The organism is Arthrobacter sp. 10N418 (assembly GCF_056394725.1).
The window spans coordinates 1-111998 of the sequence record NZ_JBFTIK010000012.1 but is presented as its reverse complement, the minus strand read 5'-3'; the positions used below and the strand labels follow the sequence as shown (position 1 = coordinate 111998).

Sequence of the window (111998 nt, the reverse complement as noted above, 5' to 3'; positions counted from 1 at the left end):
GGGGAGATCAGGATCTCACCAAGCTTTTCAATTCTCGTTAGCGCTCAGCTCGCCCGGTGGATGGGGATCCGCGGCACGCCACAGACGATGTCGCTGAATCCAGGAGGTCTCACCTGTGACTTTGCTCGATTATTTCCTTGCCCTTTCGACTTTGCTGGGGATCCTTGTGCTTCTCGGCGCTGTTTTCTACGCGATGCTTCGGCTCAAACGCCGACGCCTTGCAACCACCCCTCAACACCAGGAGCCTTGACCGTGCCGTACCTCGACATCAACCCCCACCGTTCGCGCCCCAAGTGGCCTGCGTACGTGGGCCTGGCGGTCCTGGCCGTAGCCACGGCCGCTGTCGTCGTCATGGCGCTCGGCAGCCTCTAACTCGGTCAATCCGTAACCTTTTCCCCGCTCCGCAACGCTTCCTTGTCGGGGGCCGATGCGTCTTGCGCCTAGACTTGCTCTTTGGACCTATTCAAACGAGCGCCGCAGCGGTCTGCGCTGTCAGTCCTAGGGGAACACTTATGCCGGAACCGGTGGACAACACTTCTGCTAACGCTGCCCTCGAGGCGGAGCTACCCGAGCTCCGGCGACGGCGGGACCGCCGGCGCGATGACTCCGACCCCCCGACAGGAACCATGCCAAGCATCTCGCCCGACGACGTCGACACCCCGGTGGCCAGCACGGTCCGCAGCGGATCCTGGGCCGAAGCCGCAGCCGCCGCGGACGCGACCCAGGCTCCCGCCCGCCCCGCCGCCGGCCGCACGGCTCCTGATCCGGTCCCGCGGCTTCCCCCGCGTGCAGCCATGCCCGCCGCGCCCGAAACAGCCCCCTCGGTGCCCGCCCAGCCCGCACGCTCCACGCGGTCGGCCAGCCGGGCGGCGGCCCTGGCCTCGGGCCCGGTGCCCGACTTCATCAGTTCCCCGGGCCTGTTCGTCCGGGAACAGAAGCCACGCCCCGTCGGCGGGTTCCGCGGCGCCCTCTACAAGATGACCGGCGGCGGCCTGAACCTGGGCCCGAGCGCCCGCCAGCGGGAAGAAGACGAGCTCGCCAGGCGCATCTCGCGGCAGCTCCAGGGCAGCTACAACACGGCCGTCCTGAGCCTCAAGGGCGGCATCGGCAAGACTTCCACGACCGTCGGCGTCGGGCTGACCCTCGCCGAGTTCCGCGGGGACCCGCCGTGCGCCATCGACGCGAACCCCGACTCCGGTGACCTCGTGGAGCGTGCGCTCGGCGAGGGCATCTACCAGCAGCAGACCCCGCGCACCATCACCGACCTGCTCCGCAACGTCGAATCCATCGACTCCCTCACGGCCCTGGCCCGGTACATGCACCACGCCGGCCGGCTGCACCTCATCGCCGGGGAACAGGATCCGGAGGTGTCCGACTCGCTCACCGCGGAGGAGTACCTGCGCATCCGCAAGCTCATCTCCGGCTACTACTCCGTGGCCCTGACCGACTGCGGCACCGGCGTCACCCACAATGCGATGAGCGGCATCCTGCAGTCCGCGGACAACCTGATCATCGCGGCGGGCTATGCCGTCAGCGGTGCCAAGCGAGCCCGCAGCACGCTGCACTGGCTCGCCAGCCACGGCTACGAGGAACTGGCGCGCAACGCCGTCGTCGTCATCACTGACAAGGACGAAGTCTCGTCCCGGGTGGACAAGGACGCGATCGAGGACCACTTGTCCGGCATCTGCCGCCAGCTGATCGCGGTGCCGCATGACCGCGGAGTGGCCGACGGCGACCTCGTCACCCTGGATGTGCTTCGCCCGGAAACGCGCCGCGCCTACCGCGAGATCGCAGCCGCGATCGTGGACGGGTACCAGTAAAGCGTTCACGCTTTAGGAACATTAGCGGGTCATGTCCGGGCCACGGACCCGGCGATGCACCGAAACGGTACACTCGCCGAGGAATAGGCACCTCAAGCCGCTTGACGTTAAATATCACCACTCCCGTGTGGGGCTCCTTGGGGTCGCACGAGGGCGGGGCGTCACCTATAAAATTAAGGCGCCCCAAGTAACTTGCCAAGTGTTGTTCGATCCCCGCGGCGCGTACCTGCTGCTCTGGCGCGAATCTGCTACTCTGGCGCGCAGGTATGGCTGGTTCATAAACTCGAGCATGACGAATCTGATGTACATCAGACCTTGGCGGCGCCCGCGCCCCGAGCGTCGGACTGCAGATACTCTGCAGGATGCGGCTTGGACAAGCTTGTCCATCGCCGCCGGAATCATCTTGCTTCCAGCAATCGGCCTTAGTGCTCTGGGCCGGACCATATTTCCAAGACGTGCTAGGGAAGACGCAGGAGAGTGCCCAGGGTGTCCTGGATGCTGGCAATAGTGATTCCATTGGGGGTGATGTAGTCCACAAGGGAGTTGAACAGCTGATCGCGGTGCCGCATGACCGCGGAGTGGCCGACGGCGACCTCGTCACCCTGGACGTGCTCCGCCCGGAAACGCGCCGCGCCTACCGCGAGATCGCGGCCGCGATCGTGGACGGGTACGCCTAGCCAGCGACTGCGCCGACGGCGTAACGGCGGCGATCCGTGTTGTGTGCCCTTTGCGCGCCGCTTTACATTTAGGCATGGCCAACAACTACGCCGGGAACGAATCCGCCCTGCACCTTCAGGACCTTCTCATGGGGACGGAGAACGTCGAGGACTTCCTGGGCCGTCTCGCGGAATTCTCCGCTGCCACACTGAGCAAGATGGTCGGCGCCGAGATCGAGTGCGGCGTGACGCTCCAGCGCCGGAAGCGGACCATGACGGTCGCCGGGAGCAGTCCGCGGGCCCTCACGCTTGACCGGATTGAGCAGGCCCTCGGCGAGGGGCCCTGCATCGAGGCATTGCGGACCAAAAGCGTGATCCTGCTGGCCGATGTCAGCACGGACCCCCGCTGGCCCGCCTACCAGCGGCAGCTCGCGGAACACGGCTGCCGGAGCACGCTCGGGGTGCCGCTGGAGATCGGTGAGGACGCGGCCGCCGCATTGAACTTCTTCGGCGCGGACACGGGGCTTTTTACCGAGCAGATCATCACCGAGGCCGCGGGATTCGCGGACCTTGCCGGCCGGGCCCTCCGCCTGGCGGTCAGGATTGGAACTGTCCAGTCCCGCGCCGAGGACCTGCAGGCCGCCATGGAAAACCGCACAGCCATCGATCTTGCCTGCGGGGTCATCATGGCCCAAAACCGCTGCTCCCAGGAGGAGGCCATGGCCATCCTCACTCGCGTCTCGAGCAACCGGAACCAAAAGCTCCGGGCCGTCGCCGCGGAAGTGCTGCGGAACCTCACCAGCGGCGACGTCCATACCCACTTCGACGCCTAACCTGTTGGGCGGCGCGGTGACGAGGTCGGCCGGCACACTGGAGCCACGGGTGTCGCCCTGGGGTGCGCCACGGGGTGGGCCGCCCGCCCTAGGATGAAGGGGATGACCACTACACGCCAAGCCTCCTTCAGCCTCCGCAGCGTCGCCGTCCCCGCCTTCGGGCCGGCGCTGCTGTTCAGCATCGGCGAAGGGGCGATCCTGCCGGTGGTCGCCTTGTCTGCCCGCGACCTTGGCGCCTCCGTGGCCGTCGCAGCCCTGATCGTCACGCTGATCGGCCTCGGGTCCTGGTTCTTCAACCTGCCGGCGTCGCTCATCACGCTGAAGTTCGGCGAACGCTGGGCGATCGTGGGCGCCGCCGTCGCCAGCGCCTTCGCACTCGCGGCAGCCGCCATCTCGCCCTTTGTCCCGGCGGGCCTGTGTCTGCTGGCAGCGGCGATGGTCGTCGTCGGGATGGCCGCGAGCGTTTTCAGCCTGGCCCGGCAGAAGTACCTGACGGAAGCGGTGCCGGTGCTCCTGCGGGCGCGGGCCCTGTCCACGCTTGGCGGCGTCAACCGGATCGGCATCTTCATCGGACCCTTCATCGGCGCCGCCGTGATGCACTTCTCCGGCATCACCGGTGCGTACTGGACCGGGGTCGTGGCCATGGCGGCCGCGGCGGCGCTGTCCGTGACCATCCCCGATCTGGTAGCGCATCCGGCGCCGGCGGACGGCGTTCCCGTGCCGCAGCCCACGCTCCGCAGCGTCGCCGTGTCCCATTCCGGGGTGTTCCTGAGCGTGGGGATGGGCGTGCTGCTGCTGAGCGCGATCCGGGCCTCCCGCCAGGTGGTGATCCCGCTGTGGGCCGAGCACCTGGGTATGGACGCCACCCAGGCATCCCTCATCTACGGAATCTCCGGCGCGATCGACATGCTGGTCTTCTATCCGGCAGGAAAGCTGATGGACCGCAAGGGCCGGCAGTGGGTGGCGGTGCCGTCCAACATCATCATGGGCGCCGCCATGTTCCTGATTCCGCTCAGCACCGGCTTCGCAAGCCTGATGCTGGCGGCCCTCCTGATCGGCTTCGGCAACGGGATCAGTTCCGGGCTGAACATGACCCTCGGGGCCGACTTCTCGCCCGACAACGGCCGCGGCCAGTTCCTCGGAATCTGGCGGTTCATGGCCGACGCCGGCGCCACCGGCGGTCCCGTGCTCCTATCAGGCGTGACCGCCATAGCCTCGCTTGGTGCCGGCGTGGCCGCCACCGGCGTGCTCGGCTTCGCGGCCGCCGCCGTCTTCGCCGTCACCATTCCCCGGCTCAAGCACCGCCGGAACTACTGACCCCCGTTCAGAGTGCCCCAGCACTGCCCTGGTTTGCCTGCTCGCTGCGCGCGATTGCCGCGGCGAAGACCGGGAGACTTCGCTCGATCATCTCCTGGCTGGCCGTCAGCGATATTCGGAAATAGCCCGGGGTTTCGAACAAGACACCAGGCAGCACGAACACGCCGCTTTGGGCCAGCGCGTCAACGAACGCCTCGTCGTCGGCGATGGGGGAGTGGACGAACAGGTAGAACGAGCCCTCCGGCGACTGGAGCCGGTATCCCATCCCGGTCAGCGCGTCCACGAGGAGGTCGCGCTTGCGCCGCAGCTCTTCGATGTCGATCGAGAACTGCTCCAGCAGCGGCAGGGCGTACTGCATGAGGGCATTGGGGTAGATCCAGCCCAGCGCCATTTGGAGCGCCGCCAGCACCTCCCGGAGATCGCCGCGTTCCGGCATGGCGGGCGGCAACGCGAGGTAGCCGATCCGCTGTCCCGGCGCGAGATGGGTCTTCCCGACGGTGTAGGAGATCAGGGTGTACGGGTAGAACTCGGCCGGGCTGTGGAACTGGGTCCCGTCGAAGACAATCCGGCTGTAGGCCTCATCGGAGAGAACGTAGATCCTGCGCCCGTTGCGGACGGATGCCTCCTCCAGCAGCGCGGCGAGTTTGGCCAGCTCGGCCGGCGGATAGATCCGGCCCGTCGGGTTGTTCGGCGTATTGACGATGACCATCCGCGTCCGCGGCGAAACTGCCGCGCCAATGGCCGCCAGATCGAGGTCGAACGTCTCGGGGTCGACCCTGACTTTGACGGGTACCAGCCCGGCCTCGATGAGCAGGGGCTCGTAGAAGAACCACGGCGGCAGGCTGAAGATGACCTCGTCGCCGGGGTCGGCGACCGCCTTCAACGCCAGGGGAATCGCTGTGAAGGCGCCGGTCGTCAGGAAAACGTCCTCCTCCTCGAACGGCAGGCCGAGGAGGCGGTGCAGCGAGGCAGCGGCCGCCGCCCGAGCCTCGGCAACATTGGTCTTGTAGGCGAACCACTGCGCGTTGCGGGGTGTCAGCACGGTCCTCAGCGACTCGACATACCGCTCGGGTGGCATCTGCTGGGGATTGCCGAATGCGAAGTCGCAGATGCCGGGCTTGTTCTGGTGCCGGGCGAAGGCCGAGGATTCCAGGAATTCGGTGATTCTGCGCTGCGATGGCACCGACGCGATCGTCTTCGCCCGTACTGACGCCGTTGCCCCGCTGACTTCGTTCATGCCGTTTCCGTTCATGCCGCAGCCCCCTGCTCGTCAATACAGCTGGTGTGCCAGCGCGCTGCTGAGCCAGTGGAGGCTGTGGTTCGACCAATTGTGGCCTCGCGGATTCGGACTGTAAAGGCACTGCGGGGTGGGGAGGGGCGGGCGATGGGGCGACGGGCGACCTGCCCCTCGACGCGCATCCTGCCCCTCGACGCGCAAATGCCCTGACGCTCCAGGAATTCCGGGTGCGACAGGTCATTTGCGCAGCGACGGGTCTTTTGCGCGTCGCCGGGCACCCGCTCGGCCGTGCGTCAGCCCAGCGGTGCGTCCCGCCGTCGTACCGCGTGTCCGAACAGCCACATACCCGCAACCGTCGCGAGGTACCCGGCGATGACTATCAGCGAGGTTCCGGCCCAGAAGTAGTTGGTGGTGCTGCCTTCCTGGCCCGGGCCCGGTGCGATTTTCAGCAGGGAATACGCGGCCACGGCGGCCGAGGCGAGACCCGCCAGCACGGGAAGCGCGACCCACAGCCGGGCTGCGGACCAATGCTCCCCGTAGCCGTCCCAGACGTTCCAGCTCGGGCCTGTGCGGATGATCAGCCAGCCGGCGGGAAGCATGAAGGCCCCCACCACGAGGAATGCCGCGACCACGTCGGCGGGTCGGTGCCACTGGTTGATCAAGGTGGACACCCCGGTGGCGACGGCGAAGCTGCCGCCCAGGAAGCCGGCCAGGGGCCGCCAGCGGGGAGACACCATGAGGAACACCGCGGCCGCGGCCGACGCCGCCATGGTGGTGTGGCCGGAGGGCAGCGAGTTGAGCTCCAGCGTCTGGATCCCGCGGTCCGGCCGGACGGGGACGAGGTCCTTGAAGATCTGCGTGGCCACGTTGGCGCCCACACAGGCCGCCACGGCGATGCCGGCGGCGGCCCACCGGCGCCGCAGCACGGTGACGAAGAGGACCACGATGGTGGAAATCAGCACGGACAGTGCGGGCAGCCAGTCGAGGAGCCCGGTGGCGGCCTTGCCGGCGGTCCCGTTGAGGCCTGCGGATTCCACGAGCGCCGATTCGTCAATGAACTGGCCCGTGGTGGTGCGCACGAAGAAGTAGTACGTGACGGCCAGAGCGGCGACGCAGCAAAGCGTGGCCAGCAGGAACAGGATCCCGGTGCCGCGTCCGGGGATCCGCTGCTGGCGTGCCGGGGCGCGCGTAGGAGCCTGCGGGTACTCCGCAGACGGGTCCGTGCTGGTGCGTTCCTGCCGAAAAATCATCGCTAACAGGTTCCCACAGAACGCTGCGAGCTGCCTGAGCGGCCCCGGCGCCGGAGGAGGCGTCGCGGCAAGAATTCCCGGCATCATCGCTGCGACAGCGGTTCCCCGCGCGGGTAGTCTGTGGCCATGGACATGGTGGCCAGCCATCCCGACGCAGCTTTCCCGCGGTTCCATCCGAGACCCGCGGCGGGCTGGATCAGTGATCCCTGCGGACTGAGCTACGTTGGCGGCCGCTACCACGTGTTCTTCCAGTTCAACCCGGAATCGGCGCGTCACCACGCGATCTGCTGGGGCCACCTGAGTTCGCCCGACCTCCTCCGGTGGGTGGAAGAACCCGTCGCGCTCCGGCCGCAGCCCGGCGGCCCTGATGCGCTCGGCTGCTGGACAGGCGTCGTGACTGACGACGGCGGCGTCCCGGTCGCCGCGTACTCGGGCGGCGTCGAACAGGGCGGGCGATCCCCGGTGGTGCTCGCGAGCGCGGTCGAGGCCCTCACCACTTGGCGGCAGGACGGCCACGTGGCCGCAGCCGCACCCCGGGAGCCGCAGCTCGCCGAAGTGCGGGATCCTTACATTTTCCGGTTCCAGGGCCGCCGTTTCGCCATCCAGGGCGCGGGCCTGGCCTCCGGACATGCGGCTGTGCTGCTCTACAGCGTCGACGACATCCGGGCGTGGAAATACGAAGGCATCTGGCTCACGTCCAGGAACGAAGCCGCCGCCCGGCATCTTCCCGCGGGGATCTGGGAGTGTCCCCAGCTGGTCCGGGTCCCGGATTCATCCGGCGCGGAAACGTGGCTGTTGATGGCCTCGCTCCGGCTCTCCTCGGACCCCCAGATGCCGGACCAGCCCGCCGCCGACCCCCAGACGCCGGCCGGGCACCCCGGCGGGGCCGGCTACCTGCTCGGAGCCCTCGCCGCGGACGCCTCCACAGGGTTGCCGGTCTATGTGCCGGGCACCGGAGGCAAGGCAGACCTCGGACCCGACTTCTATGCCCCGCAGATTCTGTCCCTCCCGGACCGGGCCCTGTTGTGGGGCTGGTCCGCCGAGGCGAGGAGCAGTGCGGAACGGGACGGACGCAGCCAGCAGGCGATCGACGATGCCGGCTGGGCCGGGGTGCTGACCTTCCCGCGCCGGCTGATGGTGCATGGCGGCGTGCTTGCCGTCGAACCGGCGGCCGAACTTACGGCCTTGAGGGGCCGGCCGCTGTTCAAGTGCGCCGCCGGAACCCTTCACCTGCCGGCACACGCCGAAGCCGCGGCCACCGGCGGTGAGGGCGGACTCCGGCTGGTGCTCGCTTCGTCGAAGCAGCGCCGCACGGTCTTCGCCGATACCGTCGCCGGAGGGGGACGAGCGCCGGATCTTCGTCGATTCCTCGGTCGTGGAGGTCTACCGCCACGGATCCGTGGCCGCGACCGTGCGCGCATACCCGGCGGCCGGGGAGGAGTGGCAGCTCGAGTTGCCCCATGGCGCGGCGGCCGACGTCTGGGAACTCCGGCATCCGGGCAAAGACAAGTAGGGACTACTCGTGCCCGGCCGGCGTGAGGTTCGTAGAGTCGTACTCAACGGTTGGTTTTATCACCGGAACACGCTCCTTGAGCGGGGCCGGCAGCGACGAGTCACCTGAACCCAGGGTCTCACCCCCAGTCGCGCCGGCCCATCAAGGCGCCTACGGGCCTCCTTTGATGGTTACCTCCGCGGCCATGTGAACTTCTCTGTGGATCACAGCGGCAAGTGACGGTGTCTTCGTGGCGCCAAATGTCGCCCCGGCGCAGAAAGCGGCGCGATGGGCCTTCTTTCAACTGACGCAGCGGCCTCTTGCCAGCATCGACTCCTGTACCTAGACTCCCTAGGTATGGGACGGAGTTCAGTGAACGGGCAACTTGACCTTCTGCTGCTCGGCTCGCTCGGTGCGGGCGAGGCACACGGCTACGCGCTTATCGCGCGCATTCACGAGCGCAGCGGCGCCAGGCTCGAACTCCAGGAGGGCTCGGTCTACCCGGCGCTGCACAAGCTCGAGGCGGCCGGGTGCGTCGCGAGCCGCTGGGCGGACGACGCCGGCGGCCGCCGGCGCGTCTACGCGCTCACCGCAGCCGGGCATGCCGAGCTTGCCCGCAGGGCGGAGGAATGGACAGGCTTCTCGGCGGCGGTGCGGGGCGTTCTTGGGGCGGCGTCGTGAGCGCGGAGAACGGCGCCGGGACCGAAGAGGGGCCCATTGACGCATACCTCGACGCGCTCTTCGTGGCCGCGCACGACGGCGATCCCGCCGCCGCACGCAGGCTCCTCGCCGAGACAGAAACGCATCTGCGCGAATGCGCCGCCCGGCTCCGTGGGCAGGGCCTCGACCCGGAGGACGCCGAGCGCGAGGCTGTCCATCGCTTCGGCCCGGTCGGCACCGTGACGCCGGTCCTGCGCCCGTCACTTCGCGACGTCGCGCGGCTGCCGTTGCGCACGTTCGTGCGGCCCATAGTTGGCCTCGCGGCTGTTGGCGCGATCGCCGTCGGCGTGAGCGGCGCCCTCTCGGAGCTGTTGGGCCGGATCTGGGGCGCGGGCTTCGTGGCCGGCGACCTTCCGGGCGTCGCCTACACGGTGGCCAGATGCGCGGTCCTGCAGGCGCCTTACCCGGGCCTCGACTGCGCCCAGGCCGCCGCCGAGCACCATTGGGGCGAGGTCGTCGAATACCGCGTGGCCCTTGGGGTGCTGGGCCTTGTCCTCCTGCTCGTATGGCGGCTCCTGCCCCGCGAAGCCGCGCTCCCGTCAGGCCTCGCGCCGTCGCTCGCGGCCGCGGCCTTTCTGCTCGCCGGCGCGGCGACCGGCTTCCAGGCCCTCGACGCCGCCGTCCAAGGCTGGCAGGGCACGGGCGCGTGGCTGAGCGCCGCCGTCGTCGCACTGCCGCTCGCCGCCGTGTTCGCGGTGGCCGCCCTGCGCAGGATGCGCATGAAGCCCGTGGGCTCATAACGCCGCACGGCGACAGTGGTCAGGGAGAGTTCGGAGCTGCCCTTGCTGCTCAACGCGTAGCGTCACGGCCGCCGCGGGGAGCCTGGCGGCTGAGGCCTTCCGCCCGGGAGCCATGCAATTCCGCCGGCGACGCTTCCCAAGACCAGGACCACGATCCAGATGTCCCTGGGGAACGTGCGCATGTCCCGCTCGACCGTCCTGCTGAAATCGACGATGCTGTATATCCAGATGCCCAAGCACGGGACTAGGACGAGCGCGGCCAGCCAAGTCGTGTTCACGGGATCAGTATGCGCCGTGCAGCGCAGAGCCGTCGATGGAACATAAGCGTCATGCCGCCATGCCGTCATGGTAGATGTTCCGTGCCGGCAAGATTGGTGCCACCCCAAGTGGCACCGGCCAAAGTAGGCCCGCCAAGTCGCCGGTAGAGTGCAATTATGCCCACCGAAGCCGCCGCCGCCCCCGATCCCTTGGGAATCGACGTGGGGCCTCTCCCTGACCTGGACGAACTCCTCGCCGGCGCCCATGTGGTCAGCTTGCCGATGCGCGTGAAATTCCGCGGCATCCTGCAGCGCGAGGCCCTGCTGCTCCGCGGCCCGCTGGGCTGGGGGGAGTTTTGCCCCTTTCCCGAATATGCCGACGCGGAGGCCTCCCGCTGGCTTGCCGCCGCGATCGAAGCCGGCTGGCTGGGCTTCCCCGAACCCCTGCGCGACACCATCCCCGTCAACGCCACGGTGCCCGCGGTGCCTGCGGACCGTGTGCCGGAAATCCTCGCCCGCTTCGGCCGGGTGGACGCGGTCAAGGTCAAGGTGGCCGAGCCCGGCCAGAGTCTCGACGACGACGCCGCCCGGGTGGAAGCCGTCCGCGCGGCACTCCCGGACGCGGCCATCCGCGTGGATGCCAACGGCGGCTGGGACGTCGCTGAGGCCGTCGGGGCACTGACCCGGCTCGCCGTCGTCGGCCTGGAATACGCCGAACAGCCGGTGCCGGACATCGACGGCCTGGCCGAAGTGCGGCGCCGGCTGCGGGCGGCCGGGGTCCCCGTGCTCATCGCGGCGGACGAGAGCGTGCGCAAGGAGGATGACCCGCTCAAGGTTGCCCGCGCCGGCGCGGCCGACCTGATTGTCGTCAAGGTGGCACCGCTCGGCGGCGTCCGGCGCGCCCTGGACATCGTGGCCAAGGCGGGCCTCCCCGCCGTCGTCAGTTCGGCGCTGGACACCTCGGTGGGGATCCGCGCCGGCCTGGCGCTCGCCGCCGCGCTCCCCGAACTTCCCTACGCGTGCGGGCTCGGAACGGTGTCCCTGCTTGCCGCCGACGTCACCCGGGACTCCCTGGTCCCCGACGACGGCGCCATCCGCCTCCGCGACGTCACCCCCGACCCCGGTCTGCTGGCCGCCCATGCCGCCGCGCCTGACCGCCGGGACTGGTGGCTGGACCGGCTGCGGCGGGTCCATGCGGTGCTGGCCGCGGGGCAACGGCCTCCCGGACCGTGACGTTCAGAGTCAGTGACGTTCCCAGTCCGTGACGCCCCCACACCTTGGCGACCGCCGGGCGGGCTCCTGCCAACGCTTCCCCGCGCGGAGCAGCATCAAACGGGCCCGATCCGATATGACAAGATGTTCCAATGACTTCCCGCCACCCTGAACGGCTCCGCACGGACAGCCGCCGTTGGGGCGCTGGTCCGGCCGTCGTGGCCTTGCTGATCATGATGGGCGCCGCCGGGTGTTCGGCCCCGGCTGCCCTGCCATCCCCCGCCGCGCCGAGTAACGTGGCGACGCCCGGGGTGACGGCGTCACCGTCGGGTCCGGCCCAGAACGTTCCGGAGGCCGCGAGCACGTCGTCCCCAACAGCCGCGGCGGCGGACGCTTTGCACAAGGTGCAGGTCGCTTTGCAGGCGCTGGCTCGATCGACCCCGCAGCCGAGCCGGGAGCAGGTACTGGCGAGCCTTTCCGGGGCCGGGTTTGCCCCGGCCGCCGTGGAGGTTGCCGCGTCGCGGACACCGACGGGGCTGGCCGTGGACGCGGTGGAAGCCGGAGTGCTGAGCGGGGGGCAATGCGTGATGGCGCAGATCCGGTCCGGAAACCTGGAAACATCGGTGTTACCGGCTCTGACGAACGGGCGATGCTTCGTTGGCCGGGTTGACGGCTAGTTTGGCGCGTTCAGTGGTGTTCAGACGGAGATCCAGCATGCCGCCGGGAGCGGCGCTGACAATCGGGATGGCTCGGCAACAGGAGTGGAATGTCTAGGGTACTGAGCCGAGGCTCCGAGGTTCGGGCAGAAACGAAACCCGCCCGACGGAGCCGCATGTTGGTGATCGTGCAGATCGTGGGTGAACTGCTCATTACGGCCGGCGTGATCGCCCTACTCTTCGTCGCCTGGGAACTGTGGTGGACAAACGTTGAAGCCGATGCCGTCCAGGGGGCCGCCGTGAAACAGTTTGTCCAGGAGCACCCGGCACCCGCCACGACGGCCCAACCCCCGACGGCGGCAGGCGGCACTCCAGGGGCGTCGGCACCGCCGTCGGCCCCGCCGGTGGGCACGGCGCCGGGCCACGGCCAGGCAATCGGTGTCATCTACATCCCCCGTCTCGGGGCCGACTACAGCAGGCCGGTCATCGAGGGCACCAGCCAGGATGTCCTGGACACGCTCGGCCTGGGTCACTACCAGGGGACGGCGATGCCGGGCGGCGTGGGGAACTTCGTGCTGGCTGGCCACCGTCAGACCCACGGCGCTGTGCTCGACAACATCCATACGCTCGTGCCCGGCGACAAGATCTATGTCCAGACTGCCGACGGGTTCTACACGTACGTCTTCCGGAACCAGGAGATCGTGCTGCCGGACCGGACGGATGTCCTGGCGCCGGTGCCGACTGAGCCCGGCGTCAAGCCCGAGCAAAGAATCCTGACCTTGACCAGCTGCAATCCGCGCTTTGGGTCCCAGGAGCGCATCATCGCCTACTCCGTCTTCGATTCATTCCAGCCGCTCAGTGCCGGACCGCCGGCGGCCATCGCCAAACAGCTTGCCGACCTGCAGGGAAAGGGCTAAACAATGTACGGCTGGGTTTTTCGACACCTTCCCGGGCCTCTTTGGGTTAGGACGGCCATTTCCGTGGCGATCCTTGCGGGGGTCCTGGTTGGGCTGGTTCAGGTGGTCTTCCCGTGGATTGCCGACGTGACCAATCTGACCAACGCAACCGTCGGGTAGGACCGGGCGCGGTCTTCGGACGCACAGCCGGAGTAGCTGCGACGGGTGCGTGCGGTGCCGGCTGCAGCTGCGGGGTGGCGGGCCCTGTCCTTGAGTCGGGAACGCCAAGGTTCATCTGCGAGAATCCCTCCATGACTGAGCCGGTTCAAGAACTCCTCCACAACAGCGTCCAGGCGACCCGCCAACCCCGCGGCTTTCGTCGCCGCGCCGGGTATGCCGCCAGCAAGGTCCCGGAAGTCTCGGCCTACTTCTGGATCACCAAAGTACTCACTACAGGGATGGGCGAGACGACCTCGGATTTTTTGGTTACCCGGCTCGATCCCATGATCGCGGTCGCGCTCGGGGCGGCAGGACTGATCATCACGCTGGTGTTGCAGTTCGCCGTCCGGCGTTATGTTCCCTGGATCTACTGGTCCGCCGTCGTAATGGTCAGCGTCGTCGGCACCATGGCCGCCGACGTCGTCCACGTGGGGCTCGGCGTGCCGTATGCGGCATCGACGGCGTTCTTCGCGGTGGTCCTCGCCGTCGTCTTCCTGGTGTGGCACCGCACGGAACGAACGCTGTCCATCCACAGCATCCGTTCACCGCGGCGGGAATTCTTCTATTGGTCAGCCGTCATGACCACCTTCGCTCTCGGAACGGCCGCGGGGGACCTCACTGCCATGACGCTGCAGCTCGGATATCTACCCTCGGCAGTTCTGTTTGCGGCGATTATCGCGGTTCCGGCCATCGCCTGCTGGCGGCTGGGGCTGAACCCCGTCCTCGGGTTCTGGTTTGCCTACGTCACCACGCGGCCCCTGGGGGCTTCTGTGGCCGACTGGATGGCAGTCTCCCCGGTCCGCGGCGGACTCGACTGGGGTTCCGGACCCGTCAGTCTCGGATGGGCCGCAGCCATCCTCGGATTCGTCGCCTACCTCGCCGTCACCGGCAAGGACGTCCAGCGCGAAGACGCCCCGTCGGGCCGCCGATAGCGGCACTCACAGCAAGCATGGTGCCTGCCCAGCGGCCTGCGGCGCCGCGGGCCTGGGCCCGGGCGGCCGGCGGCGGTGGGCTGGACTCCGCAACGGCGAGGGCTGGTGTCCGGCTCCAGGGGAGCCCCCGGGGAACTGATCATCAGCCGAACTGATAATTTGGGACTGTGAATAATCCGGCCGAATTGGTTGTCCCCAGAGTCCAGGCTGCTATTGCCAGCGCGTTCGGCGAAGAATTCCGGCAGACGGACCCGGTGATCAGGCCCTCGCAGTTCGCGGACATCCAGATCAACGCCGCCATGGCCCTCGCCAAGAGAGTCGGACTGCCGCCGCGGGACGCCGCCGCGCGGATCGTGGACGCCCTGGACATCGACGGCATCTGCACCACGGCAGAGATCTCCGGACCGGGCTTCATCAATCTCACGTTCGACGGCACGTGGATCGAGGAACTGCTCAATGCACAGGCCGCCGGTGCCGCATCCCTGGCAGCGACGTCTCCTGCAGAGGCAGCCTTAGGCGCAACGCAAGGCGCCGCCGAAGCGCAGGGGCAGCGCGTCGTCGTCGACTATTCCTCTCCTAATGTGGCCAAGGAAATGCACGTGGGGCACCTGCGCACCACCGTGGTCGGGGACAGCCTGGTGAAGGTCCTCGAGGCGCTGGGGGACACCGTCATCCGACAGAACCACATCGGCGACTGGGGCACGCCCTTTGGCATGCTGATCGAGCACTGGCTGGAGATCGGCGAGGACTCCCCGGAGGCCGCGCTGCTGGTGGATGACCCGAGCGCGTTCTACCAGGCGGCCCGGGCAAAGTTCGACGCTTCCGCCACGGACGAGGACGGCTTCGCGACCCGTGCCCGGCTCCGCGTCGTGGCACTCCAGGGCGGGGACCAGGAAACCTTCGCCGTGTGGCAGCGGCTCGTGGCACAGTCAAAGCGCTACTTCAACGCCATCTACTCCATGCTGGGCATCAGCCTCACCGACGACCACATCGCCGGCGAAAGCTCCTACGACGCCCATCTGGCACAACTGTGCCAGGAACTGGAGGACCGCGGAATCGCACGGGTCAGCGACGGCGCCCTCTGCACCTTCCCCGCCGGCTTCACCGGGCGCGACGGCCAGCCGCTGCCCCTCATCATCCGCAAGTCCGACGGCGGCTACGGGTACGGCACCACGGACCTCGCCACCATCCGGTACCGCGTCCGCGACCTCTCGGCCGACCGCGTCCTCTACGTCGTGGGCGCCCCGCAGAACGTCCACCTGCGCATGGTCATGGCCACAGCCCGCGACGCCGGCTGGCTGCCGGACACCGTGGAGGCCACGCACGTGCAGATCGGCAACGTGCTGGGCGAGGACGGCAAGATCCTGAAGTCCCGTTCCGGTGCCCCGGTGAAGCTCATGGCCCTCCTGGAGGAGGCCGTGGACCGCGCCCGTGCCGTCATCGACGCCAGCCGTCCCGAGCTGACCGAGGCGGAGCGCGCCGTCACGGCCCGCCAGGTGGGAATCGGCGCCGTCAAGTACGCCGACCTGTCCACGGGCCATGACACCGAATACGTCTTCGACTTCGACCGCATGCTGGCCCTGACCGGCAACACCGGGCCCTACGTGCAGTATGCCGCCGCGAGGATCCGGTCCATCCTGCGCAAGGCCGGCGTGCTGGAGCTCCACACTGGTGCCGGCAACGGGGGTGCCGGCGGCGGGGATGCCGGCAGCGGGGGCGCCGGCGCCACCGGTGTGGCCGCGGCGATCGCCGTCGTCGAACCTGCCGAACGCGCGCTCGCCCTTCACCTCCTGGAATACGGCGCCACGCTGCGCAAGGTGGGCGAAGCGCTTGAGCCGCACCGCCTCTGCGGCTACCTGTTTGAGCTCGCCCAACTGTTCACCGCTTTCTACGATCAGTGCCCGGTCCTGAAGACCGAGGAATCCGTCCGGGAGTCGCGGCTTGCCCTGTGCGCCCTGGTCCTGCGACGGCTGTCCAACGGCCTGGAACTGCTGGGCATCGAGACGCCGGAGAATATGTGACAGCGCCGGACTCCGCCGACGGCCTGGGATCCGTCGCCGCCGCACGCCTGGCCGTCGACTCGCTGCTCCAAGCCGGGGTGCGCTACGTAGTGGTTGCGCCCGGCTCACGGTCCGCCCCGATGGCCTACGCCCTGGCCGAGGCCGACGCCGCCGGCCGGGTGGAGCTGCTGGTCCGGATCGACGAACGCTCCGCCGGGTTCACGGCGCTCGGCCTGGCCCTGGCAACAGGGGCGCCCGCGGCCGTGCTGACAACGTCAGGGACCGCCGTTGGAAATCTCCTGCCGGCGGTCATGGAAGCGAATCACGCCGCCGTGCCGCTCGTCGTCATCTCCGCGGACCGGCCCCAGGAGCTGCGCGGGACCGGCGCCAACCAGACCACCATCCAGCTGGACCTCTTCGGCGAGCACGTCCGCTTCGCCGTCGACGTGCCCGCCGGCAGCGACCCGCAGCGCGCCGTGGAGACAGCACTGAGCGCCGCGACCGGGGCCTTCGAGGACTCCCCGCCGGGACCGGTGCAGCTGAATCTGGCCTTCCGCGACCCCCTCGTGCCGGCGCCCGCGGAGGGGCTTCCTGCCGAGTCGGGGCGCCGGGTCTACCGGGCCGCCCACGTTCCGCTGACCCTGGACTTCCCGGCGGCCTCCGCTGCCCTGCCGGAGCGGCGCACCGTCGTCCTTGCCGGGCACGACGCCGGGCCGGTCGCGGAGGCGTTTGCCCGTGCGCACGGCCTGCCGCTGCTCGCCGAACCCTCGTCCAATGCCCGGTTCGGGCCCAACGCGGTGGGGCCGTACCGGCTGCTGCTGGAACACTTTGGGCCGGATTCCCCGCAGCCGATCGAACGCGTGGTCCTGTTCGGCCGGCCCACGCTCTCCCGGCCGGTCAGTGAGCTGCTGGCGCGTGCGGACGTCCCCTCGGCCCTTTACCAGCCGGTTCCCGTGGCCTGGTACGAACCCGGCCGCCGCACCGAGCTGCCGCTGGAGAACCTGGCGGACCTCGGCGACTTTGCCGGCCGCGGTTCCCCGGCCTGGCTCGACGCGTGGCTCCTGGCCGGCGCCGCCGCACAGCACGCCGTGGACCTCGTCCTGTCCGCGACCCCCGCCGCAACCGGCCCGTCCGTGGGCGCGCTGGTGTGGGAGCACGCCCGCGGGCAGCTCGTGCTCGGATCCTCCAACGGCATCCGGGACGTGGACCTCGCCGGTGCACCCTCGCCGGAACCGCGCGCCACGGTCTTCGCAAACCGGGGCCTGGCCGGGATCGACGGCACCGCGGCCACCGCTACCGGCATTGCCCTGGGCGGCCGCCAGGAAACCACGGTGCTGATGGGGGACGTCACGTTCCTGCACGATGCCGGCGGGCTTCTGCTCGGGGCCGGGGAAGCTGTGCCCGACCTGCGGATCGTGGTGCTCAACGATGCCGGCGGGGCCATCTTCGGGCTTCTGGAACACGGCGCGGTTGAGGCGGCCGGCCGGTACGGCGACGCCGTCGAACGCCTTTTCGGCACCCCGCACAGTGTGGATATTGGGGCCCTCGCGGCGGCGTACGGCGTCGCCCACCGTGTGGTCGGCACGACGGCGGGACTCGCCGAGGCGCTCGGCGAGCCGGTGATGGGCCGCAGCATTGTTGAGGTCCGCACTGACAGGCACGGACTCAGGGAGCTGCACCGCCGCATCCGGGCCGCCGTCGGAGCCGCGGTCTCCGGCGTTCCCGCCACGGACTGACGCACTCCGTGCCGGCCCGGCGACGCGCTTTGTGCCGGGCGACGCGCAAAATACCCCACGCCGCCGGAATTCCTCGGCGCCAAGTAATTTGCGCGTCGCGGAGCACAAGCTGCGTCGGATTATCCACATGGCCGCGGCAGGGCATCGAATCGGTGTCCGAAGGCTGGGATCCTGCTTCCATGAATGAGTTGCCCAGACTGATATTGGCCCGTGAGCACATCCAGCAAGGCCTGACGCCGAAACAGCTGGCCGCCAAGTGCAGCTCCGGAGCGCTCGTCCGGATCCGGCACGGCGCATACGTCGACCGGACGTCCTGGCAGGCACTGAAGGAGTGGGAACGGCACCGCGTCCGGGTCAGCGCCGCGGCCGAGATGTTGATGGCGCCGACGGTCTTCGGCCGGCACTCGGCGGCCTCCGTCTGGAAGATTCCAACCATCGGCCGCCGCCACCCTGTCTGCGCCCTGACCACGCAGAACGACGGCGGGCGCTCGCGTGCCGGGATCAAGAGGCACTACGCCGCACCGGCCGGGTTGGAGGTCGTCCGGCGCGAAGGGCTTCTGGTCACCGGGAGGGTGCGCACCGCGCTGGACCTTGCCGCGTTCACGCCGTTCGCGGAAGCCGTCGTGCCGCTGGACCACGTGCTCAAGGCCGACCATGTGCAGGGTCTGCCGGCGCTCACGAAAGACACGCTCCTGGCTGGGATCGACGGCAATTACACCGCGGCTGCGGAACGGCGGATCCGGGTGGCAGTGGACTTCGCCGACGCGCTTTCGGGCTCGGCGGGGGAGTCCTACGGCCGGGCCCTGATGTGGATTGCCGGATTCGAACCGCCCGCGCTCCAGCACGAAATCCGTGACCACTCCGGGACCGCGGGCTACACGGACTACTACTGGGATAGTGCCCGACTGGCCGGTGAGTTCGACGGCGTCGTGAAGTACCTGAAGCCCGAGTACCTGAAGGGCCGGACCCCTTCGCAGGCCGTCGTCGACGAAAAACTGAGGGAGGACCGCATCAGGGCCTCGGGGATCGGGGTCGTCCGCTGGGTCTGGGCCGATCTGATGGCCGCCGGACAGCTGGAACGCAAGCTTGTCGCGGCGGGTGTGCCCCGCCGTCGTGCCCGCACTGCACAGTGATTAGGACGCGCACCTTGCCCCATGACGCGCAAATGCCCTGTCGCTACCGGAATTCCGGCAGCGACAGGGCATTTGCGCGTCGCCAGGTGGTGTGCGCGTCGGAACTACAGCACCCGGCTCAGGAATTCCTTGGTGCGCACATGCTGGGGGTTGGCGAGAACCTCGCGGGGATCGCCGGTTTCCACCACCACACCGCCGTCCATGAACGTCAGCCGGTCGCCCACTTCCCGGGCAAAGCCGATCTCGTGGGTCACCACGATCATGGTCATGCCGGACTTGGCGAGGTCCTTCATGACGTTCAGGACGTCGCCCACGAGCTCGGGGTCCAGCGCGGACGTGGGCTCGTCGAAGAGCATGAGCTCCGGATCCATGGCCAGGGCCCGGGCGATCGCCACCCGCTGCTGCTGGCCGCCGGACAGCTGCGACGGGTAGTGGTCGGCGCGGTCCGCCAGGCCCACCCGGTCCAGGAGCTCCAGGGCCCTCTTCCTGGCCGTTTCGCGGGACTGGCCCTTGACCTGGACCGGCGCTTCCATGATGTTGTACAGCGCGGTCTTGTGCGGGAACAGGTTGAAGCGCTGGAACACCATGCCGATTTCGCGGCGCTGGGCGGCGATTTCCTTGGTCTTGAGGTCGTGGAGCCGGCCGTTGACCTCGCGGTAGCCGATCAGCTGGCCGCCCACGGAAATCCGGCCCGCGCTGATGGTCTCCAGCAGGTTCACGCACCGGAGCATGGTGGACTTGCCGGACCCCGACGGGCCGATCACCACGGACACCTCGCCCTGGTTGACCTCCAGGTCGATGCCGCGCAGCACGTGGTGCTGGCCGTAGTACTTGTGAAGGCCTTCGATCCGCACCAGCGGCTTCTCAGCTGTGATCGTCACTTTGCCTCCTCCTCGGGGAAGTCCATCTTCAGGGCCGTCTCCGCCTCGGCGCTCGGCGCCACAGCGGCGGCTGCCTTGGCGGCGGCCGGGTTGATCGCGGCAGGAGCCAGGTTGTCCACACCCTTGCCGTAGTAGGCCTCAATGTAGTGCTGGCCCACCATCAGCAGGCTGGTGATGACGAGGTACCAGATGGCCGCCACGATCAGCAGCGGCACGGGCAGATATGTCCGGTTGGCCAGGGTGTTCGTGGCGAACGTCAGATCCAGGGTGAACGGCACGGCCAGGACCAGGGACGTGGTCTTGAGCATGCCGATGGTCTCGTTGCCGGTCGGCGGCACGATCACGCGCATGGCCTGCGGCAGGATGATCCGCCACATGATCTTGGTCTTGCCCATGCCCAAGGCCTCGGCTGCTTCCATCTGGCCGCGGTCCACGGACTTGAGGCCGGCCCGGAAGATCTCGGCAAGGTAGGCGGACTCATTCAGGCCCAGGCCCAGGATGGCCGCCGCCAGCGCGGTGATGACCGCGCTGGTGTCCATGCTGAACAGCTGGGGGCCGAACGGCACGCCGGCGCTGATCTTGGGATAAAGGACCGCGATCAGGCCCCAGAAGATCAGCTGGGTGTACACGGGGGTTCCGCGGAAGAACCATACCCAGGCCCAGCTGGACCAACGGAAGACCGGGTTCTCCGACTGGCGCATGAACGCCAGGAGGATGGCAAGTACGATGGCCAGGACCATCGAGGCTACTGTCAGGATCAGCGTCCAGCCAACGCCCTGGACCACTTTGACGTCAAGGATGTAGGTCCCGACGATGTCCCAGCGGAAGTTGGGGTTCGTGACCAGGCTCTGGACGAAGAGGGCCAGCACGCCGAGGATGATGATCGCGCTGATCCACCGGCCCGGATGCCGCACCGGGACCGCGTTGTTCAGTACCGGAGCTGCGGGGTTCTGCTGGTGGTCGTCCATCTGTGCACCTGATTTGTGGCTGGTAACGGGAAGACTCAAGATCCGGCCGCCGGGTTGACCTCGGACTTGGTGAGGGCGCCGTCAGCGTTGCCCCACCCTGCCAGGATCTTCTTGTAGGAACCGTTCTCCATGAGCTTGGTGACGGTCTTCTGGATGACGTCGGCCCAGGCGGTGTCGGACTTGGCCACGGCGATGCCCTCGGGAGCAGCGTCATAGACGTCGCCGAGCTTCTCGATCTGGCCGTTGGTCTGGGTGACGGCGTAGCCAATGATCGGCGAATCGGCTGCCATGGCGTCGATGCTGCCGTTGACCAGCCGGGTGGTGATGTCCGTCTGGGTCTTGAGCGTGATCACGTTGATGGGCTGCTTGCCCTCCGCAGTGCACTTCTTGTTGCGGCCGGCGACGTCGGGGTCCTCCTGCGTGGTTCCGGTCTGGACGCCGATGGACTTGCCGCAGATGTCATCCAGGGAGAACTTCTTCGGGTTGCCCTTCTGCACGGCCCAGGCGGTCCCGGCGTTGAAGTAGCTGACCATGTTCACGGCGCTGAGCCGCTCGGCGTTGATGGTGAAGGAGGAGATGCCGAGGTCGTACTTCGGGCCCAGCGCCGGAAGGATGCCGGTGAACTCGGCGGTCTGCACCTGGACCTTCAATCCCAGTGTGGCACCGATCGCCTTGGCGATGTCGACGTCGTAACCGACGGGGGTCTGTCCGTCGGTGCCGAGGAATTCCGCCGGGGCGTAGCTGGTGTCTGCTCCCACCGTCAGGGTGCCCTTGGCCTTGATGGCCGCGGGGACCATGGCCGCGAGGGCATCGTCCTTCTGGATGGTGGTGGGGTCAAAGCTGGCATTGGCGCTGCCGGACGGCGAGGCCGCGCTTGACGGGCCGGTTTCGGAGGCGTTGGTGCAGGCCGTGAGGGCCAATGCACCGACTGCGAGCACGGTGGCGGCCTTGAGCTTCGAGCTGCTCAGGAGCGAACGGGAAATCTGCATTTTCTTACCTTTTGTTTCAGGAGGGATGCGAGAACAAGTCGGTTCATAGTGTATCGCCGAACAAGAGATGTACGTCACAGAAAACTAAGTTTCACTATTGGATAACTAATTGGGGGTGAAAAGCAAGGGTTCCATGCGGGGCCATGTCTGCAATCCCGGACTTCTAGCTGCTGATGCCCAGCGATTCGAGCATCGGCCGGAACTTGGCCCACGTTTCCGCGAGCTCGGCCTCGGGCACCGAGCCCTCGACGATGCCGCAGCCTGCATACAGCCGGACTGTCTGGTGCGATTCGATGACCGCGCCGCGCAGCGCGATGCCCCACTCGCCGTTGCCGGCAGCGTCGAGCCAGCCCACCGGTCCGGCATACGGGCCGCGGTCCAGGTGTTCGAGTTTCCGGATGAGGGCGCCCGCCACGGTGGTCGGCGTCCCGCACACGGCGGCCGTGGGGTGCAGCGCGTTGATCAGCGCGAGGCAGGTGGGCACGTGCCCCTCCACCTCGGTCAGTTCGGCTTTCACATCCGAGGCCAGATGCCACACGTTCGGCAGTTCCAGGATGAATGGCTCGCTGTGCGCGTTCATCGCCTCGGAGAACGGGGCCAGCTGGGTGGTGAGCGACTGGATCGCAATGTCGTGTTCGTGCCGCTGCTTTTCGGAGCCGGCCAGCACGCGCTCGGCGAACTCCAGCGGCGAGCCGGCCATCCCCTCAGCGTCTCGGCGGTCCAGCGTCCCGGCCAGGACCCGGGCCTGGGCCGTGCGCCCCTCCACCTGGATCAGCATTTCGGGCGTGGAACCGACCAGGCCGTCGACGCCGTAGGTCCAGCATTCGCGGTAGCGCACGGCCAGCTGGCGCAGGATCTCGGCGGCGTTCACGCCGTCGGGCACGGTGGCGACGATATCGCGGGCCAGGACCAGCTTCTCCAGGGCGCCCGTGCGGATCTCCGCGACGCCCGCGGCCACGGCCGCCATCCAGTCCGCTTCGCTCAGCGAACCGGTGCTCAGGCTCGCTGCCCTCGGGACAGCAGGGGCGCCGGGGTCAGCAGGGACAGCGGGGACGACGTCGGATCCGGACGCTGCGTCGATCGCGGCGGCGGGCGCCTCAAGCCAGCGCTCCAGCGCCGCCCGGGCGCCTGCTTCGGTGAGTTCGCCGTCGTCGAACGTCAACTGGGTGAGCCAGGCGTTGCCGTCGCGGAGTCCCACAACGATTTCGGGGACGATCAACCGGGACTCATGCGCGGAAACCTTGGAGAAGGCGAAGGAGCCGAAGGCCACGGGGCCGGTACCGGGGCAGTCCACGGCGTCTTCGACGTCGGCCTCGAGGACCAGGTGGCGCCACCAGATGTCCGCTTCCAAGAAGCGCTCGGGGCCGGTGGCCGTGAATCGGGCAATCTCACCGAAACCCACCAGGCCGGCTTCGCGGCGGGTCCAGCAGAGGAGGTCGTCCCGGACCAGAAACGACGGCAGCCCCCCGGGGAATGTGTCTGCATCGAGGGGGACTGTCAAGGTACGGAACGTGCTCGTCATGATGAGACAACACTACTCCCGCCCCGGCCTGCGGCCCTGTTCAGCGCGTGGTTCGTGGGGGAGCCGATCATTTGAGACAATGTCATGGTGAACCGAGCATCCTTGGATAAGCGTCCCGACGAAGTAGCCACGATGTTTGACGACGTGGCCCCAAAATACGACGTCGTCAACGATGTCCTGTCCATGGGCCAGACCCGCCGTTGGCGCCGGATCGTGGTCGAGGCTATGGGCGTGTCGGCCGGCCAGCGCGTGCTGGACCTCGCCGCCGGCACCGGAACCTCCAGCGAGCCGTATGCCGACGCCGGCATCGATGTCATCGCCTGCGACTTCTCCCTCGGCATGCTCAAGGTCGGCAAGCGCCGCCGCCCGGACATCGACTTCATCGCCGGGGACGCCACCCGCCTGCCGTTCGCCGACAACACCTTTGATGCCAGCACGATCTCCTTCGGACTGCGCAACGTCAACGAGCCCAAGAAGGCCCTGGCCGAGATGCTGCGGGTCACCAAGCCCGGCGGCAAGGTGGTCATCGCGGAGTTCTCCCAGCCCGTCGTGCCGCTGTGGCGCACCATGTACACGGAGTACCTCATGCGGGCCCTGCCGGCCATCGCCGTCAAGGTCTCCTCCAACCCGGACGCTTACGTCTACCTCGCCGAGTCCATCCGCGCCTGGCCGGACCAGGACCACCTGGCCGCCTGGCTGCAGGAAGCCGGCTGGGAATCCGTGACCTACCGCAACCTGAGCGGCGGAATCGTCGCCGTGCACCGCGCCCAGAAGCCGGCCGGCCCGGCTGCCGGCGCGGCCGCAATCGCCGCCCACACCGGTCCCGTTGCCAAGCTGCGCCGCAACATCACCCGGCCCGCGCGTTAGCCGATACCTGCCGTGAAAGTACTGATCGTCGGAGCAGGCCCGGCCGGGTCCACCGCCGCCTACTACCTTGCGCGGGCCGGCGTCGATGTCACGGTGCTGGAGAAGACCAGCTTCCCCCGCGAGAAGGTCTGCGGCGACGGCCTCACCCCGCGTGCCGTCCGCGAGATCCAGAAGCTCGGGCTCCCGCATCCGGAAGCCGACGGCTGGCGCCGGAACAAGGGCCTGCGCCTGATCGCCGGCGGCCGCACGATCGAGCTTCCCTGGCCCGAGGTCTCCGATTTCCCCCAGTACGGGCTGATCCGCACCCGCCTCGGCTTCGACGAGGAACTGGCCCGGCACGCCCAGTCCGCGGGCGCCGTCGTGCTGGAACGCCACAGCGTCGCCGAAGCCCTGCGTTCCGACGACGGCCGGGTCACCGGGGTACGGGCCGCGCTGCTGGACGAGTCCGGCCGCAAGAGCGGCGAGACGCGCGACTTCAGCGCCGACGTCGTCCTCGCCGCCGACGGAAACTCGAGCCGCACCGCCGTCTCCCTGGGCATCCGGAAACGTGATGACCGACCGCTCGGCGTCGCCGTCCGCACCTACTTCACCAGCCCGCGGCACGACGACGACTGGATGGAAGGCTGGCTGGAACTCCGTTCGCCGGCTTCCCGCGCCTCGCAAGCTCGGCGCGGGGCCCGCGCCGGCTCTCTTGGCCGCGACGGCAAGCTCCTGCCCGGCTACGGCTGGGTGTTCGGGGTCGGGGACGGCACCTCCAACGTGGGTCTGGGCATCCTGAACTCCTCCAAGGACTTCGGCAAGCTCGACTACAAGCAGGTCCTGCGCGAATGGACCGCCGGGATGCCCGCAGAGTGGGGCTTCACGCCGGAGAACCAGGTCGGCGAGATCCGCGGCGCCGCGCTGCCCATGGGCTTCAACCGCACGCCCCACTACTCGCCTGGCCTGCTGCTCCTCGGCGACGCCGGCGGCATGGTTTCCCCGTTCAACGGCGAGGGCATCTCCTACGCCATGGAATCGGCCCGGTTCGCGGCCGAGTTCATCATCGACGGCGCCGCACGGCAGCGCGCCGGCGCCTGGGCCTCCGGCTCCGCGGCCGACGCCCACCTTTCCCGGTACGCGGACTATGTGCGGGACCAGTGGGGCTCGCATTTCACGCTGGGCCGGGCCTTCGCTGCCCTGATCGGCAAACCTGCAGTGATGAAACTGGCCCTCCGGACGGGCATGCCCATCCCTGTGCTGATGCGGTTCGTCGTGCGGATGCTGGCCAACCTCACGGATCCTGCGGCGAAAAGCTTCGAAGACCGCGTCATCCGGGTGCTCGAACTCCTCGTCCCGGCCACGTCCAACCAGGCTCTGTCCAGCGCGGACGGCTCTTCCCACTCCAGCACCAACTCCGCGGTTTCCGCAACAAAAGTTAGGGTTAACCCGTGACCAACTCCGCAGACCAAAGCTGGACGCACGCCGGGCACGGCCTGCCGGGCGCTGAACCCGACCTCAACACCACCGCGATTGCCACCGGGCTCCAGCTGCCGGCCGGGTTCGCGGCCATCGCGGGGGACCCGGAACTGGGCCCCGCGCTCACCACCAATCTCGCGCGGGTGGAAAAGAAGCTGCGCGAAGCCATCGCCAACTCCGATCCGCTGGCGGACGCAACGTCGCGTCATCTCGTGGAAGCCGGCGGCAAGCGTATCCGGCCCCTCCTGACGCTGCTCTGCGCCCACCTTGGCGACGCCTCCCTGCCCGCTGTGGTGCAGGCCGCCGTCGTCGTTGAACTGACGCACCTCGCGACCCTGTACCACGACGACGTCATGGACTCCGCTCCCTTCCGCCGCGGCGCCCCCACAGCGCACGAGGTCTGGGGCAACTCCGTGGCGGTGCTCACCGGGGACCTGATCTTCGCCCGGGCGTCGATCCTGGTCTCCGAGCTCGGATCCCGCGCGCTCGGCATCCAGGCGCGCACCTTCGAGCGGCTGTGCCTGGGCCAGCTCCACGAGACGGTCGGACCGCGGCCGGACGAGGACCCGGTGGAGCACTACCTCTCGGTCATCGCAGACAAGACCGGCTCGCTCGTGGCGGCCTCCGGGCAGCTCGGCGCGATCTTCTCCGGCGCCGACGAGGCTTACGAAGCGCTGCTCGTTGAATACGGCGAGAAAGTGGGCGTCGCCTTCCAACTGGCCGACGACGTCATCGACGTCACCGGGATCAAGGTCAAGTCCGGGAAGTCCCCGGGCACGGACCTGCGAGAAGGCGTTCCGACCCTGCCGGTGTTGCTGCTCCGCAATGCCGCCCGCGACGGCGACGAGTCCGCCGTCGAACTGCTGCAGCTGATCGACGGCGACCTCAGCTCGGACGAGGCCCTCGCCGCCGCTGTGGCCGGGCTGCGCGAACACCCCGTCACCGCCCAGTCCTGGATTGTGGCACGCACCTGGGCCGACGAGGCCATCGCCGCCCTCGCCCCGCTGCCCGAGGGCGTCGTGAAGGCGTCGCTGACCAGCTTCGCCCGGGCCGTGGTGGACCGCAGCAGCTAAGCGACTTGCGGCTACAGGCCTGCACCTCCGGCGCCCGCCTGGGCGCCCGTGGTCGCCCGTTTTAAACGGAATGGCCCCGGTTCTGCACAACGTTCGAGTCGTCCGTTGTGTGGAACCGGGGCCATTTCTCCGTTCGCATCAGGTCCACCGGAGGCATTTGGTGAACCCAGAAATGAGCCTATGACAGAACTGTCATGCTGTCTAGCGGTTTTGTAAATTGATTGACAGGGGTTTCCTGGCCGGGGCTTACGCCTTCCCGGGGCACTTTGAGTGCCTCTGAGCCCTTGCCCGGCTGGTCCGCGGGCGTTTCCGTGCCTAAGTTCCCCTCGGCCGGGCCTGGGTTGTCTGGCGGCATGCCTTTCCCCAGTTGATCCCGCAGCATACCGGCGGCAGAGTGCTCCTCGGCCGCGCAGTTGTTGGCTGGCACGGCCGCGGTCCAACACAGCTGTGCGGGGCCCGGCGGCCCCGGGGCGCTTTGCCAGTGTCCAGCTGCCCTGGCCGTGTCAGGGTTTGTTCGGCCAGTCGTTTTCCACATATCCCAGCCGCGGTCGGCCCGACGGGCCTTCGGCAGGGCACATTGGCGGAATGAACGTTGCCAATTATCTTGCCGCACGGGGAGGCACCGCCACCGCTGCTGACCTTGGAAAGGCCGGACTGAGCCGCCACCGGATATCCACAGCCGTGGCAGACGGGACCATAGTGCGAATTCGCCGCGGTCAATACGGACTGCCGCAGGATCCCAGCGCATACCGGGCCGCGTGCGAAGTGAAGGGGCTGCTGACTTGCCTGTCGGCGGCTCCGGACTACGGTTTGTGGACTTTGGTGCCGGCGCAACGCCTGCATGTGTGTGTCGGCCACCGGACGGCGCCGCCCGACTCCATGGCACATGGCCGTTGCCGGCATCCTCGACACCCGTGGCTACCAGTGGCCGGACTAGCAGACGTCCTGATCCACGCACTCCACTGCCTTCCTGAGCTGGAAGCCCTAGTCATGGTGCAGTGTGCTGTGGGACGCGGAGACATCAGCCTGGCTTTCCTGCGCAGCAAACTCGGAGGGAACCGAAATGGCCGGGCAAGGGCGGTGCTGGACCTGGTCATTCCCAGGGCCGATTCGCCGCTGGAAGTTCTGGCAAACACCGCGTTTTGCCGGGCCGGCCTGTATGTCCGACGGCATGTGGAGATCCCCGGGGTGGGCGAGGTGGACTTTCTTGTTGAGGACTTCCTCGTGGTGGAAACGGACGGCGAATCGCATCTAGCGCCCGGGCAGGTGAAGAAAGACCGCGGGCGGAACAACGCGAGCATCGTCGGAGGCTACCTGGTTCTCAGGTTCGGCTACGACCTCGTGGTCCACCACCCCGAGAGGATGCTTGCGCAGGTCCTCGCGGTGCTGGAGTTGTGGCGTCGGGGTGGCTTCCACCCGTGAAGAGCCGGCCGTGGTGGCCGTCTGGGCCCGTGATACTCCAGCAGCGACGGTCGCGGCCGCCGTCCGGGGGATACTTTGACACCTGACTCGGGATTTCTGGGCTCAGTGGCGGTGTGTTCGTGCCAAAGTGCCCCCGGGCGGTCGGAGGTTGTCATCAGGGACGTGTGCTGAGAATGAAGTTCAGATTGAGGGGAGACCCCGGGGTAGGCGTCTTTCAGGTCGAACCCGCTGGAGAGGATCGAGACTAGCCGGCGCCACACCAGGGCCTCAGAAGTGATGCCGCCCCTGTACCGCGAGGACATTTGAGACTGGCGGCCTGTCTCGTTGCGGGTTGTCGACCGGCAGGTCGCGGCGGCCGTCCGGGGCTACATTGGCGCATCAACCGGGAATTCCCGGGCCAGGCGTCGGCGTGTCCGTGTCAAAGTGCCCCCGGACCGCCGAGCCCCCGCCGAGCCCCGGACCGCCGGGCCCCCGGACCGCCGAGCCCCCGACGAGCCCGGGGGAGGCGCTGCTAGTCCTCGTCCTCGTCGTTGAAGGCCCACTCAAACATGTCAAACACGAACTCGGAGAACGTGCCTTCTTCGCTCTTCCACTGGCCGCGGGCATTGTTGCGGCGCCACACGATGGGATCCGGAACCCCCAGGTCCCCGACACGGAAGCCCCACGTGAACTGCTCTTCCTCGTCCTCGAGGAACATCAGGAAGCCCTCATCGTCGACTTCGAGCTCTTCGGGGTCCCAAAAGTAGTGGTAGGCCTCCATGAGGTCCTCGCAGCCGCCGAGGGCCTGGTAGAACTCGCGCAGCACCAACGGGATTTCGAACTGGTGCTCGGCGAGGGCCGAGTCGAGCTCGTCAGCCGGGAGGCCGTCTTCTTCCTGCCATTCGTCTTCGAGATACTTCGGGACAAGCGCGCGGAATTTCTCGAGGAACATGTCAGTCATGCTCTTATCCTAGCCAATTCTTAGCCGTCGGATTCCGCAGGGTCCAGGCCGAGACGGTGCCAGCCACGGACCGCCAGGGGAACGTACCAGTGACGCCGCCAGGCCGTGACCCGGAACGCGAAAACCACGGCCGCAACGGCACTTGCCGTCACCGCATTGAAGGCGCCGGAAATGGACAGGACCGCCGTCAGGGCCGCCCCCACGAACGCCGGAAGCGCATAAAGATCCTTCGGGTCGAACAGCCGGGGTACCTCATTGGCCGTGATGTCCCGGAGCAGGCCCCCGCCCACCGCCGTCGTGACCCCCAGCAGGACCGCCGCGAGGGGGTTCATCCCCGCGGCGAGGGCCTTCAACGTGCCGGTGATGCAGAACAGGGCCAGCCCGCCGGCGTCGAACAGGACCAGCAGCGAGGTGTAGCGCTGGAGGCCGGAGAACAGGAAGTACACCAGCACCGCGGCGAGCAGCGGCGGGGCCAGATAGGCCGGGTTCGTGAACGCTGCGGGCGGCCCGGCGTTGAGGATGATGTCCCGGATGACGCCCCCGCCCAGGCTGACCACCGACGCCAGCAGGACGGAGCCAATAATGTCGAACTGCTTGCGCGCCGCGAGCAGCGAACCGGAGACGGCGAAGAAGAAGACGCCGGCGAGGTCAAGCCAGACCAGGACAAGGCTGAAGGAAAAAGTCATGGAGCGTCCCGGTCGATAGCAAGGGGGCGGATAGGACGGCTCCAAGGTTACGCTAACGGCTATGAATAGCCCCATCCTGATCGCCTGCGCCCACGGCACCTCCAGCCCGCTCGGAGCCGCGGAGGTCAACGCGCTCCGGGACGGCATCGCCGCACTGCGCCCCGGGCTCGACGTCCGCGAGGCCTACGTCGACGTACAGGACCCAGACCTGCCGGCCGTCGTGGCGGGCCTTCCGGAGGGGGCGGGCGCCGTCGTGGTGCCGCTGCTGCTCAGTGTGGGCTACCACGTGAAGGTGGATATCGCGCGGGCGGTCAAGAGCCGGCCGGATACGTTCGCGGCCGCCCCGCTGGGGCCGGACCCGCGGCTTGCGGCCCTGCTGGACGTCCGGCTCCGGGAAGCCGGCGTCAAGGGCGAAGACGCCGTCGTGCTCGCCGCTGCGGGGTCCTCCGACACCACGGCAGCGCAGAATGTCGAGGAACTCGCAGGCCAGCTCCGCGCCCTGCGTTCCAACCGCGTCGTGGCCGCGTACGGCGCTTCCGCCACCCCCTCAGTGCCCGACGCCGTGGCCATGCTCCGCGAGGAGGCGGCGGGCGGCGCCGGAGCCGGGAAGTCGGCAGGGGGAGTGGACGTGGGCGGACGCGTCGTGATTGCCTCCTACCTCCTCGCCCCCGGCTTCTTCCACGACCAGCTGGCCAAGGCCGGCGCGGACCTCGTCACGGCCGCGCTCCTGCCCTCGCCGGTGCTTGCCGAGATCGCCCTGGAACGCTACGACGCGGCGCTCGCAGCCGCGCCCCGGTCCCCGGCCTGAACCGCCGAAACCATGCACAGCAACCCCGCCGGTTCAAGGCTCGCCGGGGCTTCGTGACGAAATGTTGCCCTAGGTGACCTGTTGTTTCTGACCCTTTGTGACGGCCTTCCGGCCGCCCCTACAGTCGATGCATGACTGATACAGCTCTAGCCGGAGCGTCCCTGGACCAGGCTGCCGGAGACCGCACCACGCGCCCCACGTCCCGCCCCGCAGCGAAGCCCCACGGGCAGTGGAAAGTGGACGGCACGGCGCCGCTGAACGCCAACGAAACCTGGAAACAGGAAGACAACGGCCTGAACGTCCGCGAGCGCATCGAGTCCGTGTATTCCAAGCACGGCTTCGATTCCATCGACGGCACGGACCTGCACGGCCGCTTCCGCTGGTGGGGGCTCTACACGCAGCGCAAGCCCGGGATCGACGGCGGCAAGACCGCCACGCTCGAGCCCCACGAGCTTGAGGACAAGTACTTCATGCTCCGCGTCAGGATCGACGGCGGCGCCCTCACCACCGGGCAGCTGCGCGTCATCGGCCAGATCTCCGTGGACTTCGCCCGTGACTCCGCGGACCTCACGGACCGCCAGAACATCCAGCTGCACTGGATCCGGGTGGAGGACGTGCCGGAAATCTGGCGCCGGCTCGAGGCCGTGGGCCTGTCCACCACGGAAGCCTGCGGCGATGTTCCCCGCGTCATCCTGGGCTCCCCGGTCGCCGGCATCGCCAAGGACGAGATCATCGACCCCACGCCGCTCATCCAGGAACTGGCCGAGCGCTTCATCGGCGATCCCGAGCTGGCGAACCTGCCCCGCAAGTACAAGACCGCCATCACCGGCCACCCCAGCCAGGATGTGGTCCACGAGATCAACGACTTCGGCCTGGTGGGCATGGTCCACCCCGAACTCGGCGTCGGCTATGACCTCTGGGTGGGAGGCGCGCTCGCCACGAACCCGATGCTCGCGAAGCGCCTGGGCGCGTTCGTCAGGCCCGCGGAAGCCGCCGAGGTCTGGCTCGGCGTCACGAGCATCTTCCGCGACTACGGCTACCGGCGCATGCGCACCAAGGCCCGCCTGAAGTTCCTGCTCGCAGACTGGGGACCGGAGAAATTCCGGCAGATCCTCGAGGACGAGTACCTCGGCTACAAACTCTCCGACGGCCCGGCCGCGCCCAAACCCACCTCCCCCGGCGACCACATCGGCGTGCACGAGCAGAAGGACGGCAAGTTCTTCATCGGCGCCACCCCGCTGGCCGGCCGCCTCGCCGGCAGCCAGCTGGTCAAGCTCGCCGACACCCTGGAAGCCCGCGGCTCACAGCGGCTGCGCACCACCCCGCACCAGAAGATCGTGGTCCTGGATGTGCCCAAGGACGAGGTGGAGCCGCTCGTGGCCGAACTCGACGCACTGGGCCTCTCCGCCCGGCCGTCCGTGTTCCGCCGCGGCACCATCGCCTGCACCGGAATCGAGTACTGCAAACTCGCCATCGTCGAAACCAAGGTCACGGCCGCCACCGCCGTCGCCGAGCTGGAACGCCGCCTCGCCGACCTCGCGGACAGCGGCCAGCTGCCCCACGCGCTGTCCCTGCACATCAACGGCTGCCCCAACTCCTGCGCCCGCATCCAGACCGCGGACATCGGGCTCAAGGGCATGATGCTGCCCACGCCCGACGGCGACCCCACCCCCGGCTTCCAGGTCCACCTCGGCGGCGGGCTGGCTTCCTCGGACCGCGAGGAAGCAGGTTTGGGCCGTACCGTCCGCGGCCTCAAGGTCTACGTCGAGGACCTCCCCGACTACGTGGAGCGTGTTGTCCGGAAGTTCGTCGCCGACCGCGCCGAGGGCCAGACCTTCGCGGAGTGGGCCCACGCCGCGGAAGAGGGTGATCTCCAGTGAGCGTTGCACTCCGCACCCATGCCGAGCTCAAGGCACTCGCCGAGGCCGGCGCCGCCGAACTCGGCTGGGACGCCCCGGCCCGGGACGTCATCGCCTGGGTGGCCCGGAACTTCGAGCTGCCCGCGCTCGCCGTCGCGTGCTCCATGGCCGACGCCGTCCTGCCGGCACTCGTCGCGGACCAGCTCCCGGGCGTAGACGTCCTGTTCCTCGAGACCGGCTACCACTTCCCGGAAACCTACGCGACGCGCGACGCGGTGGCCGCGAACCTGCGCGTCAACGTCGTGGACGTCCTGCCGGAAAAAACCGTGGAGCAACAGGACCGGCTCCTGGGCAAGGACCTGTTCGCCCGAGACCCGGCCCAGTGCTGCGCCCTGCGCAAGGTGGCGCCGCTCCGGCGAACCCTCGCCGGCTACGAGCTCTGGTTCACCGGCGTGCGCCGCGACGAGGCGCCCACCCGCACCAACACGCCCCTGGTCACCTGGGACGAGGCCAACGGCCTTGTCAAGGTCAACCCGGTGGCGGCGTGGAGCTTCGACCAGATGGTGCAGTACTCCGACGACAATCTCCTCCCCGTCAACCCGCTGCTTTCACAGGGCTACCCGTCCATTGGCTGCCAGCCCTGCACCCGCAAGGTAGCGCCCGGCGATGACCCCCGCGCCGGACGCTGGGCAGGAACCGACAAGACAGAATGCGGACTACACGTATGAGCAACTTGAGCACGACGACTGCCGGCTACGCCTCCGCGGCAGATGCCGCCCCCGCCCCTGCGCGGGACGGCAATGCTGCAAGCAGCATTGCGTCCCGCTCCGACAGGCCCGATGCCACTCCCGGGGCGGCATCTGCCGCTGCGGCTACGCGTGCGGGTCACCTGAGCTCCCCGGGCCGCCTCTCCAGCCTCGACACTCTGGAATCGGAAGCGATTCACATCATCCGCGAGGTTATCGCCGAGTTTGAGAAGCCGGCGCTGCTTTTCTCCGGCGGCAAGGACTCTGTGGTCATGCTGCACCTGGCCACGAAGGCCTTCTGGCCCGGCAAAGTGCCGTTCCCGGTGCTGCACGTGGACACCGGGCACAACTTTCCCGAGGTCATCGAGTTCCGCGACCGGACCGTGGAGCGGCTGGGACTGAAGCTCGTCGTCGGCTCCGTCCAGGACTTCATCGATTCCGGTGAGCTGGCCGAGCGCGCGGACGGCACGCGTAACCCGCTGCAGACCGTCCCGCTGCTGGACGCAATCCAGCGCAACAAGTTCGACGCCGTGTTCGGCGGCGGCCGCCGGGACGAGGACAAGGCCCGGGCCAAGGAACGGATCCTGAGCCTGCGCGACGAGTTTGGCCAGTGGGACCCGCGCAACCAGCGCCCCGAGCTGTGGAACCTGTACAACGGCCGGCACACCGTGGGCCAGCACGTCCGGGCCTTCCCGATCAGCAACTGGACCGAGCTGGATGTGTGGCGCTACATCGAGCGCGAGAACATCGACCTGCCGGGCCTGTACTACGCCCATGAGCGCGAGGTCTTTGCCCGCGACGGTATGTGGCGTGCCGTGGGTGAGGTTTCCCAGCCCCGCGACCACGAGGACGTCATCACCAAGACCGTCCGCTACCGGACCGTCGGCGACATGTCCTGCACCGGCGCCGTCGCATCGGGCGCCGCCACGGTGCGCGAGGTCGTCATTGAGGTTGCCGCCTCCACCATCACCGAACGTGGCGCCACCCGGGCCGATGACCGGATCTCCGAGGCCGCCATGGAAGACCGCAAGAAGGACGGCTATTTCTAATGAGCACTGACACTTTCCTCAGCGCCCCGGACCTGGCTTCCGCGGCGCTGCCCACCACCTTGTTCCGCTTCGCCACCGCCGGTTCCGTCGATGACGGCAAGTCCACCCTGGTGGGCCGGCTGCTGCACGACTCGAAGGCGATCCTCGCCGACCAGCTCGACGCCGTCGCCCGCACCTCAGCGGACCGCGGCTTCGGCGGTTCGGCCGGCGGGATCGACCTCGCCCTGCTGACTGACGGTCTCCGCGCGGAACGGGAACAGGGCATCACCATCGATGTCGCCTACCGCTACTTCGCCACGGACCGCCGCAGCTTCATCCTCGCGGACTGCCCCGGGCACGTGCAGTACACCAAGAACACGGTGACCGGCGCGTCCACCGCGGATGCCGTCGTCGTGCTCATCGACGCCCGCAAGGGTGTCCTGGAGCAGACCCGCCGGCACCTGTCCGTGCTGCAGCTGCTGCGCGTGGCGCACGTAATCGTCGCCGTGAACAAGATCGACCTCGTGGACTTCAGCGAGGACGTATTCCGCGAAATCGAGGCGGACGTCCAGCAGGTGGGGCGCGAGCTCGGCCTCGGGCGTGAAGAATCACATACCGGCGGCATCGCCGATCTTTTCGTCATCCCCGTGTCCGCGCTCGACGGCGACAACGTCGTGGACCGCTCGAACCGCACGCCCTGGTATGAGGGTCCGGCGCTGCTGGAAGTCCTCGAGACCTTGCCGGCCGCCGACGAGCTCGAGAGCCACCTGGAGAGCTTCCGGTTCCCCGTGCAGCTGGTCGTCCGGCCGCAGGGAGCCCTGGCTCCCGACGCCGTCGCCGGCGGACTCGACGCGGAGGCCTACCGGGATTACCGGGCTTACGCCGGCCAGATCACTGAAGGCTCGGTGAAGCTGGGGGACCAGGTCAGCGTCCTGACCCCGGGCCAGGCCCCGCGCACCACCACCGTGACCGGCATCGACTTCGCCGGCCGCGAACTCGACGAGGCCGTCGCGCCGCAGTCTGTGGCCCTGCGCCTGGCCGACGAGTTCGACGTCGCCCGCGGTGACACGATTGCGGCCGCCGGGACAATCCGGGAGGCCTCGGCCGATCTGTACGCGGCCCTGTGCTGGCTGTCCCCGAAGCCGCTGCGCGAGGGCGCCAAGGTGCTGGTCAAGCACGGCACCCGGACCGTCCAGGCCCTCGTCCGGAACGTCACCGGCAAAGTGGACCTCGCGAGCTTCGGCCTGGAGCCCACCACCACGCTGGAACTCAACGACATCGGCCACGCCCAGCTCCGGCTCGCGGCCCCGCTGCCGCTGGAGAACTACCTGCACCACCGGCGCACGGGCGCGTTCCTGGTGATCGACCCGCTGGACGGCAACACCCTCGCCGCAGGCCTGGTCAACGACCACCCCGGCGACCACGAGGACGAGCGCTACTCGATCTAAGCGCCAGCGTCGCCGGAAACGCCCGAGTTCGCCGGAAACGCACGAGGTCGCCGGAAACATACGGCGACCTCGTGCGTTTCCCGCGAACCCGGCGTCCGGCGGTGTCCTTGCCACCCCGCCGCCGGACCGCGATCATCGTCATGGGAGGGCAAACCGGTGGAAGTTATCAACAGCCGGCTCATCAGCTGGGCATCGATCCTGGATGACGCGACCCGCGACCAGGCCCTGGCCACGGCAACGCTGCCCATCATCTATCCGCATCTGGCGCTGATGCCGGACGCCCACCTGGGTCTGGGCGCAACCGTCGGATCCGTTATCCCCACCCTTGGCGCCGTCATCCCCTCGGCCGTGGGCGTTGACATCGGCTGCGGCATGATCGCCGTCCGCACGCAGTATGCACTCAAAGAGTTGCCCAAGGACCGGAAACCGCTGCGGGAGGGCATCGAGCACGCCATCCCGCTGTCCGCCGGCCACGTCAACCGCAGAATCAGCCCCACCGCCGCACCCCGGATTGCCGAACTGCGGCGCATGGCAGCCGGCGCGCACTTCGACCCCGCCCGGTACGCCGCGAACTGGGCGCTCCAACTGGGATCGCTGGGCTCGGGCAACCACTTCATCGAGGTGTGCGCGGATGAAACCGACGCCGTCTGGCTGTTCCTGCATTCGGGTTCCCGCGGCGTCGGCAACAAGCTCGCGCAGCGGCACATCGGCGAGGCCCGGAGCACGATGACGAGCCAGCACATCGCCCTGCCGCACCCGGACCTGGCCTACCTCAAAGAGGGCACCCCGGAATTCGACCGTTACATCCGGGAGCTCCGCTGGGCCCAGCACTTCGCCCTCCTGAACCGCGAGGAGATGATGGACCGGGTGGTCCGGCAGTTTGAACTCTGGATCGGCGGCTCCGTCCGCGAGGCCGAACGGATCAACTGCCACCACAACTTCACCGCGAAGGAATGGCATTACGGCAAGTCCGTCTGGGTCTCGCGCAAGGGGGCCATCCGGGCCGAAGCAGGGGACCCCGGGCTGATTCCCGGTTCCATGGGCACCGCGTCGTACGTCGTTGTCGGGCTGGGGAACCGAGTGTCCCTGAACTCCTCGCCGCACGGCGCCGGGCGGGAATACTCACGGAACGCCGCGAAGAAGGCCTTTTCCCTGGCCCAGCTGAAGACCGCCATGCGGGGCATCGAATTCCGTCCCAGCGAGGCCTTCATCGACGAGATCCCGGCGGCCTACAAACCCATCGACCTGGTGATGCGCGGCTCCGCGGACCTCGTCAAAATACGGCACAAGCTCCGGCAACTCGTCAACGTTAAGGGCAACTGATCCGGTGACGAGCCCGATCGCGGCCCCGCATATGACGCTGCATGAACCCGCGTGACCCCCGGTTTCCGGGCCGTTGAACCGGGTTCCTGACAGTCCCTATGGTGAACCAATGACAACTACGGTTCGGCTCTCTAACGGCCCCCGCGACAGGTTCCGGGGGCGATGTCGCCGACGCTGACCACCGGCCAGGCCTCCCCGCACACCCCCAGGAACAGGACTTCCCGCATGTCATCCCCCTCAAACAGCCCCACCTCCGGAACAACCCCCGGCACCACCCGGATCGTCGCTGGCAAGACCGGCAAACCCAAGCGCAAGCGCACGCTGGAGATCGGCCTGGCCGCAGGGCTTGTGCTCCTGATCGGAGCGGGCGCCGCTGTAGCGTCCTCGCTGTCCCGCAGCCCGGAAACTGCTTCGGCGGCAGCCGCCACGGACAGCGGTCCGGCCGCCGAGCTCAAGCTCGGGTACTTCGGCAACATCACGCACGCCCCGGCCCTCGTGGGGGTCAGTAAGGGCCTGTTCGCCAAGAGCCTGGGCGCGACCAAGCTCAGCACCCAGGTCTTCAACGCCGGCCCAGCTGCGATCGAAGCCCTCAATGCCGGCGCCATCGACGCCACCTACATCGGGCCCAACCCGGCCATCAACTCCTACGTCAAGAGCAAGGGCGAATCCATCAGCATCATCGCCGGTGCCGCTTCCGGCGGAGCGCAGTTGGTGGTCAGGCCAGGGATCACCTCGGCCGCGGATCTGAAGGGCAAGACGCTCGCGACGCCGCAGCTCGGCGGCACGCAGGACGTGGCCCTCCGCGCGTGGCTCGGCAAGCAGGGCTACAAGACGAACACTGACGGCAGCGGCGACGTCGCCATCAACCCCAGTGAGAACGCCCAGACCCTGAAGTTGTTCCAGGACGGAAAGCTCGACGGCGCGTGGCTGCCGGAGCCCTGGGCCTCCCGCCTGGTGCTCCAGGCCGGAGCGAAGGTCCTCGTCGATGAAAAGGACCTGTGGGACAAGGGCGAATTCACTACGACCGTACTGATCGTCAACAAGAAGTTCGCGGCCGACCACCCGGCCACGGTATTGGCACTGCTGAAGGGCCACGTCGAATCCGTGGACTGGCTCAACTCCGCTCCCGCAGCGGAGAAGGCCAGCGTCCTCAACGCCGCGCTCAAGGCATCCGCCGGGTCCGCGCTGCCGGCCGACGTCATCGACCGGTCCCTGAAAAACATTGTCTTCACCGTCGATCCGCTTGCCGGAACGTATAAGAAGCTGCTCCAGGACGGGGTGGACGCCGGCACCACCAAGCAGGCCGACATCAACGGCATTTTCGACCTCACGGCACTGAACAGCGTCCTGGCAACGAATGCCGCCGGCACCAGGGCCTCCGCGGGCGGGCTGGGGAAGGACTAGTCCTGCGCCGGTTCCACCCGTCATCCGTTCCACCCACCCCCTGACCCACCTAGCTAAGGACCTGACCATGCCAGTCGTACTGGAACACCTGGGCAAGCGCTTCGGCGACGGCGACCCGGTGCTGGACGACGTCAACGCCGCCATCGGGCAGGGCGAGTTCGTCGCCCTGCTCGGTGCGTCCGGCTGCGGCAAGTCCACCCTGCTCAACATCATGGCTGGACTGGAGGCCCCGACGTCGGGAGCCCTGGAGGTGCCCAGTGACGGCGCCGCCTTCATGTTCCAGGACGCGGCGCTGTTCCCCTGGCTGACCGCGCGGGAGAACATCGAGCTGGCCCTGAAGCTGCGCGGCGTCGGGAAGTCCGGGCGCCGGGTGAAAGCCAACGAACTCCTGGACCTCGTGCACCTGGGCGGCGCGGGGGACAAACGCCCGCATGAGCTCTCCGGCGGAATGCGACAGCGCGTGGCCTTGGCCCGTTCGCTGGCCCAGGACCGGCAGCTGCTCCTCATGGACGAGCCGTTCGCGGCTTTGGACGCCATCACCCGCGACCTGCTCCATGACGAACTGGAACGGATCTGGAACGAAACCGGCCGCACCATCGTCTTCGTCACCCACAACGTCCGCGAAGCCGTCCGCCTGGGCCAACGCGTGCTCCTGCTCTCCTCCCGGCCCGGCCGCGTGGTGCAGGAATGGCACGTCACCGAAGAACACCGCACCGACGCCGGGCTGGCCGGCCAGCTGACCGGCGTCATCACGGCCAGGCTACGCGAGGAGATCCGCCGCCATGCCAAGTAACCAACTCCCCGTAGTCGAAGCCGCAGCGGAAGCTCCGGCCGGGACGCGCAAGGTTCACGCAGCCCTGACACGGTCCTCCACCGGCAGGGAGGACCTGCGCGAGCTTGAATCCGGCCTGGATTCCCTGCAGTCCGACGCCGACCGCAAGGCCCGCATCGACTGGAGCCGGATCCTGCTGCCGGTCGCCGCCTTAGCGGTTGTCCTTGTCGCCTGGCAGCTCTACGTGTCTCTGGGTTTCAAACGGCGCGACCTCGTGCCCGGCCCGCTGGACGTGCTTGGCCAGATGGGGACGCTTTGGAACGAGGGGAAAGCCCAGGAGGCCATGTGGACATCGCTGCAGCGCGGCGTCGTGGGCTTCCTGATCAGCGTGGTGATCGCAACTCCGGTGGGGCTCCTGCTGGCGCAGGTGGCGCCGCTGCGCCGGGCGTTCGGGCCGCTGATTTCGGGCCTGCAGGTGCTGCCCTCGGTGGCATGGGTTCCGGCCGCGATCATCTGGTTCGGGCTGACGGACGGAACCGTGTACTTCGTGGTGTTCATGGGCGCGATCCCCTCCATCATCAACGGGCTGATTTCCGGTGTGGACCAGATCCCGCCGCAGTACCGCAGCGTCGGCACGGTCCTGGGTGCGTCCCGGCTCCAGCTCGCCACGCAGATCATCCTGCCGGCGGCGCTGCCCGGCTATCTGGGCGGCCTCAAGCAGGGCTGGGCGTTCTCCTGGCGCTCCCTCATGGCCGCGGAGATCATCGCCGTCGGGGGATCCATCGGCTTCGGCCTCGGCTCCCTGCTCGACCAGGGCCGCGTCCTGTCGGACATGACCACGGTGATGACCGCCATCGTGCTGATCCTCGCCGTCGGCATCCTGATCGAACTGCTGGTGTTTGGCCCGATCGAGAAGCGGTTGCTCCGCCGTCGCGGGCTTCTGGCCGGAAGCACGCGCTAGAGACTTCCCATAGCAATGCGGGGTCACATGCCGCCCATTTTCCTCAGGTTTATGGGCCGTGCGTGACCCCGCGACGCTTCTATGTCTGTAAAGCGGGCGGAAACGGGTGCTTGCGCGGACCAAATTGTTTTGCCGGGTGGGTGGGGCGGACACGTACAATCCGACACGACAGCAGCAAAAACAGAAAGCGCTTCTACGGCCCGAGCGAAGCGAGGTCCGCGCAGTAGACCTGGGCGCTAGCTAGCAGTGAGACGGCTTTACGAGACGCAGAAGGCCCAGTGTTTCCGCACACTTTGTAAATGGCAGCGCTAAATGGCAGTCTTTTTCTAGCGCTAAGTGGCACTCTTAGCGGGCGGAGCCTCATCGGTCTTCACATGGTGGGCCTTTGGAGCTCGCGATACACGGTCGTCCGTGACACCCGGAAAAGTTCGGCCAGTTCGGCCTGCGTATGCTCGCCGGCATCGTGCAGCGTCAGAAGATGCTTCCGCTGCGTCTTGGACAATTTTTGGCTGCTTGCCTTTCAGCCGCCCCTTCGCTTTTGCGACCGCCATGCCCTCGCGGGTGCGCATCCGGATTAGATCCGCCTCAAACTCGGCCACAATTCCCAGGACGTTGAAAAGTAGCCGGCCGACCGGATCAGTCGGATCGTGGGTGCTACCGCCGAGATTGAGGACTTCCCCTTTGGCCGTCGGCTCGTCCGCTATATCCCGGGCATCGGAACCGGACCGTGCCAGACGGTCCCGCTTGGTTACCACAAGCGTATCGCCGGCTCGGCATGCCGCCATCGCTTCAAGGAGCCCTGGGCGCACCCGGTTCGCTCCCGTCAGTCCGTGATCGACGAAGATCTGCCTCTCTTCGACACCAAGAGCAAGGAGAGCGTTTCGTTGGGCGGTCAGGTCCTGGTTATTCGTCGAGACCCGGGCAAAGCCGATCTTCATTCCAGTCAAACAAACATGGTTGCAGTAATCCCCCCATCACCGTGCATTTCATCGTGCGGTTTTTACGTACATAGCCTGTGACTGTTAGTTCAGAATGGCGGCTTTTCACAGCTCGGTTTGGCGGTTCTAACTGATTCCGATGACGAGGGTGGGTGGAGTAGGTTCCGGTGCGCAGATTACAGTTCCCGCGCCCAGGACCCGGCCAGTAACGCAAGAGGGGCCCGTAATCGCGCGTTGGGGTTATCGCTGGCAGTACCAGGAGTGGGGATCCCACCAGTAGACGAGTCCGGCGTAGGCCCCGGTTCCGTATTCGATGTCGCATTCCTGGTTGACGTTGATGCCGTTGGTGGTGTCGGTGTCGGTGTCTTTGACGCATTTCCAGCTGTAGGCGTCGTACTGGTCCAGGATCACGGCCCGGATTTCGAAGGCGTCGTAGTACTGGGTGTTGCAGGCGCGCTGCATGTCGACGCCTCCGAGGTAGGTTCCTGCCGATGCCGGTGTGGATCCTGTCAGCAGGCCGGCGGTCGTGAGGGTGAGGGCCGCCGTCGTGGTCAGGGCCTTTCGGAGGATGGTGGGGGCGAGGTGTGGAGCGGGGTTGTGCATGGGGTTCTCCTGCCTGGGGGCGGGGCGGCTGAGCGCTGCCCCGGCGCACGGGTTGGGGTGGTGCGTGTTATTCCGTTTCGGGGGTGTGGTCGGTGGTGCGGTAGGTGAGCCAGTAGCCCCGGGCCGGGGCATCGGTTGAGGGCCGGTGACTGACCCAGGTCCGGTCCCCGTCCCGTGGCTTGCGCCAGGCACGGGGGCTGTCGGCGCTTCCGGTTTCTCCGTCGTCCTGGGGTGGTTTCGCGATGAGGGGTTTGCGGTGGTGGGGGAGGGGGACCATTTAGCGCCCCGTTTCCCGGGGCGGGCAGGAGGGTTCGGGGTAGGTGATTTCGTCGGCGGCGTCCAGGACTTCCAAGGCTGTCAGGTGTGCTGCGTGGGCGATGTCGCGGATGGTTCTCCCGTGGGTGAGAGCGGCGGCAACGGCCGAGTGAAGCGTGGCGAGGCTCCCTCCGTCGGGGTCCGGGTATTGGAGCCTGGCGGCGGCTTCTTCGACGGCGGGGATGTCGTTATCGTTCACCGCGCTGCCCCAATTCTGCTCCTGCGCTGTGTGGTTTTGTGAGGAACCGTGGATTCCGGCCCGGGGAGGTGAGGACGGTGATGCCCCGGATGGTGAGCAGATGTTCTGCCAGCGCTATTTCGGGGTGCCCGGGGTGGGCGGCGCATTGTCTGAGGAGCGCTTTCCTGGCTTGAGCCTGGTCCGGGTCGGTTCCGGAGAGTACTTCCTGGATGATGTCGGCGGCTTGTTCGCGTATTCGTGCGAGGGAATCCCCGGTGGGCATTCTGGCTGCGCGGGTTGCAGGTTCCCCTCGGCCGGCCCTGGCCGGCAGGTTTGCTGGCTGGATCGACATTGGCGTCTCCTTTGTTCGCCGGGCCCGCACCCGAGAGGGCGGGAAAGACGGATTACCAATGGAAAAAGAATACTCCGGTACCAACCGGTCTGTCCCCTGAATGGAGGTAAAATGGTGGCATCATGGATTCCCATACCGGGCCTTCGGGCCCCACCTCTGAAGTCTCCGCCCTCGTCCTGCGCCCCGATGCGAAGGTATCCGGGGACCCGTCACCGTCTTTTCCCGGCGACGCGGGGGAGAGGATCCTGGCCGCGGCGTATGAGCTCTTCTCCCGCCGGGGCATCCGGGACGTGGGCATCACCGAACTGATAGATACCGCCGGGGTTGCCAAGGCGACGTTCTACCGCCACTTCCGTTCCAAGGACGAGGTGGTCCTGGCGTTCCTGGCCCGCCGGGACGAGCTCTGGACGGTGCAGCAGATCATCGCCGGCGCCCGGGACCGCGGAACGACACCCACGACGCAGCTGCTGGCAATTTTTGACGTGTTCGGCGAATGGTTCGCACGGGATGACTTCGAGGCATGTACCTTCATTAACGTGTTGCTGGAAATGGGGGCCGGCCACCGGCTGGGCCAGGCCAGCATCGACTACCTCGCCCGGATCCGCGGACACGTCCGGGCCCTGGCCGAGGAGGCCGGCTTGGACCGGCCCGAAGAGTTCGCCCGGTCCTGGCACATCCTGATGAAGGGATCCATCATATCCGCGGCCGAAGGCGACACCGACGCCGCGGCCCGCGCCCGGCAAATGGCTACCTGGCTCATCGAACACCACCAGCCCTGAAGCCCCCGGCCGGACCGGGGATTGAAGGCATATGGACTGGCTTTGGGGTGCGCCGGACAGGGGCGTTCGCCCCCTTTGTTCCCGCGCCGTGAGGAGGTTTTGTCCGGGCATGGCGGTTTTGATGGCCCTGATTTATCGTGATCTGCGTGAAGGGGCCCCTCGGAAAGGACCATGATGTCGATGCCGGGGGATCTGCGGTGGTGTGGCACCTTGGTCCCGGGTGAGCGTGTGGAGTTTCAGGTCCTGGGCAACGTCACTGGTACGGGGGTCGTCGATGCGTTTATGCCGGATGGATCGGTCGTTTGGCTCTGGTTGGATCAGGGGCTGGGCAGGGTCATGATCCTGGCGGGCGAATGTTTCTTCCTGCGCCGAGCGGGGAACGGCTAGAGGGCCCCCGGAGGCGATACAGCGTCCCCGGGGACGCCGTATTCGCGCATCGACCCGCCAAAGGGGAAGCGGCGGGATCGGGCCGGAATCCGGGGACGCCGGTATCCGGGACCCCGCGGGACTGGAGGGCGGCCCGACGGTACCCGGAAAACGGGCCTGGAGGACGCAGCCTATGAGCGGTCCGTTCGGTGTCCCGGGTGAGAGGTTTCGTTCCATGTAGCCCAGTCCCTGGGATGGATGGATGGTCTGCCGAGGAGATAGCCTTGGCCCCCTGTCATGCCGAGTGCTGTGACGGCGGCGAGTTCTTGGGGTGTTTCGATGCCTTCGGCGACGATGGTGGCGCCTATTTGGCGGGCGAATTCGACCATGGCGGCGCCGAGGGCGTGCTGGCCTTGGTCGTCATCGATTCCGGCGATGAGGCTGCGGTCCAGTTTGATGATGTCGGGCCGGATATGCAGTACGTGGCGCATGGAGGCGAACCCTGATCCGGCGTCGTCGACGGCGATGCGCATCCCGGCCTGGCGCAGGGGTTGGATGACTGACAGGAGGGGGGCGTACTCGGCCACTTCCAGCCGTTCCGTGAGTTCCAGGACGATTCTCTTCAGCGGCAGGCCGGATCGCTGCAGGATGCCGGGCACTCGCGGGTCCAGGCACGTGCCGGGGGAGATGTTCAGTGCCACGTGGATGTTAGGGGGAAGGCCTTCGGCGGTTGTCAGGGCGGCTTCCAGCGCGGCGCATTCCAACTCGCCCAGCAGGCCCACGGTGGCGGCTTCGTTGAACCAGAACTCCGTTCCGGCGCCGTCCTCGTCGAGAAATCGGGTCAGCGCCTCGACGCCGAGGAGCTTGCCCGTGGTCAGGTTGTGGATGGGCTGGAAAGCGGTCAGCAGCCTGTTCTGGTCGAGCATCTGCTGCAGATGTTCGCGGCTGAGCGAGTCGATGGCCTCCCGCGCCGTCAGCGGGGGCAGCAGATGGCTCGTTCCGACAAATCCGCCCCGCTGTCCGGTGGCCGGGGGAGGTTGTGTTCCAGAGACTTCCATCCAGACTGCCTGGCCGTCCCGGTGCCGGCAACGCACGGTCAGGCCGTTCCAGCCGGTCCCTGTGACTGCTTCCACTTCTGCTTTGGCACGGGTGAAGTCGCCGCTTTCGATGACCAGATCATACTTCTGTCCGAGGAGTTCCGAAGGCTTCCAACCGATCAAGTCCGTGCTGGCAGGGCTCGAATACGTGAAGATGCCCTGGTCGTCTACCGCCCACACCCACTCGCTCCCGGTGCTTAGAGCGGAGTCCATCAGTTCGGCGGCGGCCCTGGTGCTGGTTCTCTCGGCCCGGTGGCGTCTGAGGAAACGCACGGCGAGGATGACCGCCACGGTGATCGGCATCAGAAACAAAACGGCGGCCAGCACCTGGTCCCTGGGCTCGTCGAGCAAGCCCTCGGGGTCCAGGATCAAGATGGCGCCCGCGCTTAATGCGAACACCCCTTGGATGACGAGCACTGACGCCAGCACATTCCATCCCTGCGGCGTTCCCGATTTTTGTTCCGTCAATCTGCACCCCCATGTAGTTTCCCGAGCCTACGCTGTCCAATCACGTAAATGAGGGAATGCTTCCCGTTTTTTGAGGTTCGCGCGCAGAGGGCCCGGGTGCGGGCTGGCCGGCTCCCACTAAGGCAAGTTGAGCATCTCCGGGCCGGGACCGGCCCGGGAGGCTCCAGGCCCGCGCTGTCAGAGGCAGCCGAATATCAAACATCCCGTACTGGTTGGGTCGCGCGCTCGGGAACGACGAAACTGTCGACACGCCCCCATAGGTGGCGTGGTTGAAGGGAAGCCGGTCCTCCACCGTTACCGGTCAGACCTGGACGGTCTCTGCCGTTCTTCTGTCTCGCCCTGAGACCGAGGATCCCTCCAACGCACCCGGAACCGCCATCCGACTCAGCCATTCCCTGGCGTCATCCACGGACGTGAAATACCCGCCCGGGCAATTCTGATCCCGCATCAGTGCCGCGGCCATCACACGGTCAACGACCGTGGCACCGACCAGCGCGACAGCGGAAACAAAGCGGTGCCCCAACAACGTCACTCTTGCCTCGAGACTGACGCATACGTCTGTAACCTCGACCACCATCGGCTGGAGCAGTTTTTCGGTCACGCCCTGCACGGCCGCGACGACGGCGGCAGCATCGGCTTCCGATACCGCCGAGCCCGGGAACCATTTCAGATGGAACACGCCCCCCGCGTCCACGTCCAATGTTGCATTTGCGCAGTTCAACGCAATTTCCACTATGAGATCCCCTTAGTCCTCCGCCGAGGATAACCCAGCCGGGGCCCAACAGTGATTTGTCGAACAATCCTTCAGCGGAGCCCTCGAAGTGCGGTGCGACCGGCCCCGCCAATATGGCCTTCGAGTGGAATATCCCCACCATGAACACCCGGGGATGTCCCGGGGGTCAGCCGACGTGGACCCAGGGGCGGCGGGGGATGTCGGGTTCTGCTTCGCGGAGAACTTCTCGGGTGACGGGGGCGATCTCGCCTTCACCGAAGGCGAGGAAGCGGGTATCGGGGTCAACGGTGGAGATCATCCGGTCCGGGCGACCCTGCGGGCGATACGCCACCGTCCGTCGGTCCCGTTCGAGTCCCCGGCCGCTTCCACGTGCTGCCCTGCGACGAGGTCCAGCAGGGCGTACGCCTCAGTGGCCTTGCCCTCCAGAGTCCCGGGGTCGACCGCTGCCAGCAGCGCCAGCGCGTCGCTGACAAGCGCCGGGATCAGCCCGTTTTTGGCGTACTGATCATCGCAAGCCTTACATGCAGTGGTTCGTTTGCCGGAGCGGGTCAGTGCATGGCTGCGGAGAGGAATTCGGCGATGGCGCTTTTGAATGTGTCGATATTCCGGGGAAGTAGCTGGGCATACCGTGCTGCGGCCGGGGTGTCGCCGTCGAGCACGCATCGCTGCAGGGTCTGACAGATTTGTTCCATGGCGAGTGCTCCGACCATGTGGGCGTTGACCTTGAGGCTCAGGATGGCGGTAAGGGATGCCGGGATGTCATCGTTGCCGAGGGCGGCGAGGATTCGTTCTTGTCGTTTCTGGAGCAACTCCACAAATTTCAGGGCATAGTCTCGTGCGACGGTCCCGCTTTGGAGCTGGTCGGCGAGGTCGCCGAGGACTGCCGCGTCAAGGACGGTTTCGCCGGCATTTTCTGCCATGGTTCTCCCTGGGTCGAGGCTCATTGCCGGGTGGATGGTTGGTTCCGTGCGGGGCTCAGCTGCCGGTTGTCGTGGCGCTCCGGACCTGGGTCCGGTTGACCGTGACGTCTATTGTCAGTGTGGTTGTGGAGTGATTAGGGATCTGGCCGCTGGTGGTGACCCGTGCCCGGAGCCGGATGGAGCCACCGGCATTCGCCGGGACGGTGGTGGAAGTGACCGGGACAGCCGGGGACCCGCCTTGTGCTGCCAGGATCTGTGTCGTTGTTCCGTTTTGGCACACGCCGGTGGATTCATTCCATGTCGTGCTGCAGGACTCGACAATGAATTTCACGGCCGACGGGGCATCCGGCGTTCCGGTGTAGCTTGCCTGGGTGAGGGGCAGTGTTCCGGTGTTCCCGACGGTGAAGTACTGGGGCGTGAACGAGGGCTGCCCGGGGCTGCCAATGTTGGTGAACGTGAGTGTCAATGGTCCGGTCCCATATGGGGCTGTGGTATTTAGGGTGGCGGCTGCTCCCCAGGTGCCGCTGCCTACGGTCCGGGAAACCGATGATGCCTCCGCGGCGGTGGCTGCTTCAGCCGGTGTTGACGTGCACACCAGCAGGACCGCGGCCGCGATGGCGGCCACCGCCCTGCCGGGGTAAAGGTGCACGTTCATGGCGGGTTTAGCTTCCGGTGGTGGCGGCGGTGCGCTGGGTTTCGCCGAACGTCCAGGTCAGCGCCGAGGACAGGCCTTGGATCGTGCTGCCGGGAACGGTTCCGTTGGTGGTGGTTTCGGTCTGGTCCGGCAGGGTCAGGGAGACCTGCAGGTTCAGGGACGTTCCGGCGGTGACGGTACCGGCAACAAGCGTCGAGGGCGCCGTTGTGAGGGAGCTCAGGGCCACGTTGGTCGCCAGGACGGTGGTGGTGGCGCCGGTGCCCGTGCAGGCGCCGGCGCCGGTAGTGGTCCAGGTGCCTGAGCACTGGGTGACGGTGACGTGCAGGCCCTTGGTGGCGTCGGTCGTGAGCTTGGTCGGGGCGGCATCGGCGACGGCCAGGGTCAGGGCCTTGCCGTCCATCGTGGCGCCCTGGGTGAGGTTGACGTAGCGGTTGACGGTGTCCCCGGGGGCGAGGTTGGAGACTGCCTGGCTGAATCCGGTGCCGGTGTTGGTCATGGTCAGGCTCAGGATGCCGGAGGTTGCGTTCTGGGCGGTGGTGTTGCTGGCGTTGGCGTTCAAGGCCGCGTAGACGCCGCCTCCGGTGATCGCCAGGCCTGCTGCCGCCACGGCGCAGGCGGCGAGCAGGGCGGGGGCGGGGCGGCGGGTGGTGCGGGCGGTGTGGCGGGCTGTGATTGCAGACATGACGGTTCCTTTGCGGGAAGTGGTGCGGGGATTCTCTAGTGAGCGGGGACGCCGTTGCGGCGCCCGGACGGCCCTGGTGTTGAGCGGCGGCCGTTGTGGTCCGGGGTGGTGCGGAGGATCCACCAGATGGCGGATCCGGTGATGCTCAGGCCGAGCAGGCCTGTCAGGAGGGCCCGCTGGAGAGGGTTCTGGATCCAGAGCAGGGCGGTGCCGGCCGAGGGAATGACGGTGACGACGACGGGTACCTGTGTTTGGTTCAGGGCGGCCCGCCAGTGGTCCGGGGCCGGGTTGGCGTCGCCTTTGGTCGTGAGGACCGGCTGGGCCGGGGTGCCGGCGATGGCGGTGATTCGGTGGGCGAAGGGGACGGTTTCACCCGGTGGGGTGAAGACGGCGATCTGGCCGGGGCGGAGGCTTGCGACGTCCGCGGGTGCGGTGATCAGCAGGTCCCCGGGTGCATATGCCGGGCGCATGCTTGCCGTCAGCACGGGGGAGAAACCGATGTGAAGCAACGGGGCCAGGACGCCGACGGCCAGGAACGTCAGGGTCGCGACGGTGGCGGCGATGATGCCCAGCACACGCAGTGCTGAGATTCTTCGGTGGGTCCGCGCCCCCCGGAGGGGAGCCATGCCAGTGCTGAATGAAGTGTCCATGGGGACGTTTCCGTTTCGTTGAGACCGTTTGGCGGGAACAACACCAACATTGCCGGTCCCGGATCAAGGTCGGCCCTTGTCTCAAGACAAGTCTTTGTCAAGAGTTCCGTGGCGGTTTGATCAAATCTTGAGGAAACCCCCATTCCAACGCAGCCGACCCTGTCCGGTCGAACTTAGGAAGCCGGTTCCAGGGCGGCACGCGGAAGGTGGGTCCAGGCCGAAAGATTCAGCCTTGACCGCAATGCAGTCTTTGATAGCAATGCCGTCATAGCCTCAGTCCGTACCCGGGGGAGGCCCGTGTACGTCATGAGGCCGCCATAATCCGCGTAGCACGATCGTCGATGAAAGGGCCTTCGGGATCGGGCTCCAAGCACCGGACCCGGAGAGGCGAAGGTTTTACACGAGGCACCCCTGTGCTGTGGTGTACGGACTGGCTCCGGGCCGCGCCTATGATCGGGGAACGGTGGGTGCCCGTCTGGGGGCGGATCGCCGCTATGGGAGGAATGTTCGTGTCCCCAATTTCAGGTCTCAAAGGGTCGAATCCAGCTATTCAGGGCGCCGAGGGGTTCGGTTCCGGCGGCCGGGTTGCCGGCGGTGCTGCAGTTCCTGTCGCCCGGGTCGCGCGGCGTTGGGTGTGGGTCGTCGTGGTTGCGGCGGCAGTCGGTGCGGTGGCGGCGTTTCTGGGGTCCGAGCCAGGGTCATCCGGCGCTCAACTGGTTGGAGATTTCGCGATCCTTACCGCCTCTGCGTTCGCGGTCGTGAGTTGTTTCCGGGCCGCACGGCGCGGGGGAGGGCAGGCCCGGGCCTGGGGCTTCATGACTGCTGCCACGGTCCTCTGGGCAGCGGCCCAGGCGTTGTGGACGTTCTACGGGATCACGCAGGATCATGTTTATCCTTTCCCTTCGCTGGCGGATGCCGGTTTTATCGGCTACGCCGTGCCTGCGGCAGCGGCGTTGTTTTTACTTCCGCGGACAGCGAGGGCCGGTCTGCTGCGCCCCATATTGGACGCAGGGGTCATTGCAGCTGCCGTTTTGTTTATCAGTCTGGCCACGGTGCTGGAAGGCCTGTACCGCTCACCCGGCCAGGATGTCCTGGGTCATTTGACGGGAATGGCGTATCCGGTCGTGGACATGGTGATGTCCTCCATCGTTCTGGTCTTGATGATGCGGTGCGCGCCGGGGGAGCGGCGCCCCTGGCTGTTCCTGGGCGCCGGGCTGGTGCTGCTGACCGTGACGGACAGCACCTACGTGAAGCTGACATTCGACGGCGCGACCGGGGTCACCGGAACCCCGTTGGCGGCGGGCTGGATCCTGGCCTTCCTGCTGATCGGCGCCGCCCCGCTGGCCCCGCCGGCAGCAGCCGGGCGGGCGGACAGGTCCGCCTATATTCTGGCACTGGAGCTTCTTCCCTATACGCCGGTCGTCGGGGCAGCGGTGGTCTTCATGGTCCAGGCCGTGGACGGGTACGACCCGGTCCTGCTGGTCACCGGGCTGGTCGTGTTGATGCTGGTCCTGGCGCGGCAGATACTTATCGTTTTTGAAAACGTCACGCTCACGCGTGAGCTCGAGCGCAAAGTGGCGGTGCGGACCGCCGAACTGGACGGGCTCGGCGCGATCGTGAATTCTTCCGCCGACGCCATTGTCGGCAAGACGCCCACGGGTGTTGTGACGAGCTGGAACCCGGGGGCGGAAACGATCTACGGCTATCCGGCGGATGAAGCCATAGGTCGGCACAGCGATTTCTTCATTCCCGCGTATCTCCTCGAAGCCGAACACGCCATCCTAGCCGCGGCCGCGGAGGCCGGGCAGACCACCAACTTTGAAACCGAACGGGTGCGCCGTGACGGGTCTGTCGTGGCCGTCTCGGTAACAATGTCCCCGGTCCGCGGTGTGGACGGCATCCACGGGGTTGCGACCATTGGACGGGACATCACCGAGCGCAGGGCCGCCGAGGCGGAGCTCCTGGCGGCCCGGGAGGCGGCGTTGGAAGCGAGCCGGTTGAAATCGGAATTCCTGGCCACGATGAGCCATGAGATCCGAACCCCCATGAACGGTGTCATCGGGTTGACAGGCCTGCTGCTGGACACGGTCCTTGATGAAACGCAGCGCAGGTACGCCGACGGCGTCAAAGGTGCGGGGGAGGCATTGTTGACGCTAATTAATGACATCCTCGATTTTTCGAAGCTGGAAGCAGGGAAAGTTGACCTGGATCCGCGCCCGTTCGACCCGCGGCTCCTGGTCGACGAGGTCGCCGGACTGGTGGCTGGCGCGGCGCAGGCCAAGGGCCTTGAACTCATCGCGTATTGCCGGCCGGAGGTTCCGTCCCGGTTGACCGGAGATGCCGGAAGGATCCGGCAGGTCCTGCTCAACCTCGCCTCCAACGCCGTGAAGTTCACGGCATCCGGTGAGGTCAGCATCCGGGCCGGCGTCCGGGAGGGCGGGGTGGTCCCGGCGGCGTGTTTTGAGGTCCGTGACACCGGAATCGGGATCAACGCCATAGACCAGGAGCGGGTATTCGAGTCCTTTTCCCAGGCAGATGCGTCCACCACCCGCCGGTATGGCGGGACGGGTCTGGGGCTGGCGATCTCCCGCCGGTTGACCGAGGCCATGGGCGGTCAGATCGGGGTGGACAGCAGCCCGGGCCAGGGAAGTACGTTCTGGTTCACCCTCCCGCTGGCCGCCGCGGAGGACGGTTCCCCACTGGCAGAGACCGGCCCAGCCACCGGGCTGCCCGTCGGACTGCGGGTCCTGGTGGTCGATGACAACGCCACCAACCGGCTGGTCCTTGAATCCCAGCTGACCGCCTGGCGGATGCGGCCGGTGATGGCCGATGACGCAGCTGAGGCGCTGGACTGTGCACGGCAGGCCGCCGCCGCCGGGGAGCCGTTCGATATCGCATTGCTCGACATGTGCATGCCGGGCATGAACGGGTTGGACCTGGCACAGGCCATCCGTGCCGAGAACTCCCTGCAGGGAACGCGCTTGATCCTGCTGTCCTCCACCGCGCACGTGGACAAGGACCGGCTCGCCGCGGCCGGCGTCAGCGAGTGGCTCACCAAGCCCGTGCGGAGCTCCGAACTCTACGATCGGCTCGTCCGCCTGATGGCGCCGCCTGCTCCGGACCCTACGGCGGATCGTGAGGTCATGGCCACGACGCCGGCGGCGCGGCCTGCAGTTTCCCTCGGCAGGGTTCTGGTGGTCGAGGACAATGAAGTGAACCAGCTTGTGGCCCGCGCGATGATCACCAGACTCGGGTACACGGTCGACGTGGCGGCAGACGGGGCCGACGCGATCACGGCCACCGCCACGGTCGCCTATGCGGCCGTCCTGATGGACTGCCACATGCCCGTCATGGACGGGTTCGAGGCAACCAGGGCCATCCGCGCCCGGGGAACGGCGATGCAAACGTTGCCGATCATCGCGATGACCGCCGGGGCACTGGACGAGGACCGTGAACGGTGTCTGGCGGCCGGAATGGATGACTATCTGTCCAAACCCGTGGATCCAAGGGTTCTGGAAGAAACCCTCGCACGCTGGGTAACTCCCGCGCCCGTGGACCCGGACACTGGACCGGCCGCCATTGAACCGGCACGCCTTGAGGTCCTGCGCGGACTGGGCCCGCCCGACGGACAGGGATTGCTGCCCGCCGCGGCCGAAGCTTTCCGCGCCGATGTGCCCTCGGCCCTGGAGGCACTGCGCCAGGCCAGCACGGACGGCCGTGTGGAAGCGCTCCGACAGGCGGCCCACAAACTCAGAGGCGCCGCCGCCAACATCGGCGCCGGCGCCGCGGCCCTCCTGTGCGCGGAGCTGGAACAAACCGGCGGCCCCAACGGTCCTGACGGTATGAACCGGCACGGGCTGCTGACACGGCTCGAGGCCGAACTGGTCCGGGTGGACAAAGCACTCGAACGCGCCTTATCGGTGAACCCGTGAAGGTCCTCGTCGTCGACGACGACAAAGGCTCCCTGCTTGTCGCCGCAGCGGCGGTCGAACAGGCCGGCCATGAATGCATTACCGCCGCGGACGGTGATACCGCCTGGGCGCTCTACCAGACCCACCGGCCAAATGTCGTGGTGAGCGACCTCATGATGCCGGGCCTGGACGGGCTGGCCCTGTGCCGGGCAATCCGCGGCGATGAAACCGACACGTACACCTATGTCGTCCTGCTGACATCACACGGAGAGCAGAAAGATGTCCTGGCCGGGATGGAGGCCGGGGCCGATGACTACGTGAGTAAACCACTGGATCCGTTCACACTGCGTACCCGGCTCCTTGCCGCCGAGCGCGTCACCTCCCTGCACGCCGAACTCGCCGGATACCGGAAGGCCCTGGCAGAGCAGGCACGCACCGATCCGCTGACCGGTTTGCATAACAGGCTGAAATTGACCGAAGACCTGGAGCTGCTGGAGAGCCGCAGCCGGCGGTACGGGCAGGATTACTGCCTGGCAATCTGCGACGTGGACCATTTCAAAAGCTACAACGATGTCTATGGACACCCCGCCGGGGACGTGGCGCTTGCCAGCGTCGCGGCAGCACTCGCCGGCCACGCCCGTGAGAGCGACGGCGCCTACCGGTACGGCGGGGAAGAATTCGTCCTCCTGCTGCCGAACCAGTCCATGGCAGGCGCCGGTGTCGTCATGGAACGGGTCCGGGCGGGGGTGCAGGCCCTGGGGATCAGCCACAAAGGGGACCCATCCGGGACCCTGACGATTAGCGCCGGGATGTCCGCGAGCGTTGCCGGCCACCGGGTCAGCAGCGAACAAATCCTCGCCGAGGCCGACGGCGCCCTGTACGCAGCCAAGGCAGCAGGCCGGAACACCGTCGCACTGGCCGACATTGTCGCCGGCACGCCTGGCTGAATGCGCCGAACTCATCGCGCGGGGGGTTCCGCTGCCGCAGCCCAATCCGACCATCACAGACCATTCGGGCAAGTGTCCCTCACGTGACGCCGCATGCCATGGCTTAAAGGGTGCCGGTCCCGGTCGAGGATCACGGGTATGGTGTTGACCCCGGCGGAGTGTCGGGGCTAGTTGGCGGTTGCCGCGTAGAGGTTCATGCTGGCGGAGAAGATGATCCAGGAAATGTAGGGGAGCATCAGGACCCCGGCGGTCCGGCTGAGGGGCCCGAACCGGAGAACCGTCACGCTAACTCCCACGAAAAGTGCGGTGATGACGACGAATGCCAGCCACAGGGCGGCGGCACCGAGCATGGGGTACATGCCGAAGAATGTGGGTGCCCAAGCCAGGTTCAGGGCCAGCTGGACGCCGTAGGCCGATAGGGCGCCGGCGCGGCTGCCCGCTGGGCGCCGCCAGATGAGCCAGGCCGCTACGGCCATGGCCGTATACAGCACCGTCCAGACGGTCGCGAAGACCCAGTCCGGCGGTGTCCACGGAGCCTTGTTCGCCGCCGCGTACCAGCCGTGGGCGTTCGCGATAATAGCCAGCGAACCCAGGAATGACACCGCGTGAGAGAGGGCAAGGAAGCCCAGCAGCGCCATAATCTGACGGCCGATGCCCGACCCGCCGGGCATCGGCTGGCCGGGGAGGGGTTCTTCAGATTTCGGGGGCACTGATACACCTTGGCCAATCCAGGGGTGCCCGTCAAACCGAAGATTGCACCGGAAAGTACTCTCGAGCGTTCCCGTTGTGCCCTGGTTGCAGTTGTCCGGGTGGGCTCAGCCGATGAGTTCGGCGCTGGATCTGCTCAATAATTTGAGGATACCGGCGACCGACTTCCCCGCGGCGGCGGCTATCAGCTCCAGCGGCATGCCGTCGGCCTGTGCAGCCTTGACGGCGGCCAACAGGGCATCGTGGGCCTGGTCAGACTCGAAATTCAGGGTCTCGATGTGCGCCGCAGCGGCCCAGATGTTGCAATGGTGCGGTCGGTGTGAATCCATGCTGGTCCTTTCCTCGCCGCAGGGTCCGGCGGACTGCGCAAACCCTGACCAACGCCCTGGATTTATCCGTATCCAGGGCACACCCTTGATTCGGTGCCGGACGGCGGCCGGACGGGTAGCGGGAGGCAGCGCGAACCCTCTCCGCAGTTGGCCGGCTGACTGCTGCATGCTCAAGCGTCCTGCTTAGCGGCCAATTGGGGGACTGCGCTGTCAGGGCCCAGACTGTTGCGAATCGTGGCAACATACGCGGGCGTGGCAGCGGCCGGGTAGTGCCTGACTGGACGGGACCAGACCGGAAATCCGTCCGGTTATTGCCGCGAGATAAGGTCCATAACGAAGAAGAGGTCCAAGAAAACCTCAACCAGGGCGTGAGAGCAGCAATGTGGGAACCCTGTCCAGTCCCCCATTGGGCGGGGTTCCCTCAGGTGCCAGGCCTCGGGCCGTCCCTGGGAGCGTGGGTGGTGATCATGCGGCCGCTTTCGCGGACGCCGAATCCATCGAGACGCTCCAGCCTGAATTGCTTAGCTGACGAGAACCGTGGCCCGTTGACGTGGCCGCGCACTCGCAGGGGCGATAGCGTCCCGCCGCCGGCCGAGTGCCGGATGAAAGGGTTTGCCTTTGATGTCCCTGGCGGAGTCCGGTATTTGGGGTTGCCCGGCACGGTGTCGGACTACGGCGGCCGCGGAGTGGAGGGGACGGCATATGGTTCCCGGGATGGCCATCTTTTCAGGGACGATTCTGGTGAGCGGTGGTGGGTCATCTTTCGCCGCTCCACGGACGTGGTTCCCTCGCGTGCGCTGATTCACGGCGATGTCCTGGCCTGCAGTGCCGCGCACGATGAGCAGGTACGGGTCAAGGAGTTAGCCGCCGATGTCCTTCAGACCGACGCCGACGCAGCGTTCAGGGAAGCCGCCCCGTCATCCTTTGAAGAAGCCGCCGGACTCGCGTCTCTCGCTGCCGGGAAGAAGGGCTCCTGGCCTCGTTGATGCGACGTGGCGCCGCCAAGGGATGCGGAAGCCGCACGGATGCGGGGGGCGGGGAGAGTGGAGTCTCACGGCCTCAACTATCGGGACTGCCCGGGGTCAGCCGACGTGGACGCAGGGGCGGCGGGTGATGTCGGGTTCGGCTTCGCGGAGGACTTCTCGGGTGACGGGGGCGATTTCGCCTTCACCGAAAGCGAGGAAGCGCAGGAGGTTGGTGACGGGGTTGCCTTCGGTCCAGCGGAAGTAGATGTGCGGCATCAGGCCGGTTACGTCCCGGATGTGCAGGAGGACGGAGGCGATGGTGTTGGGAATGACGGGTCCGTGAATGGCACAAGGCGGAGAACCTCTTGGAACAGTGGGGTTCCAGGGACGACTCCGACTACCAGATCTATGCCGCGCTGGCCCGGGCACGCACTGTCTTCTATACCCCTGCCGTGCTCACCTCACCCAAACAGGTCCACGCCGATCTCGAACATATCAGCACGCGCGTATCGATCTGCGTGGACCAGCACCTGGAAAAAATCGGCAAGAAGACGCCACCGCCCTGGAACTGCTGCGCGACCGCTACGACCGGGACAACGTAGCCCTGATCCTCATCGGTATGCCTGGGATTGAAAAATGGTTCAGCCGTTATGCACAGCTCTACAGCAGGGTCGGCTTCGCCCACGAATACCGCCCACTCGCCCAGGCAGAACTGAATTTCGTCCTCGAGCGCCGATGGCACAAACTTGGCCAAACCCTGGACCCGGACGATTTCACCGATGCCCAGGCCATCGCCGCCGTCGTCCGAATCACCCGAGGCAACTTCCGCCTCATCGACCGGCTCTTCACCCAAATCGAACGGGTCATGAAAATCAACGAACTCAGCACCATCACCGACGACGTCATCGAGGCCGCACGCTCAACCCTGGTAATCGGAATCAGCTAGAACCGCCAAACCGAGCTGTGAAAAAACCGCTATTCCGAACGAACAGTCACAATAGCCCCGGCCAGCAATGGATGGGGACGTGGCCGCTGTCTTCCCCGGCACGGTAATCGACCGATGCTCCTATAGATGAAGTTAAGCTGTTTGCCTGCCGCGGACGATCTGCGGCAGTGTGGGTGGAATTGAGGCGGCGGTTTCGCCGAATTGTGATGTGGCGGGTCGGCCGGGTTTTCAGTTGCGGGCCGGCCTCCACCGCCAATACCAATGGGATTCCCCAGACCCACACCGGACGCACGGAGACATCGAGAGCCAGATCTCCTTCCGTTTCGGCGTTTCGGAGCAGGCGACTTTGGAATAGACAAATTGCTCACCGGTACCGACCGCGTCTAGTAGGTTTCACGAGCCTGGTTTTGGAAGTTGGGCTGACCAAACCCCGCTACAAATGATCGCCCTGAAACGACCGATCAGGCCGTCGCCCGGTATAGGCTCTGCTAGTTGGGGGCAGCCAAGGAGCGCTCCTGCATACGCCAGAGAGAAGCGCCCCTTATGAGCAATAACCATCACTCCGCCTATCAGCAACCGTGGCCCGCACAACCTTCGGGGCCGCAGCGTCCGGTCGGGATGCTCTCCCCGCAGGACGCTCAAAAGTCCCAACGCTGGCGGCTCATCCTGGGGTGCACGTCACTGGCCCTCGCCCTCTTCACGGGCTTTTACGCCTTCACGAACATCGCCTCTGTCATCCGCGCGAAGAATGCCGTTGAAGCCTCCGGCGGCTACGTCCCGGAGAGCGCCATGACCATTGCCTTTGCGATCATCGGGGTCTTCTGCTTCCTTGCCATCGCCTACACCGGCATCGGAGCCTGGAACATCGCAGCCCGACGCTCCACAGCCAAATCTCCGCTCATCGCCGCGATCATCCTGGCAGCCACGGCCTTCATCCTCATCGTCGTCAACATGACAACCAAATCGACCGGGGGGACCCAGATCAGCGGGCTCGGCCTAAACGCACTCATCCTTTCCCGGGCCCTCATCGTCTTGCGGCTGAAGAACACGACTGCTTATCCCGCAGTCCCCGACTGGACCAACTGACAAGCGTCACATCACGAGCCGCGCCATGGATTCCCTAGATTCGAAGCACCAACGGATGCGGCTCTATATGAAAGGCCATGAGCATATTGGGTGATGTCAGGTACATTCCTCCCGAACAATGGGACATTCTCCCAGTGCAGCCGCCCTCGGGAATGTGGCAACGTCGGGCGGTCCCGTGGATGGTGTCCGTTCTCGCTACAGTCGGGGTCGTTGTTATCGCAACAGTGCTTATTGTGGCGTTCCGTGCGCAGACCATCACTTGGATTATTTGGATTCCGATATCCTTGGTTTTTATTGAACTCGTCCCAATAATCGTGATCAGCATCAAGGCATCTGTGCCCTACTCGCGGGAACGAAAGCTCGGATACACCACCTGGCCTGATTCGCGTAGGAAATAGCTAGGAAGATGCCGCCGCTGGGAACATTATGGCCGGCGAGCCAGCGTTCGAACAGGCAGAGGTATTGTTGGCCGCGGACAGGTCCCGCATGCGCTGCCGCTCCGCTGCACGCCTACGCAAGCAGTCACACGCCGGTCGGTTGGCAACGGTAATTGCGGCCTTGCGCAGTCCTTTCAGGACATATCCGAATAGTCGCCTCTCGGCATTCCCGACATTGCTTCCTCATGCGCGCTGAGGGATCCACTTGCGGGCCGCAGCCGGCGCCAAATAGCGCCGCAAAAAGACCGGCATTTACCGCCGAAAGTCACAGTTAAGAGGGCAGTCCGCCAAACGAACGGACTGCCCTCTTCCGGTTACTTCTTACCGCGCCGCATAGTTCTCGACCAGAGCGCCCATGCCCGTCTCAGGCCTAAAGCATTGAGCTCCTTAACTGGTCCTTCGTGCAAAGCCGGGTAGACATCGTCCCGGATCTGGTTGGCCTGGGGATCTGTCATCGTCCTGGTTAGCGGCCGGAGTACTAGTCGGATCAGCGCGTTGGCTTGTCCTTCACAGATCTGGAGCCGCTCCTGCACTTTCAGGGGAAGCTCCGCATGGGCAGTGATGGCCAGTAGTTCAACGCTTTCCAGGTCGTCCGCTTGCCCGTTCAGTGCTGTCCTGACTCGATCCCCGAGTACTTCCGCATCCATGTCGGCGGGGAGGACGATCGGTATGTCCCGCCGGATGGGGGGCATCTGGGAAACTGGCTGCCACGGTTCCAGGTTCATCATCTGCCGTTCGATGCGCTTGTCCCTGGACCGGAGCAGCCTGATGTCCGGGATGCCTTTGCGCAGCATCAGGGCACGGTCAAGACCCATCTTCTAATCAAGCCCCGACGTGGGACAGATCAACGCCGGCCGCTCCACCCAGCGCGGACAAATCGGGCGAAACGCACCCTCACGGGGCAATTGTTTTTTCGAGTCACGCGCCAGGCAGAACGACCGGCATCAACACTGCCAGCGAGTCCCAGACCAACCACTGCAAGACTCACAGTTGTTTTTTGCTGCCACAGGAATCGGGGCCCGGCCCGGCCCCTCGCGACGCCTTGTCCGGACCCCGGGACGAGCCTAGACTCGCGGCTATAGGCCGGTTTTCGGCCAATCCCGCCCAATTCTGAGGAGACAGCCGTGGCGCCAAAATATGGAGTGCTGGCACTGGTCGAAGCCAAGCCGGGGAAGGAGCAGGATGTCTGGGACTTCCTCAACGGCGGCCGCGACATCGTCCTGACGGAGCCCGGCACCCGGACCTGGTACGCCTTCCGGGTCAACGAGAACACGTTCGGCATATTTGACACCTTTGACACCGAGGCGGACCGTCAGGCCCACCTCGACGGAGCGATCCCCGCGGCCCTCGGCCAGCACGGCCCGGCGATGCTGGCCAAGGACCCCGACATCAAACTGATCGAGCTCATCGCGGTGAAATAGGTAGATGGCCGCCCAGCCGCCGGCCGCCCAGCCGTTGGCCGCCCAGCCGCCGGCCGAACGGGGGCACATTGACACGGACACGCCGTCATTTGAGCCCGAAGCGGCTGTTCCGGTCGGCGAAGTGCCCCCGGACGCCTACAGGGACGCCTACAGGGACGCCTACAGGGACGCCTACAGGGACGCCTACAGGGACGCCTACAGGGACGCCTACAGGGACGCCTACAGGGACGGCGACAGGGGGACGCAGGGCGCCGTCCGGACCGCACCCAGATGACGAACAACTATGTGACGCGGCGTTACCCTGCGTGACCGGGTGTTTCCGCCGCCGTTGTTGGTCCCGCACGCCGCGCCTATCGTCGATGCATGGCAATTCAGGACATTTACCCCACCGCGCTGCGCCTGCTCGGCCGCCCCGTGCTGGTCGTCGGCGGCGGACCGGTCGCCGCGCGGCGCGCCAAGGGGCTGCTCGACGCCGGCGCCCGCGTCACGGTGGTGGCGCCGCTGGCATCCCCGGCCCTGCGTGAACTTGCCGATGCCGGGCTCCTGACCTGGGAGCAGCGCCCCTACCGGACGTCCGACGTCGGCGGCGCCTGGTTCGTCCAGACCGCCACCGGCGACGCCGCCGTGGACGCGCAGGTCTCAGCTGACGCCGAGGGGCAGCGGATCTGGTGCGTCAACGCCTCCGACCACGAAGCCTCCGCCGCCTGGACACCCGCCGTCGCCGTCGTGGACGACATCAAGATCGCTGTGAACGCCGGGGGAGACCCGCGCCGCGCCATGGCCCTGCGCGACGCCGTCGCCACTGCCCTCGAAACTGGAGACCTGCCGCTGCGCCGGCGGCGGGCCCGGACCGATCCGTCCGCAGGCTCCGTTGCCCTCGTGGGAGGCGGACCCGGCGACACCGGGCTCATCACGGTCCGCGGCCGGCGGCTCCTGGGCCAGGCCGACGTCGTGATCGCGGACCGCCTGGGCCCGCGCGAGCTCCTCGCGGAACTCGCGCCCGATGTCCGCGTAATCGAGGTCGGCAAGACCCCCGGCCACCACCCCGTGCCGCAACTAGAGATCAACGCCATCCTCGTGGCAGAAGCCCGGCAGGGCCACCGCGTGGTCCGGCTCAAGGGCGGGGACCCCTACGTCCTGGGCCGCGGCGGCGAGGAAGCCGAATTCTGCCGCCAGCACGGCGTCGAGGTGGAAGTGGTTCCCGGCGTCACGTCGGCGATCTCCGTCCCCGCCGCCGCCGGCATCCCCGTCACGCACCGCGGACTGGCCAAGGGCTTCAGCGTAGTGACCGGCCACGAGGAGCTGTCCGAGGTCCCCGCCCGCGCCGATCACACGATCGTCCTGCTCATGGGCGTGGGCCAGCTCCGGGATTCCGCCGACTCCCTGGCCCGCGCCGGTTTGCCTCAGGGGACACCTGTTGGCATCGTAGAGAATGGTTACCTGCCGAACCAGCGGGTCACCATCGGAACCTTGGGGACCATCGCGGACCAGGCGGAGGACGTCGGCGTCGCGAATCCGGCCGTGATCGTGATCGGCGACGTCGTCCGCGTCAGCCCGTACGCGCCGTCGCACTTCAAGACCGCCGATTACAGCACCACCTCCCCGAACGCCCCCCGTACCTCCCGCACCACCAGGACCCGCGTACTGACCCCGTAAAGCCCGTCGATTGCTCCACAACTGCCGTTATCAAGCCTCAAAAGGGCGTTTATGGAGCAACGGATGCAAAGAAAAAAGGAACACAGCCGTGTCAACAAACACCCCCGTAGGAACCGCCGCCCGCCCGCTGCGCGTCGCTGTCGTCGGCTCCGGCCCCGCCGGTGTCTACGCCGCTGACATCCTGACCAAGAGCGAGGCGGTCAAGAGCGGCGAGCTCACCGTCAGCATCGACCTCTTCGACCGCTACCCGGCACCCTACGGCCTGATCCGCTATGGCGTGGCCCCCGACCACCCCCGCATCAAGGGGATCGTCAACGCCCTGCACAAGGTCCTGGACCGGGGCGACATCCGCTTCTTCGGCAACGTGGACTACGGCACGGACCTCTCAATCGAGGACCTGCGCACGCACTACGACGCCGTCATCTTCGCCACCGGCGCCATCAAGGACGCGGACCTGAACATTCCGGGCATCGAACTCGAGGGCTCCTTCGGCGGCGCCGACTTCGTCTCCTGGTACGACGGGCACCCGGATGTGCCGCGAGACTGGCCGCTGGAGGCCAAGGAAATCGCCGTGATCGGCAACGGCAACGTGGCCCTGGACGTGGCCCGCATGCTCTCCAAGCACGCCGATGACCTCCTGGTCTCGGAGATCCCGGACAACGTCTACCGCGCCTTGAAGGATTCCCCGGTGACGGACGTGCACGTCTTCGGCCGCCGCGGCCCCGCCCAAGTCAAGTTCACCCCGCTGGAACTGCGCGAACTCTCCCATTCCAAGGACGTGGACATCATCCTCTACGCCGAGGACTTCGAGTTCGACGCCGAATCCGACCGCCAGATCCAGAGCAACAACCAGACCAAAACCATGGTGGGCACGCTCACCAACTGGATCGCCGAGCAGCCTGAGGACCTCTCCGAGCTCACAGCCTCCCGCCGCCTGCACCTGCACTTCCTGCACAGCCCGGTGGAGGTGTACGGGGACAATGCCGGCGACGCCGGCGCACCCGGTCGCGTCGCCGGCATCAAGTTTGAGCGCACTGAACTGGACGGCACGGGCAACGCCCGGGGCACCGGCGAGTTCGTCGACTACCCGGTCCAGGCCGTCTACCGCGCGATCGGCTACTTCGGCTCCGCCCTGCCCGAGGTCGAATTCGACCACAAGAAGGGCGTTGTGCCGAACGACGGCGGCCGTGTCCTCGATGCGTCCGGCGCCCACGTGCCGGGGATTTACGCGACCGGCTGGATCAAGCGCGGTCCGGTGGGGCTCATCGGCCACACCAAGGGCGATGCCCTGGAAACCGTGACCTACCTTTTGGAAGATCGCGAAAACCTCCCGGTTGCCGAGGCACCCGCCGAAAGTGCCGTCGTCGAGCTCCTGGAAAGCCGTGGCGTGCAGTTCACCAGCTGGGAAGGCTGGCTGGCGCTGGACGCCCACGAACTCGCCCTCGGGGCCGAGGCGACGGCCGCCGGCGGTTCGCACGGCGTCGCGGTGGCCCGTGAGCGCATCAAGGTGGTCCCGCGCCAGGACATGGTTGCCATCTCCCGCGACGGCGTGGCTGCGCAGGTCTGAGCTCCCGCCACTGTCTGGGGACTGGCGAAAAACAGCGCTGTAGTCAGTAGGCTTACCGTCATGAGGCTCCGTCACAGCAACGCGTCCGGCCGCGGGTACCGCCGGGTCCCGGCCGGGACCGGGTTCAGCTACAAGGATCTGGACGGCTCAACGCTGCCCGCCGGGCCCGTGCGCGAACGGCTGGAAAGTATCGGCATCCCGCCGGCGTGGACGGACGTGTGGATAGCGCCCTACGACAACGGCCACATCCAGGCGACCGGACTCGACGCCGTGGGCCGGCGGCAGTACATCTACCATCCGGGCTGGCGGGAGCGGAAAGACCGGCTGAAGTTCGACCGCGCCCTGCAGCTCGCGGAAACCCTGCCGGCCGCGCGCCGGCTCGTGACCATGGACCTGCGTTCCGAGGGGCTGACGCGGGAACGGGTGCTCGCGGCCGCGTTCCGGATGCTGGACAGCGGATCGTTGCGGGTCGGTTCCGAGCGGTACACCAACGAAAACGGCAGCCACGGCCTGGCTACGTTGCTCTGCGCCCATGTGGGGGTGAGGAAGGACGAGCTCAGGCTCAGCTTCCCCGCCAAGAGCGGGAAGACCTGGGACTCGCGGATCGCCGACGCCGACCTCGCCGCCGTCGTGCGGCTGCTCAAGCGCCGCGGCGGGAACGCCAGGCTGCTGGCCTACAAGGATGGCCGCAGCTGGCATCCGGTCTCCAGCGCGGATATCAACGCGTACGTGAAGGAGCGGACAGGCGGCGATTTCACGGCCAAGGACTTCCGCACCCTCCGGGGGACTGTGGCGGCGGCGACCAGCCTGGCCCAAAGCGGGCCGCAGCGGCAGGTCTCCGCCCGGAAGCGCGCCGTCAGCCGGGCAATGCAGGACGCGGCGGCGGTCCTGGGGAACACGCCGTCGATCGCGCGGAAGAGCTATGTGGACCCCCGCATCCTGGACCATTTCGCGGCCGGGGACACCATTGACCCGAAACGGCTCGCCTCCGCCGAATCCGAGGTGCGGGCCCTGCTGTACCGCGAAGGCGAAGTCGTGTCCCTGCGGGGGTAGGACTCGCGCTGCGATTCGGTTGGGCGGAGCCGGCCCTACATCCGGCCAAACCGGGCCCGGACCAGCGCGAAGACGCCGTACGCCACGAAACCGGCGCCGATCGCCAGGAGCAGGTAGGGGCCGAGGGCCTGGTCCCGCAACGCCTTGAGGCTGCCGTCCAGGCCCGTGGAGGATCCGGGGTTGTTCGTGGCCGCGGCCACCACGAACAGCAAGCCGGCCAGGATCAGCGCTGCCCCTTTGGCGGCGTGACCTGCCACGCCGAGGGCGCTGATCAGCTTGCCCCGGCGGGTCCCCTCGAAACGGTGCAGCTCCTCCTTGAACTTCTTTCCGAAGCCCTTGACGATGAAGTACACCCCGATCCCGATAACCGTCAGGCCCAACGCAATGAGCAGGGGAGCGCCGAGGGGACGGTTCATGACGGATTCGCTGAAGTCCCGGGTGGAGTCGCCGGAATCGCTCCGGACGCCCGCGGCGAAGCTGGCAAACGTGAACCCGAGGCTGCCGTAGGCGATGCTGAGGAAACCGGAGGAGATGAGCTTGCCCAGCCGTTCACCGCGCGGAAGATGACGGGCCCGCAGCGTGGCTTCACTCAGCTGCCAGAGCGACAACCCGGCACACCCGAGCAGCCCGGCCCACATCACGGCCGGGCCCCAGGGAGTTGCCGCGAGCTGTTCAATGGCGCCGGTGGGCTCCGCCTGGCCTTGCGCACCGAAAGCCAGCTCAATGGCAATCGCGCCGATGATGATGTGAAGGAGCGCCATCACGGCGAAGCCGGCACGCGCGAGGACGTCGAGTGCCGTGCTGTTCGAGGCCGCCTCCGCGGTGGCGGCGGCTGCGCCGGCGGCTTCCCCTATTCCGGTGGCCTTGTCCGGCGTTTTTCCCGTCATGGCTGTGCCTCGAAACCTCATTCCGTCCGCGGAGCGGGCGTCCGGGTGCAATGGCGCTGATTCTACGCTGTGCAGCACCCGGCCGACCTCTCTGCTATCAACTTTTTCCTAAGTGTGCTTACCATAGCGGAGACATGGCTTCTTGGGGCCATGACGCTCGCGGGCGGTGCACGCCACGCGCCCGCGGCGATTCCGGATTCGATCACAGACGATAGGAAGCTCAACATGGCAGGTAATCTCGTTGCCCGATCCATCCACGACCTCACCGCGGGTGCCTGGTTCGGCGGTTCACTGATGGGCGCCATCGGGTTGAATGGCGCGACGGCGGAAGCCAAGGACCCGGCCGAGCGCACCCGGCTGTCGAGCCTGGGGTGGAAGAAGTGGGCCCCGTTCCAGACGGCCGCCTTCGGAGCGCACTTCCTCTCCGGACTGGCCGTCGTGTGGGAGAACAAGGGCCGGATGGCCAAGCAGGACGGCGTCACCCGGCTCACCGTCTACAAATCCATCGTCACCCTCGTCGGTGCCGCAGTCACCCTCTACGCAGGCGTGCAGGGCGCCAAGGTGGACAAACTGGCCGCCGAGGGCGCTGAAGGCGCCACCGAGCCCAAGCATGGCGCCTCTGAAGAGCTCCGCTCCGCGCAGCAGCAGCTGAAGATCCTGCAGTGGGCCATCCCGGTCTTCGCCGGCTGGGTCATCATCCTTGGTGCCAAGCACGGCGAGATGCAGCGTCCTAAGAACGTATTCCAGGGTCTCGCGCGTTAGATCCCGGCTCGCCGGGTTCCGGCCGCACGCTGGATCCAGGCCGTACGATGAAGGCCTCCGGGCGGAACGAAGGTTCCGGCCGGAGGCCTTTGTCGTGCTCGGGCGGCGTTTTGCTGCGGCCCGCGGCCGCCGCCTGGAGCAAGGTCTACCGCAGGGGCGACGCAGAACTAACCTCGGCTAGTCCTGGAGCCACTCCGCGCAGGAGTTCAGGTTCCGGTTGACGCTGTCGACGGCGGCGGCCTCGTCGCGCGTCTCAATGGCATCGACCAGCTCGCCGTGGCCTTCGTGGGGGAGGCCGTTGAAGCCGCCGCGGCGCTGTTGCCGGAGGAGGTCATTGTGGAAGACCTCGCCGAAGCTCACGTACAGCTCGTGCAGCAGGGGATTTCCCGACGCCTGCGCCACCAGAACGTGGAAGTCCCAATCGGCCCGTCCCCAGGCGGCAAAGTCCCCGGAGAGCCAGGCGGCGCGTCGTTGCTCCAGGAGCCCGCGCATGGCGGCGACGTCGCCGGCCGTCGCATGGCGGGCGGCGAGCCTGGCGGCCTGGGTGTCCAGCCCCACGCGGACTTCAAGGATGTGCTCCTGGGTGTGGTCCCGGTACATGCGCTGGGCGGCGCCGGACAATTCGCTCGTGGCACGAACATACGTGCCGTCACCGCGGCGGACCTCCAGCATGCCGCTGTGCGCCAGCGCCTTGATGGCCTCGCGAAGCGTTCCGCGGGAGACCCCCAGGACAGCCATCAGCTCGGGCTCGGCCGGGATCCGCTGCTGCAGCGGCCATTCCCCCGAATGGATGAGTTCGCGCAGCTTGGCGGTGATTTCCTCGACCAGCGGCGGCCGGTGCGACGCGGTGAGTGTCATCGCTGCGTCCTTTCGGCGGACTCCGGGGAAGTGCGCCGGAGCTGCGCGGGCGGCAGGGTTGCGGGCCGAGGGTGCGTCGGCTTCAGGTCTTTGGGGCGGCCCGTGAGGAGGTGCCCGACCACGATCTGGCCGAGGGCCACGGCCAGCAGCAGTGCCAGGGGCAGAGTCCAGGAGTTGGTGGCGCTGTGCAGCAGGCCCATGCCGAAGGGCCCGGCGGTCGCCAGCAGATACCCGGCCGACTGGGCCACGGTGGACAGTGCGGTGGTCTCCGCGGTGGTGCGCCCGCTGCGGCTGATCATCACCATGACCAGGGGGAAGATGCCGAGCCCGAAACCCAACAGCACCGCCGTCAGGGGGGCCCAGCCGACCGGCAGGACCAGCATCGCGAGGACGCCGAGCGCCATTGTCACGGTGGCCAGATAAAACGCGGTCCGCAGCATCCGCGGGCGCGAGCCGATGGCGACCAGCACCATGCCGGCGGGGACGGAGACGAGCTGCATGAGCCCGAACATCAGCCCGCTGCCGGAGGCCGTAAGCCCCATCGTGGCCAGCATGTAGGGGAACCAGCTCAGGACGGAATAGGCCAGGAGCGCCTGCACCGTGAAGCCAAGGGTGATGAGCGCGCCCGTGCGGGTCCGCAGCAGGGGCCACGGGGAAATCCGGGCGGCCTTGACCGTGGAGGCGTTGCGGTGGGCGTGCACGGCGATCGGCAGGAAGCCGAGGCAGGCGCACAGGGCCAGGAGGCCGATTGACCCGACCCCCGCGGAGGGCGATCCCAGCGCCTGTGCCACGGGGACGATCAGCACGGCGGTGACGGTGGCGCCCGTGGTCATGGTCACCGTGTACAGGGCCGTCATGAGGGACGTGCGGTCCGCGAAGTGCACCCGGATGAACGCGGGCATCGCCACGTTGCAGATGGCCAGCCCCGACATGCCCGCCACGGTCCCGGCGAGCAGCATCCCGGTGGACGGAATGCCCCGGAGCAGGAGACCCGCGGCCAGCATCACGAGCGACAGCAGGATGGACTTTTCGAGACCGAGGTGGCGGGTGAGCCAGGAGGTGGCGGCCCCTGCCACCGCGAAACACAGTGTGGGAATCGACGGGAGCAGCGCGGCGATCAGGGGCCCGTAGCCCAGGGCGGCCTGGAGGTCGTGGAAGAGTGCGGCGGAACCCGTGATGCCGGCGCGCAGGTTCAGGCCGATCAGCACGAGCGCGACGACGCCGGCAACAATGACGCCGCGCGGGCGGCCGACGCCGGGGGGAACTGTCTGGGGAAGGGCGGAGACCGCCGTGCTGCTAGCCATTGTTAAAGGTTAGACGTTTGACGTTTGGGCCTTAGCCTTTAGTGGCGAAGATCTCGGAAAGTGACAACGGAGGCGACGCCAGGAAGCAAGGCGGGGAGGAGGGGTCCGGTGTCAGCGCGGGTGGCGCGCGCCCAGCCGCTGCACGGCCAGCGCCAGCCAGAGCTGGACCCGGTCCTGCGTCTGGGCCGGGTCGTACCCGGTGAGCTCGGTGATCTGCGCCAGCCGGTAGCGGACGGTGTTCCGGTGCAGGGTGAGGTCCTCGGCGACGGCGGCCACCGAGCCGTTGTTGTTGAGGTAGCTCTCCAGCGTGGTCATGAGCTCTGCCCCGTGCGCGGCATCGAAGGTCCGGAGCGGATTCAGGGACTCGTTGGCCATGTCCCCCAGCGGAACGTCCTCGCTGGCCAGCAGCAGCGAGGTCAGGCTCAGCCGTTCGGGCTCGTTGACCGGCAGTCCGTGGCTGGCGGCGTCGCGGGCCTCGAAGTAGCTCCAGCGCAGGCCGTTCGGCTTTGTGTAGGCCCCCCCGATGCCGATCGTGGCGTGGATTCCGGCCTCGGCCAGATGGTCGCTGAGGCTCCTGGCAAGAGCAATGGCGCCGCTGCCGTCGTCGGGGAGCACCGCGATCAGGTCCTTCCCGACGACGGCGCTCACCGCCTTCTCGAGCGGCTGTGGCAGCGAGGAAGCGCTCAGCTGCTTTTGGTGGGGCGCGGATTCGGCCAGGAGGACCACGTTCTTGCGGGTCGTGTTGATGCCGACCCCCGCGAGCCGCCGGGCCGCTTCACTGGCCTCCAGGGTCCCGTGGATTACGTCCTCCAGGACCTGCCCGGCGAGGGCCCGCTGGGCCTGGCGCTGCTTGACCATGTTGTTGAGCTCGACGCTGATCAGGTTCTGCGCATAGCTGACGATTCCTGTGTCCTCGAAGGGCTGCTTCACCCAGAGGGTGCAGGCATCGCGGCGGCCGGTCGGGATGGGGTAGGACGCCCAGCCTTCGGCCGTGGGGGCGGCGCGGCCGGGCATGCTGTTGTAGAGCTCCGCGGTGAACTGGGTGAGGACGATCTCGGTGCGCAGCATGGAGCCCAGGTGCTTCAGGAGTTCGGCGAGACCGCCCCCGGTCAGCAGGGCCCGGGCCAGGATCTGGTGCCCGGCGATGAGGCGTTCGAGTTTGGCGAAGTGGTCCGCGGACTGGGCGTCGGCCACGAGCTTGCCGATGGCGATGAACGGCGTCTCGTACGGCACCTCCACCACGGGCAGCCCCCAGCGGTTGGCCTCGGCGATCAGGGCAGGCGGCACGGCGTCGTGCGTCAGGCCGATCCCGAAACCGATCCCCACCGCGCCGGCGCGCTGGACCTGGCGGACGAAGCGGCGCTGCTCCGGGGCGCTCTTGAGCCGCATCCCGGTTGTCAGGATCAGTTCCCCGCCGTTGAGGAAGCGCTGCGGATCCTCCTGCTCGGTGACGGCCACCCAGAGAATGTCCTGGTGCCAGGTGGTCTCGGCGAGGCCGGCCTTGGTGAGTTTGAGGGACGGAACCCCCAGCAATGCGGCGAGTGAAATGGCCATGGATTCAGGATAGCCGCGCGCTGGACAAGCGCACTAAAAGCGCCGTAGGACGGTGTGCAGGTGCCTATTCCCTGGCTTGGCCGGCTGGCATAGGCTCGTGAGCAGTCGCACGTCCGCTCATCATTTACTGACTGAGTACGAGAACAGCACGAAAGAGGTTTTACACCGTGGTTCAAACCTTGCAGAACTTCATCAACGGCGAGTTCGTCACCCCCGCCGGAACCGGGATGCTGGACATCGTCAACCCCACGAACGGTGACGTCGTGGCGAAATCGCCCATCTCCGCACTGGCCGACGTCGACGCCGCCATGACGGCCGCGAAAGACGCCTTCAAGAGCTGGAAGCACACGACCCCGGGCCAGCGCCAGCTCATGCTGCTCAAGCTCGCCGACGCCGTCGAGGCCAACAGCGACGAGCTCGTCGAGGCCCAGCACCGCAACACCGGACAGGTCCGGTCCCTCATTGCCTCCGAGGAAGTCGCCGCCGGCGCCGACCAGCTGCGCTTCTTCGCCGGTGCCGCCCGCATCATGGAAGGCAAGTCCGCCGGCGAGTACTTCGAAGGCCACACCTCGTACGTCCGGCGCGAACCCATTGGCGTCGTCGCCCAGGTGGCGCCGTGGAACTACCCCTTCCTCATGGCCATCTGGAAGATCGGCCCCGCCCTGGCCGCAGGCAACACTGTGGTGCTCAAGCCCTCCGACACCACCCCGGAATCCACCCTGGTGCTGGCCCGGCTGGCCGGCGGGATCTTCCCCGCCGGCGTGCTGAACGTCATCCTCGGCACCGGCGAGACCGGCGCCATGATGGTGGAGCACAAGGTCCCCGGCCTCGTCTCGATCACCGGATCCGTCCGGGCCGGCGTCGCGGTCGCCTCGGGCGCCGCCAAGGGCCTCAAGCGCGCCCACCTGGAGCTCGGCGGGAAGGCCCCCGCGGTGGTGTTCGCGGACGCCGACATCAAGAAGAGTGCCGCGGCCATCGCCGAGTTCGCCTTCTTCAACGCCGGCCAGGACTGCACGGCGATCGCCCGCGTGCTGGTCCAGGACGCCGCCTATGACGATCTCGTCGCCGCCCTCGTGGAGCACACGAAGACCCTCCGCACCGGTTCCCAGAACGACGAGGACAACTACTTCGGCCCGCTGAACAACGTCAACCACTTCAATGCGGTGGCGTCCGTCGTCGAGCACCTGCCGGCGAACTGCAGGATCGAGACCGGCGGGCACCGCGCGGGGGAGAAGGGCTTCTTCTTCGAGCCGACCATCGTCACCGGCGCCAAGCAGAGCGATGACATCGTCCAGAAGGAAACGTTCGGCCCGGTCATCACGGTGCAGAAGTTCAGCACCGAGGACGAGGCCGTGGAAATGGCGAACGACGTCGACTACGCCCTGGCCTCCAGCGTCTGGACGACGAATCACGGCACCGCGATGCGCCTGAGCCGGGACCTCGACTTCGGCGCGGTCTGGATCAACACCCACATCCTCCTCACCGCCGAAATGCCGCACGGAGGCTTCAAGCAGTCCGGCTACGGCAAGGACCTGTCGATGTACGGCGTCGAGGACTACACCCGCATCAAGCACGTCATGTCCGCATTAGATGCATAACGCCGACGCATAACACCGACGCATAACGCTGTCGCGTAGTCCCCACCGGCGCCCTAACCCCGCTCCGCTTCGGCTAGGGAACCCTGCCGGCGTGGCCCCCCCCTTCAGTCAAGAAAGGCTTTCCATGACCACCACCGCACATGACATCACCTACCGGCTTGAGCAGAAGCGCCGCGTCCAGGCCGACTTCCCGGGCCCCAAGTCCCTCGCCCTGACCGAACGCCGCAAGGCCGTGGTCGCCGCGGGCGTCGCGTCCAGCGTTCCGGTGTTCGTCGCCGACGCCGACGGCGGCATCATCCACGACGTCGACGGCAACTCCTTCATCGACCTCGGCGCCGGCATCGCCGTGACCAGCGTTGGCGCCTCCGACCCCGCCGTCGTCGGCGCCGTGAAGGAAGCCGTGGAGCACTTCACCCACACCTGCTTCATGGTCACTCCCTACGAAGGCTATGTCGCCGTCGCCGAGCAGCTGAACCGCCTGACCCCGGGCGACCACGAGAAGCGCACGGTGCTCTTCAACTCCGGCGCCGAAGCTGTCGAAAACGCCGTCAAGGTGGCCCGCCTGGCCACCGGCCGGGACGCCGTCGTCGCCTTTGACCACGCCTACCACGGCCGCACCAACCTGACCATGGCCCTGACCGCCAAGGCGATGCCGTACAAGAGCAACTTCGGCCCGTTCGCGCCCGAGGTCTACCGCATGCCGATGAGCTACCCCTTCCGCGAGGAAAACCCCTCGATCACCGGAGCCGAGGCCGCGAAGCGCGCCATCACCATGATCGAAAAGCAGATCGGCGGCGAGCAGGTCGCCGCGATCATCATCGAACCGATCCAGGGCGAGGGCGGCTTCATCGTCCCCGCCGACGGGTTCCTGCCCGCACTCGCTGCCTGGGCCAAGGACAAGGGCATCGTCTTCATCGCCGATGAGGTCCAGTCAGGCTTCTGCCGCACGGGCGAGTGGTTCGCCGTGAACCACGAAGGCGTCATCCCGGACATCATCACCATGGCCAAGGGCATCGCCGGCGGCATGCCGCTCTCGGCCATCACCGGCCGGGCGGACCTCCTCGACGCAGTCCACCCGGGCGGCCTCGGCGGCACCTACGGCGGGAACCCGGTGGCCTGCGCCGCCGCCCTGGCCGCCATCGGCTCGATGGAACAGTACGACCTCAACGCCCGGGCCCGGCACATCGAGGACATTGCCCTCGGCAAGCTGCGCGAGCTCGCCACAGCGCTTGGTGACAGCTCCGTGATCGGTGACGTCCGCGGCCGCGGCGCGATGCTGGCCATCGAGCTGGTCCAGCGGGGCTCGAAGGAACCCAACCCGGAGCTGACCAAGGCCGTCGCAGCCGCCTGCCTCAAGGAGGGCGTCATCATCCTCACCTGCGGCACCTACGGCAACGTCATCCGGCTCCTGCCGCCGCTGGTCATCAGCGACGAACTCCTGCTGGACGGCCTCAAGGTCCTGGCAGCCGCCATCAAGGCCAACGCGTAACGATTGACGAGCAGAGCCGCGGACGGTAAGTCCGCGGCTCTGCTCGTTGTTCCGGGTGTGCTATTTCCAGGCTGTTGCGTCGAGCTGGACCGCGATGACGTACAGGTGCTGGCCTTGCTCGATCTTCTCGATCTTCTCGACCTCATAGACGCGGACCTTGGTCTGCGGGACGGTCCCGACCGGACGGCCGACGCCGATCCCGTAGCTGAGAACGCCCTCGAAGTCACCGGCCGGGGCGAAGCTTGTAAGGGCCTTGTATCCGATGGCGGGGGCCGGTGAGTTCTTGATGGTGCTCCCCGTGCCGTCCGCGGTGTGGGCCTGGGCGCCGTGGAACACGACCTTCAGGATGCTGCCGCTGCCGGGCAATGGAATCGGCAGGCCGCTACCGTCGGCGAGCAGCGCGGGGACGAACCCGACGTCGTAGCTGGGGAAGCCGCCGGTGAACCGGAAGCTCAGCTGGTCATACGGCGGGGCGTCGGAGGGATGCTGGCCTGCGCCGATGCTGTAGAGCGTGGGCAGCGGAGCGGCCGGCGGCGGCGCGGTGGGCACAGGGTTCTGGTGGTCCGTGTGCAACGGCGTCCCCTGGCCGGGCCAGGACCAGTCGTGCGTGATCGTGGAGGAAATCACGGTGTCGCCTGACTGCGGGGGCACCGTCTCGTCCGAATCGGCGGGTACCGTCCCCGTCCCCGTGGCCGAAGCCGGCGGGCTCCCCGGGGCTGGGGGCGTGGCGGTGGCCGAGGACGTGGTTGAGGCGGTCGGGCTGCTTGCGCCGGGTTGCGGCGCGGACGGTGTGCAGGCCGAGAGGACCAGCAGGAGCGGCAGGGTTCCCAACCCGGCATTCCTCGCCCCGGGTGCGCGGCTGGTGATGGCATTCATGGCTGGCTCCCCTCGATGGGTCCAGCCTAGGCACGGAAGATTGCCCTGCTCAGGACCATAAGTCACCCCTATTCGGGGCCGCGCTGGGCTAGAGTCGTTCCTACCACTGCAGGAACGCAGACCGGCCGACGTCGCCCGGCACCCCCGGAGCAAAGCTGGCTTCTGCCCCAGACCCGTAAGGGGTTCATACATGCGATACGTAGTTGGCTACACCCCCGGCGAACGCGGCGCCGACGCCGTTGCCCTGGCCTCGGCCATGGCCCGCGCCCAGGGAGCGCACCTCGACCTGGTCTATGTGGTGGACCGGCGCACGCCCTACGTGGCCATGAACCCCGAGGGACGCCGCGTCAGCGCCGCCGAGCAGCAGGTGCTCACGGCCGAGCGCCAGGGCCTGGCCATTGTTCCCGAGGGCTTGGAGGCGCGGTTCCACGTCCGGCAGGCGGACTCCTTCGCGGCGGGCCTCATCGATGCGGCCGTGGAATACAAGGCCGGCCTGATCGTCGTCGGCGCCGCGAACAACGGCATCTTCAAGCGGTACTCCGTCGGCAGCGTGGCCAACGCCCTGCTGCACGCCGCGCCGGTACCGGTGGCGCTCGCCCCCCGCGGCTTTCGCCACACGGAGCCCATCACCCGGCTGACCCTCGCCGTCGGCCAGCGCGCCGGAGCGGAGGCCGCGATCGACGTCGCGATCGAATCCGCGAAACGCCGCGGCGTACCGCTGCGGCTCGTCTCGCTTGTCGAGCTCGACGCCGAGGGGGACGGCGGGGAGAACATCAATGCCGCCCACGTCCACGCCAACACCGTTCTCGCCGCAGCCGCCAACCGGTTGCCCGAAGGACACCATGTCAGTGTCGAAGTGGCGCACGGACGCACCATCGAGGAGGCGATCGATGACCTTGAGTGGGACGACGGGGAAATCATGATCGTGGGTTCCTCCCGCCTGGCGGAAAAGAACAAGCTCTTCATTGGCAGCACGGCCAACAAGGTGCTCCGGGCCCTGCCCGTCCCGATGGTCGTGGTCCCGCGTGACTACGAGCGGGTCGATACCGTTCCGGAGGACTGACCGACCGGACCGGGCCGGTCTAGGCCTGGCGCCGGGCCAGGACCGCCCAGTAGCCGGGAACCCGGCCCGGGGGACCGCCCGGTTCCATCGGCACGGTGTCCAGGCCGGCGGGTCCCTCGGCGACCAGTGCCCAGCGCGCTTCCGGGAACACCCGGGACCTCTCCGCCGGGCCGAAGTGCCCCGGCTTCGGGAGGGTGGAGATCGCCTGGCGCAGCGGGCCCGGGATCCGGAGCCCGGAGGCGCCGAGTCCACGCAGGTAGTTCAAGGCGCCGCCCGGGACGTTGGACTCGACCAGGTAGATCCGGCCCTGGGTGCCCAGCAGCGACTCGATTGAGCGGACCAGCCGCCTCTGCCGGCGACGGCTCAGGACGTGGAACACGCCGCGGACAAAGACGTTGACGTCGCCCAGCTCGCGTGAGAGGGCCATGACGGCCCCCTCCTGCGTGGCATCGAGCGCCCGGAACGTCAGGCGCTGCATGTCGGCATTCGCTGCTCCGGCGGCTGCCACCGCCGCCCGGGAGACATCAATACCCACCACGGACGGGAAGACCTCGGTCAGTCTCCGCGAGATCGATCCGTGGCCGCAACCGATGTCGACGACGGGAAGGGCGGTATTCAGTCTGCCGGCGGCCAGCTCAAGATGCCGGTCGGTTTCCTCGCCCCGGGCCGCATTCCAGATGACGGGTTCGCTGAGGGAGCCTTCCGAAATGCCGAGCCAGAACGCATCCCAAAGCCTGTCCGGGTGCCGGGGGACACGGAAGGACAACGCCGCAACCCGGGCGGTCAGGCGGACATTATCCGCGGCCCGGCGCAGGCCGCCGGAGCGGACCGTTCCGCTCATGCACCCGCCCCGCCCGCGACGCCCGCGACGCCCGCGCCGCTCAACAAGGCGGTCATACCTGCCGCCGGCAGGGGCCGGCTGAAGAAATAGCCCTGGCCAAATTCGCAGTTCAACCGGCGCAGATTCTCCGCCTGCTCAGGGTGTTCGATGCCCTCTGCCACGGCGCCGAGTCCGGCGGAATGGATAAGTTGCAGGATGGCCGCGACAAACCCCTCCTGCTGGCGGTCCGTGGCCACGGCATCGATGAGGGACTTGTCGATCTTGGCTCGTTCGGCCGGAAGGGCGCGCAGGTAGCTGATGGACGAATAGCCCGTGCCGAAGTCGTCGATTTCGATCGCAACGCCCAGTTCATTGAGGGACTTCATGGTGGCCGCGACTTCCGGGCCGCCGCGCATGATGGCCGTCTCCGTGATCTCGATGGCGATGTCAGTGGGGTCCACGCGGTGCTGCGCCAGGAGCCCCTGGACATAGGGGGCCAGATCGACATGGTGGAGGTCGGCCGGTGAGAGATTGATGTGGGTGCTGAAGCTGGCCGGAAGCCCGGGCCCGTCCTTCCAGCGGCCGGTCTGCGCGATGGCGTTCCGGAGGACCCAGTGGCCGATTTCCACCGTAAGTCCGGCTTCATCGGCGGCGTCCAGGAAGGATTCGGGTGAGAGCAGTCCCAGAGCCGGATGGCGCCAGCGGATCAGGGCCTCTGCCCCTGCGATCCCGCCGCTGCGAAGATCCACGATCGGCTGGTAGTGGAGTTCGAGCTCGTCGGAGGCCACCGCCGTCCTGAGCTCCGACACCAGATGGACCCGCTCTTTGGCCGCTTCATGCATGGCTTTCGAATAGACCAGGAGGCTGTCCCTGCCGAGCTTCTTTGCCTCGTGCATCGCGATGTTGGCGTCCCGGATGAGTTCCTCGCCGCCCAGCCCCTGTTCGCCCAGCCGCACGCCTGTTCCCGCCGTCAGCGCGACGGCGATGCCGCCGGCAACGATCCTGTCCTTCAGCGTCTCGCTCAGCCGGGAGGCGATCTGCACTATGGCCTCGGGCTCATGGTCCACCACAAGGACGGCGAACTCGTCGCCGCTGAGCCGGGCAATGACATGCGGCGGCCCCACCACGGCGCTGAGCCGGAGGGCAGCCTCCTTGAGGACGGCGTCCCCCGCGGCATGGCCCAGGCTGTCGTTGATCAGGCGGAACGAGTCGAGGTCCAGAAGGATAAGGCCGGGCCGGCTTCCTCCGGCGCCCACGGCTTCAGCGACTTTTTCGCGCAGCAGTGAGGGGCTTGCCAGCCCGGTGAGCTCGTCAGTATTAATGACCCGCCGCAGTTCCGCCTTGGCCGCCTCCAGCAGGGCAGTGCGTTCGGTCACGCGTTCTTCCAGGCTCTCGTACATGCTCTGGAGCTCTTCCGCGAGCAGGTTGATGCCTGTGGTTACGGCGTCGATACCGTCCCGGGCCGGCGAAACTTGCAGGCGGTTCGAGAGGTCGCCCGACGATAGTAAGACAATGCCGTCCACGAGTTCCTCGAGGCGGCGGTCGTCCTCAGATCCCGTCATCGCCGTGCGTGGCCAGCCAGCGGATCGCCTCGTCGTTGCTGGTGAAGAATCTCGTGGGCACGGGGGCGGAGTTGACGCCCAGGAAGAAGTTGGCGAGGACCCGGTCAACAGCCGACGTCCCCAGCAGCGCGATTGCCGATGCGTCGCAGCGTTGGGAAAAGACGGTGCGCGCGGCCCGGCTGACGGATTCCGTGGTGGCCATGTCGATCAGCAGCGGCGTCGGCCGCCCTCCGCACAATTCGTTGACGCGGTCCATGGCCCGCTGGGCGTCCGGCGCGTCGATCACGACGCCCCGGGCCCAGACAAGGCGCAGGAAGCCGTTGGCGTCGAAGTCAAGGGAAGCGATGTCGGCGCCGCCCGGGCTGTCAAAATCCATGTCTGGCACCAGCAATCCTGTTTCCGGCTCAAAGGGTCCACTCAAGATGAGACTAACCCACCGAGCGGCCCCGGCGAACCAGGGACAGGCGGTGACCTCAGCCGCTGACCTCAGCCGGTGCAATCACCAGGTGACCTCAGACGGCGGTGCGGGCCAGTTTCCGGATCACGGAGTTCTTCCGCGCCGTGATGAGCATATCCATGGTCAGCACGAGGAGCGCCAGCCACACGACGCCGAAACCGATCCAGCGGTCCGGGGTCATAGCTTCCTTGAAGACGGTGAGGGCCACTATGAACTGCAGTACAGGGGCGAAGTACTGCAGCAGGCCGATCGTTGTCATGGGCAGGCGGCGGGCGGAAGCGCCGAAGAACAGCAGGGGCACGGCCGTGATGATGCCGGACGCCGCCAGCAGCCAGAAGTGCCCGGCCCCGTTGGTCCCCAGGGTGTCTGTTCCGCTGGCGGCGAGGACGATCATGGTGGCCGTAGCGAGCGGCGCCAGCACGATGGTCTCAACCGAGAGGCTCGTGACCGCGTCCGCCCGGGGCCCCACGCGCTTCTTGACGAAGCCGTACAGCCCAAAGCTCAGGGCCAAGGTGAGCGCGATCCAGGGAAGTTTCCCATAGGAGACCGTCAGCACGCCGACAGCGATGAAGCCGATGACGACCGCTGCCCACTGGAGCGGCCGGAGCTTTTCCTTGAGGACAACCACGCCCAGCAAAACGGAGACCAGGGGGTTGATGAAGTAGCCGAGCGAGGCCTCCACGGCCTGTCCGGTGGTCACGCCGTAGGTGTAGGTCAGCCAGTTCACCGCTATCAGCCCGGCGGCGGTGGACAGCGGCCCGATCACTGAACGGTTCCGGAACGCGGTCCCGAGCACCCGCCATGAGCGCGTGACCGTGACCAGCAGGACGCAGAACAGCAGGGACCAGACCACCCGGTTGGCCACAATCTCGACGGCGCCGGCCGGGTGCAGCACGAAGAAGTACAGGGGAAGCAGACCCCAGAGGCCGTAGGCGCCGATCCCGAACAGGATCCCTGCCGTCGTCTCCTGGTCCACGGCTTTGAGGGCGGACGGCGGCCGGGGCGAGGCGCCTCCGGCGGGTGCCGGGGCGCTCGGGGCGGTCAGCGGGGCTGGGGACAGGGATCCGTCGGGTTTAGGCACAAGATCAATAACACCACCCCGCGGGCCCCTATTCCTGCCATTGGGACGGCGCCGGTGGCCCGGATCCCTGCGATCTCAGTCACGGCGGGCCCCACGTGATCCTGCGGACATTTAGAATAAGGGACTGTGCGCTGCATGTAGTGGCGCAGCCGCCAAGATCCAGAAGGGCTCCCGGTGTCCAACTCGGCAGAATCGACGTCCCCGCGTCAGTCCAAACGACCCCTCCGCGTCGCGATCGTCGGCGCCGGACCGGCCGGCGTCTACGCCGCGGACATCCTGACGAAATCCAATGAGGTCAAGGACGGCGATTTCGAGGTCAGCATCGATCTTTTCGAGGCGTACCCTGCCCCGTACGGGCTGATCCGCTACGGCGTGGCGCCGGACCACCCCCGGATCAAGGGGATCGTCAACGCTTTGCACAAGGTCCTGGACCGGGGCGATATCCGGTTCCTGGGCAACGTGACCTACGGCCGCGACCTGAGCCTGCATGACTTCCGGGCCTTTTATGACGCCGTGATTTTCTCTACCGGCGCCATCAAGGACGCGGACCTGGACATTCCGGGGATCGGCCTTAAGGGCTCCTTCGGCGGTGCGGACTTCGTCTCCTGGTACGACGGCCACCCGGATGTCTCCCGCGACTGGCCTCTGGAGGCCAAGGAAATCGCCGTGATCGGCAACGGCAACGTCGCCCTGGACGTGGCCCGCATGCTCGCCAAGCACGCCGACGAACTGCTGGCCACGGAGATCCCGGACAACGTCTACCAGGCGCTCAAGGGTTCCCCGGTCACGGATGTGCATGTGTTCGGCCGCCGCGGGCCGGCCCAGGTGAAGTTCACCCCGCTGGAGCTGCGCGAACTCAGCCATGCCAAGGACGTGGACATCGTGCTGTATCCGGAAGACTTCGAATTTGATGAAGCCTCCGACGAGGCCATCCGCAGCAACAACCAGACCAGGACCATGGTCAACACCCTCACCAACTGGCTGGTAGAGGAACATGCCGAGGCCGAGGTCCCGTCCTCCCGGCGGCTGCACCTGCACTTCCTGCACAGCCCCGTCGAGATCTACGACGCCGAGGGGAGCACGTCCGGTCCGGGCAAGGTCGCCGGGATCAAGTTCGAACGCATGCAGCTCGACGGTACCGGCAACGTCAAGGGCACGGGGGAGTTCCTCGACTACCCGGTCCAGGCCGTCTACCGTGCGATCGGCTACCATGGCTCGCCCCTGGATGAGCTGGAGTATGACGCCCGCCGCGGTGTCGTTCCGAATGAGGGCGGCCGCGTCCTCGACGCCGCGGGTAGCCCGGTCCCCGGCATCTACGCCACCGGCTGGATCAAGCGCGGGCCCGTGGGGCTGATCGGCCACACGAAGGGCGACGCGCTGGAGACCATCGGATTCCTGCTGGAGGACCGGCTGACACTGCCTCCGGCGCAGAACCCGGACCCGCAGGCCATCATCGACCTGCTCGAAGAGCGCGGGATCGATTACACCACGTGGGAAGGATGGATCAAGCTTGACGCCCATGAGCTCGCCCTCGGCGCGGAGTGGACTGCGGCCGGCGACGGCAACGGCGTCGAGCGGGAGCGCATCAAGGTTGTGCCACGCGAGGACATGGTCGAGATTTCCCGCGGCGAACCTGCGCCGTAGCTGAAGCACCGTAGCTGAAGCCGGCCGGCAGTGCCAGGTCAGCGTTAGGCGGCCGCCCGCCTGCCACCTAAGGGCAGCCGGACGATCCGTTTCCAAACTCGCTGCACGGAACTAGACTTGGCCGGACGAGGTTGCCACCGGCAGGCCGCCGCGCCCTTCCGGTGGGAGTTCAATGAGGAATGCGATCCATCCGGCAGCACTGTTACCGCCAGCAGGCGGGGTCACCGCAGCGCTGCGCCAAAAGTATGCCAGCGCGGGCCACGAACAGCTCGGGTGCGCGGACTTCCCCGGCTCGCAGCAGCTGTCAGGGCTCAGCAGCCTGATCCAGGAGTCGTGGCGGCGCTCCGCGCAGCTGCACGCCAATCCGGACAACCCGGAGGCTCCGCTGGCCATGGACCGCGACGAGCTCGAGGAATACCGGCGGCAGCATCCCCTGGCCGCGATTATGCCCGTGATCCACAAGCTCCTGGTCCTGCCCAGCCTCGACAACGGGATGCTGGTGGCGGTAGGGGACGAAGTGGGCCGGCTGCTCTGGGTGGAGGGCGACGTCGCCCTGCAGCGCCGGGCCGAGGGCATGATGTTCGTCCCGGGGGCAGACTGGTCCGAGGCGACCGTGGGCACCAGCGCCCCGGGCACCGCCCTGGCCCTGGGCCGCGGTATCCAGATCGCGGGTGCCGAACACTACAAACGATCCGTCCACCCGTGGAGCTGCACGGCCGTGCCGTTCCACGACCCGGATTCCGGCGCGCTGCTCGGCGTCGTGGACATCACTGGAACGGAATCCGCGGTGGCACCGCACACCCTATCCCTCGTGGAAGCCACCGTTGCCGCTGCCCAGGCCCATCTGCGCGTGGAGCGACTGCAACTGGCCGCGGCGCGGCAGGCCTCCCCGGCCCGGCGCCGGAGCCCGGCATCCGCCGCAAAGTCCAGCCCGCAGAAGGGAACCGGCAGCCTCTACCGCAACAGCCTGCAACTGCTGGGCCGCGACCAGGCCCTGCTCAGCATCGACGGCCGCACCGTCTGCCTGTCCGCCCGGCACAGCGAGATCCTGGCCCTGCTCAGCACCCATCCCGCAGGGCTGAACGCCGAGGAGCTCTGCACCCTGCTGTACCCGGGCGAGGCCTCCACCATGACGCTGAGGGCCGAGATGGTGCGGCTGCGCAAAGTCCTCCAACAGCTCAGCCCTGATGCGGTCCCGGAGTCGCGGCCCTACCGCCTGCCGCTGGACGTGGTTCCGGATTCGGGCCAGGTCCTGGACTGCCTGCAGCGCGGCGCACACCGGATAGCGCTGGAAATCTACCGGGGAGCCGTCCTGCCTCGTTCCGAGGCCCCCGGCATCGCCGAACTGCGGACCCGGGTCTCTTCGCTGCTCCGGGAAGCGGTGCTGACCGGCGGCAGCGCCGAGTCGCTCCTGCGGTACGCCGGGCTTCCCGAGGCGAGGGACGACGTCGGGGTCCGGCTCGCGGCGCTGAAACTGCTGCCGCCCCGCTCGCCCAAACGGGCCGCAATCGTCGCTGATCTGGAACGGCTCGAAGCCGAATTCGGCGCCTGAGCCGGCATGCACCGCTCGGGTGATCCGGCTCACGCTGTTGCAACCCGCTCGCAACCTCCCTGCTCCTAGGCTGGAGCCAGCGGCGGCCGCAGAACACCTGGCCGCTCCCGCCATCCACCCTGCACAGCAAAGGAGCTAGCAATGACTGTCTACGCACAGCCCGGTACCGAGGGCTCGAAGGTCACCTTCAAGGACCGCTACGAAAACTGGATCGGCGGCGAATGGGTTGCCCCGGTCAAGGGCCAGTACTTCGAAAACATCACCCCGGTGACCGGCAAAGCCTTCTGCGAGGTAGCCCGCGGCACGGCCGAGGACATAGAGCTGGCCCTGGACGCCGCACACAAGGTTGCTCCCTCCTGGGGCAAGACTTCCGTGGCCGAGCGCGCCGCCATCCTGAACAAGATTGCTGACCGCATCGACGAGAACCTGGAGATGCTCGCCGTCGCCGAATCCTGGGACAACGGCAAGCCGATCCGCGAAACCCTCAACGCCGACATCCCGCTCGCCGCGGACCACTTCCGCTACTTCGCCTCCGCGGTCCGCGCCCAGGAAGGCCGGCTGTCCCAGCTCGACGAGGACACCACCGCCTACCACTACCACGAGCCGCTCGGCGTTGTCGGCCAGATCATCCCCTGGAACTTCCCGATCCTGATGGCCGTCTGGAAGCTCGCCCCGGCACTCGCCGCCGGCAACGCCGTCGTCCTCAAGCCGGCCGAGCAGACCCCGTCCTCGATCCTGGTCCTGATGGAACTCATCGGCGACCTGCTGCCGGCCGGCGTCCTGAACGTCGTCAACGGCTTCGGCGTCGAGGCCGGCAAGCCGCTGGCCTCCAGCCCCCGGATCCGCAAGATCGCGTTCACCGGCGAAACCTCCACCGGCCGCCTGATCAGCCAGTACGCCAGCCAGAACCTGATTCCGGTGACGCTGGAACTGGGCGGCAAGAGCCCCAACATCTTCTTCAACGATGTCGCCGACGCCAACGACGCTTTCTACGACAAGGCACAGGAAGGCTTCACGCTCTTCGCCTTCAACCAGGGCGAAGTCTGCACCTGCCCCTCCCGCGCCCTCGTCCAGGAAGACATCTACGACTCCTTCATGGCCGACGCCGTGGCCCGGGTCGAGAAGATCATCCAGGGCAACCCGCTGGACACCGAAACCCAGCTTGGGGCCCAGGCCTCCAACGACCAGCTGGAAAAGATCCTCTCCTACATCGACATCGGCAAGCAGGAGGGCGCCAAAATCCTCACCGGCGGCGCCCGGGCCGAAATGCCCGGAGACCTGGCCGGCGGCTACTACGTCCAGCCGACCATCTTCGAAGGCCACAACAAGATGCGGATCTTCCAGGAGGAAATCTTCGGCCCGGTGGTGTCCGTGACGCGCTTCAGCGACTACAACGACGCGATGGGCATTGCCAACGACACCCTGTACGGCCTCGGCGCCGGCGTCTGGTCCCGTAACGGCAACGTCGCCTACCGCGCCGGCCGTGAGATCCAGGCCGGTCGCGTGTGGGTGAACAACTACCACGCATACCCGGCAGGCGCTGCGTTCGGCGGCTACAAGTCCTCCGGCATCGGACGTGAGAACCACGCGATGATGCTGGACCACTACCAGCAGACCAAGAACCTCCTGGTCAGCTACAACGAGAACAAGCTCGGCTTCTTCTAAGCCGCACCAAACCCGGGCGGGGCGGATCACGATGGATCCGCCCCGCCTGCCGTTTTCCACCGGCACCCAACGACCCCAGGAGAAGCCCCGATGCCACAGACCAAACTCGACGCCGCCGTGACCGTTCCCGGGGAGGACTTCTCCCGGGTGGCGCTCACACCCGAGGCGATTGGATTGCTGCGCAAACTGTGGCTCCAGCACGGCCCGCTCATGTTCCACCAGTCCGGGGGGTGCTGCGATGGCTCCTCGCCGATGTGCTATCCGGCAGGGGAGTTCATCACGGGGGACTCGGATGTGCTGCTCGGCCTGTTCGATATTTCCGACGGACTGCAGCCCCAGCCGCTGGAGTTCTGGATGTCCAGGGAGCAGTTCAACTACTGGAGCCACACGCACCTGACGGTGGACGTGGTCCCGGGCCGGGGAAGCGGCTTCTCGGTCGAGGCGCCCGAAGGCAAGCGGTTCCTGATCCGGTCCAGGCTCATGGACTGGCCGGTCTAGGCAGGGTGCCGGGCCGATGCGGAGCCGTGCAGGAAGTCCTGCGCAGCCTCGCATTAGGTCTCATTATGTGAGACAAAAATGGCCGTCCTGTGGATGGACACTACGATGGATAGGTCTGTTTCCAACAAGTTACCGAGATTGTGGACTTTCCTATGAACTTATTCCGGACCAAATCTATCGAGCAGTCCATGTCTGACGCCGAAGAACCCGGACGCAAGCTCAAGCGGTCGTTGAGCAGCTGGGACCTCATGATCATGGGCGTCGCCGTTGCTGTCGGCGCCGGTATCTTCTCTGTCGGCGCCAAGGCCGCCGCGAATTTCGCCGGCCCGGCAGTGACCATTTCCTTCGCCATCGCCGCCGTCACCTGCGCGCTCGCCATCATGTGCTACGCCGAGTTTGCCACAGCGATCCCCGTGGCCGGTTCCGCCTACGTCTTCACCTACGCCACGATGGGCGAACTGCTGGCCTGGATCATCGGCTGGAACCTGATCCTTGAGCTGTTCACAGCCGGCGCGGTGATCGCCAAGTACTGGGGCATCTACCTCAGCAAGGTGTTCGCGCTGATGGGAGTGGACATTCCACCGTCGATCTCCCTCGGCGGCGTGGACCTCTACTGGGGCGCCTTCCTCATCGTCGCCGTATTCACCGTGCTGCTGGTGCTCGGCACCAAGCTCTCCGCCCGGGTCGGCAACGTCTTCACGCTGATCAAGATCGCCGTGGTCCTCTTCGTCATTGTTGTCGGCTTCAGCTACATGAAGGCCGAGAACTTCGCGCCGTTCGTGCCCACCTCGGTGCCCACCGGCGGTACCGGAACCGCCGACGTCCTCAAGCAGTCCTTCTTCGGCTTCCTCACCGGGGCCGCTCCCGCGCAGTACGGCACGATGGGCATCTTCGCCGGCGCCGCCCTGGTCTTCTTCGCCTTCATCGGCTTCGACGTCGTCGCCACCTCGGCCGAAGAAGTCAAGAACCCGCAAAAGACGCTGCCCCGCGGCATCTTCGGGGGCCTGGCAATCGTCACAGTGCTCTACATCCTGGTCTCGCTTGCGCTGACCGGCATGGTGTCCTACACCAAGCTGGCCGAAGCCGAGAACCCGACGCTGACCACCGCCTTCGAAGCCGTGGGAAACACCGACGCCGCGAAGGTCATCGCCTTCGGCTCGCTCGTAGGCCTCACCACCGTGATCATGGTGCTCCTCATGGGCCTCTCCCGCGTGGTGCTGGCCATGAGCCGCGACGGGCTGCTGCCGCGCTCGCTGTCCAAGACCAGCACCATCCGCGCGACGCCGGTCCGCCTGCAGATCATCTGCGGTGCCGCCGTGGCGGTTGTCGCGGGGCTGACCAAGGTGGACCTGCTCGAGGAAATGATCAACATCGGCACGCTGTCCGCGTTCGTCATGGTCAGCCTGGGCATCCTGGTGCTGCGGAAGAAGCGCCCGGACCTGAAACCGGCATTCCGCGTCCCGTTCGGCAAAGTACTCCCGGTTGTCTCGGCAGTTCTCTGCCTCTACCTCATGACGAACCTTGCCGTCGAGACATGGATCTTCTTCGCAGGCTGGCTCGTCATCGGCGTTATCATCTACTTCTCCTACGGTCAGCGCCACTCCCGCCTGAATGAAAAGTTCGCCGGGGCCAGGGCTTCTGTGGACGGCACTGGCGGCAAGCGCGGGGACGACGCCATGGAGCCTGCGGCGGCGGACAACGACGAGGACGCATTCATCCGCTCCTGAATCTGAAACAACCGATTCCGGCGTTTTGGCGGGATCCTGCAGGAGCAGACCGACGCTGCCGCTCCTTATGATGGACCCATGGCACGACCGGCACGACCGGAACGCAAATCAGAGTTGCTGAGCGCGATTCTGGACTACCTCATGGACAAGACGCTGGCGGAGCTGACCTTCCGGAGCCTGGCGGAGGGCCTCGGCGTGAGCAGCTACGTGCTGGTGTACCACTTCGGCCATCGGGAACAGCTGGTGAATGAGATCATCCGCTCGATCGAATCCCGGCTGGACAGCATCCGCGCCACTGACGTCCGCGATATTGACAGGGAGGCCTGGGGAGCTTTCCTACTGGAGTCGTGGCGGTGGACCATGGCGCAGCGCAACCGCCACCTGGCGCGGCTCGAATTCGAGGCCACGGCCCAGGACGTCGTGGCGGCCGCCCCGCGCGGAACCGGGCAGGCGCACTTCCGGATGCTGCATGAGAAGGCCTGCAACTGGCTGATGATCCAGGGTGTCCGCGAGGAGTTCGCGGACACCGATGCCCGGCTCTTCACCGCAGCTTTCTATGGACTGCAGTTCGACTTCGTCGTCAACAACAAGCCCGAGGAAGCCAGTAAGGCGTTCGATCTGATGATGCTGGTCTTCTTCAACAACCTCGACCGGCGCCTTGCCGCGGACGGCCAGCACCCCTGACCCGCCTCACGGGGGTGCGTAGCGGCCGATCCACTCCACGAGGGGCCGCAGCTCTTCCCAGCGCCGCCCCACTTCATCTGCTGCCCCGGGCGTCGCGAGCCAGTCGGGCTGGCCCACGTTCACGCCGGCCGTGATGGATTTGTGTTTGAGCAGTTCTGCCCGCGGATGGTCTTTGTCGAAGCCCCGGGGGACGGTCTTCAAACTATCGCCCTCCACCGCGAAGCCGGCAGCCTCAACCCCTTGCACGATGGCCTGCAACGCCTCGCCACTGGCCGGGGAATCGACTGCGACGCGGTAACGCGCCACCTGGGCCGGCGTGTGGGCGTGGCAGCCGCCGCCGATCAGAAGGCCGTCCGCACTGAGCTGGAGATAGAAGCCCACGCCTTCCGCAACCGACGCAAAGGCGCCCTGGGCAGTCTTGTAGGGGGACTTGTCCGGCGAGAACCGGATGTCCCTGTTCGGGCGGAACAGTTTGGGCTCGCCGAAGCGCGGCTCCAGCTCGGCAAGCAGCAGGGTGAGCGGCACCTTGACGGCGTCGTCGTAGGTGGCCTTGTGATCCAGCCACCATTGACGGTTGTTGTTCTCTTCAAGGTCGGAATAGAACCGGAAGGCGGCATCCGGAATGCCTGCGAATGAGGTCATGCCTGAATCCTAGGGACGCAGGAGTTCCCTTGGCGAGTGGCGGGGAGCCTATGTGGAAAACGACAGAACGCCCCGCCACGGTGAACCGTGACGGGGCGTTCCGGCAGCCAGCCTGAGCGGCCGGGCCCTGCAGGCCTGGTCGGTCTGCGCGAAGGCCGAACAGCCGGCCTAAGTGAAGGCCGAACAGCCAGCCCCCAAGGACAGGCCGCTCGGAAGCAGGGCGACTAGATCTTGTTGGCGGCCTCGGCGTCGGACTCGAGCTGGCCGGCACCCAGGTTGGCGCGCAGCTTGGCGCCGAATTCGGCGTCGACGTTGGTCCAGTACTGGATGGCGCGTTCCTTGATGCTGGCGTTCTTGACGCCGCTGACGGCACCGGTGACGGTGTCCAGCAGGCGGGCCTTCTCGCCGTCGTTGTACACCTCGCGGTACAAAGTGCCGGCCTGGCCGAAGTCGCCGTCCTCAGCGTGCAGGGAGTGCGCGGAGAGCGTCAGTTCGCCGTCGTTCTCCCAGCCGCCGCCTGCAACACCGGGCTCCACGGCAGCCGGGCCGCCGAAGGAGTTGGGCGCGTACACGGGGACGGACGGGGCGTTGAAGTGGAAGCGCCCCTGGCCGTCGTGGCTGTAGTTGTTGACCTGGCTCTGCGGCAGGTTCACCGGGAGCTGGGCGTGGTTGGTCCCGACGCGGTAGCGGTGGGCGTCCGCGTAGGAGAAGATGCGGGCCTGCAGCATCTTGTCCGGGGAGGCGGCGATACCGGGCACGAAGTTCGACGGCGCAAACGTGGCCTGCTCGATCTGCGCGAAGTAGTTCTCCGGGTTCTTGTTCAGCTCCATGGTGCCGACCTTGATCAGCGGGTAGTCGCTGTGCGGCCAGACCTTGGTGAGGTCGAACGGGTTGAAGCGGTACGTCTTGGCGTCCTCATACGGCATGACCTGGACGTGCAGGTCCCAGGACGGGAAGTTGCCGGCGGCAATGTTCTCCTGGAGGTCGCGGATGTAGAAGTCGCCGTCCGCGCCGGCCAGTGCCTCGGCCTGATCGCCGGTCATGGACTTGACGCCCTGGTTGGACTTGAAGTGGTACTTGACCCAGAAGCGCTCGCCCTCGGCATTGATCCACTGGTAAGTGTGCGAGCCGTAGCCCTGCATTTCACGCCAGGACGCCGGCAGGCCACGGTCGCCCATAAGCCATGTGACCTGGTGGGCGGACTCGGGGGACAGAGTCCAGAAGTCCCACTGCATGTCGGCGTCACGCAGGTGGGTGCCCGGGAGGCGCTTTTGCGAGTGGATGAAGTCCGGGAACTTGATGCCGTCGCGGATGAAGAACACCGGAGTGTTGTTTCCGACGAGGTCGTAGTTACCCTCCGTGGTGTAGAACTTCACGGCGAAACCGCGGGGGTCACGCAAAGTGTCGGCCGAGCCTGCCTCGCCGGCGACTGAGGAGAACCGGATGAGCATGTCCGTTTCGGTACCCGGCTGGAACAGCGCGGCCTTGGTGTACTTCGAGACATCCTCGGAGGTCTTGAAGGTACCGAACGCGCCGCCGCCCTTGGCATGCACCACACGCTCCGGCACACGCTCGCGGTTGAACTGGGCAAGCTTTTCGATCAGGTAGTGGTCGGTCAGGACGATGGCGCCGTCAGCGCCAACCGTCTGGGAGTGCGCGTCGGATGTGACCGGGGCGCCCGACTGCGTCGTTGAGCGGGCAGGCATGGACACGGCGGGTGAGATGGGCGCAGAAATGTTCGCTGTCATCGTTCTCCTTGGGTTGGGTTTCTTAGTTTCGTTCGGAGGGAAGTTGTTGGGTGTGCTGGCAGTCCTGGCAGATGCCCTGGTACATGACGTCCGCGATCTGGATGGTCATCGGCCTGGCATTCTCGTCCCAGTGCGGGGTGAGGCAGGGGGCGTGGCCGACTGCGCATTCGACGTCCTCGACCCGGCCGCAGCTGATGCAGACGGCGTGGTGGTGGTTGTCTCCCACCCGCGTTTCATACAGGGCGGGGGAGTGCGGGGGCTCGAACCGGCGGAGCATCTGCAGTTCGGTGAGGTCGCCCAGGACCACGTAGACGGACTGGGCGGTCAGCTCGGGCAGTTCCTGCCGGGCGGCGGCCAGAATGGCCTCTGCCGGGGAATGCGGGTGGTGTTCGACGGCGGCCAGCACCGCCAGGCGCTGTTTCGTCACCCGGCGCCCGTGGGCATGCAGGGCGGTGGCCCATGCTTCGTGGGTGCCCGGCGAATCCGTCATGCCCCCATTCAAGCACTTATTGTGATCAGTTCACAATAAGGTAACACTAAGTGCGTCTGCCCACGTCACAGGGCTCGGCCCGCTCGCCGCTAGAGTTGCCGGGTGGGGAAATTTCTGGCGGACATCACGCCGTTGCGCGAAAGTCCGGCCTTCCGCCGGCTGCTGCTGGGGTCAGCGGTCTCGGCCCTGGGCAGCCAGCTGACCCTCGTGGCCGTGAGCCTGGAAGTGTACCGGCTGACCCAGGACAGCCTCTACGTGGGCCTGCTCAGCATCTTCGCCCTGGTTCCGCTGGTGTTCGGCGGCCTCCTCGGCGGATCCATCGCGGACGCCCATGACCGCCGGAAGGTGGCACTGCTTGCTACGTCCGTGCTCTGGGTGACCACCGCCTGCCTGGCCCTGCAGTCGTGGCTGCACCTGGGCAATGTGTGGTTCCTTTATTTGCTTGTGGCCGTGCAAAGCGGGGCCCAGGCCATCAACCAGCCGGCCCGCAGCGCGATCATCCCCGTGCTGGTCCGCAAGGAATTGCTGCCAGCAGCCAACGCCCTGAACATGATGAGCTTCGGGCTGACCATGACCGCCGGGCCGCTGCTGGCCGGCGTGCTCGTGGCCTGGATCGGCTTCGGCTGGACGTACACGATCGACGTCGTGAGCTTCGCGTTCGCCGTCTGGGCGCTCCTGAAGCTGCCGCCCATGCCGCCTGGTCAGCACGCGCGCCCGGCGGGGCTGCGTTCCGTCGTCGAGGGCTTCCGTTTTCTCGGCACCCGGCCGAACCTGCGGATGACCTTCATCATCGACCTCGTGGCCATGATCTTCGCGCAGCCCCGGGCGCTCCTGCCCGCGATCGGCGCACTGATGATCGGCGGCGGGGAGGCCACTGTAGGCATCCTGCTGGCCTCCACGGCCGTCGGCGCATTCCTGGCCGGGCTGTTCTCCGGGCCCTTGGGCGCCGTCTGCCGCCAGGGTGCCGCGGTGGTGTGGTCCGTGATGGGCTGGGGTGCCTCGATTGCCGGCTTTGGCCTGGTGGTGGTCCTTGCCGGCCTCTCCGGCGGCGGCGGAGCCACGCTGTGGCTGCTGCCGGCCGCCCTTTGCTGCGCGCTCGCGGGCATCGCCGATTCCGTCAGCGCCGTTTTCCGGACCACCATTCTGCAGTCCTCCACCCCGGACCACCTGCGCGGACGGCTGCAGGGTGTATTCGTGGTCGTGGTGGCCGGGGGCCCGCGGATCGGGGACATGCTTGCGGGCGGTGCAACTAAACTTTTGAGTGAGGGCTGGGTCCTGCTGGTGGGCGGGCTGCTGTGCGTCGCGGTGGCGTGGACGGTTGCACACCTGCAGTCGGGCTTCCTGCAGTATGACGCGCGGAACCCGGTCCCCTGACGGTTCGTTTCCTTATTGAATGATCCCGGACAACCGTGCCCGGGAGAATGGCCTGGGAGGAACAGTGCATCAGCATCACAACGGACTGAAAACCGCGGCCCTTTTCGGGGTGCTGTGGGCGGTGTTGCTTGCCTTGGGTGCGCTGATCGGAGCGAGCACGCGCAGCGTGGCCCCCATCTGGATCATGGCCCTGGTCGGGGTGGGCACCACGGCGTATGGGTACTGGAACAGCGACAAGATCGCCATCCGGTCCATGCAGGCCTACCCGGTGACGGAGGCCGAGGTGCCGCAGCTGTACCAGATCGTCCGGGAACTCTCCGTCCGGGCCAACCAGCCGATGCCGCGGATCTACCTCTCGCCCACCATGGCCCCGAACGCCTTTGCTACCGGCCGGAACCCGCAAAACGCTGCGGTGTGCTGCACCGAAGGCATCCTCCGGCTCCTCGACGCCCGCGAACTCCGGGGCGTGCTGGGGCACGAGCTCATGCACGTCTACAACCGGGACATCCTGACGTCCTCGGTGGCGGCCGCCGTCGCCGGTGTGATCACGTCGGTGGGGCAGATGCTGCTGTTCTTCGGCGGCGGTGACCGGCGCAACGGAAATCCGTTGGCCATGATTGCTATGGCGTTGCTGGCACCGTTTGCCGCGTCGCTGATCCAGATGGCCATCTCCCGCACCCGGGAGTTCGACGCCGACGAGGACGGTTCGTCACTCACCGGCGATCCGCTGGCGCTCGCCTCAGCCCTGCGCAAGATCGAGCAGGGCGTGCAGCTGGCGCCACTGCCCCAGGACCAGAGGCTCGTGAACGCCTCGCACCTGATGATTGCCAACCCGTTCCGCGGCGGCGCCATGGTCAAGCTGTTTTCGACACACCCGCCGATGAGTGATCGGATCGGCCGCCTGGAGCGCATGGCGGGCCGGCCGCTGCTCTAGCCATTGTGCGACGCGCAAATAGGCTGGCGACGCGCAAATGGGCTGGCGCACTCGGTATTCCGGTGTCGCTAGCGCATTTGCGCGTCGAGGGAAATTTTGCGTGTCGCCCGGTGCTTAGCTGCGGAAGTTCACGAATTGCAGATCGGCTTCGTCGAAGCCCTTCAGGATGTTCATCGTCTCCTGCAGGTCATCGCGGGACTTGGACGTCACGCGCAGCTCGTCGCCCTGGATCTGGGACTTGACGGACTTGGGGGCCTCGTCGCGGATGAGCTTATTGATCTTCTTGGCCAAGTCCTGGGCGATGCCTTCCTTGATGGTGGCCTCGAGCCGGAACTCCTTGCCGGAAGCGTAGGGCTCGCCCGTGTCCAGGGACTTCAGCGAGATGCCGCGGCGGATGAGCTTTGACTGCAGTACGTCCAGGACGGCAAGCACGCGCTCTTCGGAGTTGGCCTTCATCAGGATCTTCTCGCCACTGAAGTCAACCTCTGCGCCTACGCCCTTGAAGTCGTAGCGCTGGACCAGTTCCTTCTGCGCCTGGTTCAGCGCGTTGGCGACTTCCTGCTTGTCTACCTTGCTGACGACGTCGAATGTGGATTCGCCTGCCATGAATGTCCTCCTGATGATTGCCGGGTGCCTGTTGAAAGGCCGAGATGTCTGCATTCCAGACTAGTACGGATGCCCATGATGTGAAGGCCGGCCGGGACAACCACGTTTCACAGTCCGCTCAAAGCTGAAGCAGGGCGGGAACGAAGCTTTGCCGGCCAGAGTTGCAGGGGTTGGAAGAGTTCTTCGAAAGGCACAGCTCATGCACCGCAACGCCGTCCACTACGTCACCCGCTCCACCGCCGCAGCCACTATGGCCGCGGCGGTGACCTCCGTGGCCGCAGCCGCGTTGGCAGGCTCCATCATCCTTAGCCCGGCCGCCGATGCGTCGGCCCGGATGGAAGGTGTCCACGCGGACCTGGCCCGCGCGGTGCAGCTTAACCAGGTCACAGAGGCGCAGGCGGCGCGGTTTGAAACGAAACTCGCCGGCCGCATCCTTGGAGAAGCCTGATATTCCGGGGTTTTTGGGCCGGTCGGGCGCCGATTCGATTCTTCGGCGGAAGTTCTGTAAAGTTGTCTTGCCCGCGGTTGCTGGAAGCGGAACGGACTGGAAACAGGCGTTCTGGCCAAAGAAGCCGCGAGTGATCTTCTTTTGAAGTTCGGCAGATTACCCGAGCGGCCAAAGGGGGCTGACTGTAAATCAGCTGGCAACGCCTACGGGGGTTCGAATCCCTCATCTGCCACCCTTGGAAAAGCCTCCGGAACCGACAGGTTCCGGAGGCTTTTTCTTTTGATCAGGCCTATGCGGTCTAGTCGAGGGGCAGTGTTATCGTCACGGACGTTCCCGAAGCGGACGACTCGATAGTCATGTGACCGCCGGCGACGTCCACAGCGAGGCGCATGAGGCGCAGGCCCATGCCGGAATGCCTGCCGCTGGTGGCTGACGCGATGTCGAACCCGCCGCCGTTGTCGCTCACTTTAAGCTGGACGGCGTGGCTGACGCAGCCCAGCCTGACCGTCACCGATGAGGCTTCCGTGAATTTGTAGATGTTGCTGAGGAGTTCCTGCGCCGCCCGATAGAGCAGCGTTGCGGACTGCCGGTCCACTTCCATTCCGTGGTGCGGAGTCTCGAAATGCACCGCTGTCCCGCGTTCCTGGAGGGGAAGGGTTATCCGGTGAATTGCGCCGGCCACGCCAAGAGCATGGAAATCGACCGGATGTGTATCAGTGAGAACCCCACGTACGGCGACCACTTCGTCGCTTAGTAGTGATTTCATAGTGCTACTGTGCGCGGGGGTCCTTGGCTTTTCCTTGTAGAATCCTTCCTGCCGTTCCCCCGGGTGGAAGGAGCGCGGGTCGGCCGACGCTCTCTTCCGCGCAGGGCCGCCGACGTAGTGACGCCGGCCGGTTGCGGAGGCCCCCGGAACCGGCGGCCGTTCGGTATAGTGCCCGTCATGGATGACACGTTGGACGGGAAGGCGATTCTGCACCGGTACCTGAGCACCCGGCGCGCCGACCTCCTGGGAAAGCTCGACGGGCTCGACGAGTACGACGCCCGCAGGCCGCTCACACCGACCGGAACCAACCTGCTGGGCCTGGTCAAACATGTGGCGAGCGTTGAACTGGGGTACTTCGGCGAGGTCTTCGGACGGCCCAGCAGCGTCGAGCTGCCGTGGCTGGCGGACGGGGCCGAGCCGGACGCCGACATGTGGGCAACTCCGGATGAGACGCGCGGGCAGATCATCGAGCTGCACCGGACGGCCGCAGCCCACAGCGACGCCACAATCGACGCCCTTCCGCTGGACGCGCCGGGTGAGGTTCCGTGGTGGCCGGAAGAGCGGCGGCACGTGAGCCTGCACCAGATTCTGGTGCACATGTGCGTTGAGACTGCCCATCACCTCGGACACGCCGACATCCTCCGCGAGCTGATCGACGGAACGGCCGGACAGCGTCCCGGCGATCCCAACCTCTCCCCGCGGAACCCGGCGGAGTGGGCCGGACATCGGGCCGCGATCGAGGCGGCTGCGCGTTCCGCGCAGTCGTCGGCCAGACGGACGTAGAGGACCCAGGGAACCTTAACCCGGCAAGACCGGCAAGACCGGCAAGGCCGGCGCGTTTCGTTCGGAGAATCTCCGCGTTTGCGCGGATGCCGGAGTAGGGTGGTGCCGTTCGCCGTCGAATCTGAGGAGCAAAAGTGAAGTCGTTTGCCTGTGGTGATGTAGTGCCCGGTTGCGAGGCCCGCTGGGTCTGCAGCACGGACGATGAAATCCTGGTCAACGTTGCCGCGCACGCCGCGTCGGCCCACGGACTGGTCGAGCTGCCCGCGGACCTCGTCCAGTCGGTCCATAAAGCCATCGTTCCGGTTAGTTGATTCCTGCGGCTGACGGCTCGCCTCCCGGCTCCGGCGCGTCCACGGCTCCGGACTGGGAAGAGCTCCTGGCGGCCGCCTGCCGCGGCGAAGGCCTGGCCGCGGCCTACCAGCCCATTGTCGACACCGCGCGCGGCACGGTTGTCGGGTACGAGGCACTTGCGCGGTTCCCCGGTTTCGCAGAGAAGAACCCGGAAGTGTGGTTCGCGGCCGCGCGCTCCCACGGGAAGGCTGCGGCGCTGGAAACGGCCGCCCTGCGGACCGCGCTCAGGCACCGGGCGACGCTGCCGGCCAATTGCTTCCTGACCCTGAACATCTCACCGGAACTGCTGTCCACGGAGAGCGTCCGGAGCGTGTGGCGGCAGGAAGGGTCCCTGGGCGGGCTGGTCATCGAACTGACCGAACAAACCCCGATTGACTCCTACCTGGAGCTCGAGCCGGACCTCAACCAGTTGCGCGCCGCCGGCGCGCTGATCGCCGTCGACGACGCCGGAGCCGGCTATGCGGGGTTGCGGCACCTGCTGGCCCTGCGGCCCTCGTTGATCAAGATTGACCGGGACCTCATCCAGGACGTCGACCGCGACGAAGCCAAGCGCGCCCTGGTCAGCATGCTCGGAACGTTTGCCAGCCGTGTTGACGCGTGGATCCTCGCGGAGGGCGTGGAGCGTGTGGAGGAGCTCGATGCCCTCGTTTCGCTCGGTGTTCCGCTGGTTCAAGGCTATTGCCTGGCGCGCCCGGGCCCGCCTTGGGCGCAACTCGATGTGGACCTGGCCCACCGGCTGGCCTCGCAGCGGCCCGTGGTCCACAAGACCGTTGTCCGGGACGTCCTGGAACCGGCGTCGACGGCCCACAGCGTAGCTGCGGCGGCGGAAGCATTCGCCGCAAACCCCGCTTTGCAGTCAATGGTGTTGATCGGCGACCATCTGCGGCCCATTTCGGTACTGGACGCGGACATGGCGTCCCTGGGCATGGTGAGCCCGGGGATGCGCGTGAACCTCGATACACCGATCAGCGAAGCGCTGGAGCGGTCGATGACGCGGGTCCGGGCCAGCCGGTTCGAGCCGCTGCTGGTGACGGACAACGCGGGCCGGTTCGCCGGCATCGCACGCATGGAGCGCATGATCACGGCGCTCACAGCTACCGGATAGCAGACCCCTCGCGCAAAAGCGCCTGCCACATGGATACTGGCGGATGAGCAAGATCAATGATCACCGGGCCGCACTGGCGCACCTGGATGACTGGATGCCCTACCTGAACGCCAACAGCGGGCTGCCGGGGCCACGCGGGAACCTGGAGCTTGTCGCTGCCTGCGGTGAGGAATCCGACGTCGCGCGAGCAGAAAAACTCATCGCCAGCGGCGATGAGTTCGCAACTGTGTGCGGTCTGGTGGCGCTCGGCCGGCACCTCGGGTCCGGCGATGACAGGTACGTCGATATGCTGCATTCACGGGCCGCTGATCCCCGTTGGCGGGTGCGGGAAGGCGTCGCCATGGCACTGCAGCGGGCGGGCGACGACGATCCGGAGAGAGCTTTCACGCTGGCCGATTCCTGGGCCCGCGACCCGGATCCGCTCGTACGGCGCGCCGCCGTCGCGGCCGTCTGCGAGCCGCGACTCCTGCGCAACCCGGCATACGCGCTCCGGGCGCTCGCCCTTCTGCGCGACGTGACGACGGATCTGGCAAATACACCTGACGTTGACCGCCGGTCGCCGCCGGTGCGCACACTCCGCCAGGCCCTCGGCTACGGGTGGAGCGTCGCCGTCGCGGCCCTCCCGGCCGAAGGCATGCCGATGTTCGCGCAGTTGGGCCGGAGCCCAGATCCCGATGTTGCCTGGATCGACCGGGAGAACCGCAAGAAGGCACGGCTCAAGCGGCTAGTGGACGGTCAGCCCTGACATTTCCGCCAGAACTGCCCCTGGATGCGGACTTTCCCAAGGGTTCAGCCCTGGCCGCCGAGGAGTTGGTCGGTGGCGGGGTCGGGTACGCCGCCGAAATACTGGGCCAGGACCGCCCGGAAGACCGGTTCCTCCGGGGCCGCCCGCAGAAACAAGGTCATCGAGGAATGCAGCTTCCGCGCGTCGATGCCGCCGAAGATGCGGACTGCGGTCAGCCCTTCGAGGGCAGCGACGGTTCCAGCACTTTCCAATAACCGCGGACCCAGCACCGGGTCCCGAAGATAGGCCCTGGCCTCGTCCAGGGAGGAAATGGCGTACTTCCGGGAGGTCGCGCTCTGCCCCAGGCCCTCGATCTGGGGGAAGACGAACCACATCCAATGGCTGCTCTTGGAGCCGGCCCGGAGTTCCGTGATGGCGCGCCGGTATGTTCCGCCCGAGTCCTGGGCGGTCGCGAACCGTTCGAGGTTGTAAGGGTCCTCCATGGTTGCTTCCTTCCTCGGTCTGGTCCTCGGCCGGATTCTTGGCCTGGTTCACGGCCGCAGATACGGGCTGTGCCGGTCAGGTTCCCCTGGCATGTTCCCATTTTGCGGGCCGGGCGTATCGTATCCCCTATGGCGAGCGTCCTGGAAATGGTCGGCGTGGTGAAGCGGTTCGGGCCGGTGACAGCCCTGAACGGCTTGGATTTTTCCGTCGAGGCAGGCGAGGTCCATGGGTTCCTGGGGCCCAACGGTTCGGGCAAGTCCACAACGATCCGGCTGCTGTTGGGGATGCTCCATTGCAACGCGGGTTCGATCCGGGTGCTGGGCAGGGATCCCTGGCGTGATGTCGCCACCGTGCATCGGCGGCTCGCTTACGTTCCCGGCGATGTCGCGCTGTGGCCCAACCTGACCGGCGGCGAGGTGATCGACCTCCTCGGACGGCTCCAGGGCGGCCAGGACGCTGCCCGCCGCAGCCGTCTCCTGGACGTCTTCGACTTGGACCCGACCAAGAAATCCCGGGCCTACTCCAAGGGCAACCGCCAGAAAGTGGCACTGATTGCAGCGCTGGCCACCGACGCCGAGCTCTTCCTGCTGGATGAGCCCACCAGCGGGTTGGACCCCCTGATGGAGGACGCGTTCCGCGGGTGCGTCCGGGACCTGCGGGACCAGGGCCGCACCGTGCTGCTCAGCAGCCACATCCTGAGCGAGGCGGAAGCCCTCTCGGATCGCGTCAGCATCATCCGCGAGGGCCGGGTGGTGGACACCGGCAGGCTCGAACAGCTGAGGCACCTGACCCGGACCTCGGTTACCGCCGAGGTTGCGGCCGTGCCCCAGGGCTTGGATACGCTGCCCGGGGTCCACGACGTCGTCATTGCCAACCACCGGGTCAGTGCCCAGGTCGAACCCTCCGGACTGGCCCCGCTGATGCGGGCGCTGACCGACGTCGGACTCCTCGCGCTGACCAGCCAGCCGCCGACGCTCGAGGACCTTTTCCTGCGCCACTACGGACCCGCGGGCCGGTCACAGCACGCACCCCCGTCTGTGCCCGCGGCGCACGCGGGACAGTCGGACGATGCGTGAAACCCTGGCCGGAACCGGTGTCCTGATCCGGCTCGGCCTGCGGCGGGACCGCTGGCTGCTGCCAGCCTGGATCATCGGGTTCGCCGCGACCACCTACTCCACGGCCGTGGCCGGAGCGGAGCTGTACCCCGACGTCGGAAGCCGGGTCGAGGCGGCCACCGCTCTCAACGCCACCGCATCCCTGGTCGCGCTGTTCGGCCGGATCTACGACCCCGCGTCGCTCGGTGCCCTGTCCCTGATCAAGTACACGGCCTTCATGGCCGCCATCCTCGCGGTCCTCATGGTCGTCATCACCGTCCGGCACACCCGCAGCGATGAGGAATCGGGACGGTTGGAACTGCTCGGCGGCGGAAGGCTGGGGCGCGATGCCCCGCTCGCCGCGGCCCTCGTGATCAGCTGGGGTGCCAGCCTGGTGCTCGGGCTGGTGACCGCCGTGTCCCTGGCCGCGGGCGGGCTTCCGGCCGCCGGGTCCTTCGCGTTCGGGCTGGGCTGGGCGGCCACCGGGATGGCGTTCAGCGCGGTCGCCGGGGTGGCGGCACAGCTGACCTCCAGCGCCCGGGCCGCGACCGGACTCAGCGTCGGGGTCGTCGCCGTGACCTATGCGCTGCGGGCTGTGGGCGACCTCGCCGACCCCGGACCGTCCGCGTTGTCCTGGCTGTCACCGATCGGCTGGAACCAGCAGATCCGTGCCTTCGCCGGGGACCGCTGGTGGGTGTTGGCCCTGCCGCTGGCGCTCTGCGTGGCCCTCGTGCCGGTAGCCCTTGCGCTCCGGGCACGGCGCGACCTCGGCTCTGGCCTGCGCGAGGAACGCCCCGGCCCGGCCCGGGGCTCGCTCAACGGTGTCCGGGACCTGGCCGTCCGGCTGCAGTTCCGCGTCCTGCTGTCCTGGTCCGCGGCGTTCGTCGTGTTCGGGGTGGTGATCGGTTCGCTGGTCAGCAACGTCGCGGATCTGCTGAGTTCCGCCAACGCCCAGGACCTGGTCAAGACGCTGGGCGGCAGCCAGGCGATGACCGACGCGTTCATGGCCGCTGAAGTCGGCATCATGGGCCTCCTTGCCTCGGCCTACGGACTGTCCGCCACCGCCCGCCTGCGCGAAGAAGAAACAGCGGGCCATGTCGAGGCGCTGCTGGGTACCGCCACCACCCGGACACGCTGGGCCACGAGCCACTTCGCGATGGCCCTGGCCGGCGTCGCGCTGCTGATGCTGCTCGCCGGTGTGTCGGTCGGCGCCGGCGCCGCGGTAGCCCTGGCGGATGGCAGCCAGTTCGGGCGGGTCACGGTGGCCGCCGTCGCCCAGATCCCTGCGGCCTGGGTCCTGGCCGCGGCTGTGCTGGCCGTGTTCGGCTGGGCACCGCGGCTCACCGGCGCGGTCTGGGGACTGCTGCTCGCCTTCGTGGCACTGGGGGAGTTCGGCGTGCTGTGGAACGCGCCCGAGTGGCTGATGGACCTCTCCCCGTTCCGCCACTCACCGCTGCTTCCCGTGGATTCCAGCGCCGTCGGCCCGCTGCTGGGCCTCACTGCGGCCGCTGCGGCGCTCGCCGCACTGGGCTATGCCGGCTGGCGCCACCGGGACCTGGCCGCATGAGGGCACCAACTGAACGTGGTCCCGCACGACGGTGCCATCGCTCCGGAGGCGCCGGAGCCTGTCTGCCATGATGGCGGGATGGACATGACCGAAAAACCCTGGACGTCCGGGTCCGCCGCGGCCCTCGAACTTGTGCAACTTCCTCCGGCCGTGCTGAACGCGCTCGCCGACGGCGATCTGGACGCTGCGAGCGCCGTGACGGCCCTTGACCTGACGCCCTACCTTGCGGGCGCCGAATGCGTCGGCACGTGGCGGAGGCGCCGGGACCAGATTGCCCGGCGTCCCGCCGACGCGGCGTGGGTGACGCGGGTGGTGGTCGAGAAGGATTCCGGACAGGTGGTGGGCCGGGCCGGCTTCCACGGGCCGCCAGACGGAGCCGGCATGGTCGAGATCGGCTATTCGATCGACCCCGTGCACCGCCGCCGGGGCCACGCCCGGGGTGCCCTCATGATCCTCCTGGCGACGGCGAAGCGTCACCCGGGCGTCGCCGTCGTCCGGGCCACGGTGCGTCCGGACAATCTCCCCTCCCGGCAGCTGTTGGACCAGTACGGGTTCCGCGAAGTGGGGGAGCAGTGGGACGACGAGGACGGTCTGGAGACGATTCTCGAAGTGCCGGCGAAGGGCCTGGCGGCGATTGAAGCTGGCCGCGACGCCCGCTAGAGTCTGCGGATGACTCAGATGGGCACCACTTTGACGGGCACTGTCCGGATCCGGGTGCTGCGCAGATCCGACGCAGAGCGACTGAGCGCCGCCTACCGGCGGAACCGGGAGCACCTGGCACCCTGGGAGCCTGTGCGGGCCGAAGAGTTTTTTACTGCCGCGGGGCAGGCCGCCAGCATCGACGCGAAACTCGCTTTGTTCATCGCCGGTTCGGACGTCCCATGGGTCCTGTTGGACGGTGATGTGGCCATCGGCGTCATGAACGTGAGCGGCATTGTCCGCGGACCGTTCCTCAGCGGTCACCTCGGATACTGGGTGGACAAGGATGTCACGGGCCGCGGAATCGGTTCGGCCGCGGTCGAGTTCGCTGTGGAGGCCGCACGCGACGAGCTCGGGCTGCACCGGCTACAGGCCGCGACTCTCCCGCACAACGCAGCCTCCCAGAAGATCCTGAAGCGGGCCGGGTTCGAGGAGATCGGACCGGCCCGCGACTACCTCAGGATCGCCGGGTCGTGGCAGGACCACATCCTGTACCAGCGCATCCTGTTCTGACGCACGTAGATGCCCTCGAGCTCCAGAAAGCGGGGGCGGTCGTCGTCGCGCCCGGCTCCCGCGGATGCCCAGCCGACGATGTCCGTGCCGTCACAGGCCACCCATACATCCGGCGCTGCCGCGTCGAGGAGTTCCCGCCATTTCGTCTCCCGGGGACCTTGTTCAAATCCTGCCAGGGTCTCCGCCGGCAGCAGGCGGGCGTAGCATTCCCGCCAGGCCAGGCCAGGCCTGGACGTGGGCGATGCCGGCGGCGTCGTCGACGACGGCGGCCCGGACCGCGAGGTGTTGCGTCACCCGGCGAGGCTACTACGGCACGACAACGGCCATTGCCAGCCGTGCCGATCCGGGTACCTTGAGAGCCATGAGCATCTTCCTCGTAGGCGGCGGCCCTGACACCGTGACCACGCCCGTGATCTTCGACCGGTTCACGGAAGAGGCCCGTGCGCAGGCCGCGGCAGGCGGGAGTGAAATCCCGCGGATTGCCGTGGTGCTGGTGGACAACGAAGGCAGCTCGGCGTACTTCCTGCCGGCCTACGTGCAGCCGATCGAAGCCAGGACCGCGTGTGAGGTAAACGTCGTGCTGCTCCGGCCTGGCGGTGCGGCAGATCCGGCAGTGTTCAACGGAGTTGACGCGATCGTCGTCGGGGCGGCCCCACCCCGGTCTACCTCACCGGTTTGGCGGACTCCGCGGAAGCCATCAGGGGGGCCGTCGCGGCCGGCACGCCGTATCTTGGTTTCTCCGCAGGCGCCATGATCGCGCCGCAGCGGGCCATTATCGGCGGCTACCGGGTCGGCGGCGTGGAGGTCTGCGCCGAGGAATGCTCGGAAGGCCTCGATGAACTCGACGTCCGCGACGGACTGGGCCTGGTGCCCTACGCCGTCGACGTGCACACCGCCCAGGCGGGCACCCTCAGCCGGGCCGCGGCCGCCGTGGTCCACGGTCTCGTGGACAAAGCCGCGGCCGTGGACGAGAACACCGCGCTGGTGCTGCCCCACGCGGATCCGCACGAGCAGCGCGTCATCGGCACGGGCAACTGCTGGATGATCCGCGGCCCCGGGCACAAAGCCACTCTCTCGATGCTGCCTGCCGTCTGACCCGGCCGGGTGACCCTGCCGTCTGACCCGGCACGGCCGGTGTCCGGCGTCACCGGAGAGGGCACCGGCGAAGGCGCCGGAAAAGGCACCCCTTGGCGACTTAGTTACTGGCAAGTAACATTGTGCGCATGCATCTGCTGCTGCGCACCCTCATCCTGCTGTTCAGGTCCTCCCGGCGCCCGCCGCTGAGCATCTGGGACACGTCGTCCTTGCCGCTCCGGGTCCTGCCGACCGATATCGACATCGCGATGCATGTCAACAACGGCATGTATTTCTCGCTGATGGACCTTGGTCGGTTCGACCTCATGGCCCGCAGCGGAGTGTGGAAGAAGATGCGCCGCCGCGGTTGGAGCCCGGTGGCCGCGGGGGAGACCATCGCCTTCCGCCGTTCCCTGCAGCTGTGGCAGCAGTACACGATCGAATCCAGGATCATCGGACTCGATGCGAAGGCCATCTACTTCGAGCAGCGCATGGTGGTCGACGGCGAGATCTACGCCCGCGCCCACATCGCCACGCGACTGGTGTGCAAGGGAAAGCCGGTCAGCCAAGAGGAGATCATCCGCGAATTCGGCGCGCCGCCGGCGGATCTGGAATTGCCCGGGTGGATCCACGAATGGCGCGAAACCAACGCGCTGCCCGGCGCCCGCCGTCCCGCGCCGCACGTCTGGGCCTGAGTCCGGGCCCGGGGATGGCAAATCCGGCAGGGTGAGCCATCAGCGAAATGCGGGGGACATCCCGGACGGCCTCGCGTACCGTTGACTCATGGCAACCGTAGACATTACAGGTGAACAGTTCGCAGCTACCGTCGAGGACAACGACATCGTCCTCGTCGATTTTTGGGCCGAATGGTGTGGCCCGTGCAAGCAGTTCGGACCCACATACTCAGCCGTTTCCGAGAAGCACCCGGACGTGGTGTTCTCCAAGGTGGACACCGAGGCAGAGCAGCAGCTCGCCGCGGAGGCAGGCATCACGTCCATCCCGACGCTGATGGCCTTCCGCGAAAAGGTGCTGGTGTTTTCCCAGCCGGGCGCGCTGAACGCCCAGCAGCTCGAACAAGTGGTTGACGCCGTCAAGGCCCTGGACATGGACGAGGTCCACGCGCACGTGGCGCGCTCGCAGGCCGAGGCTGCCGCCGCGGCGGGCACGCAGGACGGATCGCAGATCCCGGAGGCCTAAGCCCCCTTTTCCGGACGGCTCCACAACTTCCGGACGGCTCCACAAACAACGCAGGGTCACTTTGCACCCAGGATCTTCGGATCAATCGGCGCGAAGTGGCCCCGCGTTGTTCGGTCGGGAGGTGCTAGGGGCGTTGTTCGGTCGGGAGGTGCTAGGGCTTCTCGAGTTTGACGGGTTCGGCCAGCAGCGCGCTCAGGGACTCATTGAGATCCTGGACCGCCGTGCCCTTGGAGTGCTTGTCCAGCTCCTCCTGCGAGGCCCACTGCTCGGTCAGCACCAGCTTGTCCTCGGTGGCTTCGGTGAGTTCGTACCGGATGCAGCCGGGCTCGTTGACCACCTCGTCGATGGCGATTTCCAGGGCGAGCTTCACGCGGAAGAATTCGCCCTCGTTGGGAATGAAGGTGGCCAGCAAGTCAATGGGTGCGCTCATGGGTTTCACCCTACCGGGCAGCGGCCCCGGTTTCCTGAAGATTTCATAGGACCTCCTACCTTTGGTCTTCTTTTGCCGCCGCACTGTTGGTAGCGTCACAGAATGCTTGCTTACACAGCCGGGGACACTGACGTCCCGCTGCTCGAGGAAACCATCGGCGAGAACTTCGAGCGTATCGTGGCCCGGTTCCCGTTCCACGACGCCCTGATCGAGGCTGCGGCGGTCCCGGGAGAAGAGGCCCGGCGATGGAGTTACACCAAGCTGAACGACTAACGTCGACCGCCTCGCCCGTGCGCTGCTCGCACTGGGCGTCGCCAAGGGCGAACGGATCGGCATCTGGAGTCCGAACTGCGCCGAGTGGACGATCCTGCAATATGCGACGGCGAAGATCGGCGCGATCCTGGTCAACGTCAACCCCGCGTACCGCAGCCACGAGCTGGAGTTCGTGGTCAGGCAGAATGGCATGCGGATGCTGGTTTGTGCGCCGTCGGAGAAGAACAGCGACTACACGGGAATGGCCCGGCAGGCGTTGGCGGCATGCCCGGAACTGCGCGAGCTGATCTTCCTCCCGGATGCCGGCGCCGACGGGCTCAGCGCCGGCGACCCTGAAAATGAGGCGGAGCGGACGTACGCCGAACTGCTCAAGCGGGCTGACGACGTCGGGCATCCGGCGTTGAAGGCCCGCATGGCGGAACTGGACCCGCACGACGCGATCAACCTGCAGTACACCTCCGGCACGACGGGCTTCCCCAAGGGCGCCACCCTCACGCACCACAACATCCTCAACAACGGCTACTCGATCGGCGAGCAGCTCGGCTACACCGAGCACGACCGGGTGGTGATCCCGGTGCCGTTTTACCACTGCTTCGGCATGGTGATCGGGAACCTCAACGCCCTCAGCCACGGTGCCGCCACCATCATTCCGGGACGGGGATTCACTCCTGCCGCGGCCCTGGAAGCTGTACAGGATTTCGGCGGGACCTCCCTGTACGGAGTGCCGACCATGTTTATTGCCGAGCTCGCCCTGCCGGAGTTCGCGTCCTATGACCTCTCGACGCTGCGTACCGGCGTCATGGCCGGCTCGCTGTGCCCCATCGAGGTGATGAACAGGGTCATCTCGGAGATGAATATGACGGACGTCGCCATCTGCTACGGGATGACGGAAACCTCACCGGTGTCCACAATGACCCGAAGCGTCGACACCATGGCCCAGCGCACCGAGACCGTGGGCCGGACCATGCCGAATTTGGAGAGCCGGATTGTGGACCCGGTGACGGGAGAAGTGTTGGAGCGCGGCGGGATCGGCGAGCTCTGCACGCGCGGCTACGCCGTGATGCGGGGGTACTGGAACCAGCCGGACAAGACGGCCGAGGCGATCGACGCCGACGGCTGGATGCATACCGGGGACCTCGCCCGGATGGACGATGGCGGGTACATCGTGATCGAGGGCCGGATCAAGGACATGGTGATCCGCGGCGGCGAGAACGTCTATCCGCGCGAAATCGAGGAATTCCTCTACACCCATCCGGATATCCAGGACGTGCAGGTGATCGGCGTCCCGGACGCCAAATACGGCGAGGAACTGATGGCCTGCGTCATCCTCAAGCCCGGCGCGGAGCCCTTGGATGCCGCGCGCCTGGCGGAGTTCTGCCGGGGGAAGCTGGCGCACTACAAGATCCCGCGCTACGTGGATGTGCGCGAAAGCTTCCCGATGACCGTCTCCGGCAAGATCCGCAAGGTGGACATGCGCCAGGAAGCCGTGACCCGGCTGGGCCTCTAGACCTCGTCGGGCCCGGGGCGGGGGCGTTGTTTCGCGGCGGGATGGTTCTTCCGGGGGCACTATGGTCGCAATGTCCGACGCCGGCGCCCTGGTTGGCGGAGTGTCCGCGTCAAAGAGCCCCCCCGGAGCGCGGCCAGCCCCGATGGTTTCGGGCGGTCAGTGGTGGCGGTGGTCCTGGATGGTCATGCGCGGACCGAAGGTCGGTTTGCGGAAACCGCTGAGCCCCAGCATGCGGACCACGCGCTGCCGGTGGCCGGCCCATGGCGCCAGCAGCCGCACCATGCCCGCGTCATCCGTGCGCCGCCCGGTCAAGGCCGCACCCACGTACGCCGCCAGGTGGTAGTCGCCCACCGCAATCGAATCCGGGCAGCCGTGCGTCCGCTGCACCACCTCGGCTGCCGTCCAGACACCGATCCCGGGGATGGCCTGCATCTTCGTGGCGGCCTCCACGGCAGGCAGGGCGGCGAGCCGTTCAAGGGCGACGGCGGAGCGCAGCGCGCGCATGACGGTTGCCGAGCGCTGGGGCCCCACCCCGGCCTTGTGCCATTCCCAGGACGGGATCCGCAGCCATTGCTCGGGCGTGGGCTGGATGACCAGGTTGGCGGGGCCGGCCGTGCCCGCGCCGGGCGCCGCCGTCCCGAAGCGGTACATCAGGTAGCGGTAGCCGCGGCGGGCCTCGATGACGGTGACCTTCTGCTCCAGGATGGTCGGCACGAGCGAGTCGATCATGCGGCCGGTTGCGGGCAGGCGGACGGTGAGGTTCCGGCGTCGGGCGTCAACCACGATGCGGGGGAGCGTGGCCTGGAACGCCGGCTCGTCGAAGGCTGACCAGTCGTCGTCGCGGCCGAGCAGCCGGGGGACGGAGTCCATGGCGTCGTCGGCGCCCGGACCCCAGCCCTGGGCGTCAATGAACGGCGCGGAGTCCGGGCCGCCGGCCGTAAGGCGCAGGGTGGCCGGGCCGGCCGGGGTCGTGAAGGCCAGCCAGACACCGTCCGGGGCAACGCGGATCGCAGGGTCGCCGTGGCCCCTGCGGAGCGTCCCGAGCGTCTGCAAGAGGTCGAACGGCCCGTCCGGGTGCCACCGCAACGAGGCGTCCGCCGCGGCGGCCAAGCCGGCGGGGACGTCTGCGATGGTCATTCGACCATGTTCCCATGTGCGCCGGGCAGCCGCGGAAACGGGCCGCAGAATGCGGCCACAGAACCGCGTGCCAATCGGCACTCCCCCGCCGGGGGTCCGAAGACTAGAATCCGGGTGAGGCGCGGACCGCCCGTGCCTGCTTTTTTGAGGTCCTGGGATTGTCAGGTGGTTGCGATGGCTGGTGGCGTTGTGCATTTCGAGATTCCCGCGGACGACGAGAACCGTGCGCGGGAGTTCTACAGTTCTGCGTTCGGATGGGGCTTCCAGGTCATGCCTGAGATGGAATATAGCCTCGCCATGACCACTCCGGTGGACGAACACGGCCGGCCTGCCACCACCGGATCCATCAACGGCGGCCTGTTCCGGCGCAGCGGCGAGCTGACCGCTCCCGTGGTCACGGTCGACGTCGAGGACATCGATGCGGCGCTGGCCAGGATCGGCGCCCTGGGCGGCTCCGTTCTCCGGGGAAAGATGAAAGTTCCCGGGATGGGATGGAACGCGTACTTCAAGGACACGGAGGGAAACGTGGTCGGCCTGTGGCAGAACGCCGTGCCCGAGGGCGGCGGCAGCGCAGGAGCCAACGACATCGGCGCCTGAGCTGCGGCGCCCGGAGTCAGTGCCCGCCCGTCACCAGCCACAGCGCCACGACGGCGAGCGGAACCGTGAGGACGACGGCGGCGAGGCCGGCCAGCGCGAAGCCACCCCAGCGGATCTCCACGTTCAGCGTGCGGAGCCGTTCGTGCCACAGCAACGTGGCCAGGGACGCCCACGGGGTCACGAGCGGGCCAAGGTTGACCCCGATCAGGAGGGCCGCCAGCCGCGCCGGCGATCCGCCCACAGGCTCCAGCGCCAGGTAGGCCGGCAGGTTGTTGACCACGTTGGAGGCCCCGGCGCCCAGCCCGGCAAGCTGCAGCAACGCCGGCAGGCCTTCCCCCGAGCCGGCGATTCCGGAGAGGAACCGCGTCAGCCCGTTGGCATGTAGCGCCTCCACCACCATGAACAACCCCGAGGTCAGCATGAGCGGCCGCCACGGGATCATGGACCAGCGCAATGACGCGCGGCGCCGCCAGAGGAACAACCCCAGAAGGACCGCCGCCGCGGCCAGGGCCGGGAACTGCACCGGCACGCCGGACACAAGGGCCGGCAGCAGCACCGCCATGACGCCGGCGGCTGAAAACAGCAGCACCCGGTCCCGCACCTTGTGGACAGGCTGCGGCCCGTACCCGCCGCGGAGGTCCTTCCGGAACGCCAGCCAGAGCAGCGCCAGCGGCACCAGGATGCCCACAAGTGCGGGCGCCCAGACCAGCCCCGCGAAGGCGGCGGGGCTCAGTTTGAGCCGGTCCTGCGCGAGAAGGTTGGTCAGGTTGGAGACCGGCAGCAGCAGCGACGCCGTGTTGGCCAGCCAAATGGTGGTCAGCGCGAACGGCAGCGGCGGAATGCGGGCGTGGACTGCGAGCTGCACGACGACGGGAGTCACCAGCACCGCCGTCGTGTCCAGCGACAAGAACACCGTGGAGACCGTGGCCAGGGCGATGACGAGCAGCCACAGCAGCACAACCCGGCCGCGGCCCAGGGCGGCGAGGCGCTCCGTGACCACCCGGAAGAGCCCGGCGTCGTCCACCAGCTCCGTCACGAGGGACATGGCCACGACGAACGTCAGCACCGGCACCGTGCGGGCGGCCAGCTCCTGGAAGGCCGGGACCGGGAGCAGTCCGGACGCCAGTGCGGCGGCCCCGGCCAGCAGCATGCCCGCGGGCAACGCGTAGCTCCTGAGCCTCTTCAGCCAAGCCATACTCTTCACGGCCCAATCGTCGCACCTGCCGGGCCGCGGCGCCGCGCCGACGTGCCTCCCCGGCCGGAGACGGTAACTTTGTACCTATGAAGTACGCCCAGTCCATATTGGACCTCATCGGCCATACGCCGCTCGTCAAACTCAACCACGTGACCGACGGTATCGCCGCCACCGTCCTCGTGAAGCTGGAATACCTGAACCCCGGCGGTTCCATCAAGGACCGGATCGCGGCGAAGATGGTCGAGGAAGCCGAACGCACAGGCAAGCTCCTGCCCGGCGGAACCATTGTGGAGCCCACCTCCGGCAACACCGGAGTCGGCCTGGCCCTCGTCGCACAGCAGAAGGGCTACCGCTGCATCTTCGTGGTCCCGGACAAAGTGGGCGAGGACAAGCGGGCCGTGCTTCAGGCGTACGGGGCCGAAGTGGTGGTCACCCCCACCGCCGTCCCGCCGGACAGCCCGCAAAGCTACTACGGAGTCTCGGACCGGCTCGTCACCGAAATCCCCGGGGCTTATAAGCCGGACCAGTTCTCCAACCCGGCCGCCCCGGCCAGCCACTATGAATCCACCGGCCCGGAGATCTGGAACGACACGGACGGCAAGATCACCCACTGCGTAATTGGCGCAGGTACCGGCGGCACCATCACCGGCACCGGGCGGTACCTCAAGGAAGTCTCCGCAGACCGGCCCGCGGCCGAGGGCGGTGTCGTCAAGATCATCGGCGCGGACCCCGCGGGGTCGGTCTACTCCGGCGGCACGGGCCGGCCGTACTTCGTCGAGGGCGTCGGCGAGGACATGTGGCCGGCCAACTATGACAAGTCCGTCCCGGACGACGTCATCGCCGTGAGCGACGCCGATTCCTTCGCGATGACCCGGCGGCTGGCCCGCGAGGAAGGCCTGCTCGTGGGCGGGTCCTCCGGCATGGCCGTCGTCGCCGCGCTGCAGACCGCGCAGGACCTGCCGGCGGACGCCGTCGTCGTCGTCATCCTGCCGGACTCCGGCCGCGGCTACCTGGCCAAGATCTTCAACGACCAGTGGATGCGGTCCTACGGGTTCCTGGCCAGCGGGGATGAAGCCTCCGTGGGCGAGATCCTCAAGGCCAAGACCGGAGAACTGCCGGACCTGGTCCACATTCACCCCAACGAGAGCGTCCGCGACGTCATCAACATCATGAACGAGTACGGCGTCTCGCACATCCCGGTGCTCTCCCAAGAGCCTCCGGTGGTGATGGGCGAGGTCCTCGGCGCCGTGGATGAACGCACCCTGACCGCCAAGCTTTTCCGCGGCGAGGCCAAACTCTCCGACAAGATCTCCGAACACATGGAGGCGCGGCTGCCCGTGATCGGCTCACTTGAATCGATCTCGACGGCCCGCGAACTCCTCTCCGACGCCGACACCCTCATGGTGACGTTCGTCGGCGCTCCCGTGGGCATCCTGACCCGCCACGACCTCCTCGCCTACCTCAGCAACTGACCCGCCGGCCGGTTCCGCCCTCGCGGCGGTTCCGGCCACCGGCCGAAAGGATTCCACATGTCTTTGCCAGAAAAAACAGGTTTCAACACCCGCGCCGTCCATGCCGGCCAGGCTTTCGAACCGCGCACCGGTGCCGTGGTCCCGCCCGTGCACTTTTCCTCCACCTACGCCCAGGACGGGATCGGCGGCCTGCGTGCCGGCTATGAGTACGGCCGGGGCACCAACCCCACCCGTGACTCGCTGCAGGAACAGCTGGCCGCACTCGAAGGCGGGTCCGCCGCGTTCTCCTTCAGCTCCGGCCTCGCCGCCGAGGACTCCATGATCCGCGCCCTGACCCGGCCCGGCGACCACATCGTGCTCGGCAACGACGCCTATGGCGGAACCTACCGCCTGATCAGCCGCGTGCTGGGGGAGTGGGGCATCGGCAACACCCCGGTGGACATGTCCAACCTTGACGCCGTGGCCTCCGCCATCGCAGCCGGCGGCAAGACCCGCCTGGTGTGGGTGGAGACGCCGTCGAACCCGATGATGAAAATCACCGACATCGAGGCCCTCGCCAAGCTGGCGCACGACGCCGGAGCCCTCCTGGTCGTGGACAACACCTTCGCCTCGCCGTACCTGCAGAACCCGCTCGCGCTCGGCGCCGACGTCGTCGTGCACTCGACCACGAAGTACATCGGCGGGCACTCCGACGTCGTCGGCGGGGCGATCATCGTCAACGACGCCGAGCTGGCCGAGAAGATCGGCTTCGTCCAGTTCGCCGTGGGCGCCGTCTCCGGCCCGATGGACGCCTTCCTGACCACCCGTGGCCTGAAGACCCTCGGTGTCCGCATGGACCGCCACAGCGACAACGCCCAGGCCGTGGCCGAATGGCTGCTGAAGCGTCCCGAAGTCGAAGCCGTCCTGTACCCGGGCCTGCCCTCGCACCCCGGCCACGAACTGGCCAGGAAACAGATGAAGAAGTTCGGCGGGATGATCTCCGTGCAGTTCAAGGGCGGCGAGGCCGCTGCGCGCAAGGTGGCCGAATCGACCTCCGTGTTCACCCTGGCCGAATCCCTGGGCGGCATCGAATCCCTGATGAACTACCCCTCGGAAATGACGCACGCCTCGGTCAAGGGCACCGAACTGGCCGTACCGGTGAACCTGATCCGGCTCTCCTGCGGCATCGAGGACGTCGAGGACCTCATCGCCGACCTCGAGCACGCCCTCTCAACCCTCGAGACAGGCAACTAACAACCCGTGACGATCACCATGAGGGCCACGGCCTCCACCACGCGCGGCCGGCTTGCGACGGCGGCCGGCGCGCTCGCCGTCGTGGCGGCCCTGGTGGTGCTGTACTCCGCGTATATCCCGCTCATGAACGACTTCGAGGTCTACTTCTACGGCGGCAGCCGCGTGCTGCAGACCGGGGAGACAGGCGTCAACGAACTGTATGCGATCCGGGACGGGCTGCCGTTCACGTACCCGCCGTTTGCGGCGCTGCTGTTCGCGGCCCTGGCATCCCTCGGCCAGGGCGCCGGCAGCCTGGTGTTCATCGGCGCGGCACTGCTGGGCGCCGCGGTTGTCTCGGCCTGGCTGGCACGGCACTACTTCCGGCTCGGCGGCTGGCGGGACGCCTTTGCGGACTGGCGGTTCAGGGCCGTGGCGCTGGCCGGAACCGCGGCGGTCCTGCTGCTGGGACCCTGGCGGGACACCTTCGACTTCGGCCAGATCAACATCATCCTGATGGGCCTGATCCTGGCGGACTTTGCGCTCCACGGAAAGTCGCGGGCGCGGGAAATGCGCTGGCCGGCCGGGTTCCTGATCGGCATCGCGGCCGGCATCAAGCTGACCCCGCTCGCGTTCGGGCTGTATTTCCTGGTCCGGCGGGACTTCAGGGCCCTCGGCTGGATGGCTGCGGGGTTCTTTGGCTCCATCGCCCTGGCCTGGGCGCTGCTGCCCACGGCATCGGTGACGTTCTGGACCAAAATCCTGCCGGACACCGGGCGGATCGGCGGTCCGGCCTACGTCGACAACCTCTCGGTCAAGGGCCTGCTGCTGCACCTGGGACTGCCCGATTCCGGCCTGACCAGCGTGGTGTGGCTCGTGCTGGCGCTGGTCCTGGCCGCGGTCGCGGCGCTCGTCATCCAATGGGCCGTCGCCGCGGAGGAGAACTTCGTGGCCGTGTCCGCCACCGCCGTGCTGATGCTGCTGGTCAGTCCCGTGTCCTGGTCCCACCACTGGGTGTGGATGGCCGTGGCGCTGCCGTGCATGGGATTCGCCATCCACCGTGTCCCGTCCCGGGACGGTAAGATGCGCCTCGCCGGCTGGATCATCGTCGCTTTCTCCGCCATGGCCTTTTACCTGACGCCAAAATACCTTGCCGTCATGGCAGGAGCGCAGGTCTGGGGCAAGGATCCGCAGACCCAATGGCAGCTCATCGTCGCCAGCCTGGGCGTTGTGTGCGGCATGGCGATGCTGGTCTACTGGGCGCTGGCCTACCGGCCGTCCCGCGCCGCGCTGCGCACGACCATCTAGCTGTATTACCCACGGAGGTTGGTGACATTCGGCGTGGTGGGGTGACATGAAGAAGACCTCCGAGTGGAGTGGGGCTTGTCTAGAGTCCAGTTCCACAAACGGAGGTCTTCGTGTCCCACCCTAATGCTTTTCTCGCGCCGAAGGGCCGAC

The 111998-nt window shown here is 67.2% G+C and carries 107 protein-coding genes, 1 tRNA gene and 5 pseudogenes; 70 read left to right on the top strand and 43 right to left on the bottom strand.

The annotated features are described in order from the left end of the window. Nucleotides 1-626 precede the first annotated feature (626 nt). The 4 genes and pseudogenes from AC1DCZ_RS11525 (at nt 627) to AC1DCZ_RS11510 (ending at nt 4626) form a co-directional block, all read left to right on the top strand. A complete protein-coding gene (locus AC1DCZ_RS11525; protein ID WP_476974690.1) occupies nt 627-1820 on the top strand; it encodes a MinD/ParA family ATP-binding protein in 1194 nt (397 codons plus the stop codon). Nucleotides 1821-2368: 548 nt separating this feature from the next. Continuing rightward, a pseudogene (locus AC1DCZ_RS11520) lies at nt 2369-2497 on the top strand (MinD/ParA family protein); the annotation flags it as partial. Between the two features lie 74 nt (nt 2498-2571). Then, a complete protein-coding gene (locus tag AC1DCZ_RS11515; protein ID WP_476974689.1) occupies nt 2572-3309 on the top strand; it encodes a GAF and ANTAR domain-containing protein in 738 nt (245 codons plus the stop codon). Nucleotides 3310-3411: 102 nt separating this feature from the next. Continuing rightward, nucleotides 3412-4626 carry an MFS transporter gene (locus AC1DCZ_RS11510; RefSeq protein WP_476974688.1) on the top strand — a complete coding sequence of 405 codons (1215 nt, stop codon included), beginning with the start codon at nt 3412-3414 and terminating at the stop codon, nt 4624-4626. A 7-nt stretch (nt 4627-4633) separates the two neighbouring features. On the opposite strand, the gene AC1DCZ_RS11505 is transcribed toward AC1DCZ_RS11510, so the two are convergent. Together AC1DCZ_RS11505 and AC1DCZ_RS11500 are read right to left on the bottom strand one after the other, a co-directional pair. Next, nucleotides 4634-5863, bottom strand: a complete 1230-nt coding sequence (locus AC1DCZ_RS11505) for an aminotransferase class I/II-fold pyridoxal phosphate-dependent enzyme (protein ID WP_476974687.1) — start codon at nt 5861-5863, stop codon at nt 4634-4636. A gap of 293 nt (nt 5864-6156) precedes the next feature. Beyond that, entirely contained in the window at nt 6157-7113 is a 957-nt protein-coding gene (locus AC1DCZ_RS11500; RefSeq protein ID WP_476974686.1) for a phosphatase PAP2 family protein, read from the bottom strand. Between the two features lie 126 nt (nt 7114-7239). Between AC1DCZ_RS11500 and AC1DCZ_RS11495 the strand changes: the two genes are divergently transcribed. From AC1DCZ_RS11495 to AC1DCZ_RS11450, 10 genes are all read left to right on the top strand, one after another. After that, entirely contained in the window at nt 7240-8652 is a 1413-nt protein-coding gene (locus AC1DCZ_RS11495; protein WP_476974685.1) for a glycoside hydrolase family 32 protein, read from the top strand. 310 nt (nt 8653-8962) lie between these two features. Next, on the top strand, nt 8963-9286 hold the full coding sequence (locus AC1DCZ_RS11490; protein WP_476974684.1) for a PadR family transcriptional regulator: 324 nt from the start codon (nt 8963-8965) through the stop codon (nt 9284-9286). After that, the gene (locus AC1DCZ_RS11485; protein WP_476974683.1) at nt 9283-10065 is read left to right on the top strand and encodes a permease prefix domain 1-containing protein; all 783 of its coding nucleotides are present in this window, start codon (nt 9283-9285) and stop codon (nt 10063-10065) included. Before AC1DCZ_RS11490 ends, AC1DCZ_RS11485 begins: the two co-directional genes overlap by 4 nt. Nucleotides 10066-10499: 434 nt before the next feature. Further along, entirely contained in the window at nt 10500-11555 is a 1056-nt protein-coding gene (locus AC1DCZ_RS11480) for an o-succinylbenzoate synthase (protein WP_476974682.1), read from the top strand. Between the two features lie 131 nt (nt 11556-11686). Beyond that, entirely contained in the window at nt 11687-12211 is a 525-nt protein-coding gene (locus AC1DCZ_RS11475; RefSeq protein WP_476974681.1) for a DUF6993 domain-containing protein, read from the top strand. A gap of 155 nt (nt 12212-12366) precedes the next feature. Further along, on the top strand, nt 12367-13107 hold the full coding sequence (locus AC1DCZ_RS11470; RefSeq protein ID WP_476974680.1) for a class E sortase: 741 nt from the start codon (nt 12367-12369) through the stop codon (nt 13105-13107). Between the two features lie 290 nt (nt 13108-13397). Further along, entirely contained in the window at nt 13398-14237 is an 840-nt protein-coding gene (locus AC1DCZ_RS11465) for a COG4705 family protein (RefSeq protein ID WP_476974679.1), read from the top strand. A 167-nt stretch (nt 14238-14404) separates the two neighbouring features. Continuing rightward, nucleotides 14405-16258, top strand: coding sequence for an arginine--tRNA ligase (gene argS / locus AC1DCZ_RS11460; protein WP_476974678.1), 1854 nt, complete (start codon nt 14405-14407; stop codon nt 16256-16258). Continuing rightward, the gene (gene menD / locus AC1DCZ_RS11455; protein ID WP_476974677.1) at nt 16255-17973 is read left to right on the top strand and encodes a 2-succinyl-5-enolpyruvyl-6-hydroxy-3-cyclohexene-1-carboxylic-acid synthase; all 1719 of its coding nucleotides are present in this window, start codon (nt 16255-16257) and stop codon (nt 17971-17973) included. The genes argS and menD overlap by 4 nt, the downstream gene beginning before the upstream one ends. Nucleotides 17974-18152: 179 nt before the next feature. Then, complete coding sequence (locus AC1DCZ_RS11450; RefSeq protein WP_476974676.1) at nt 18153-19106, top strand: hypothetical protein; 954 nt, start codon at nt 18153-18155, stop codon at nt 19104-19106. A 104-nt stretch (nt 19107-19210) separates the two neighbouring features. Here AC1DCZ_RS11450 and AC1DCZ_RS11445 read toward each other — a convergent pair whose 3' ends face one another. The 4 genes from AC1DCZ_RS11445 to AC1DCZ_RS11430 form a co-directional block, all read right to left on the bottom strand. Then, entirely contained in the window at nt 19211-19987 is a 777-nt protein-coding gene (locus tag AC1DCZ_RS11445; protein WP_476893883.1) for an amino acid ABC transporter ATP-binding protein, read from the bottom strand. Beyond that, complete coding sequence (locus tag AC1DCZ_RS11440; protein WP_476974675.1) at nt 19984-20955, bottom strand: amino acid ABC transporter permease; 972 nt, start codon at nt 20953-20955, stop codon at nt 19984-19986. The genes AC1DCZ_RS11445 and AC1DCZ_RS11440 overlap by 4 nt, the downstream gene beginning before the upstream one ends. Nucleotides 20956-20990: 35 nt before the next feature. Next, nucleotides 20991-21944, bottom strand: coding sequence for an ABC transporter substrate-binding protein (locus tag AC1DCZ_RS11435; protein WP_476893885.1), 954 nt, complete (start codon nt 21942-21944; stop codon nt 20991-20993). 163 nt (nt 21945-22107) lie between these two features. Then, entirely contained in the window at nt 22108-23466 is a 1359-nt protein-coding gene (locus AC1DCZ_RS11430) for an isochorismate synthase (protein WP_476974674.1), read from the bottom strand. Between the two features lie 87 nt (nt 23467-23553). Between AC1DCZ_RS11430 and AC1DCZ_RS11425 the strand changes: the two genes are divergently transcribed. The 5 genes and pseudogenes from AC1DCZ_RS11425 (at nt 23554) to AC1DCZ_RS11405 (ending at nt 28283) form a co-directional block, all read left to right on the top strand. Further along, entirely contained in the window at nt 23554-24333 is a 780-nt protein-coding gene (locus tag AC1DCZ_RS11425) for a demethylmenaquinone methyltransferase (RefSeq protein WP_476974710.1), read from the top strand. A 12-nt stretch (nt 24334-24345) separates the two neighbouring features. Next, nucleotides 24346-25764 (top strand): geranylgeranyl reductase family protein, encoded by a 1419-nt coding sequence (locus tag AC1DCZ_RS11420; protein WP_476974673.1) that lies wholly within the window; start codon nt 24346-24348, stop codon nt 25762-25764. After that, nucleotides 25761-26861, top strand: a complete 1101-nt coding sequence (locus tag AC1DCZ_RS11415) for a polyprenyl synthetase family protein (protein WP_476974672.1) — start codon at nt 25761-25763, stop codon at nt 26859-26861. The genes AC1DCZ_RS11420 and AC1DCZ_RS11415 overlap by 4 nt, the downstream gene beginning before the upstream one ends. A gap of 585 nt (nt 26862-27446) precedes the next feature. Next, nucleotides 27447-27581, top strand: a pseudogene (locus AC1DCZ_RS11410) (type IV toxin-antitoxin system AbiEi family antitoxin domain-containing protein); the annotation flags it as partial. Nucleotides 27582-27785: 204 nt separating this feature from the next. Then, complete coding sequence (locus AC1DCZ_RS11405) at nt 27786-28283, top strand: endonuclease domain-containing protein (RefSeq protein ID WP_476894211.1); 498 nt, start codon at nt 27786-27788, stop codon at nt 28281-28283. Nucleotides 28284-28794: 511 nt separating this feature from the next. Here AC1DCZ_RS11405 and AC1DCZ_RS11400 read toward each other — a convergent pair. Both AC1DCZ_RS11400 and AC1DCZ_RS11395 read right to left on the bottom strand, forming a co-directional pair. Beyond that, the gene (locus AC1DCZ_RS11400; RefSeq protein ID WP_476893889.1) at nt 28795-29223 is read right to left on the bottom strand and encodes a hypothetical protein; all 429 of its coding nucleotides are present in this window, start codon (nt 29221-29223) and stop codon (nt 28795-28797) included. Between the two features lie 20 nt (nt 29224-29243). Continuing rightward, nucleotides 29244-29909, bottom strand: coding sequence for a trimeric intracellular cation channel family protein (locus tag AC1DCZ_RS11395; RefSeq protein ID WP_476974671.1), 666 nt, complete (start codon nt 29907-29909; stop codon nt 29244-29246). 61 nt (nt 29910-29970) lie between these two features. Between AC1DCZ_RS11395 and AC1DCZ_RS11390 the strand changes: the two genes are divergently transcribed. The 9 genes from AC1DCZ_RS11390 (at nt 29971) to AC1DCZ_RS11350 (ending at nt 40258) form a co-directional block, all read left to right on the top strand. Continuing rightward, nucleotides 29971-30717, top strand: a complete 747-nt coding sequence (locus tag AC1DCZ_RS11390; RefSeq protein WP_476974670.1) for a sirohydrochlorin chelatase — start codon at nt 29971-29973, stop codon at nt 30715-30717. A 131-nt stretch (nt 30718-30848) separates the two neighbouring features. Beyond that, a complete protein-coding gene (locus AC1DCZ_RS11385) occupies nt 30849-32597 on the top strand; it encodes a nitrite/sulfite reductase (protein ID WP_476974669.1) in 1749 nt (582 codons plus the stop codon). Further along, nucleotides 32594-33304: a phosphoadenylyl-sulfate reductase gene (locus AC1DCZ_RS11380; RefSeq protein ID WP_476974668.1), complete on the top strand. Its 711-nt coding sequence runs from the start codon at nt 32594-32596 to the stop codon at nt 33302-33304. Before AC1DCZ_RS11385 ends, AC1DCZ_RS11380 begins: the two co-directional genes overlap by 4 nt. Next, nucleotides 33301-34371, top strand: a complete 1071-nt coding sequence (gene cysD / locus AC1DCZ_RS11375; protein WP_476974667.1) for a sulfate adenylyltransferase subunit CysD — start codon at nt 33301-33303, stop codon at nt 34369-34371. The genes AC1DCZ_RS11380 and cysD overlap by 4 nt, the downstream gene beginning before the upstream one ends. Further along, nucleotides 34371-35798, top strand: a complete 1428-nt coding sequence (locus AC1DCZ_RS11370) for a sulfate adenylyltransferase subunit 1 (protein WP_476974666.1) — start codon at nt 34371-34373, stop codon at nt 35796-35798. Before cysD ends, AC1DCZ_RS11370 begins: the two co-directional genes overlap by 1 nt. 156 nt (nt 35799-35954) lie before the next feature. Continuing rightward, on the top strand, nt 35955-37121 hold the full coding sequence (locus tag AC1DCZ_RS11365) for an RtcB family protein (protein WP_476974665.1): 1167 nt from the start codon (nt 35955-35957) through the stop codon (nt 37119-37121). Between the two features lie 225 nt (nt 37122-37346). Next, nucleotides 37347-38525, top strand: coding sequence for an ABC transporter substrate-binding protein (locus AC1DCZ_RS11360; RefSeq protein ID WP_476974664.1), 1179 nt, complete (start codon nt 37347-37349; stop codon nt 38523-38525). Between the two features lie 67 nt (nt 38526-38592). Beyond that, a complete protein-coding gene (locus AC1DCZ_RS11355; RefSeq protein ID WP_476974663.1) occupies nt 38593-39318 on the top strand; it encodes an ABC transporter ATP-binding protein in 726 nt (241 codons plus the stop codon). Beyond that, nucleotides 39308-40258, top strand: coding sequence for an ABC transporter permease (locus tag AC1DCZ_RS11350; RefSeq protein ID WP_476974662.1), 951 nt, complete (start codon nt 39308-39310; stop codon nt 40256-40258). Before AC1DCZ_RS11355 ends, AC1DCZ_RS11350 begins: the two co-directional genes overlap by 11 nt. Nucleotides 40259-40628: 370 nt before the next feature. Here the strand turns inward: AC1DCZ_RS11350 and AC1DCZ_RS11345 are convergent. The 5 genes and pseudogenes from AC1DCZ_RS11345 to AC1DCZ_RS11325 form a co-directional block, all read right to left on the bottom strand. Next, nucleotides 40629-41196: pseudogene (locus tag AC1DCZ_RS11345) on the bottom strand (recombinase family protein). A gap of 240 nt (nt 41197-41436) precedes the next feature. After that, entirely contained in the window at nt 41437-41799 is a 363-nt protein-coding gene (locus tag AC1DCZ_RS11340) for a hypothetical protein (RefSeq protein ID WP_476974661.1), read from the bottom strand. Between the two features lie 67 nt (nt 41800-41866). Then, nucleotides 41867-42076, bottom strand: a complete 210-nt coding sequence (locus tag AC1DCZ_RS11335) for a hypothetical protein (protein WP_476974660.1) — start codon at nt 42074-42076, stop codon at nt 41867-41869. Next, on the bottom strand, nt 42077-42313 hold the full coding sequence (locus AC1DCZ_RS11330) for a hypothetical protein (protein ID WP_476974659.1): 237 nt from the start codon (nt 42311-42313) through the stop codon (nt 42077-42079). After that, the gene (locus tag AC1DCZ_RS11325; RefSeq protein ID WP_476974658.1) at nt 42303-42644 is read right to left on the bottom strand and encodes a hypothetical protein; all 342 of its coding nucleotides are present in this window, start codon (nt 42642-42644) and stop codon (nt 42303-42305) included. Before AC1DCZ_RS11325 ends, AC1DCZ_RS11330 begins: the two co-directional genes overlap by 11 nt. A gap of 122 nt (nt 42645-42766) precedes the next feature. Here AC1DCZ_RS11325 and AC1DCZ_RS11320 point away from each other — a divergent pair, with 122 nt between their 5' ends. Beyond that, a complete protein-coding gene (locus tag AC1DCZ_RS11320) occupies nt 42767-43423 on the top strand; it encodes a TetR/AcrR family transcriptional regulator (protein ID WP_476974657.1) in 657 nt (218 codons plus the stop codon). 557 nt (nt 43424-43980) lie between these two features. Here the strand turns inward: AC1DCZ_RS11320 and AC1DCZ_RS11315 are convergent. The 7 genes from AC1DCZ_RS11315 to AC1DCZ_RS11285 all read right to left on the bottom strand — a co-directional run bounded on the left by AC1DCZ_RS11315 (nt 43981) and on the right by AC1DCZ_RS11285 (nt 48994). Further along, on the bottom strand, nt 43981-45354 hold the full coding sequence (locus AC1DCZ_RS11315) for a sensor domain-containing phosphodiesterase (protein WP_476974656.1): 1374 nt from the start codon (nt 45352-45354) through the stop codon (nt 43981-43983). Between the two features lie 301 nt (nt 45355-45655). After that, the gene (locus AC1DCZ_RS11310) at nt 45656-46087 is read right to left on the bottom strand and encodes a DUF7793 family protein (protein WP_476974655.1); all 432 of its coding nucleotides are present in this window, start codon (nt 46085-46087) and stop codon (nt 45656-45658) included. A 166-nt stretch (nt 46088-46253) separates the two neighbouring features. Further along, on the bottom strand, nt 46254-46385 hold the full coding sequence (locus AC1DCZ_RS11305) for a hypothetical protein (protein ID WP_476974712.1): 132 nt from the start codon (nt 46383-46385) through the stop codon (nt 46254-46256). A 250-nt stretch (nt 46386-46635) separates the two neighbouring features. After that, nucleotides 46636-47007 carry an Hpt domain-containing protein gene (locus AC1DCZ_RS11300; RefSeq protein ID WP_476974654.1) on the bottom strand — a complete coding sequence of 124 codons (372 nt, stop codon included), beginning with the start codon at nt 47005-47007 and terminating at the stop codon, nt 46636-46638. A gap of 55 nt (nt 47008-47062) precedes the next feature. Further along, nucleotides 47063-47662, bottom strand: coding sequence for a hypothetical protein (locus AC1DCZ_RS11295; protein ID WP_476974653.1), 600 nt, complete (start codon nt 47660-47662; stop codon nt 47063-47065). A gap of 7 nt (nt 47663-47669) precedes the next feature. Next, the gene (locus AC1DCZ_RS11290; protein WP_476974652.1) at nt 47670-48344 is read right to left on the bottom strand and encodes a TasA family protein; all 675 of its coding nucleotides are present in this window, start codon (nt 48342-48344) and stop codon (nt 47670-47672) included. 35 nt (nt 48345-48379) lie between these two features. Beyond that, nucleotides 48380-48994: a signal peptidase I gene (locus AC1DCZ_RS11285; RefSeq protein WP_476974651.1), complete on the bottom strand. Its 615-nt coding sequence runs from the start codon at nt 48992-48994 to the stop codon at nt 48380-48382. An 815-nt stretch (nt 48995-49809) separates the two neighbouring features. Between AC1DCZ_RS11285 and AC1DCZ_RS11280 the strand changes: the two genes are divergently transcribed. Together AC1DCZ_RS11280 and AC1DCZ_RS11275 are read left to right on the top strand one after the other, a co-directional pair. Next, the gene (locus tag AC1DCZ_RS11280) at nt 49810-52926 is read left to right on the top strand and encodes a PAS domain-containing hybrid sensor histidine kinase/response regulator (RefSeq protein ID WP_476974650.1); all 3117 of its coding nucleotides are present in this window, start codon (nt 49810-49812) and stop codon (nt 52924-52926) included. Beyond that, a complete protein-coding gene (locus AC1DCZ_RS11275; RefSeq protein ID WP_476974649.1) occupies nt 52923-53852 on the top strand; it encodes a GGDEF domain-containing response regulator in 930 nt (309 codons plus the stop codon). The genes AC1DCZ_RS11280 and AC1DCZ_RS11275 overlap by 4 nt, the downstream gene beginning before the upstream one ends. Before the next feature lie 167 nt (nt 53853-54019). Here the strand turns inward: AC1DCZ_RS11275 and AC1DCZ_RS11270 are convergent, their stop codons facing one another. The 3 genes and pseudogenes from AC1DCZ_RS11270 to AC1DCZ_RS11260 form a co-directional block, all read right to left on the bottom strand. Next, complete coding sequence (locus AC1DCZ_RS11270) at nt 54020-54562, bottom strand: TspO/MBR family protein (RefSeq protein ID WP_476974648.1); 543 nt, start codon at nt 54560-54562, stop codon at nt 54020-54022. A gap of 105 nt (nt 54563-54667) precedes the next feature. Then, nucleotides 54668-54889 carry a hypothetical protein gene (locus tag AC1DCZ_RS11265; protein WP_476974647.1) on the bottom strand — a complete coding sequence of 74 codons (222 nt, stop codon included), beginning with the start codon at nt 54887-54889 and terminating at the stop codon, nt 54668-54670. 1082 nt (nt 54890-55971) lie between these two features. After that, nucleotides 55972-56199: pseudogene (locus AC1DCZ_RS11260) on the bottom strand (amino acid transporter); the annotation flags it as partial. Nucleotides 56200-56219: 20 nt separating this feature from the next. Here AC1DCZ_RS11260 and AC1DCZ_RS11255 point away from each other — a divergent pair. From AC1DCZ_RS11255 to AC1DCZ_RS11245, 3 genes are all read left to right on the top strand, one after another. Beyond that, nucleotides 56220-56456, top strand: coding sequence for a hypothetical protein (locus tag AC1DCZ_RS11255; RefSeq protein WP_476974711.1), 237 nt, complete (start codon nt 56220-56222; stop codon nt 56454-56456). A 17-nt stretch (nt 56457-56473) separates the two neighbouring features. Next, nucleotides 56474-56800: a TniB family NTP-binding protein gene (locus AC1DCZ_RS11250; RefSeq protein ID WP_476974646.1), complete on the top strand. Its 327-nt coding sequence runs from the start codon at nt 56474-56476 to the stop codon at nt 56798-56800. 543 nt (nt 56801-57343) lie between these two features. After that, nucleotides 57344-57886 carry a hypothetical protein gene (locus AC1DCZ_RS11245; RefSeq protein WP_476974645.1) on the top strand — a complete coding sequence of 181 codons (543 nt, stop codon included), beginning with the start codon at nt 57344-57346 and terminating at the stop codon, nt 57884-57886. A 751-nt stretch (nt 57887-58637) separates the two neighbouring features. Here the strand turns inward: AC1DCZ_RS11245 and AC1DCZ_RS11240 are convergent. Beyond that, nucleotides 58638-59138 carry a hypothetical protein gene (locus tag AC1DCZ_RS11240; RefSeq protein ID WP_476974644.1) on the bottom strand — a complete coding sequence of 167 codons (501 nt, stop codon included), beginning with the start codon at nt 59136-59138 and terminating at the stop codon, nt 58638-58640. Nucleotides 59139-59447: 309 nt separating this feature from the next. Here AC1DCZ_RS11240 and AC1DCZ_RS11235 point away from each other — a divergent pair, with 309 nt between their 5' ends. From AC1DCZ_RS11235 to AC1DCZ_RS11215, 5 genes are all read left to right on the top strand, one after another. Beyond that, nucleotides 59448-59744 (top strand): putative quinol monooxygenase, encoded by a 297-nt coding sequence (locus tag AC1DCZ_RS11235; RefSeq protein ID WP_226759316.1) that lies wholly within the window; start codon nt 59448-59450, stop codon nt 59742-59744. Nucleotides 59745-59748: 4 nt separating this feature from the next. Next, the gene (locus AC1DCZ_RS11230; RefSeq protein ID WP_476974643.1) at nt 59749-60018 is read left to right on the top strand and encodes a hypothetical protein; all 270 of its coding nucleotides are present in this window, start codon (nt 59749-59751) and stop codon (nt 60016-60018) included. An 89-nt stretch (nt 60019-60107) separates the two neighbouring features. Beyond that, nucleotides 60108-61400 (top strand): uroporphyrinogen-III C-methyltransferase, encoded by a 1293-nt coding sequence (cobA, locus tag AC1DCZ_RS11225; protein ID WP_476974642.1) that lies wholly within the window; start codon nt 60108-60110, stop codon nt 61398-61400. 88 nt (nt 61401-61488) lie between these two features. Beyond that, the gene (locus AC1DCZ_RS11220; RefSeq protein WP_476974641.1) at nt 61489-62967 is read left to right on the top strand and encodes an FAD-dependent oxidoreductase; all 1479 of its coding nucleotides are present in this window, start codon (nt 61489-61491) and stop codon (nt 62965-62967) included. Nucleotides 62968-63027: 60 nt separating this feature from the next. Then, a complete protein-coding gene (locus AC1DCZ_RS11215) occupies nt 63028-64020 on the top strand; it encodes a DNA topoisomerase IB (protein ID WP_476974640.1) in 993 nt (330 codons plus the stop codon). A gap of 35 nt (nt 64021-64055) precedes the next feature. Here the strand turns inward: AC1DCZ_RS11215 and AC1DCZ_RS11210 are convergent, their stop codons facing one another. Continuing rightward, nucleotides 64056-64907, bottom strand: coding sequence for a DUF1206 domain-containing protein (locus AC1DCZ_RS11210; protein WP_476974639.1), 852 nt, complete (start codon nt 64905-64907; stop codon nt 64056-64058). Nucleotides 64908-65132: 225 nt separating this feature from the next. Between AC1DCZ_RS11210 and AC1DCZ_RS11205 the strand changes: the two genes are divergently transcribed. After that, nucleotides 65133-65669, top strand: coding sequence for a hypothetical protein (locus AC1DCZ_RS11205; RefSeq protein WP_476893925.1), 537 nt, complete (start codon nt 65133-65135; stop codon nt 65667-65669). A gap of 177 nt (nt 65670-65846) precedes the next feature. Here the strand turns inward: AC1DCZ_RS11205 and AC1DCZ_RS11200 are convergent, their stop codons facing one another. From AC1DCZ_RS11200 to AC1DCZ_RS11190, 3 genes are all read right to left on the bottom strand, one after another. Continuing rightward, nucleotides 65847-66527, bottom strand: coding sequence for a FadR/GntR family transcriptional regulator (locus AC1DCZ_RS11200; RefSeq protein WP_476974638.1), 681 nt, complete (start codon nt 66525-66527; stop codon nt 65847-65849). Next, the gene (locus AC1DCZ_RS11195) at nt 66524-67831 is read right to left on the bottom strand and encodes an MFS transporter (protein ID WP_476974637.1); all 1308 of its coding nucleotides are present in this window, start codon (nt 67829-67831) and stop codon (nt 66524-66526) included. The genes AC1DCZ_RS11200 and AC1DCZ_RS11195 overlap by 4 nt, the downstream gene beginning before the upstream one ends. 111 nt (nt 67832-67942) lie before the next feature. Then, the gene (locus AC1DCZ_RS11190; RefSeq protein WP_476974636.1) at nt 67943-69385 is read right to left on the bottom strand and encodes a PucR family transcriptional regulator; all 1443 of its coding nucleotides are present in this window, start codon (nt 69383-69385) and stop codon (nt 67943-67945) included. A gap of 167 nt (nt 69386-69552) precedes the next feature. On the opposite strand from AC1DCZ_RS11190, the gene AC1DCZ_RS11185 reads away from it, so the two are divergent. Further along, on the top strand, nt 69553-70983 hold the full coding sequence (locus AC1DCZ_RS11185) for a gamma-aminobutyraldehyde dehydrogenase (protein ID WP_476974635.1): 1431 nt from the start codon (nt 69553-69555) through the stop codon (nt 70981-70983). Between the two features lie 124 nt (nt 70984-71107). Continuing rightward, nucleotides 71108-72472 (top strand): 4-aminobutyrate--2-oxoglutarate transaminase, encoded by a 1365-nt coding sequence (gene gabT, locus AC1DCZ_RS11180; RefSeq protein ID WP_476974634.1) that lies wholly within the window; start codon nt 71108-71110, stop codon nt 72470-72472. A gap of 60 nt (nt 72473-72532) precedes the next feature. Here the strand turns inward: gabT and AC1DCZ_RS11175 are convergent, their stop codons facing one another. Next, nucleotides 72533-73348, bottom strand: a complete 816-nt coding sequence (locus tag AC1DCZ_RS11175) for an AMIN-like domain-containing (lipo)protein (protein ID WP_476974633.1) — start codon at nt 73346-73348, stop codon at nt 72533-72535. Between the two features lie 190 nt (nt 73349-73538). Here AC1DCZ_RS11175 and AC1DCZ_RS11170 point away from each other — a divergent pair, with 190 nt between their 5' ends. Beyond that, a complete protein-coding gene (locus AC1DCZ_RS11170; RefSeq protein ID WP_476974632.1) occupies nt 73539-74411 on the top strand; it encodes a universal stress protein in 873 nt (290 codons plus the stop codon). A 19-nt stretch (nt 74412-74430) separates the two neighbouring features. On the opposite strand, the gene AC1DCZ_RS11165 is transcribed toward AC1DCZ_RS11170, so the two are convergent. From AC1DCZ_RS11165 to rarD, 4 genes are all read right to left on the bottom strand, one after another. Further along, entirely contained in the window at nt 74431-75252 is an 822-nt protein-coding gene (locus AC1DCZ_RS11165; RefSeq protein WP_476974631.1) for a methyltransferase domain-containing protein, read from the bottom strand. After that, entirely contained in the window at nt 75249-76793 is a 1545-nt protein-coding gene (locus AC1DCZ_RS11160; protein WP_476974630.1) for a putative bifunctional diguanylate cyclase/phosphodiesterase, read from the bottom strand. The genes AC1DCZ_RS11165 and AC1DCZ_RS11160 overlap by 4 nt, the downstream gene beginning before the upstream one ends. Beyond that, entirely contained in the window at nt 76780-77169 is a 390-nt protein-coding gene (locus tag AC1DCZ_RS11155; protein ID WP_476974629.1) for a DUF7793 family protein, read from the bottom strand. The genes AC1DCZ_RS11160 and AC1DCZ_RS11155 overlap by 14 nt, the downstream gene beginning before the upstream one ends. A gap of 136 nt (nt 77170-77305) precedes the next feature. Then, nucleotides 77306-78340 carry an EamA family transporter RarD gene (rarD, locus tag AC1DCZ_RS11150; RefSeq protein WP_476974709.1) on the bottom strand — a complete coding sequence of 345 codons (1035 nt, stop codon included), beginning with the start codon at nt 78338-78340 and terminating at the stop codon, nt 77306-77308. Between the two features lie 165 nt (nt 78341-78505). Here rarD and AC1DCZ_RS11145 point away from each other — a divergent pair, with 165 nt between their 5' ends. The 6 genes from AC1DCZ_RS11145 to AC1DCZ_RS11120 all read left to right on the top strand — a co-directional run bounded on the left by AC1DCZ_RS11145 (nt 78506) and on the right by AC1DCZ_RS11120 (nt 86101). Continuing rightward, nucleotides 78506-79975: an FAD-dependent oxidoreductase gene (locus AC1DCZ_RS11145; protein WP_476974628.1), complete on the top strand. Its 1470-nt coding sequence runs from the start codon at nt 78506-78508 to the stop codon at nt 79973-79975. A gap of 172 nt (nt 79976-80147) precedes the next feature. After that, a complete protein-coding gene (locus tag AC1DCZ_RS11140) occupies nt 80148-81527 on the top strand; it encodes a GAF domain-containing protein (RefSeq protein ID WP_476974627.1) in 1380 nt (459 codons plus the stop codon). Nucleotides 81528-81668: 141 nt separating this feature from the next. Continuing rightward, entirely contained in the window at nt 81669-83192 is a 1524-nt protein-coding gene (exaC, locus tag AC1DCZ_RS11135) for an acetaldehyde dehydrogenase ExaC (protein WP_476974626.1), read from the top strand. 90 nt (nt 83193-83282) lie between these two features. Beyond that, a complete protein-coding gene (locus tag AC1DCZ_RS11130; protein ID WP_476893941.1) occupies nt 83283-83690 on the top strand; it encodes a DUF779 domain-containing protein in 408 nt (135 codons plus the stop codon). Nucleotides 83691-83842: 152 nt separating this feature from the next. After that, nucleotides 83843-85417: an APC family permease gene (locus AC1DCZ_RS11125; RefSeq protein ID WP_476974625.1), complete on the top strand. Its 1575-nt coding sequence runs from the start codon at nt 83843-83845 to the stop codon at nt 85415-85417. A 78-nt stretch (nt 85418-85495) separates the two neighbouring features. Continuing rightward, nucleotides 85496-86101 carry a TetR/AcrR family transcriptional regulator gene (locus AC1DCZ_RS11120; RefSeq protein ID WP_476974624.1) on the top strand — a complete coding sequence of 202 codons (606 nt, stop codon included), beginning with the start codon at nt 85496-85498 and terminating at the stop codon, nt 86099-86101. Nucleotides 86102-86107: 6 nt separating this feature from the next. Here the strand turns inward: AC1DCZ_RS11120 and AC1DCZ_RS11115 are convergent, their stop codons facing one another. From AC1DCZ_RS11115 to AC1DCZ_RS11105, 3 genes are all read right to left on the bottom strand, one after another. Beyond that, complete coding sequence (locus AC1DCZ_RS11115) at nt 86108-86743, bottom strand: DUF2461 domain-containing protein (protein WP_476974623.1); 636 nt, start codon at nt 86741-86743, stop codon at nt 86108-86110. Nucleotides 86744-86967: 224 nt separating this feature from the next. Continuing rightward, entirely contained in the window at nt 86968-88449 is a 1482-nt protein-coding gene (locus AC1DCZ_RS11110) for a catalase (protein ID WP_476974708.1), read from the bottom strand. 64 nt (nt 88450-88513) lie between these two features. Next, the gene (locus AC1DCZ_RS11105; RefSeq protein WP_476974622.1) at nt 88514-88981 is read right to left on the bottom strand and encodes a Fur family transcriptional regulator; all 468 of its coding nucleotides are present in this window, start codon (nt 88979-88981) and stop codon (nt 88514-88516) included. A 102-nt stretch (nt 88982-89083) separates the two neighbouring features. On the opposite strand from AC1DCZ_RS11105, the gene AC1DCZ_RS11100 reads away from it, so the two are divergent. Together AC1DCZ_RS11100 and htpX are read left to right on the top strand one after the other, a co-directional pair. Next, a complete protein-coding gene (locus AC1DCZ_RS11100; RefSeq protein ID WP_476974621.1) occupies nt 89084-90355 on the top strand; it encodes an MFS transporter in 1272 nt (423 codons plus the stop codon). Nucleotides 90356-90419: 64 nt separating this feature from the next. After that, the gene (gene htpX / locus AC1DCZ_RS11095) at nt 90420-91289 is read left to right on the top strand and encodes a zinc metalloprotease HtpX (protein ID WP_476974620.1); all 870 of its coding nucleotides are present in this window, start codon (nt 90420-90422) and stop codon (nt 91287-91289) included. A gap of 114 nt (nt 91290-91403) precedes the next feature. Here the strand turns inward: htpX and AC1DCZ_RS11090 are convergent, their stop codons facing one another. Further along, nucleotides 91404-91895, bottom strand: a complete 492-nt coding sequence (locus AC1DCZ_RS11090) for a YajQ family cyclic di-GMP-binding protein (protein WP_476893948.1) — start codon at nt 91893-91895, stop codon at nt 91404-91406. A gap of 199 nt (nt 91896-92094) precedes the next feature. Here AC1DCZ_RS11090 and AC1DCZ_RS11085 point away from each other — a divergent pair, with 199 nt between their 5' ends. Both AC1DCZ_RS11085 and AC1DCZ_RS11080 read left to right on the top strand, forming a co-directional pair. Continuing rightward, nucleotides 92095-92343 (top strand): hypothetical protein, encoded by a 249-nt coding sequence (locus AC1DCZ_RS11085; protein ID WP_476974619.1) that lies wholly within the window; start codon nt 92095-92097, stop codon nt 92341-92343. 150 nt (nt 92344-92493) lie between these two features. Beyond that, nucleotides 92494-92575: transfer RNA gene (locus tag AC1DCZ_RS11080), tRNA-Tyr, on the top strand. 66 nt (nt 92576-92641) lie between these two features. Here the strand turns inward: AC1DCZ_RS11080 and AC1DCZ_RS11075 are convergent. After that, nucleotides 92642-93109: a sensor histidine kinase gene (locus AC1DCZ_RS11075; RefSeq protein ID WP_476974618.1), complete on the bottom strand. Its 468-nt coding sequence runs from the start codon at nt 93107-93109 to the stop codon at nt 92642-92644. A gap of 177 nt (nt 93110-93286) precedes the next feature. Between AC1DCZ_RS11075 and AC1DCZ_RS11070 the strand changes: the two genes are divergently transcribed. The 4 genes from AC1DCZ_RS11070 (at nt 93287) to AC1DCZ_RS11055 (ending at nt 96093) form a co-directional block, all read left to right on the top strand. Further along, complete coding sequence (locus AC1DCZ_RS11070; RefSeq protein WP_476974617.1) at nt 93287-93892, top strand: DinB family protein; 606 nt, start codon at nt 93287-93289, stop codon at nt 93890-93892. Between the two features lie 134 nt (nt 93893-94026). Continuing rightward, nucleotides 94027-94203 (top strand): DUF1059 domain-containing protein, encoded by a 177-nt coding sequence (locus tag AC1DCZ_RS11065; RefSeq protein WP_476893952.1) that lies wholly within the window; start codon nt 94027-94029, stop codon nt 94201-94203. Beyond that, complete coding sequence (locus AC1DCZ_RS11060; RefSeq protein ID WP_476974616.1) at nt 94200-95348, top strand: EAL domain-containing protein; 1149 nt, start codon at nt 94200-94202, stop codon at nt 95346-95348. Before AC1DCZ_RS11065 ends, AC1DCZ_RS11060 begins: the two co-directional genes overlap by 4 nt. 43 nt (nt 95349-95391) lie before the next feature. Continuing rightward, nucleotides 95392-96093 carry a HEAT repeat domain-containing protein gene (locus AC1DCZ_RS11055; protein WP_476974615.1) on the top strand — a complete coding sequence of 234 codons (702 nt, stop codon included), beginning with the start codon at nt 95392-95394 and terminating at the stop codon, nt 96091-96093. Between the two features lie 44 nt (nt 96094-96137). Here AC1DCZ_RS11055 and AC1DCZ_RS11050 read toward each other — a convergent pair whose 3' ends face one another. After that, nucleotides 96138-96575 carry a DUF1810 domain-containing protein gene (locus AC1DCZ_RS11050; RefSeq protein WP_476974614.1) on the bottom strand — a complete coding sequence of 146 codons (438 nt, stop codon included), beginning with the start codon at nt 96573-96575 and terminating at the stop codon, nt 96138-96140. Nucleotides 96576-96704: 129 nt separating this feature from the next. Between AC1DCZ_RS11050 and AC1DCZ_RS11045 the strand changes: the two genes are divergently transcribed. The 4 genes from AC1DCZ_RS11045 to AC1DCZ_RS11030 all read left to right on the top strand — a co-directional run bounded on the left by AC1DCZ_RS11045 (nt 96705) and on the right by AC1DCZ_RS11030 (nt 100449). After that, nucleotides 96705-97652: an ABC transporter ATP-binding protein gene (locus tag AC1DCZ_RS11045; protein ID WP_476974613.1), complete on the top strand. Its 948-nt coding sequence runs from the start codon at nt 96705-96707 to the stop codon at nt 97650-97652. Further along, nucleotides 97645-99237: an ABC transporter permease gene (locus AC1DCZ_RS11040; protein WP_476974612.1), complete on the top strand. Its 1593-nt coding sequence runs from the start codon at nt 97645-97647 to the stop codon at nt 99235-99237. The genes AC1DCZ_RS11045 and AC1DCZ_RS11040 overlap by 8 nt, the downstream gene beginning before the upstream one ends. A gap of 84 nt (nt 99238-99321) precedes the next feature. Beyond that, nucleotides 99322-99897, top strand: a complete 576-nt coding sequence (locus tag AC1DCZ_RS11035) for a GNAT family N-acetyltransferase (RefSeq protein WP_476974611.1) — start codon at nt 99322-99324, stop codon at nt 99895-99897. Between the two features lie 9 nt (nt 99898-99906). Further along, nucleotides 99907-100449 carry a GNAT family N-acetyltransferase gene (locus AC1DCZ_RS11030; RefSeq protein ID WP_476974610.1) on the top strand — a complete coding sequence of 181 codons (543 nt, stop codon included), beginning with the start codon at nt 99907-99909 and terminating at the stop codon, nt 100447-100449. Nucleotides 100450-100611: 162 nt separating this feature from the next. Here AC1DCZ_RS11030 and AC1DCZ_RS11025 read toward each other — a convergent pair whose 3' ends face one another. Further along, the gene (locus AC1DCZ_RS11025; RefSeq protein WP_476974609.1) at nt 100612-100743 is read right to left on the bottom strand and encodes a hypothetical protein; all 132 of its coding nucleotides are present in this window, start codon (nt 100741-100743) and stop codon (nt 100612-100614) included. Nucleotides 100744-100810: 67 nt separating this feature from the next. Here AC1DCZ_RS11025 and AC1DCZ_RS11020 point away from each other — a divergent pair, with 67 nt between their 5' ends. From AC1DCZ_RS11020 to AC1DCZ_RS11005, 4 genes are all read left to right on the top strand, one after another. Next, entirely contained in the window at nt 100811-101203 is a 393-nt protein-coding gene (locus AC1DCZ_RS11020) for a hypothetical protein (protein ID WP_476974608.1), read from the top strand. Next, nucleotides 101125-101544, top strand: a complete 420-nt coding sequence (locus AC1DCZ_RS11015; RefSeq protein WP_476974607.1) for a Type 1 glutamine amidotransferase-like domain-containing protein — start codon at nt 101125-101127, stop codon at nt 101542-101544. The genes AC1DCZ_RS11020 and AC1DCZ_RS11015 overlap by 79 nt, the downstream gene beginning before the upstream one ends. A 128-nt stretch (nt 101545-101672) precedes the next feature. Next, complete coding sequence (locus tag AC1DCZ_RS11010) at nt 101673-102218, top strand: acyl-CoA thioesterase (RefSeq protein ID WP_476974606.1); 546 nt, start codon at nt 101673-101675, stop codon at nt 102216-102218. Nucleotides 102219-102306: 88 nt separating this feature from the next. Then, entirely contained in the window at nt 102307-102720 is a 414-nt protein-coding gene (locus tag AC1DCZ_RS11005; protein WP_476893963.1) for a thioredoxin family protein, read from the top strand. Nucleotides 102721-102871: 151 nt separating this feature from the next. Here AC1DCZ_RS11005 and AC1DCZ_RS11000 read toward each other — a convergent pair whose 3' ends face one another. Further along, the gene (locus AC1DCZ_RS11000) at nt 102872-103150 is read right to left on the bottom strand and encodes a putative quinol monooxygenase (protein ID WP_476893964.1); all 279 of its coding nucleotides are present in this window, start codon (nt 103148-103150) and stop codon (nt 102872-102874) included. Between the two features lie 102 nt (nt 103151-103252). On the opposite strand from AC1DCZ_RS11000, the pseudogene AC1DCZ_RS10995 reads away from it, so the two are divergent. Then, a pseudogene (locus AC1DCZ_RS10995) lies at nt 103253-104930 on the top strand (AMP-binding protein). Nucleotides 104931-105086: 156 nt separating this feature from the next. Here the strand turns inward: AC1DCZ_RS10995 and AC1DCZ_RS10990 are convergent. After that, entirely contained in the window at nt 105087-106067 is a 981-nt protein-coding gene (locus AC1DCZ_RS10990) for a DNA-3-methyladenine glycosylase family protein (protein WP_476974605.1), read from the bottom strand. Between the two features lie 174 nt (nt 106068-106241). On the opposite strand from AC1DCZ_RS10990, the gene AC1DCZ_RS10985 reads away from it, so the two are divergent. Continuing rightward, on the top strand, nt 106242-106664 hold the full coding sequence (locus AC1DCZ_RS10985) for a VOC family protein (protein ID WP_476974604.1): 423 nt from the start codon (nt 106242-106244) through the stop codon (nt 106662-106664). A 16-nt stretch (nt 106665-106680) separates the two neighbouring features. Here the strand turns inward: AC1DCZ_RS10985 and AC1DCZ_RS10980 are convergent, their stop codons facing one another. Then, on the bottom strand, nt 106681-107859 hold the full coding sequence (locus tag AC1DCZ_RS10980; RefSeq protein WP_476974707.1) for an ArsB/NhaD family transporter: 1179 nt from the start codon (nt 107857-107859) through the stop codon (nt 106681-106683). Between the two features lie 86 nt (nt 107860-107945). On the opposite strand from AC1DCZ_RS10980, the gene AC1DCZ_RS10975 reads away from it, so the two are divergent. From AC1DCZ_RS10975 to AC1DCZ_RS10965, 3 genes are read left to right on the top strand one after another with little or no spacing between them, the layout of a single operon-like run. Next, nucleotides 107946-109331 carry a cystathionine beta-synthase gene (locus AC1DCZ_RS10975; RefSeq protein ID WP_476974603.1) on the top strand — a complete coding sequence of 462 codons (1386 nt, stop codon included), beginning with the start codon at nt 107946-107948 and terminating at the stop codon, nt 109329-109331. 57 nt (nt 109332-109388) lie between these two features. After that, nucleotides 109389-110564: a cystathionine gamma-synthase gene (locus AC1DCZ_RS10970; RefSeq protein WP_476974602.1), complete on the top strand. Its 1176-nt coding sequence runs from the start codon at nt 109389-109391 to the stop codon at nt 110562-110564. 6 nt (nt 110565-110570) lie between these two features. After that, nucleotides 110571-111848 carry a glycosyltransferase family 87 protein gene (locus tag AC1DCZ_RS10965; RefSeq protein ID WP_476974601.1) on the top strand — a complete coding sequence of 426 codons (1278 nt, stop codon included), beginning with the start codon at nt 110571-110573 and terminating at the stop codon, nt 111846-111848. Nucleotides 111849-111998 lie beyond the last annotated feature (150 nt).

Excerpts from the sequence above, each read along its gene's own strand:
- AC1DCZ_RS11115 (WP_476974623.1), bottom strand. The coding sequence starts at position 86,743 with ATGACCTCATTCGCAGGCATTCCGGATGCCGCCTTCCGGTTCTATTCC.
- AC1DCZ_RS11400 (WP_476893889.1), bottom strand. The coding sequence starts at position 29,223 with ATGACTGACATGTTCCTCGAGAAATTCCGCGCGCTTGTCCCGAAGTAT.
- AC1DCZ_RS11175 (WP_476974633.1), bottom strand. The coding sequence starts at position 73,348 with ATGAATGCCATCACCAGCCGCGCACCCGGGGCGAGGAATGCCGGGTTG.
- AC1DCZ_RS11295 (WP_476974653.1), bottom strand. The coding sequence starts at position 47,662 with ATGAACGTGCACCTTTACCCCGGCAGGGCGGTGGCCGCCATCGCGGCC.
- AC1DCZ_RS10985 (WP_476974604.1), top strand. The coding sequence starts at position 106,242 with ATGGCTGGTGGCGTTGTGCATTTCGAGATTCCCGCGGACGACGAGAAC.
- AC1DCZ_RS11250 (WP_476974646.1), top strand. The coding sequence starts at position 56,474 with ATGCCTGGGATTGAAAAATGGTTCAGCCGTTATGCACAGCTCTACAGC.
- AC1DCZ_RS11040 (WP_476974612.1), top strand. The coding sequence starts at position 97,645 with ATGCGTGAAACCCTGGCCGGAACCGGTGTCCTGATCCGGCTCGGCCTG.
- AC1DCZ_RS11035 (WP_476974611.1), top strand. The coding sequence starts at position 99,322 with ATGACCGAAAAACCCTGGACGTCCGGGTCCGCCGCGGCCCTCGAACTT.
- AC1DCZ_RS11030 (WP_476974610.1), top strand. The coding sequence starts at position 99,907 with ATGACTCAGATGGGCACCACTTTGACGGGCACTGTCCGGATCCGGGTG.
- AC1DCZ_RS10975 (WP_476974603.1), top strand. The coding sequence starts at position 107,946 with ATGAAGTACGCCCAGTCCATATTGGACCTCATCGGCCATACGCCGCTC.
- AC1DCZ_RS11205 (WP_476893925.1), top strand. The coding sequence starts at position 65,133 with ATGGCAGGTAATCTCGTTGCCCGATCCATCCACGACCTCACCGCGGGT.
- AC1DCZ_RS11160 (WP_476974630.1), bottom strand. The coding sequence starts at position 76,793 with ATGACGGGATCTGAGGACGACCGCCGCCTCGAGGAACTCGTGGACGGC.
- AC1DCZ_RS11325 (WP_476974658.1), bottom strand. The coding sequence starts at position 42,644 with ATGTCGATCCAGCCAGCAAACCTGCCGGCCAGGGCCGGCCGAGGGGAA.
- AC1DCZ_RS11470 (WP_476974680.1), top strand. The coding sequence starts at position 12,367 with ATGTTGGTGATCGTGCAGATCGTGGGTGAACTGCTCATTACGGCCGGC.
- AC1DCZ_RS11165 (WP_476974631.1), bottom strand. The coding sequence starts at position 75,252 with ATGAGCGGAACGGTCCGCTCCGGCGGCCTGCGCCGGGCCGCGGATAAT.
- AC1DCZ_RS11395 (WP_476974671.1), bottom strand. The coding sequence starts at position 29,909 with ATGACTTTTTCCTTCAGCCTTGTCCTGGTCTGGCTTGACCTCGCCGGC.
- AC1DCZ_RS11085 (WP_476974619.1), top strand. The coding sequence starts at position 92,095 with ATGCACCGCAACGCCGTCCACTACGTCACCCGCTCCACCGCCGCAGCC.
- AC1DCZ_RS10970 (WP_476974602.1), top strand. The coding sequence starts at position 109,389 with ATGTCTTTGCCAGAAAAAACAGGTTTCAACACCCGCGCCGTCCATGCC.
- AC1DCZ_RS10980 (WP_476974707.1), bottom strand. The coding sequence starts at position 107,859 with ATGGCTTGGCTGAAGAGGCTCAGGAGCTACGCGTTGCCCGCGGGCATG.
- AC1DCZ_RS11350 (WP_476974662.1), top strand. The coding sequence starts at position 39,308 with ATGCCAAGTAACCAACTCCCCGTAGTCGAAGCCGCAGCGGAAGCTCCG.
- AC1DCZ_RS11505 (WP_476974687.1), bottom strand. The coding sequence starts at position 5,863 with ATGAACGAAGTCAGCGGGGCAACGGCGTCAGTACGGGCGAAGACGATC.
- AC1DCZ_RS11020 (WP_476974608.1), top strand. The coding sequence starts at position 100,811 with ATGAGCATCTTCCTCGTAGGCGGCGGCCCTGACACCGTGACCACGCCC.
- AC1DCZ_RS11110 (WP_476974708.1), bottom strand. The coding sequence starts at position 88,449 with ATGCCTGCCCGCTCAACGACGCAGTCGGGCGCCCCGGTCACATCCGAC.
- AC1DCZ_RS11090 (WP_476893948.1), bottom strand. The coding sequence starts at position 91,895 with ATGGCAGGCGAATCCACATTCGACGTCGTCAGCAAGGTAGACAAGCAG.
- AC1DCZ_RS11140 (WP_476974627.1), top strand. The coding sequence starts at position 80,148 with ATGAGGAATGCGATCCATCCGGCAGCACTGTTACCGCCAGCAGGCGGG.
- AC1DCZ_RS11355 (WP_476974663.1), top strand. The coding sequence starts at position 38,593 with ATGCCAGTCGTACTGGAACACCTGGGCAAGCGCTTCGGCGACGGCGAC.
- AC1DCZ_RS11000 (WP_476893964.1), bottom strand. The coding sequence starts at position 103,150 with ATGAGCGCACCCATTGACTTGCTGGCCACCTTCATTCCCAACGAGGGC.
- AC1DCZ_RS11240 (WP_476974644.1), bottom strand. The coding sequence starts at position 59,138 with ATGGGTCTTGACCGTGCCCTGATGCTGCGCAAAGGCATCCCGGACATC.
- AC1DCZ_RS11195 (WP_476974637.1), bottom strand. The coding sequence starts at position 67,831 with ATGGCTAGCAGCACGGCGGTCTCCGCCCTTCCCCAGACAGTTCCCCCC.
- AC1DCZ_RS11075 (WP_476974618.1), bottom strand. The coding sequence starts at position 93,109 with ATGAAATCACTACTAAGCGACGAAGTGGTCGCCGTACGTGGGGTTCTC.
- AC1DCZ_RS11320 (WP_476974657.1), top strand. The coding sequence starts at position 42,767 with ATGGATTCCCATACCGGGCCTTCGGGCCCCACCTCTGAAGTCTCCGCC.
- AC1DCZ_RS11490 (WP_476974684.1), top strand. The coding sequence starts at position 8,963 with ATGGGACGGAGTTCAGTGAACGGGCAACTTGACCTTCTGCTGCTCGGC.
- AC1DCZ_RS11120 (WP_476974624.1), top strand. The coding sequence starts at position 85,496 with ATGGCACGACCGGCACGACCGGAACGCAAATCAGAGTTGCTGAGCGCG.
- AC1DCZ_RS11125 (WP_476974625.1), top strand. The coding sequence starts at position 83,843 with ATGAACTTATTCCGGACCAAATCTATCGAGCAGTCCATGTCTGACGCC.
- AC1DCZ_RS11525 (WP_476974690.1), top strand. The coding sequence starts at position 627 with ATGCCAAGCATCTCGCCCGACGACGTCGACACCCCGGTGGCCAGCACG.
- AC1DCZ_RS11170 (WP_476974632.1), top strand. The coding sequence starts at position 73,539 with ATGCGATACGTAGTTGGCTACACCCCCGGCGAACGCGGCGCCGACGCC.
- AC1DCZ_RS11230 (WP_476974643.1), top strand. The coding sequence starts at position 59,749 with ATGGCCGCCCAGCCGCCGGCCGCCCAGCCGTTGGCCGCCCAGCCGCCG.
- AC1DCZ_RS11130 (WP_476893941.1), top strand. The coding sequence starts at position 83,283 with ATGCCACAGACCAAACTCGACGCCGCCGTGACCGTTCCCGGGGAGGAC.
- AC1DCZ_RS11050 (WP_476974614.1), bottom strand. The coding sequence starts at position 96,575 with ATGGAGGACCCTTACAACCTCGAACGGTTCGCGACCGCCCAGGACTCG.
- AC1DCZ_RS11435 (WP_476893885.1), bottom strand. The coding sequence starts at position 21,944 with ATGCAGATTTCCCGTTCGCTCCTGAGCAGCTCGAAGCTCAAGGCCGCC.
- AC1DCZ_RS11360 (WP_476974664.1), top strand. The coding sequence starts at position 37,347 with ATGTCATCCCCCTCAAACAGCCCCACCTCCGGAACAACCCCCGGCACC.
- AC1DCZ_RS11475 (WP_476974681.1), top strand. The coding sequence starts at position 11,687 with ATGACTTCCCGCCACCCTGAACGGCTCCGCACGGACAGCCGCCGTTGG.
- AC1DCZ_RS11215 (WP_476974640.1), top strand. The coding sequence starts at position 63,028 with ATGAGGCTCCGTCACAGCAACGCGTCCGGCCGCGGGTACCGCCGGGTC.
- AC1DCZ_RS11200 (WP_476974638.1), bottom strand. The coding sequence starts at position 66,527 with ATGACACTCACCGCGTCGCACCGGCCGCCGCTGGTCGAGGAAATCACC.
- AC1DCZ_RS11390 (WP_476974670.1), top strand. The coding sequence starts at position 29,971 with ATGAATAGCCCCATCCTGATCGCCTGCGCCCACGGCACCTCCAGCCCG.
- AC1DCZ_RS11210 (WP_476974639.1), bottom strand. The coding sequence starts at position 64,907 with ATGACGGGAAAAACGCCGGACAAGGCCACCGGAATAGGGGAAGCCGCC.
- AC1DCZ_RS11285 (WP_476974651.1), bottom strand. The coding sequence starts at position 48,994 with ATGGACACTTCATTCAGCACTGGCATGGCTCCCCTCCGGGGGGCGCGG.
- AC1DCZ_RS11340 (WP_476974661.1), bottom strand. The coding sequence starts at position 41,799 with ATGCACAACCCCGCTCCACACCTCGCCCCCACCATCCTCCGAAAGGCC.
- AC1DCZ_RS11290 (WP_476974652.1), bottom strand. The coding sequence starts at position 48,344 with ATGTCTGCAATCACAGCCCGCCACACCGCCCGCACCACCCGCCGCCCC.
- AC1DCZ_RS11070 (WP_476974617.1), top strand. The coding sequence starts at position 93,287 with ATGGATGACACGTTGGACGGGAAGGCGATTCTGCACCGGTACCTGAGC.
- AC1DCZ_RS11335 (WP_476974660.1), bottom strand. The coding sequence starts at position 42,076 with ATGGTCCCCCTCCCCCACCACCGCAAACCCCTCATCGCGAAACCACCC.
- AC1DCZ_RS11190 (WP_476974636.1), bottom strand. The coding sequence starts at position 69,385 with ATGGCCATTTCACTCGCCGCATTGCTGGGGGTTCCGTCCCTCAAACTC.
- AC1DCZ_RS11370 (WP_476974666.1), top strand. The coding sequence starts at position 34,371 with ATGAGCACTGACACTTTCCTCAGCGCCCCGGACCTGGCTTCCGCGGCG.
- exaC (WP_476974626.1), top strand. The coding sequence starts at position 81,669 with ATGACTGTCTACGCACAGCCCGGTACCGAGGGCTCGAAGGTCACCTTC.
- cysD (WP_476974667.1), top strand. The coding sequence starts at position 33,301 with ATGAGCAACTTGAGCACGACGACTGCCGGCTACGCCTCCGCGGCAGAT.
- AC1DCZ_RS11450 (WP_476974676.1), top strand. The coding sequence starts at position 18,153 with ATGAATGAGTTGCCCAGACTGATATTGGCCCGTGAGCACATCCAGCAA.
- AC1DCZ_RS11510 (WP_476974688.1), top strand. The coding sequence starts at position 3,412 with ATGACCACTACACGCCAAGCCTCCTTCAGCCTCCGCAGCGTCGCCGTC.
- AC1DCZ_RS11265 (WP_476974647.1), bottom strand. The coding sequence starts at position 54,889 with ATGGATTCACACCGACCGCACCATTGCAACATCTGGGCCGCTGCGGCG.
- AC1DCZ_RS11055 (WP_476974615.1), top strand. The coding sequence starts at position 95,392 with ATGAGCAAGATCAATGATCACCGGGCCGCACTGGCGCACCTGGATGAC.
- AC1DCZ_RS11465 (WP_476974679.1), top strand. The coding sequence starts at position 13,398 with ATGACTGAGCCGGTTCAAGAACTCCTCCACAACAGCGTCCAGGCGACC.
- AC1DCZ_RS11305 (WP_476974712.1), bottom strand. The coding sequence starts at position 46,385 with ATGATCTCCACCGTTGACCCCGATACCCGCTTCCTCGCCTTCGGTGAA.
- AC1DCZ_RS11005 (WP_476893963.1), top strand. The coding sequence starts at position 102,307 with ATGGCAACCGTAGACATTACAGGTGAACAGTTCGCAGCTACCGTCGAG.
- AC1DCZ_RS11515 (WP_476974689.1), top strand. The coding sequence starts at position 2,572 with ATGGCCAACAACTACGCCGGGAACGAATCCGCCCTGCACCTTCAGGAC.
- AC1DCZ_RS11245 (WP_476974645.1), top strand. The coding sequence starts at position 57,344 with ATGAGCAATAACCATCACTCCGCCTATCAGCAACCGTGGCCCGCACAA.
- AC1DCZ_RS11155 (WP_476974629.1), bottom strand. The coding sequence starts at position 77,169 with ATGGATTTTGACAGCCCGGGCGGCGCCGACATCGCTTCCCTTGACTTC.
- AC1DCZ_RS11440 (WP_476974675.1), bottom strand. The coding sequence starts at position 20,955 with ATGGACGACCACCAGCAGAACCCCGCAGCTCCGGTACTGAACAACGCG.
- AC1DCZ_RS11430 (WP_476974674.1), bottom strand. The coding sequence starts at position 23,466 with ATGACGAGCACGTTCCGTACCTTGACAGTCCCCCTCGATGCAGACACA.
- AC1DCZ_RS11480 (WP_476974682.1), top strand. The coding sequence starts at position 10,500 with ATGCCCACCGAAGCCGCCGCCGCCCCCGATCCCTTGGGAATCGACGTG.
- AC1DCZ_RS10990 (WP_476974605.1), bottom strand. The coding sequence starts at position 106,067 with ATGACCATCGCAGACGTCCCCGCCGGCTTGGCCGCCGCGGCGGACGCC.
- AC1DCZ_RS11385 (WP_476974669.1), top strand. The coding sequence starts at position 30,849 with ATGACTGATACAGCTCTAGCCGGAGCGTCCCTGGACCAGGCTGCCGGA.
- AC1DCZ_RS11280 (WP_476974650.1), top strand. The coding sequence starts at position 49,810 with ATGACTGCTGCCACGGTCCTCTGGGCAGCGGCCCAGGCGTTGTGGACG.
- AC1DCZ_RS11010 (WP_476974606.1), top strand. The coding sequence starts at position 101,673 with ATGCATCTGCTGCTGCGCACCCTCATCCTGCTGTTCAGGTCCTCCCGG.
- AC1DCZ_RS11500 (WP_476974686.1), bottom strand. The coding sequence starts at position 7,113 with ATGATTTTTCGGCAGGAACGCACCAGCACGGACCCGTCTGCGGAGTAC.
- cobA (WP_476974642.1), top strand. The coding sequence starts at position 60,108 with ATGGCAATTCAGGACATTTACCCCACCGCGCTGCGCCTGCTCGGCCGC.
- AC1DCZ_RS11300 (WP_476974654.1), bottom strand. The coding sequence starts at position 47,007 with ATGGCAGAAAATGCCGGCGAAACCGTCCTTGACGCGGCAGTCCTCGGC.
- AC1DCZ_RS11495 (WP_476974685.1), top strand. The coding sequence starts at position 7,240 with ATGGACATGGTGGCCAGCCATCCCGACGCAGCTTTCCCGCGGTTCCAT.
- AC1DCZ_RS11045 (WP_476974613.1), top strand. The coding sequence starts at position 96,705 with ATGGCGAGCGTCCTGGAAATGGTCGGCGTGGTGAAGCGGTTCGGGCCG.
- AC1DCZ_RS11105 (WP_476974622.1), bottom strand. The coding sequence starts at position 88,981 with ATGACGGATTCGCCGGGCACCCACGAAGCATGGGCCACCGCCCTGCAT.
- gabT (WP_476974634.1), top strand. The coding sequence starts at position 71,108 with ATGACCACCACCGCACATGACATCACCTACCGGCTTGAGCAGAAGCGC.